The organism is Epilithonimonas tenax DSM 16811 (genome assembly GCF_000428485.1).
In the GTDB taxonomy this organism is placed as follows: domain Bacteria; phylum Bacteroidota; class Bacteroidia; order Flavobacteriales; family Weeksellaceae; genus Epilithonimonas; species Epilithonimonas tenax.
Map to the genome: position 1 here is coordinate 1 of NZ_AUAA01000009.1, position 115343 is coordinate 115343.

Consider the following 115343-nt stretch of genomic DNA (forward strand, 5'->3'; position numbering starts at 1 on the left):
TGGATACACCCATGAGAAACAACCAAAAAAATTATCAAAAACAAAAATATATTTTCAGAAAATCGAGAAAAAGAATAGAGACATTATTCTCTCAGCTTTGTGACCAATTTAAAATCAGAAACAACTACGCAAAATCATTTGAAGGTTTTAAAACAAGGATATTGAGCAAAATAACAGCATTAACTTTCATTCAATTTGTAAATGTTTTTGTATTTAATAGAAAAATGAATAATATTAAAATTGCATTAGTTTGATAATGCACTACGAGTTAATTTAGATAAATGGTAATCAGTCCATCACCTATCGGTCTATGATTTCTTAGTCCATTTATAAAGCCACCATTTCTGTCACTTCTACATCATAACCTGAGATCACTGGTTTGATGCTTGGATTCTGCGTGATTACTTTGAATTTGTTGATTCCCAAATCTTTCAAAATTTGAGTTCCGATTCCGTAATCGCGGAAATTAGGCGCAATTGTGGGAAGTTCGCTTGTTCCGTCCTGATAATTTAGGAAATGCTGAAGTTTTCTTAAGGTATTTTCTTTGTTGGAAACATTATTAATGAAAACAACGGCACCTTTGCCTTCAGAATTGATAAGGTCTACAACACGCTGCATCAATGGATGTTCGCCGTTTGATAATCTGCTCAAAACATCGAAATACGAACTAGAAGACTGCACTCTTACAAGCACAGGTTCGTCTGGCGTCCAAGTTCCCGTTGTCAAGGCAAAATGAATTTGCTCCGTCGGTTTTTCCTCGAAAACATAAAATTTGAAATCTCCAAAATGGGTTTTGATATCACGCTCTTCGATTCTTTCTACAAGATCACCCTGTCTCAGTCTGTAATGGATGAGGTCTTCTATAGAAACCACTTTCAGGTCATGTTTCTTCCCGAACTCCAAAAGGTCCGGCATTCTAGCCATATCGCCGTCATCTTTCATGATTTCGCAGATGACGCCGCCTTCTTTCAGACCAGCCAATCGGGTAAGATCGATCGCTGCTTCCGTATGTCCGGCTCTTTTCAGAACGCCGCCTTCTTTGGCACGTAGTGGGAAGATGTGCCCCGGTCTCATGAGATCGCCGGGTTTAGTTTCCGGGTCCATAATAGCAAGGATCGTTTTAGCGCGGTCGCCGGCAGATATTCCTGTTGTCGCACCTTTGCCTAATAAGTCAACAGACACTGTGAATGCTGTTTCTTTAGGGTCTGTAGAGTTGGCTACCATCGAATTAAGTTCCAGCTCGTCGCACCTTTTCTCTGTAATCGGCATACAAATCAGACCGCGGGCATGGATCGTCATAAAGTTGATGATCTCCGTCGTAGTAAGCTCTGCAGCGGCAAGAAGGTCGCCTTCGTTCTCGCGGTCTTCATCATCTACAACGATGATCATTTTACCGTTTTTGAGGTCTTCTAATGCTTCCGCTATGGTATTAAGTTGGATCTTATCCATTGTTCTGAATTTTTTTTGCAAAGATACTTATTTAGAACCTAAATAAGGATTGTAAAAGTCGATTAATAAGATGCAAAACGTGACTATTGTCAGGAGCCGGGAACCTGCTGTCCACTATTATCTTTTTGTTTTTCAGGAGGCTTGTTCTTCCAACACAAATTGTCCGGTAAAAAACAAAAAGGATAGCCGTTGCCATCAGGGCTATGAGAAAATGAGGTCGCCAAATCAGGCTTTTACCATTGCTGAAAATTTTTTTTGAAATTAAAAGCTTATAAAATTTGAAATTTGAAAAAAAACACTAAATTTGCAATCCAAGAAAACGGTGCTTTGGCCGAGCGGCTAGGCAGTGGTCTGCAACACCATCTACAGCGGTTCGAATCCGCTAGGCACCTCACTGGTAAACCCTAATTCATTTATTGACAATGTTTTAGGGTTTTTTGTTTGTGGTAATTTCAACCAAAGTCCCATTATTTTGTAAAAAAATATTTTTTTTTAAGTGTGGCAATCTATAATCTCTATTCCTTGGCTGTGGATTTTAGGTCGTTCAGGTTCTCATCATAAATTCACCATTCAATCGGTCATCGTTGTCTGGTATATCTAATGTCATCTCAAACAAAAATTTTACGAGCCAAACGTTTTTTTAGGATATACAAAGGCGACAACTTCATCAGGGAATGTGAAGTTTTTGCAATAGAGTATTTTTTGCGTATCATCATATTGTTTATGCTGTTCAATTGTTAAAGTTTGCTCTTTTGGGAACAAAGAAGAAGTGTTTAGCTTTTTTGGCAGCGATTTTGTTAAGTAGCAATAACCTACATATAACCACAAATATTTTTCAAATATGGAAGCCACAGAACTAAGACTCAATAATTTGGTCATCTATGAAGATGAGATCGTACCAGTAATCGGGATGGAAAACAAAAACAATGATCTTTTTGTAAAAATCGATTCGTTTACCACAGTAGATCAGAGAAAGCTGAAACCTATTGCGTTAACAGCAGAATGGTTTTCCCGATTGGGATTCAAGGAAGTTTACCGTTCGTCTACAAGGGTGAGATTTGACCTTCCTAATTTTTGCAGGTATGATTTTGACCTTAGCTCCAACAAGATTCTGGAAGGGTTTTTGTTCTTCGGAAATTATATCAAATGTACCCATCTTCACCAATTACAGAACATCTACTTCACGCTCACGGGCGAGGAACTGAAAGTCGAACAATCTCTTAAAAGAAAAGAGATCGTCGCTTAAAAATAGAAACCTGATTTGTAAAACGATCAGGTTTTTTTAAGCCCATAATGATAAAAATATCACTTCTAACTTCTAATATCTCACCTCTTTCCTTACTTTTGTGTAAAATTATTTAGAATTGAAAACCCATTTCATTGCTATTGGCGGTTCTGCAATGCACAATCTTGCCATTGCGCTCAAAGATAAAGGCTATCAGGTGACAGGTTCAGACGATGCTATTTTCGAACCTTCAAGATCCCGTTTGGAAAAAAAAGGAATTCTTCCCGATGAATTGGGCTGGTTTCCGGAGAAACTAACGTCTGACATCGATGCTGTCATCCTGGGAATGCACGCCCACACAGACAATCCAGAATTGGCGAAAGCAAAACAACTGGGCTTGAAGATCTATTCTTATCCCGAGTTTCTTTACGAGCAATCCAAAGAAAAAACCCGAGTGGTCATTGGTGGTTCTCACGGGAAAACCACGATTACATCAATGATTCTTCACGTTCTCAATTTCCATCAGAAAGATATTGATTATATGGTTGGCGCGCAGCTGGAAGGCTTTGACTGTATGGTAAAGATCACGCAGGATAACGATTTTATGATCCTAGAAGGCGATGAATATCTGTCTTCTCCACTTGATCTAAGATCCAAATTTTTATTGTATCAACCCAATATCGCATTGGTTTCTGGTATTGCTTGGGATCATATCAATGTGTTCAAAACTTTTGATGACTACACCGATCAGTTTAGAAAATTTGTGGCGAGCATCACGCCGGGTGGTGTTTTGGTTTATAATGAGGAAGATGCGGAAGTGGTAAAAGTGGTAGAAGCTTCTGAGAATTTTTTCAGAAAGATCCCTTATAAAACGCCGGAATACGAAATCGTCAATGGTATTGTCAACCTAAAAACCGATATGGGTGATATTCCTTTATCTGTTTTCGGGAAACATAATTTATTGAATATGGAAGGCGCAAGATTCATCTGTTCTCAATTGGGGATTATGGAAGAGGAATTCTATGAAGCCATAATGAGTTTCAAAGGTGCTTCCAAACGTCTGGAGAAAGTTGAACGTACCGATGGCGGTTTGCTTTACAAAGATTTTGCGCACGCACCAAGCAAAGTGAAGGCCACCGTTTCTGCGTTTACTGAGCAGTTTTCTAAGACCGAAACATTTGGATTTTTAGAATTGCACACGTACTCAAGTCTGAATCCGGTTTTCCTTGAGCAGTACGACCATGCCATGGATGGCTTGGATAACGCCGTTGTTTTCTATTCAGAAGATGCTTTGAAAATCAAACGGATGGATCCAATTTCGCCAGATTTGATCAAAGAAAAATTTAAGAATGAGAATCTCAAAGTCTTTACCAATGCCGAAGATCTTCACGCTTACTGGGAAACGCTTGACAAATCCAAAGGTGCTTTTGTGATGATGAGTTCTGGTAATTTTGGAAGCTTGGATTTGACGAAATAAATCTTATAACCTATAATTTATCAACCTTCTGGATCAATTTTCAGAAGGTTTTTTATGATTGATTTTAACTGTTGATGAGCCACCATTCCTTCTTGATAAAACAAAACCTTCCCATCTTTATCAATCAAAATCCAACTCGGATAAACTGGTTTTTGATGGGCCGAAATTTCAACCGCCAATTCGTGAATGCCAGAATTTCCGTTCGAAATGTAATCGTAATTTTTACCAAAAAGATTAATCGATTTCTTAGATTTTTCAGGATTAAAAGTGATAAAATAAACCTTCTCATCCATCAGGTTTTTCAACTCCAAATCTTTCTCAATCTGATAGATCTGGATTTTACAAATCGAGCACCAGTCCGTTTTCATATAAATCAAAATCGGTTTGTCCAATTTATCAGGTAAACTTTCAAAACCATAATGCTTTACTTTCTGCGAATTAAAAATCCCGAAAATCATGATGAATATGAAAGCTAATATTTTCATTAATCTAACTTCTAAAATCTAATTTCTAACATCTATCTTATCTGATAATGGATTCCCAAAAAAGTCCGTACGCCCTGCATCGGCGCATAGCCATAAGTCGTATCAAAAGTATAGCCATAAGGATTGCTCGCAGCATCGTCCACTTGGTTGTCAAACGGGTCAAACGGACGCAGAATTGGAGTTTTCGGTCTGAAGTTTAACAGATTTCTTACGCCTCCATATATCTCAAATCCATTATCAAATTTCTTTGTCAACTGTATGTTCATCAACGTAAACCACGGCGAATATTCCGGCCGGAAATCATCGGGAACTATGGGCAATCTCATTGGTCCACAGAATTGTCCAGTCAAATCCACCGAAAATTTGTTCGTAAACTGATAACTCAAACTGTAAGTACCACTCCAATTCGGGGCGTGTAACTGCTGATTTTTCTCCACTTCATTTTGTGAGTAGACGTCCATATAAGTGATTCCAAACATTAGCTGAAGCGGCAAGGTCCAGATTGTACTGATGTCTGCAGAAATACCTCTGGAAATAGCATGTCCAGGCAAATTATTATACATGATTTTGTCCGGCGCAGTGTCGAAATCGCCCACGATCTTATTGTTAAAATAAGAATGGAACGCGTTGATGTCCAAATTGATAAAGTAATTCTTCACCGGGATTTTCATCAGGTAACTCAGATTCGTATTTAATGATTTTTCGGGCTTCAGATCTTCTTTGATCACCACTTCCCGAGAACCGGTAAGCGCCGCGTGGTCCTCCGTAAATAGATTCACCACCCGGAAACCAGTCCCGAAACTCAAGCGCAAAGTGTTGTAAGGATTGGGTTGCACTTTCCACGCCACTCTGGGCGAATGCACAGATTTGTGCACTTTGTGATAATCATATCGGTAACCAAAAAGCAAGGTGTTTTTATCATTAATTTCCCATTCGTCTTCCATATATAATCCCAAAACCGGTGATTTCATCGGTTCATTTTCTTGTGAGGAATGAGCAGTTCCAGGTGTGTTGTCATCGTAAAAAGTAGATTTCACAGTCGTCCCACTTTTCAAAAGATGTTTCCCCGATTGCTTTTCCCAATTCATTTGCAGAAACAAAACTTTCTGTGTGGCTAAGTAAGAAGTGTTCCCATAAAAGGAATCCTGATGGTGGTAATTGTAAGAATACTGAAGCAGGAATTTTTCTGTCATTGGCAATTGATAGATCCCAAAAAGCTCAAAACGGTTGGTGTAAATACTTTCACCGTAAACATCATCCGAACCTCTGTTTTGTTTCTGCCATTGCATTTCGCCACCAAAGCGGTCTTCGTAAAAATATCTCAAAGCGAAACTAGCCAATCTGTTTTCTTTTCTTTTAAAATTCCATTTGTTGAAAACTGAGAGGCGGTGTTGCAGCGGCGTGTCTGTGAAATGATCTTTGTTTTGATCAATTCTGTTTCCATAGTAGAAATAATTGAGACTCAATAAACTCGAAAAAGTCTGATTGTCAAAAACCTTTTTCGCAACATCAAGATTGATTTCGCCTTGATTTCCCGTCATCACATCGGTTGCAAAATCCGGTGCTTGTAAAGCATTTTTTGTAATGATATTGATGATTCCGCCCATCGCTTCAGAGCCATAAAGAGCCGAAGCCGGACCTTTGGTGATTTCAATTCTGTCAATCAAACTGTTTGGGATGCCACTAAGTCCGTAAACTGTGGAAAGCGAACTCACGATGGGCATTCCGTCAATCAAAATCGTCGTGTAAGCGCCTTCCAAACCGTTGATGTGGATGTCGCCTGTGTTGCAAACGGCACAATTCAATTGAGGTTTCACACCGTTGACCATCGCAATAGATTCGAAAATATGAGGCGTTGGATGCTTGCGGAAGAATTGTTGAGAATAAACATCTGTCGAGATGGCGCCTTTCAGTTTTTTCACAGAAAACTGAGTGATTGTGACTTCATCAATGTTTCTGGCGGACTTTGTAGAATCAGATTTTGGAACGATAAGAGAATCACTTTGAGCGTTGATAAAAATAGGAAACAAGATGAATAATATAAAAGTTAATTTCATAAAATAAAATTGTTAGACAAAACTAACAATTTTATTAGAAGTAGAAAATTTATTTTAAAATTAAATTTTTAAGTCCAGAAAAGTCCACCAAAAATGATTGTTTTAATTGATGCCAATTGATAACTGAATGTTGGGCAAATTCGCCTCATTTACAGGAAACTAAAAATCTGATCTAAGAGAAAGCGTCTTGGCGAACCGTATAATATGTTCAATAATTTTAAAAAACTTTACACTCTGCGCGTTCAAAAATAAGTTGTAATCTAATTCTCAAAAAAATATTACATTTGAGAAAAGCCAAATCCAACAAAATGAGATACGTTCAGTTAGGTCAGATTCCACCAAAAAGACACACGATTTTCAAGTCCGAAGACGACCAGTTTTATTACGAGCAACTCTTTGGTACAGAAGGTTTTCACGGGATTGCATCATTGTTGTACCACACGCATCGCCCGACTCAGATCAGATCCATCGGCCATGAAAAAGACGTGACACCAAAAATTGCAGTCGAGAAAAACGTGACGCCTAGAATGATAAAAGGGGCAAAAGTAACTGCCGAAGATGACTTTTTGGAAAGCCGAAAAGTCCTGATGCTAAACAATGATTTGAAAATGGGTCTGGCGAAACCTAGAAAGTCCCCGGAATATTTCTATAAAAATGCAGAATGCGACGAATTGTTTTTTGTCCACGCCGGAAAAGGAATTCTGAAAACAATGCTCGGAAACATTGTGTTTTCTGTAGGAGATTATCTCATCATTCCGAGAGGTACTATTTACCAACTGGAACTGGAATCCGAAGACAATGTTTTTCTGTTCATAGAAGCACATTCTCCCATTTATACGCCAAAACGTTACCGCAATGAGTTCGGACAATTGCTGGAACATTCGCCGTTTTGTGAGCGCGATATTGTGCCACCCACTTTCGTAGAACCAAAAAATGAGAAAGGCGATTTCCTCATTAAGGTAAAGAAAGAAAACCAAATCACAGATTTCATCTATGCTACGCATCCATTTGATGTCGTAGGGTGGGACGGCTATTTTTATCCGTACAAATTCAATATCAAAAACTTCGAACCGATTACGGGAAGAATCCATCAGCCGCCGCCGGTTCATCAGAATTTTGAGGCGCATAATTTTGTGGTCTGCTCCTTCGTGGCAAGGATGTACGATTATCATCCGCAAGCCATTCCTGCGCCTTACAACCATTCCAACATAGATTCAGACGAGGTTTTGTTTTATACGGAAGGGGATTTTATGAGCAGAAACCACGTGGATCTGATGGATTTTTCACTTCATCCTGGCGGCGTTGTTCACGGTCCGCATCCCGGCGCGATGGAACGAAGCATCGGTAAAAAATCAACGGACGAATATGCTGTCATGGTTGATCCATTCAGGCCTTTCAAGCTGACAGAAGAAGCGATAAAAGTAGAAGATCCGAGCTACAAGACGAGTTGGTTGGAGTAAACAAATCATCATAAAATGAGTACTCCTGATAGTAGCCGTCAAAATATCTTTCTAAACCCAGTAAAATATGACTTTTTACCAACCTGATAACGCTCATTTTTTTCTGTATCTTTAACAGATAACTTTGTTAAAAATTAAAAGCAATGATCAATTTCGTAAGCGCAGAGGAAGCAGTTTCTATCATAAAAAGCGGCGACAGGATTTTTGGACACGGAAGTGCGTGTACGCCCAATCTTTTATATAATGAGTTAGCCAATCAATCTTCCCGTTTGAAAGATGTAGAAATGGTGTCTATCACACAACAGGGAAATGTAGAAATTGCAAAACCTCAGTATAAGGACAGTTTTTACATCAATTCTCTCTTTACATCAGCGCCTGTTCGCGAAGCCGTCAATTCTGAAAACGGAGATTATGTTCCCATTTTCCTGAGCGAGATTCCCATTCTTTTCAAAAACGGAATTCTGCCCATTGATGTAGCTTTGATTACGGTTTCGCCGCCGGATGCACACGGTTATTGTACACTTGGTACATCGGTAGATGTAGCCAGAAGTGCAATTGATACTGCGAAAAGGATCATTGCGATTGTCAACCCGAAAATGCCGAGAACGCATGGCGATGGAATGATCCACATCAACAGAATCGAAAAATTGGTCTGGAATGAGGAAGAACTTCTCACAATTAATTACAGCGAAAAAGTAGGCGAAGAGGAAATGAAGATCGGTAGAAACGTGGCCGAATTGATTGACGATAAAGCGACGATCCAAATGGGAATCGGGACTATTCCCGATGCTGTTTTGCAATGTCTTCACAACCACAAAGATCTTGGCGTTCATACAGAAATGCTGAGCGACGGTGTGATCGATCTGATGATAAATGATGTCGTTAATAACAAATACAAAGGAACGCACGCCAACAGAACAATCACGAGTTTTTGCTTTGGAACCAGACGACTTTATGATTTTGTAGATGATAATCCGGCGGTGGCTTTTATGGATGTACAGCACGTCAATTTCCCGATCAATATTATGAAAAATAAGAAAATGCACGCCATCAATTCTGCAATAGAAATTGATTTGACAGGACAGGTTTGTGCAGATTCTATCGGAACCTATCAGTTCAGTGGCATTGGCGGACAGATGGATTTCATGCGGGGAGCAGCACTTAGCGAAGGCGGAAAACCAATTATGGCTTTGTCTTCCCGAACAAAAAAAGGTGTGCCGAGGATTGTTCCTTTTCTGAAACAAGGTGCTGGTGTGGTCACCACAAGAGGTCATATTCATTATGTTGTCACAGAGTTTGGAACCGCTTATCTTTATGGTAAAAACCTGCGTCAGAGAGCGCACGCACTCATAGAAATCTCTCACCCAGATGACAGAGAAATGCTGGATAAGGCCGCTTTTGAAAGGTTCAGATAATTGGTGTTTTAGGAAGGCGAATTTTAAAACTAACAATCGTTAGTCAGTTTCCGAAAAATTCTTATCTTGGCATCAACAGATATAAAAGTAAAAAGTAAAATGTCAACACTCACTTTTGCCGAAAAGATCGCACAAGCCGAGAATTTTCTCCCGATCAACGGAACAGATTATTTAGAATTTTATGTGGGAAATGCCAAGCAAGCCGCACATTTTTACAAAACAGCCTTCGGTTTTCAGTCCGTAGCTTATGCAGGCCCGGAAACTGGTGTCAGAGACAGATCATCATACGTCCTTCAACAAGGAAAGATCAGATTGGTTCTGACCTCAGGACTTAAATCCGATTCTCCAATTTGTGAACATCAAAGAAAACACGGCGACGGTGTCAAGATCCTTGCGCTTTGGGTAGATGATGCCGAAAAAGCTTTTGAAGAAACTACAAAACGTGGCGGAAAACCGTATCTGGAAACCCAAACTTTGACCGACGATTTTGGCGAGGTTAAAATGTCCGGCGTGTACACTTACGGTGAAACGGTTCATATGTTCGTGGAACGTAAAAACTACAATGGTGCATTTATGCCCGGTTATGAACCGTGGGAAAGCGACTACAATCCTTCCGATGTTGGACTTTTGTACGTGGATCACTGCGTAGGAAATGTAGGCTGGGACAGGATGATCCCAACGGTAGAATGGTACGAGAAAGTGATGGGATTTGTGAATATTCTTTCCTTTGATGACAAACAAATCAATACAGAATATTCTGCGTTGATGAGTAAAGTGATGTCCAACGGTAACGGATTTGCAAAATTCCCAATCAATGAGCCCGCAGAAGGTCAAAGAAAATCTCAGGTGGAAGAATATCTGGATTTTTACGAAGGCGAAGGTGTTCAGCACATTGCTGTAGCCACAAAAGACATTGTGAAAACCGATACAGAACTGAAAAGTAGAGGCGTAGAATTCCTTTCGCCACCACCGGAAGCCTATTACGATATGATCCCAGAAAGGGTGGGGAACATTGATGAAGATATTAAAAAACTTCAGGATCTAGGAATTCTTGTCGATTGTGATGAGGAAGGGTATCTGCTTCAGATCTTTACAAAACCAGTAGAGGACAGGCCTACTTTGTTCTACGAGATCATAGAGAGACACGGCGCTCAGAGCTTCGGCGCAGGAAATTTTAAAGCGCTTTTCGAGGCTTTGGAAAAAGAGCAGGAGAAGCGTGGTAACTTATAAACCAAAATCATTCTTGATACCATTAAAGCATTATTTTTAATGCTTTAATTTTTTATGGCAGCTTTATCCGTCCTCCACTCCCAATCTTTTTTGCTCGCGATTTCGGTTTAACCAGAACTTCAAGAGCATGCAAAAAAGGATTTCCGTTCAGGCCGGGCTGCGGATTCACCGTTTAATAATGACGATTAATCCATTATTCTAATATCTAAACTCAAACTTCTACAAAAATGAAATCATTCATAGAATATTCCTCAGATTCCGACTTTTCTATTCATAATATCCCTTTCGGTGTATGTGTTTTTAATAAAGAATACATCGCTTGTGCCACCAGAGTGGGTGACATCATTATTGATCTGGCAACCCTGTATGACCTTGGTTTTTTTGAAGAGATCAAAGGTTTGGAGGAAAATGTCTTCGAAGCTTATACCATCAACGAATTCATAGAATTCGGAAAGCCTGTGACTAATGCCGTTCGCGAGAAGATTCAACAACTTTTATTAGAAGGTTCACTCTTATCAAAAGATGAAAAAACGATAGAGGATTGCTTTTTCGATTTGGATGAGGTTCAAATGATGATGCCTTTGCACATCCCCAATTATACAGATTTTTACAGCAGCATCCAGCACGCCACCAATGTCGGGATGATGTTCCGCGACCCAGCCAATGCACTGCTTCCCAACTGGAAACATCTGCCGGTTGGTTATCACGGTCGCGCATCTTCCATTGTTTTATCAGGGATAGACATCATCAGGCCTTGCGGACAGATCAAACCGATAGATTCTGACCAACCGATTTTCAGCGCTTCAAAACAACTCGATTTTGAATTGGAAATGGCTTTTGTCGTGAACAAAAATACGGATCTAGGCGAGAGGATCTCTGTGGAAGAGGCAGAAGATTCGATTTTCGGAATGGTGATTTTTAATGATTGGTCTGCGAGAGATATTCAAAGTTGGGAATATGTGCCGCTGGGACCGTTTTTAGGAAAGAACTTTGGTTCGTCTATTTCGCCTTGGATTGTCACTTTGGAAGCTTTGAAACCATTCAAAACTGAATCTCCAAAGCAGGAACCAGAAGTTTTGGATTACCTGAAATTCCAAGGAGACAAAAACTACGATATCAATCTTGAAGTTTATCTGAAGCCAGAAAACTCAGAAGACCATCTCATCTCGAAAAGCAATTACAAATTCATGTATTGGAATATGTTCCAGCAATTGGCGCACCACACCGTTGGTGGCTGTAATGTGGAAGTAGGAGACCTTTATGCCAGTGGAACCATCTCCGGAGAAGACGAAAATTCTTACGGATCTATGCTGGAACTGACGTGGAGAGGCACAAAACCCTTAAAATTAAAAAACGGAATCGAAAGAAAATTCATAGAAGATGGTGACACCGTTACGATGAAAGCATGGTCTGAGAAAGACGGTATCCGAGTTGGGTTTGGAGAAGTGAGTGGGAAGATTTTGCCTGCGGTTTTACCACAATAGACACAAAGATTTTCACAAAGTTCACAAATCATTCAGCATTGTGTCTTTGTGAAAAACCATTGTGTCCCTGGTGGTTAAAAATATTTTAATTAAGTAAGAAATGAAAACAATCATCCCTGCCGATATTTCCGCAGTTCAGCTTCAACAAGTAATGCAAACAGCCATTGCACCGCGGCCTATTGCTTTGGCAAGCACCATCAACAGCAAAGGAGAGATCAATCTGTCACCTTTTAGTTTTTTCAATATGTTCAGTACAGTGCCGCCTGTTGTGATTATTTCGCCTTCCAGACGGGTGCGAGACAATACTACAAAACATACTTTGGAAAACCTGAAAGAAATACCGGAATTGGTCATTGGAAACGTGAATTTTGATATGGTGCAGCAGATTTCTCTGGCGAGTACAGAATATGAAGATGGCGTGAACGAGTTCATCAAGTCGGGTTTGACGATGAAACCAGCCGATCTTGTAATACCTCCTTTGATTGCAGAATCGCCCGTGAATTTTGAATGTAAAGTTCTTGAAATTAAAAGTTTAGGAGAACTTGGAGGCGCGGGAAATCTCGTGATTGCCGAAATTGTAAAGATCCACATCAACGAAAAATATCTGGATGATCAGGGAAATCTGGATCAAAAAAAATTGGATCTTGTAGCGAGATTAGGTGGTAACCTCTACTCCCGAAGCAATGAGAGCAATGTCTTCGAAGTTCCAAAACCGCTGGTTACGAAAGGGATTGGGTACGACCAACTTCCAGATGAGATCAAGCAAAGTCATATTTTCACAGGCAACGATTTGGGAATGTTGGCGAATGTGGAAATTTTACCTATTGGTCGTTTTTCTTCGGAAAAAGATGTACATTTATTAGCTCAGAACTTTTTAAAAAACAATGAAATTGAAAATGCGTGGCATGTTTTAAAATCTGACTGATAACCATTAAAAACTAAAAACCATCCATTAAACTATGAAAAAATCGGTCTATCAAACCATCATCAGCCTACTGATTTTGGTGATTGTGATGTCGGTTTTTGCCGTTGTCAACATTCAGGTCAGTTTGAAATACGAAACCGCAAATATGAAAGATTGTATTTCATTAGTTTCTGGTAGAAATCTTTGTCAAGATTTGTTGGTTTCAAAAATCATCATTGTGATTTGCCTGATATTTGTTTCTGGGATGTTGAGTTTTAGGAATAGGATTGTGAAGGATTAATGCTATTTTTCCCGTTCGCTTTTTGTTGGATTTTGGCGGGTGTCGAAAATATCAATAATTTCAATGCGATTCTTTTCTTGATCAAACCAATAAATGATTTTATAATTTTTGTAAACCAAATACCTGAAGTTTTCTTTACGGTCAGAAAGTAACTCCTCTTTTTGTCTTATCTTATTCTCAAAATCTAAAAATTTGTTTGTTCTATCATTCCTGTAATCAATTTTTTGGCAATGTTAGGACTTGCTTTTAACTTGTAATAGTCGAAAATATTTCTTATTTCTCTTTTAGCAAACTTTGTCCAGAAAATTTTCATCACCATTGTTTGATTTCGGAAAGCAATTCATTTGATTCTGTTACTTCATCGTTTTTAGAATATTCTAAAGATACATTAATGCGGGAATTTAACTCTTCAATCGTAAATGGTTTGAACTTTTTCTCTGTTTGCTTGGTTTTTTTCAAAAGCTTTTCGAATTGAGAAATTAACTCCTCACTTTGAAGATTCGGAAAAGCCTGAACAAATTCTATTTTTCTCGTTTCGATATTCATTTTCAAAAGGTTTGATTCAAAATTGCAAAATTATTTTGAATCAAATATTTAATGAATTAAATCTCAAATTATTAAATCACCGTATCTCCATCCTCAGAAACCACCTGCGCCTTGTAAAGCAAAGCATAATAACCATTCTTCGTAAGCAATTCCTGATGTGTTCCTTCTTCCACAATCAATCCGTGATCCATCACGATGATTTTGTCCGCTTTTTCAATGGTTGAAAGTCGGTGAGCAATGAGGATTGAAGTTCTGTTTTTGGTGATTTTTTCCGTCGCTCTCTGGATGAGTTTCTCACTTTCTTGGTCGATGGATGAGGTCGCTTCATCCAGAATCAGAATTTTCGGGTCGGAAAGATACGCTCTCAAAAATGACAGCAATTGTCTCTGTCCAAGTGAGATAGATGAACCTCTTTCGCTCACCACATAATCGTAACCGCCAGGCAATTGCTCGATAAATTGATCCACCTCTATTTCTTTTGCCGCTTTTTTGACTTGTTCCAAAGTAATACTTTCATCGCCCAAAGTCAGGTTTTCAAAAATACTGCCGTGGAAAAGGAAAACGTCCTGAAGAACCACACCGATATGACTTCTCAGATTGTACAATTCATAGTCTCTGATATCCACGTCGTCCAACATTATTTTTCCGGAATTGATGTCGTAAAGTCTGGTAATCAAACTAATAATCGTGGATTTTCCCGCTCCGGTTGCGCCAACGATGGCGACAGTTTCTCCGGAATTGACCTGGAAATCAATGCCTTTTAAAACCAATTGTTTGTCATCATATGCAAAATGTACGTTCTGGAATTCTATCTTGCCATCAAAATGATCTCTGGCAATGGTGCCGTTATTCGGCATCGCCTGATCTTCGTCCATCACGCCAAGAACACGTTCTGCGCCAACAATGCCCCTTTGGATATTATTAAATCTATCCGCAATCTGCCTCAACGGGCGGATCAACATATTAATAAATTGAATAAAAGCGATAATCACTCCTGGTGTAGATTTGATGAAGCCGCCATAAAACAAGATGAATCCAATGAAAAGCGAAGAGATCAACTCGACAACGGGAAAGAACAAGGAGAAGATGAAAACCGTTCTCAATAGTGCTTTTTTCAGTTCGATATTGATCTTGTCAAATTTTGAAAACTCAGCTTCCTGTCTGTTAAATACCTGAATCAAAGGCATCCCAGCCAGACGTTCCTGCACAAAGCTGTTCTGTGTAGATGTCCAGCTTCTCTCCATACCGAAAGCCGTTTTCAGCCTTTTTTGAAAAGCTCTGGTAATCACAACCATCAATGGTAAAATGGCCAACGAAATAAGACTGAGTTGTGTGTCCACCTGAAACATCGCAAATAGTACCATGACGATTCTTAAGATATCACCAAAAACCATCAGGAAGCCGTCTGTGTAAACCGTTGCAATCGTTTCTACATCGCCAACTGCTCTTGTAACCAGACTTCCAATTGGGGTTTTGTCAAAAAAAGCGGTGCGGAAGTAGATCAGTTTGTGATACAGTCTTTCTCTGATATCGCGAATCACATTTTGAGAAATAAAATTCGAGAAATAGACCAGGAAAAAATTTAAAATCGTCTCCGCAACAACAAGTCCAATCAGCAGATAAATATGCTTCATTAGCTGTGCTTTGTCCTTTAACTTAACGATGTCGATATCCACAACATCTTTCGTAAGAATCGGTCGGTAAGTAGAGACAATTGCCAAAAAGATGGAGATGATCAACGTGATGATAAACCACGAACGGAATTTCATCCCGATCATAAACAGTCTTTTTATAATATCCCAGGTCGTTTGTTGCTTCATTTTTCTTTTAATTCCAAAGACTTTTCTGTGTCGAAAAAATCTTTGCAAAAATAAGACTTTAAAATTTTAAACTTTGATTAAGACAGAAAATATTACAATCGTTTTAGCAAGCTTAACCTATCAAAAGCTTAGGCGTGCCTATATATTTGGTAGGCACACCTATGTAATCTGTAGCCGAGCCTACTCAAAAGGTAGGTGCACCTATGACAATGGTATGGCGACCTATAGAAATGGTAGGTGAACTTACTGAAAAGCTAGGTGGACCTATCAAATTGCAAGGTCGACCTACGAAAATGACAGGTGGAATTATCGAAATGATAAAAAAACGCAAAAAAAGTCTGTTCGAGATCATTTTATGCTTTACAGTCCATTCATAAAAATAGTCACGCCCACGTATCCAAAAACGGATTTTTTACTTTTAAAAGATCCACTACGATTGATCTCAATAGCCAACATTTACCAAAAAAAGGCCTTGTGCTGGTGCGGAAACGCCGGCAGAATTCCGGTATTTGTCTTCGATGATTTTTCTAAGGTCGTTGGGTTGCAGTTTTCCGGTTCCGATTTCTACCATCGTCCCCACAATGGCTCGTACCATATTTCTCAGGAATCTGTCAGCGGAAATAGTGAATTTCAATTGATTGCCAGACGGTTCCCATTCTGCTTTGTAGATCTTGCAGATGTTGGTTTTGTTGTCGGTATGGAGTTTGGCGAAGCTTGTAAAGTCATCGTATTCGAACAGGATTTTGCAGGCTTCATTCATGGCCTCCATGTTCAGTGGTTTTTGACGCCAGGTTTGCCAGGAAGAATGGATCGTGAATGGGTCTTTCTGTGGCGAAATGTAATATTCATATGTCCTGAAAGTTGCGCTGAATCTCGCGTGCATATCATCAGCAACCTGAAAAATACGATTGATAGAAATACTTTCCGGTAAAAAAGAATTGAGTTTGTACACCAGATTTTCTCCCAGCATTTGTTCGGTTTCAAAATGGGCAAACATTTTTTTGGCGTGCACGCCCGTGTCTGTTCTTCCTGCTCCCGTTGTTTTGACAGGTTCGCGGAGGATGGTTGACAGGGCTTTTTCCAATTCTTCCTGAACAGAAATCTGGTTGGGCTGGATCTGATAGCCAAAAAAAGAAGAACCCTCGTAAGCAAACTCTATAAAATATCTCATCTTGGGTGTAAATTTCCTGATTTTTTTTTAATTATCAAGAAGATCTTAATTCGTAATTTCGTCGTTCGGAAAATCTACGTACATAAAACTTTTTAATCATCAATTTTAAACCTTAAACCACAGATTTTTTAATCTAATTTCGAAAGTTTAATTTCTAACATCTACTCAGCATATGAAGCCACTTCAAAAAAATAAACTTTCAAATCCTGCAGAATTTATCAAATTGATGGTCATCATCTTTGTATTGGTGTCGGTTTTTCTGTTCAGTCAGAGATTATCAGAAACACAGATCGTGGTGAATGTTGTGGTATTGCTCATTCTTTTCATTGGTTTGCAGCTTACTTTTGTGACGCTATACAAAAAAGGAGTCCGGACTGTGGCATTTTGGATTTTGATGGTTTTGCTCCTGCTGGGGATTTCGCTCGCTGTAGCCATCTGGTATTTTTTAAAATATGGCATTACTTTCCAGCTTTAATCATCCTTCTGTTCGTATTTTTGTGGTTCTAATTTAATTTTAAAAATGAAACGTATTCTCCTTCTCTCAGACACACATTCTTACATGGATGACCGGATTCTCGATTACGCCAAAGATGCTGATGAGGTTTGGCATTGCGGTGATTTTGGGACTATGAATGTCATAGAGGAATTAGAAAAAGTGAAACCTTTGCGAGGTGTGTACGGGAATATAGATGAGGCCAAGATCAGAACTATTTTTCCGGAGGTGTCGAGTTTCAGATGTGAAGATGTGGATGTTCTGATGATTCATATCGGTGGTTATCCGGAACGGTATTCCGCTTTGGCTAAGACAGAAATTGCGGAGAAAAAACCGAAATTATTCATTTCCGGACATTCTCATATCCTGAAAGCGATGTACGATAAGCGAAATAACTTATTGCATCTCAATCCGGGTGCCTGCGGAAAAGTGGGATGGCACAAAGTGAGGACGATGATGCGCTTTACCATCCTTAAAGACGAAATCAAAGATCTGGAAGTGATAGAATTAGGAACGAAATAAAATATGAAAATAGGCGATAAAGTTTCCGTCATCGATGATGATTTGAAAGGAACCATTTTGAAAATCATTGCTGATCAGGTAAAAATTGAAGATGAGCACGGTTTTACTTATGATTTACCGAAAAGTCAATTGACGATCCTCGATTCTGGATTGTATGAAAATACACCTGTGATCCGGAAAAATGAAAGCTCCAAAAATGTGTCGAAAAAACACAACAAAACACCACTGAAATTAGACCTTCATTTTCAGTTATTAGTGAAAAACCCATCGGATTATGATGCTTTTGAAAGATTGATGATCCAGAAAGATAAGCTTCTGGAAACCATAGATTTCTGCCGGAAAAACCACATCAAAAATCTGGAAATTATTCACGGCATCGGCGATGGTGTCCTGCAGAAAATGGTGTATGATATTTTGGAAGGCTTATCCAATGTAGAATATGATGAACACGGTTTTTTCTACCACGAGTCTGGCAAAGCAGAAGTCAAATTTCTGTAAATTTTGTTTGGCAGGAATATTGAACCCTGTAAAAAGCAAATCACTACTAAAAACTCAGATATATGTTTACACTAGCACAAATCGAAGCTGCTCATTCCAAAGTAGAAAGTGGCAAAAATTTCCCATTGTTTGCGAAAAAGATCAAAGAAATGGGTGTTCAGACTTTCGAAACTTTCGTAGAAGATGGATCAGTAATTTATAAAGGAAATGATGACTACAAAGTCTCTGGTGTTCAGCAGTATGCGCCAATACTAATCTACGGCATTGTAAATCCAACAAAATTTTTGGAAGATCTGAGAAATCATCAGCAAGGCAATACAGACTTTTTCCAGTTTTGTAAGGATTGCGCAGACAGCGGCATATTCAAATGGCTTGTAGATCTGGATGCAAAAACCTGCACCTATTACGATTCAGCTGGAACAGCTGTTTTTGAAGAAAAAATCCCGAATTAAATCCGGGATTTTATGTTATCAGGCGAAAATCGACTGTTTTATCGCTCTACCATCTATGGGGCTAATTCAAAGAGACATCTTCCGGCGCATTGGCCCACAGTAGGAACTCGCCACCCAGATTCTGCATGATATTTTTCCAAAGTCCCTGGTCATTCGGCAAGGTGTAATCCAGATTATAAACATCTACGATGGTCCACATTTTTCTTTGCAATTCGCCCTCAAGCTGAAGAGATCCCCAACCGGAGTAGCCGGAAAAAACCTTGATGTCAGCCGTACTGATTTCCCCATTCATCATCGCAGAAACCACAGAATCAATATCCTCCGTAAGATAGAATTCCTGATTGATCTCGACGTAATCTGCCGTGATCTTTTCGCCTTTCAGGATAAAGTAGATTTTGTCATTTTGCACCGGGCCGCCTTCATACAGCTCTACAGGAAAACCCAGGATGTTGAGAAGCTTGGAGCTCATATTCTGATTCTTCTTGTTGAGGATCAGGCCAAACGCACCGCTTTCGTTATGATCCACGATCAGAACGACCGAACGGGAAAATATATCACCCGAAATATCCGGCGTCGATATTAAAATTTTACCTTTGTAAGAGTAATTCATCTATCAAATCTATAAAAAAATATTTTTTTCAGAAAAGAATTCCGGAAAAATTTTATGTTAAAATGATTAGCGTTAAGATGATTGTGGCAGCTTGATCCGTCTTCCACTCCCAATCTTTTTTGCAGACATTTTCATCGACACACAGAACGTGTTGACCACGCAAAAAAGGATTTACGTTCAAGCCGGGCTGCAGCTTCGCAAAGCTGAAGATTGGTATTTCAATCCAACAATTTTCACTTGGTTCACCTTTTCTTTTTTAAGCTTTACACCTTTACGAACTTAAAACAGTTGGTATTTAAAAAATCTTATCGAACTTTGCGTTTACAAATTTTAGCATTCAAAAGAAGATGAACTCAGAAAACCTCCACGATAAAAGAAAAACCTACGAAAAATCCCAGTTGATAGAAACTGAGATCAAACAAAACCCAATCGAGCAATTCCGAGATTGGTTCTTGGATGCAGAAAATAGTTCCGAAGTCTCAGAGGCCAACGCCATGGCGATCTCAACCGTAGAACAAGACGGCTGTCCGCGCACAAGAATGGTCTTGCTGAAATCCTACAACTGGGAAGGATTCATTTTCTACACCAACTACGAGAGCCGAAAAGGAAAATCACTTGAGAGAACACACAAAGCCTGTCTCAATTTCTTCTGGCCAAGTTTGGAAAGACAGATCATCATCAAAGCCAATGTGGAGAGAATTGCGGAAAATCTCAGCGACGGCTATTTCCATTCTCGTCCCAAAGGCAGTCAGCTGGGTGCAGCAGTGTCGCCACAAAGTCAGGAAATTCCCAACAGGGATTTTCTGGAAAACAAACTGAAAGACCTCGAAAAAAAATTCGAAAATAAAGAAATACCAAGACCGGAAAATTGGGGTGGTTACATCGCAAAACCCTACGAAATCGAATTCTGGCAAGGAAGACCCAACCGTCTTCACGACAGGATTATCTATACGCTGGAAGATCATATTGATTGGAAAATATCCAGATTAGCACCATAAAAAATTCCAGCATTTGCTGGAATTTTTTTTATTTACTTCTTGCTTTCAAAACTTTTTCTACAGCTTCCAAAGTAAAACCTTTGGCTTTCAGTAGGATCAAATAATGGTACATCAGATCTGCCGCCTCATTCAGGAAGAGGTCATCATTGTGGTCTTTCGCCTCTATCACCAGTTCTACCGCTTCTTCTCCCACTTTTTGAGCCAGTTTGTTGATGCCTCTTTTGTAAAGTTGATTGGTGTAGGACGTTGCATCATCATGGTTAATTTTGTTAGAAATCGTTTGTTGCAATTCGTACAGAAAGCCTTTATCTGTTTCTTCCGCAAAACAAGTCGTCGTTCCGTTGTGGCAAGTAGGTCCCATTGGTTTTGCTGTGATGAGAACAGTGTCCTGGTCGCAGTCTATTTTCCAGTCGATCAATTCAAGATAGTGACCGGATGTTTCGCCTTTTGTCCAAAGTCTGTTTTTGGAGCGGGAGAAAAAGGTGACTTTCTTTTCCTGCAAAGTTTTATCAAATGCTTCCTGATTCATATAACCCAGCATCAGGACTTTCCGGTTGAGATGATCCTGAATGATTACAGGAACCAAACCTGTGTTGTTATCAAATTTTATAGTCATCGTATGGGTAGATTTTTAGATTTTAAATAATTTTTAAGTTCCGGAATTCCGATTTCATTGAAATGAAAAATACTCGCTGCCAATGCACCAGTAGCCTTGGTTTCTGTGAAAACGTCCTCAAAATGCAGCATCGTACCTGCACCTCCGGAAGCAATGACGGGAATATTAATTAATTCTGAAAGTGTTTTGGTAATGTCAATCGCAAATCCTGCTTTGGTGCCGTCTGTGTTCATTGAGGTTAAGAGGATTTCTCCCGCACCAAGATTTTCCACTTCTTTGGCCCAGGAAAATAATTCTTTCTCAGTTTCGATTTTTCCGCCGTTGCTGAAAACTTTGTGCTGATTTTCAACGGATTTTGTGTCAATTGCGAGAACCATACATTGCGAACCAAATCGTTTGGCAACATCGGTGATCAGGTTTGGATTGGAGAGCGCTGCAGAGTTGATGGTGATTTTGTCAGCACCATTTTTCAGAAGTTCTTCTACATTTTCCAAAGCATTGATGCCGCCGCCAACCGTGAACGGAATATTGATGTTTTTCGCAATTTCTTTGACAAGCGGAAGCAAGGTTTTTCTGCGTTCGTCCGTTGCAGAGATATCCAGGAAAACCAATTCGTCTGCACCTTGCTGAGAATATTTGATAGCCATTTCCACAGGATTTCCGACTTCTTTCAGGTCCAGGAAATTGACGCCTTTCACCGTTTCGCCATTTTTGATGTCTAGGCAAGGAATGATTCTTTTTGCTAGCATGAGAGAAATGGTTTTAAATCGTTAAACGTCATTCTGTTTTCATACAGGGCTTTTCCGATAATGGCACCTTCACAACCAATTGGGATGAGCTTTTCCAAATCTTCTACAGACGTAATTCCGCCGGAAGCAATCAATTTAACTCCAGGATTTTGAGAAATTATCTTTTCATACAAGTCAAAAGAAGGACCTTCCAGCATTCCGTCTTTGTCTATGTCTGTGGAGATCACATACTGGATTCCGGATTTTGTTTTTTCTTTGATGAAATCGTAAATGTCTTTTTCACTTTCTTCCAGCCAACCGGAAACGGCAATTTTTTCTTGTCTTGCATCGGCTCCTAGAATGATTTTTTCTGAGCCATACTTTTCAAAACTAGCTTGGAATAATTCTGGATTTTTAACAGCAACGCTACCAAGAGTGACTTGGTTTGCGCCACTTTCAAAAGCGATTTCTATGTCTTTTTCGGATTTCAAACCGCCGCCAAAATCGATGATTAAATTGGTTTTGCTGCAAATCTGTTCTAAGATTTTATAATTGATGATTTGGTTTTGTTTTGCGCCATCCAGATCTACCAGATGCAGAAACCGGATGCCATTGGCTTCGAAGTTTTTGGCAACATCCAAGACATTAGAATTGTAAATGGTCTTTTGGCTGTAATCGCCTTTGGAAAGGCGTACGCATTCTCCGTTGATGATGTCTATTGCGGGGATAATTCTCATTTTCTATTGTGCTTTAATATTCGATTAATTGGGAAAACTTCGATCCTTGCGAAGCGCGCCCCGGCCTGAGTGGAGCTCTTTTTCTTTTCTTTGCCTGAGCGTAGCCGAAGGTAAGGAAAAGAAAAAAGCGGGAACGGAGGACGGATAAAGGCGCCCCAAATGATTATAGTTTTAAAAAGTTCTCTAATATTTTGCTTCCCAATATTCCACTTTTCTCAGGGTGAAACTGAACGCCGAAAAAGTTATCTTTCTGCAAAGCGGTGCTGTAAGCTTCGGAATAATCTGTCGTGGCGATCGTGTGTTTGTTTTTTGCAACGTAGTAGCTGTGAACAAGATAGGTGTAGGTTTGCTCAGGTATTGCCTGAAACAAGTCTGATTTCAAGTCATAAATCTGATTCCAGCCGATCTGCGGAACCAGAACAGAATCCGGAAATTTTTTGACCGAAACATCGAAGATTCCTAAGGCTTGGGTGTTGCTCTCTTCGGAGTCTTTGCAAAGCAGTTGCATCCCGAGGCAGATTCCTAAAAGCGGCTGTTTGAGTTCCGGAATCAGGTGATCCAGTTGGGTTTCCCGCAGGGAGTTCATTGCAAAAGAAGCTTCTCCTACGCCGGGGAAAATCACTTTGTCTGCGTTTGAAATCTCGTCTGGATTGCTCGTGATCTTGGCAGAAAATCCCAGTCTTTCTATTGCAAAAAGAAGGCTTTGGACGTTTCCGGCTTTGTAATCTATGATAACTGTATTCATTATTTTAATTTTTTGAGATGATAGATTATAGACGGATAGATAATAGATACAAGATTCAAAGTTTATCATCTATCCGTCTATCATCTATTTGTCTATTACAACATTCCTTTTGTTGATGGTAAAATCATTTTGTCCGGATCGCGTTTTACGGCAGCTTTCAGGCATTTTGCGAAAGCTTTGAAAATCGATTCGATCTTGTGATGCTCGTTGTCTCCTTCTGCTTTGATGTTGATGTTGGCTCTGGCACCGTCTGAGAATGATTTGAAGAAATGGAAGAACATTTCGGTTGGCATTTTTCCGATCATTTCTCGTTTGAACTCTGCTTCCCAAACGATCCAGTTGCGGCCTCCAAAATCCAGTGCGACCTGAGCCAGGCAGTCGTCCATCGGCAATGCAAAAGCGTAACGTTCGATTCCCAGTTTGTTTCCTAAAGCTTGATAAAATACTTCTCCAAGGGCAATTCCGGTATCTTCAATCGTGTGGTGTTCATCCACTTCCAGATCGCCATCCACCTTGATGTCCAAATCCATCTGACCGTGCTTGGCAATCTGATCTAGCATATGGTCAAAAAAAGCAATCCCAGTTTCTATGTTGGATTTTCCCGTTCCGTCGAGATTTAGATTGATTTTTATTTTGGTTTCATTGGTATTTCTGATGATTTCGGCCGTTCGGTTTTCGAGTTTCAGAAATTCGTAGATGTCTTTCCACGAAGTCGTTTTTAAACCAATGACGTTTTCCAGATCATCATTTTCTAAGATCTCATCCGCACCTAGGTTTTCATCGGTATTAATAAAAATAGCTTTAGAATTGAGGTTTTTTGCCAGTTTGATATCCGTGATTCTGTCGCCAATGACGAAGGAGTTTTTTAAGTCATAAACAGTCTCGTCAAAATATTTGGTTAGCAATCCGGTGTTCGGTTTTCTGGTGGGCGCATTGTCTTTGGCGAAAGTTTTATCGATGAAAATATCTTCGAAGCGGATTGCTTGGCTTTCAAAGGTTTCTGTGATGAAATTCTGTATGATCCAAAAGTTTTCTTCCGGATGAGAGTCTGTTCCCAGGCCGTCCTGATTGGTCACCATGACCAATTCGTAATCCAATTCTTGGACAATTTTTGAAAGATAGGTGAAAACCTGCGGGTAGAATTTCAGCTTCTGGAAAGAATCAACCTGATAATCTTCTGGCTCAAGAACCAAGGTTCCGTCGCGGTCTATGAATAATAATTTTTTCATTGTTTATGGACTTTTTTTATTTTATATGGCTTCGAGAGCCTCAGCCTGACACTTTTCAGAATTTAATTTTTCGAAGAGTTTCTATAAGTTTTTTATTTTCTTCTGGAGAACCAACCGTAATTCTTAAGCAGTTTTTGATGACTGAATTTCTGTTTCTCACAATTACATTTTCTTCTACTAATTTTTGATAAATCCCATCTGCATTTTCTACTTCCATCAAAATAAAATTGGTGTCCGAAGGGTAGATCTTTTTAACCAAATCCAATGGTCTCAAACTTTGAATCAGATTTTTTTTCTCGCTCAAAATCAGATTGATGTTTTCTGAAACAAGCTTTATGTGATCATCATCCAGGATTTTAAGAATCGCATTCTGATTGGGCTGACTGATGTTGTAAGGCGGTTTTACTTTGTTGTAAAATTTGATTATTTCCTCCGATGCGTAAGCAATTCCAACTCGCACAGAAGCCATTCCCCAAGCTTTGCTGAAGGTCTGACTCACGATGATATTGGGGTAATTTTTAATTTGATTTCTGAAGCTTTCTTCCGGACTGAAATCGATGTAAGCTTCATCAATGAAGACAATTCCTTTGAAGTTTTCAAGAATATAGTCTACGGTTTTGATTGAATTTCCTGTCGGATTATTGGGTGAACAAATGAAAATGATTTTAAGGTTTGCATCATTTAGATAAGGTTTTAAAGTTTCCAAATCGATTTGGAAGTCGTTATTCAAAGCCATATCAATTAGTTCTACATTGTTGATGTTAGCAGAGACCTCATACATCCCGTAAGTTGGGGAAAAAGTCAAAACTTTATCTTTTCCGGGTTCGCAAAATATCCTGAAAGCCAAATCGATCACTTCATCGCTTCCATTTCCGAGGAAAATATGTTCTGCAGCAATCTGATTGATGGTGCTCAGTTTTTGTTTTATCTTTCTCTGGTAAGGATCCGGATAACGGTTCAGTTCCCCGAATGGATTTTCATTGGCATCCAGAAAAATACCATTCTCACCTTCAAACTCATCTCTGGCGGATGAATATGGTTTGAGATCCAGGATGTTTTTTCTGATCAAATTTTGAATGTTAATTTCCATTTTCTAAATATTTTAATCTGACAGAAACTGCATTTTTGTGGGCGATCAATTCCTCGGCTTCGGCCATTATTTCTATGGTGTTTCCAATATTTATGATGCCTTTTCTGGTGATGTTTTGAAAGGTGATTTTCTTGATAAAACTATCCAGAGATGCACCGCTGTAATTTTTTGCGAAGCCATTGGTTGGCAAGGTGTGATTGGTTCCGGAAGCGTAATCGCCGGCACTTTCCGGGCTGTAATTTCCTAAAAATACAGAACCTGCATTGGTGATTTTATCGGTAAAATTCTCTGCGTTTTCGATGGATAAAATCAAATGTTCAGGTGCATAACGATTAGAAAACTCAATCGCGTCATTGATTGAACTAAGCAAAATGGCTTTGCTGTTTTCCAGCGCAATTTGAGCAATTTCTTTTCGTGGCAATTCCGCAAGCTGTTTCTTGATTTCTATACCAACTTCATTCAGAATCTGTTCAGAAACACTCAATAAAATCACCTGAGAATCATTGCCGTGTTCTGCTTGTGACAAGAGATCAGCGGCTACAAATTCCGGAACAGAAGTGTCGTCGGTAATCACCAAAACTTCACTAGGACCCGCAGGCATGTCTATGGCAACATTGTAATTAAGAGCCAGTTGCTTTGCCGCAGTTACATACTGATTTCCAGGACCAAAGATCTTATCCACCTTGGGAATTGTTTCTGTCCCGAAAGTCAAGGCTGCAATGGCTTGGCTTCCTCCTATTTTATAAATGTTCTGGATGCCCACCAAGTCTGCTGCAAATAAGATTGCTGGATTTATTTTTCCATTTTTATCCGGCGGCGAGCACAGCGTAATGTTTTTGCATCCGGCAATGTTGGCCGGAATCCCCAACATCAAAACGGTGGAGAACAGAGGCGCCGTTCCACCAGGAATATAAATTCCGATATTTTCTATCGCTCTGCTTTCTCTCCAGCAAAAAACGCCCTCCGTGGTTTCAATGGTTTTGTTGTCTTCCTGTTGAGAGAAGTGAAATTTTCTGATATTTTCCGCTGCGATTGTAGTGGCTGATTTTAAGTCATCAGTAACCGAATTTATTGCTTCATTGATTTCTGATTCAGAAACTTTAAAGTCGTTTAAAACAACGCCATCAAATTTTTCTGTAAAAAACTTTAGGGCCTTATCGCCTTGGTTTTTCACTTCATCAAAAACCATTTTTACCTGTTCAGAAAGATCTTTTTGATTTTGTAAAGGTCTTTCGCAGAGTGATTTCCATTCTGCGGTATTGGGATATTTGTAGTTCTTCATCACAAGATCATTTTTTCGATTTCCAATACCAAGATACCTTGTGCACCTTCGTTTTTCAGTTTCTCTATCACTTCCCAGAACTGGTCTTCTTTGATCACAGAATGGATAGATGACCAGCCACTTTCTGCCAAGGGAATCACTGTTGGGGATTTCATTCCGGGTAGAATGCTGATGATATTTTCTAATTTTTCATTAGGTGCGTTTAGGAGGATGTATTTGCTTTCAAAAGCTTCTTTCACCGCATTGATGCGGAACAATAGTTTCTTCAGAATCTCTTTTTGCTCTTGAGACAGATTGTTGTTGGATACCAAAACGGCTTCGCTTTCCACCACTTTTTCTACTTCTTTCAAACCATTGGTAAGTAGGGTAGAACCAGTACTTATGATATCAAAAATACCGTCCGAAAGCCCAATTCCCGGAGCAATTTCTACGCTGCCACCAATTTTTTCTATTTGGGCGTTGATGTTTTTTTCCTGAAAGAATTTTGAAAGAATTTCGGGGTAAGAAGTGGCCACTTTTTTGCCTTCGAAGTATTGGATGCCGGTGTAGTTTTCTTCTTTGGGAATCGCCAAAGACAATCTGCATTGTGCAAATCCTAACGTTTGCAGAATGTCGATTTCCTTCTTCTGTTCCAGGACTTCATTCAGGCCCAGGATGCCTATATCGGCAACACCCTGTTCTACATATTGTGGGATATCGTCATCTCTCAGAAATAGAATTTCCAGAGGAAAATTAGAAGATACGGCTTTCAGTTTTCGGGTGCCGTTGGAAACTTTGATGCCGCATTCTTCCAGAAGTTTCAGGGATTTTTCGCTAAGTCTGCCGCTTTTTTGTAAGGCTAATTTCAGTTTACTCATTTTTAGATTTTGAAATAAGTCCGAGTAAACAAGAGGAAAATTTATGCAATAAAAAAACCGACTGATTACTCAGACGGTTTATATTTAGAAGTTATGACATATCACTACCTTCCCGTCTGCGCGAGGAAATGGTGATGATGATGTACAATTTGGATAGTCATTTTTATATTTTGATAATGCAAATGTATATAACTTATTTTAATTAAAACTAATTTTTTTTAATATTTAACTAAATCAATTGTGCCGCCCATTGCTGAACGATCTCCGAAAACCTTTTGTTTTCAAAGGTTTTATTCCTGATTTTGGAGACAGAATGAACCCCTTTTTCATCGGAAATTCTTAAAATTTCGTCCGCTTTTTGAGATTCAAAAGCAATGATTTCCGCTTCTTCTATTTCCGCCAGTTTATTTTTATGAACAAAAGTGACAAAGTTCTCCATCAATGGCGAAATGTATGCGCCTTCCGTCTGTTTTGGGATTTTAATCACATTATCCTGCAAAAACAAAAGATTTCCAAAAATACTTCTCGCGATTTTTTTGTTTGGATTTAGGAGAATCACATCGTCCAGATCATTTTCTTTGGCATAAATCTGAGCATAGATATTTTCAGGAGAATGAACGCGGATATTACTCAGGAGATTAGCATTCACATTGATTTCTTTGATTAGATCCATCTCCAGATTGCCTTGGATTCTCAAAACATCTTCCGTCTCGTCCACTTCAAAAAAGAACGCCGTTTCCGATTTTGCCAAAGGTTTGTCGTCCTGTTTTCTGTAAGCCATCAACTGGACGATTCCGTTCTGAACGCCTTTTGATAAAACTTCGTTCTGAAAAAGTCCCTGGAAAAACTCCAATGTGTAAGTCAAAGGGATGTTCAATCTCATTTTCCTCATCGAAGCCATCAGGAAAAAATAAGATTCCTCAGCCATGATGATTTCGCCGTTTCTAATAAAAAATGAAACCCAAACAGAATCGCCAAAAAGAAAAGAGCGATTCAGCAATTGTAAATGGTCTTGTGTGTAAATTATCTTCTGCATGGTATGGTATAAAAAAATAATGAACGATAAAATCGTTCATCTATTATTTTCTAAGAAGCACCTAATTTTAGTTGTAGATTTTCTATCAAATTTTCCCAATAGAGCTGGTTTTCTTCCTCATCGCCAGGCTCGCAAAAGTCGGTAATGTTAAGAGAAAGGTCATCTGTGATCTCGTCTATGACAATAGAAAGTTCAAAGAAATACTTAGACCCTTCGTCCTCTTCCCAACGGAAACGCACAAAACTCTCCGGCTTGTATCTGATCATCGTAGCCTTCTCAGCAGGGCTATTTCCCCAACTGAAAAAGAAATCGTCTCCACGCTCCACCACATCATCTGCAAACCACTCTGATAGTCCTTCTGCACTTGCCAAATACTCGTACAAGATCTCTGAGAGACAATGCATATTGTATTCGTACTGCACTTTCGTTTTCGTCATATTCAAATTCTAATTGTGGCGCAATATATAAATTAATTTTTTATTTCCAAATCAAAATGTCTATTGAAAGTTAAATTTTTTATAGAAATAATGTATGACTTTTATTAGCTTCTCTGTAATAGGCGAAAAACCTACAAACCATTGATTATTTGATTCCCTCGAGCCTGAAGGTTTGGGCAGCTTTATCCGCCTTCCGCTCCCAAACCTAACGAAGTGGTTCGACGAAGTCAATCTTTTTTGCTCCAGATTTCCGTTAAGTTGAACTCTTGTATAAGCAAAAAAGGATTTCCGCTCAAGTCGGGCTGCAGATTCGTCGGTAAATCAAGATTTGTCCTAAAGACACAAATTTTTCATTCCATAGGAAGCCTAACAGAGTGGTTCGACGAAGTCAATCTAAATTTCGCTGTCAAGATTCCTCTGGAATGACAAATTGGATGTTAAAATAGAATGTTTGGGAAAAGTCTATTCCACTTCATTCAAAGCTTCTAAGATGATGGCACAACCTTTTCGGATTTCCTCTTCCGAGATGGTTAAAGGCGGAGAAATTCTCATATATTCATTTCTGTAAAGTTGCCAGAAGACAATCAAGCCTTTTTCCATACATCTGGAAGCTACTTTCAAAGTATATACAGGACTTCCAAGATTCACGGCCAACATCAAACCTTTTCCGTTCACATTTTTGATTTTTGGATGCACGAGCAATTCTCGGAAGAGTTTTTCTTTTTTATCAGTTTCGTTCATCAATCCACTTTCCAGAACTTCTTTCAAAGTGGCGTATGAAGCGGCTGCTATCAATGGGTTACCTCCAAAAGTCGTAATGTGTCCCAACTTCGGCGAATGTGAAAGGCTGGTCATGATTTCCTTAGAACTCATAAATGCGCCCACCGGAACGCCTCCGCCCATTCCTTTTCCCATCACAAGAATGTCAGGAACAATCCCAAAATGCTCAAACGCAAACAGTTTTCCCGTTCTTCCAAAACCAGGTTGGATCTCATCAAGAATCAGTAATGCGCCTACTTCCTCACAACGCTTTTTCAGTTGAATGAAGTAATTATCTTTCGGCATAATAAAGCCTGCAGCACCCTGGATGGTTTCCACAATTACACAAGCCGTTTTCTCTGTGATATTATCAAAGTCATTCTCATTATTGAACTCGATGAAGTTGACCATTGGCAGCAACGGACGGAATTCTCTTTTGTGAAACTCGTTTCCTGCCACAGAAAGTGCCCCGTGGGTGTTCCCGTGATAGGCTTCTTTGAAAGCGATGATCTCTTCTCTACCTGTGTAGCGTTTTGCCAATTTCAAACTACCGTCAATAGCTTCTGCTCCGGAGTTTACGAGATAAGTCACTTCCAAAGGTACCGGTGTAGCTTCTGCCAAAAGTTTGCAAAGCGCCACTGGTTTTTCCTGCGCATATTCGCCATAGACCATCACATGGAGATATTGGTCTGCTTGTTCTTTGATGGCGTTTACAATCTTCGGGTGCGAATGTCCCAGTGTGTTGGCAGAAACGCCGGCTACAAAATCCAGGTAAGCGATTCCGTTTTTTCCGTAGATGTAACTTCCTGCTGCTTTTTCCACTTCGAAACCTGCGGCATAAGGTGTTGTTTGGGCTTGGTATTTGAAGAAATTTTGGTTCATTTTTTAAGGAGATGTTAGAAATTAGATTTTAGAAGTGAGATTTAGATTCGGTGATTTTGAAAATCAATGGCGTTCTAAACTTGTACAAAGTTCGCGAATTTTGCGTTTCCGTTCTATCAAATAATAAAAGTTTCAACTTTGCGAAGCGCGCCCCGACTTGAGTGGAGCTCTTTTTCTTTTTGTGGCCTGAGCGAAGTCGAAGGTCACGAAAAGAAAAAAGCGGGAACGGAAGGCGGATTAAGGCGCCCATACTTCGGCTCCGCTGAGGAACCGGGCAAATTAATTATTTCTTCACCCGAACTGGCGTTTTCGGTTTGTTCTTTTCTTCGAGTTTCTTGCGTTCGGCATCTGCCCGTTCAAAGAGATAATTGTCTGACTGGTAGATGGTTTCTGGATAGTTGGGTGTGTCTAGGAAAATGTCGCGCCACTTCTGCGGACGGTCTTTGGTGTTCCAATTGAAATCTTTGAAAAAGCGCTCGTTTTTTGCGATTTTGCTCATTGGATAAGTGTCTGTATTGGCACTGATGTTACAATCTACGATTTCCAGACGACGTTCCAAAAACTGCGCAACGATCTCGCCACATGTGGACAGTGCCACACCGATTCTTGTAACCTCTTTGGTTTTTTCATTTGTGTCATCTGCGTAATTGATGGCTTGTGCATTGCCGACGGCTTTTGCGATATCGATGGCATTGTCTTTCAAATAGACCATCATATTTTTGCTTTTGATCTGGTGGAATTCGTCTTTCATATTGAGCGAATCTGCTTTGCTGATTGCAAATGCATTTCCCAAAACACGGATGGAGTCTGTTATCTCTTTTTCGGGATCGCTGTAGATGCGGATCTCATCGCCGGTGATCTGCTTCACTCCCATCCAAAGCATTGGTTTTCTCATCAGGTGCATCTCACCATCGGTCTCGTTGAAGCTGAGAGAATCTGCACGACCCTGCATATCTGTTTTATAAATCCGTACTTTTCGGAATGCTCTCAGGAAGCTTTTTTTCTTAAGTTTATTTGCAGAATCTGGCTTTTGGTAAGTCAGGAATTTTTCTGCAGCGATGTAAACAGAATCTTTGCTAAGGATTTTCACAGCGTAAGGTTGATCTGTCACCATTGCCGAATCTTTTTTCTCGTAGATCTCGCCGTAACCACCTTTGATATAGCGGCTTTGTTTAGGATCGTCTAATGTGACATTGCCGTTTCCTTTTCCGAAACCTGTATTTCTGTTGAAGTAGAGTTTGTCTCCGGTTAGGATCTTGTCGTTGTAATGGATCCTGGAATTTTTGTTAAGGAAAGATTCGCCTGTTTTGGAGTTGTAAGTACCTAGTTCTGTGTAAACGTAATTTCTCGGATTGGCTTTGTCCCGGATCGTGGTGGGACCAGAAAAATCTGAAGCGCCCGTGTTTTGGTTTTGCCTGATATTATCGCTGACGATGGTGTATTTATCCGTTTCAATATTGGAACGACCGATGAAGTCGATCATTTTTGTATTGAGATAATAAGTGGCTGATTTGGTGAACATCACGCTGCCGTCATTACTGTAGATCGTTCCTCCGGTGTTGAAGTAAGCGGTGTTTGGGATTTTGTCGTAGTAGAGGGTTTCTGTCTTGATAGTCTGTTTCGGGTCTGTAAGGACTACATTTTTTCTGGCGATTCCACGTTCTGTATTCCCATCGTATTCCATTTCTTGAGCGGTGATTTTGCTTCCGTCAGAAGTGGTGAGGACGACGTTTCCAATGGCTTTCAGAAAGTTTTCTTTTTGATAAAAAACGACTTCATCAGCAGTAAGAACAGAGCCTTGGTGTTCAAAAACAACATGTCCTGAGAAGACTGGATTTCCTTGGTATTGATCCACTTTCACACCAAAGGTATCCGCATGCTTGTTGATCACTTTTTTGGAAGTCTCGGTTTTTTGATTTGAATTGTTGAAAAAAGGATCTTTTACCAAGCCTGTATTTTGGCTTGGTGCTACTTGTGAAAAGATTTTTATAACAACTAAAAGTAATATGAAAAGAAAAGATTTCTTCATTAATTTTCAGACTTCTTGTGTCCGTAGAAGTATAGGGAATGTGTATCAATACTCACACCAAATGCTTTTTCTATTGATTCTTTGATCCCTTGGATCCTTGGGTCACAAAATTCTATGATCTCAGCGATTTCTTTGTCAGAATCTTCCCTGTAGATGACCAAATGGTCATGCTGTTTATCGAAGTAGGATTTTTCGTAAGAGGATGTACTGAGTGTTTTTTCACCAAACTGGTGCTTTCTGATCAAGCCTGCATCCAGAAAAATCTCGATCGTATTGTAGATCGTAGCCTTGCTGACGTGGTATTTTTTCTGCATCATCAGGAGATAAAGATCGTCTACGTTGAAATGATGCTCCATATTGTAGATCTCTTCCAAAATGGTATAACGCTCCGGAGTATTGCGGAAGCCTTTGTCCATAAGGTATTGTCTTAAAACATCTTTTATAGTTGCGATATTCAACTCTTTTTGTTTCGTATCCATCTTACAAAATTAGCGTTTTTTTTTCTGATTAATCAAAATGCTTGCTTTCGACTCTTTCTATTTTCTCTGTTTTGATCTTCTGATCCAGCAGTGGTGCAGATTCTACAACAACATTGTGGCTCGCGACGCCATAAGCCGTGAAATCATTACTTCCCAGTTTTTTTACAAAATTGTAGATGTTGAGAATGATCTTGTCTCGGATCGTGAGCAGGAAGTCATTGATGTAAACATTGTCAATGATGACAAATTTGAGATCCGGCGGGATATTGTGTGTTCTAAGTGATGGATGCGAACTTCTGGATGGGATCGTTCCTTCCTCCATCATCTCTGCCAAGACTTGTTGGAAATAATCGTTGATCCTTCTGTCTCTCTTGAAACCTAGTAAGAAACTGATCTTGTAAATAGTGCCCGGTAGGATCTCTTCCACATTATATTTGAAACTGTAAGGGTCTTCCTGGTTGACAATATTAAGAATGAAATAGTGATCCGCTCTCTTAGGTTGCGCCCGTATGATGGAATAAATAATTTTTGATTCTACTTCATCGTCTCTCTTCGCACGGCTGATGAAGGCAAGATTGGTCGCGTATTTTGGAATGGTCTCATCCAGCTTCATATCCTTTATGGTTGAGATGTATTTTTCCAGTTTCACAAATTTGATGAAGGTTGTTTTGATGATTCTCCCGTTATACCAGGCGTACATGCAGATGCCAATAAATCCAGCTAAGATGACAGACATCCAGCCTCCGTCAAAGAATTTGATGATGTTGGCACTGAAAAATCCACCCTCTATCACGATATAAACCAATGCAAAAAGGGCGATCCAAATCTTATTGGTTCTTGTTTTGAGAAACCAGAAAATCAATAAAATGGTAGTCATCAGCATCGTGACAGTGATGGAAAGTCCGTAAGCGGCCTCCATTTTGCCTGATTCTTTGAAGTATATAACCACAATGAAACACAATAAAAGAATTCCCCAATTGATTTTCGGAATGTACATTTGGCCTTTGATTCCCGATGGGTATTCGATTTCCTGATTGGGCCAGAAATTGAGCGACATTGCTTCCGAGAACATCGTGAAAGCACCAGTAATTACCGCCTGACTGGCAATGATAGCTGCTGCAGTTGCGAGCACGACACCGGGAATGATAAACCACTCTGGCATGATTCCGAAAAAGGGATTCTTCCCACGGAAAACTTCGTGGTAATTGCTGAGTAGCCATGCACCTTGTCCAAGGTAGTTCAGGATCAACATCGATTTTACAAAGATCCAGCTTACTTGTATGTTTTTCATGCCACAATGTCCAAGGTCAGAATATAAAGCTTCTGCTCCTGTTGTACACAGGAAAACAGCACCCAAAATAACAATGGCACTAGGCGAATTGTATATTAATTTGACCGCGTAGTAAGGGTTGAAAGCTCTCAAAATAGTTGGATGTTCTACCAGATGAACCAGGCCGAAACCTCCCAGAACCAGAAACCAAAGCACCATGACAGGTCCAAAGAACTTCCCAATGAAACTGGTTCCAAATTGCTGAACGACAAAAATAATGATCAAAATAGCCAATGTGATGGGAACAACAGGTGGTTTGTGTGTTACCAGCTCCAGACCTTCTATGGCAGACATGACTGTCAGTGATGGCGTGATGATACTGTCCGCCACCAAAGCCGCACCTCCAATAATGGCGATCAGGTAAAGCCATTTTTTCTTAAAACGCTTGACGAGAGAATAGAGCGAAAGGATGCCGCCTTCACCTTTGTTATCTGCTTTTAAAGCAATGATAACATATTTGACCGTGGTTTGTAAAGTAAGTGTCCAAATGATACACGAAAGTGCACCTTCTATGTATTCTTCAGAAATGATTCCACCCGCTTTTCCAGCGTTAATGATGGCTTTCATAACGTACAAAGGTGATGTTCCGATGTCTCCGAAAACAATTCCCAATGAAACTAAAACTCCAATCAAGGAAAGTTTTTTGAGGTCAAAATGACCGCTGCTATCTTGCGACATAATAAAGGCTTGTTGTAAAAATAATTCTGCAAATTTAGATTATTTTACATTCTAAGGAATTTTTTTGATGAAAATGTAATATTAAAGCGTGTTTTAATATTTATGTTGCTGTTTTATAGTTGGTTATATTTCGTTTTTATAAGTATGCAGCAAAATTCCATATTTTTCTTTTTTTTAGGTAATTTAAGTTTTGATCGTTCTCATAAGCTTCTCTTTCGAAACTGATGTTGCGGTAAGCAAGGTCAGAGTTTTTGTATTTGAGATAGTTGATATAATACTCTGACAGATACCAAATATAAAAAGGAATGACCAAAAGTTCCAGCTGCTGACGAAGGTGAATTCTCTCATGGTTGATGAGTACTTTGTTCTGTCTGTATTCCTTTTTTTTCAGGAAAATAAACGGAAACAGAGTAATCCCCGAAATTTTAGTATTTTTGAGTAATCTTTGGCAGACAATTATCATTCTTCGAAGTTAGAGTTTAGATGTTAGAAATCAGATGCTGGATCTAAATTGTAATGCATAGATGTGGATTGATGAATAATCCTGCAGCCCGACTTGAGCGGAAATCCTTTTTTGCGTGGACTCACGTTCAACTTGGTGGGAAGCGTCTGCAAAAAAGATTGACTTCGTCGAACCACTTCGTTAGGTTTGGGAGTGGAAGGCGGATAAAGCTGCCATAAAAATTCTCATTAATAATCGATCAAAGATAAAAATTTTGGTACAGTTTTTTAACTTATGAAACTAAATGACATCAAAGAGAATGAAGACTTTTATTATAACGAGCAAGGTTATAAGGTTTTTACAGAAAAGTTCCACCTGAAACGCGGCTTTTGCTGTAAAAGTGGATGCAGACATTGCCCGTACGGTTACGATAAAAAGACGGATACCTTCATTAAGAAATCTAAGTAAACACCTATATTATGAAATCTGAGATTCACGAATTCCAACAAAAAAACAGATATAAAATGAGTAAACAATATTTCTTCATATTACTGGCAGCAGTTTCCTTGGGAGTGACTTCGTGCAGCCCTTTTCAGGTGAAATCTGACTATGCTGCAACGGCCAATTTTGCGAACTACAAAACTTATCTTCTGAGAACAGACGATTTGAAACTGAATGACATAGACAAAGACAGAGTCCTGAACGAGTTGTCTAAGCAATTGCAGGCGAAGGCTTTGATAGCGGCTCAGAATCCTGATTTGATCGTGAATGTAAAAGTAACTCATAAAAAAGTACAGGATATCACCACTTCTTACGGAGGCGGATTCGGTTGGGGAAGACCTTACGGATGGGGCGGCGGATTCGGGATGGGAAATACCTGGACCAATAATTATAACAGCGGAACCATTATCTTGGATATGATTGATGCGAAAACCCAGAAACTGGTTTGGCAGGGAATCGGAAGCGGACTTTCTGTAGATTCTCCAAAATCGAAACAAAGACAAATTCCGGAAATAGTTGCTGAAATAATGGCGAATTATCCGCCGCAGAAAGGGAGATAAAAAGATGTATTTTAGAAATTAGAATCTAGAGTTTAGAAATCTTGAACCGTGTCGTTATTTAACGAGACGGTTTTTTATTCCGAAATTTTGATGACCAGAAGTTCTTTGGCTTCTTTTAATATTTCTGATTTTCTTTCTGGATTGAGTTCCAAAATGTCTAATAAATTCTGATTTTGGAATAATTCCTTTACCAAAACACATTTGTTTTCCAGCAGTTTTTGTTTCTGTTTTTCGTCAAGTGTTGTGAGGCAAGTGACTGGATATAAAGTATTTTGGTTAATTAGGCTTTTGATATTCTTGTCCTTTGGGTAATCCCAAGACAGCAATCTGAGTCCGTAATATTCTGCGAAAGCGATAGAATCTTTGGTGAAGTAAGTATTTGTAATCAGCCATCCATCCGTAAAGTTGGTTGGTGTACCAAACAAATTATAATTGATTCCGGAAATATCTTTGATTCTGGACAAGACGTACATTGGCGTCGTGACGGATATTTTCGTTTCCTCATCGTTCCGGAATTTGCATTCTACCCAATAGGTTTTCTCGTCTTTTTTAGCGATGACATCGGCTTCGTGGGTCACGGCGTGACCTTTTATGAGCTGTCCGGTTTCGGTTTTATAGCCGATGTTTTGGAAAACTCTGGCAATCCATTGTTCGAAATAGAATCCTGCAGGTCCCAATTCCAGCAATGCTTTTTTCAGACTGTATCTTGCGGCAACAGAATTTGAGATTTTCTTCAGTTCATCAAAAGCGAGTTTGTAAAGTTCGCGCGTTGTAATGCCATCTATGCAATTTGGCAAAATAATTTCCAACACTTTTTTCACAGAAACTTCATCTGCTCCGGAATACCGAAGTGAATTTTCTAGTTTACTGATTTCAAATTCTACAATTTCGCCAGCGTTATTTCTGATTTTCATAATTGAGTTGGATTTTTAACGCAAAGGCGCAATTTTTTAGATTTTGATAATGTTGAAAGTCGCAAATTATATGATCGAAGATAAAAACTTTGCGACTTTTTATTTGATGATTTTCAATAAATTTTTGCGCCTTTGCGTTAAAATTTTCTTCTATTTATTCAACAAACCACATTTCAAATCGGCTGCCTTGCTCCAAAGGTTTATAATTTAAATAACCTTTGTGCGCTTCGATAATACTTTTGCTGAGCGTCAAACCAATGCCTGAACCGCTGATTCTGGTCGTAAAAAACGGAAGGAAAATCTTGTCTTTAATTTCATTTGAGATGCCGATTCCGTTGTCCTCAACACTTAACAAAACACGCTTATTGAAAGTTTTGATTTCAGTTTTGATGACTCTTTCTGGATGATCGGCGACAGCATAAATTGCGTTCAAATAAAGATTAATCAAACAGCGTTCAATCATTTTTTGGTCTGCAAAAATCATTTGGTTTTCTAAAGAATGAATGACTTTAATCTGATTTTTTTCAAACTCTGGTTTGAGGAAATTGATCGCAGACGCTACAATATTCGTTAAAGAAATGGTTTTGAAAACCGGTTTCGGAAGTTCAGCAACCTGCCGGTAATCGTCAACGAAATTCAGCAATTGTTTTGATTTTGAATTGATGATCATCAGGCTTTCCTTCATTTCGTCTTGATCTTCTTTGCTGATAAGTTCCTGATTGGCAATGTACTCCAGGTTTTGAATCAAACTATTAACCGGTGTTAAAGTATTTAAAAGTTCATGAGAAATGACTTTCATCAAGTTGTTCCAAGCGAGTTTTTCTTTTTGCTCAATGATTTTCTGAACAGATTCTAAACTGATGATACAGAAACGGTTTTTGATATTTTGTACTTTTTTCGTTCGAAGGGAAAATGACTGTGTTACATTTTCATTGATAGAAATATCAAAAAATTCCTGTGAGTTTTCATAGTGGGTTTGCTCGATGATTTTATAAAATTCTGAGGTTTTGGATTCGTACAAATCCCAGAAATGATATTTCGGAATCTGTAATGTTTCCAGGAAAATTGGGTTCACATAAAACACTTCCCACTGATTGTTTTTCTCGGAAAGGATCATCAACCCGATTTCTAATTGATTCAGAATTTCTTCATACAAAAGTTTGTAGGATGACAAAGACAAATGCTCTTCTTTGCTTTGGTAATAGAGTTTTACAGCGTTATCAACTAAAGCATTTCCCTCTGTTTTTGGGAAAAGAGAAAAATCTTTTTTCTGAATCGCCCATATTATTTTATCACTTTTCTGAATAAATGACAAAGCCGAAACCTGAGCCATAGCGATACAACCAATGCTGACCATCGTAAACAAAGCGAAGTTGATCCATTTGTTTTGTGAATAGAAATCGAAGGCGAAAATCCCGCTGGCAATCGCCAACAGAATAAATAAAAGCCAAATACATTGTTGCTTGTTCATACCAATAATTTAAAAATCTATCGTCGAAAACGACTGACGATCAACCAAATCACAACTCAAATTTTTCCATTCTTCTATAAAGCGCAGCTCGTGACAATCCCAGATCTTCCGCCGCAAGAGAAATATTTCCTCTGTGTTTTTTCAACGCTTTTTTGATGAGGATTTCTTCCATTTCCTCGATGTTAAGATTGATCATTGGTTTGTCCGATTCTTCATCTTGAGGCATTAATAATTTCAGATTTTTCTCATTAGAAAGAATCACGCTTCTTTCCATAGAATGATCCAATTCTCGGATATTTCCAGGCCAAGAATAAGTCGTTAACTCATTAATTAAAGATTCATTTAAAGCTAAATCTGATTTATGATATTTCTGTTTGTACTTTTCTAAGAAGTAATTTGCAAGCGTTGGAATATCTTCCAATCGAGCTCTGAGACTCGGAATTTGAAGTTCTACCGTATTGATCCGGTAATACAAATCTTTTCGGAAACGATTTTCAGAAACGGCTTTTTTAAGATTTTCATTGGTTGCAAAAATAAATCTAACATCTAAAGTTCGTTCTTTATTTTCCCCAATTCTCGTCAATTTTCTATTTTGAATTAAACTCAATAATTTGGTTTGAAGATGAAGCGGAAGATTCCCGATTTCGTCCAAAAATACAGTGCCGTTCTGTGCATTTTCAATTTTACCAGAATAATCCCGATTGGCATCTGTAAAAGCTCCTTTTTTATAACCAAATAATTCTGCCTCAAACAAATTGTCCGAAAGACTTCCCAAATCGATATGAACAAACGGCTGGTTTTTCCTTTCAGATAATTCGTGGATATGCTCAGCTAAAACATATTTTCCAGTTCCGTTTTCTCCCAAAAGCAAAATATTGGCGTCAGTCGGTGCCACTTTCGTGATTTGCTCCATCACTTCCTGCATCGCAAAAGACTGCGTTGCCAGCTGATACTGATTGGTTTTGACGCTAACATTTTCCCACTGATTGAGTTTTTTATTTTTTCTGGAAATATCAACTGCGAGATTCACGGAAGCGTACAGTTTTTCATTATTCCAAGGTTTCAGAATAAAATCCGAAGCACCATTTTTCAACGCTTCCACGGCCAATTCCACCTCGCCATACGCGGTCATCAGAATGATGGGAAGCTGAGGTTCCAAAGTTTTGATTTCGTTCATCCAATACAAACCATCTTGTCCGTTTTCAAAGCCTTTGCGGAAATTCATATCGAGAAGAACCGCGTCAATCTGATGTTCTGCTAAAAATTTCAGAATATTCTTTGGTTGGCTGAGACAGCTCACTTCTGTGAAAAATTTCTTGAGCCAAACTCTCGCCGAGAATAATATATCCTCGTCATCGTCAACTATTAAAATATGAGCTTCTTTTTTTCGCATTTTTGAATTTAAAATTAAATTTTGATAATCCTTCGAGAACCTCAGGATGACAAATATTAATGAAACAATCAACTAAAAACTAATTACTCTCAACTAAAGCTGTTCGTTTTCGCACAAAAAGTGTCCGATAATGAACAGTGTTAAAATTAATTAAAATAGATGTATTCACATTTTCAGAGAGTTACAAAGTTATAAATCTCTGGCATTTGCATTGTGTAATAGTCTGTAATTAAATAAGTTATCTTAAATATGGATACGAAAATAGTGAAAAAGAAGTCCAAACTAAAATTAATATCAATAATCGTTGTTTCCGCTTTGGCAGTTTCAGTTTTTGGATGGTATTTTCTGACTCAGAAAAAAACGTACAATGTGAAATTGGAAGATATTCAAACTGATGCTGTGACGAACGGCAAATTCGAAGATATGTTGATGGTGACGGCGCAAACGCAATCTCTTAATTCATCTTTAGTGAATGTTTTAGAAGGTGGTGCAGTAAAGGAAATTTTTGCAGAGGACGGACAAATGGTCACTAAAAATCAACCCATTGCGAGGGTTTACAACCCGAATACGGAATTTAATTATCTGAATCAGGAAACTGGGATTATGCAACAAATCAGTCAGATGAGAAGTTCACTTTTGGAATTGAAGAATCAGGAATTTAATCAGGATAAAGAGTTGTTGCAGTCTCAAAATGATTATAATACGGCGTTGCAAAGTTTCAATCTTCAGAAAAGATTGTACGATGCGGAAATCGGAAAGAAAACCGATTATGACATCGCTTTGCAAAATCTGAATTATCAAAAACAAAGAAAAGTAATTGTAGAAAAAGGCGCTTCAAGTGAAAAAGCTTCTAGAAATTCTCAGTTTTCTGCCATCAATAATTCTATCAATCAAATGGAAAAAAGTCTTAATATTCTTCGTTCCAATAAAAATAATTTCCTGATTATGTCGCCTGTTTCAGGAAGATTGTCATCGTTCAATATTTCATTAGGACAAAATCTGACAAGTGGTGAAAGCATCGGAAAAGTAGATTTGATGGGCGGTTACAAGCTGATCGCAAAAGTGGATGAATATTACATCAATAAACTGCAAAACGGCATCAAAGGAAGTCTGGAAAGCAATGCGAAACAATTTGAAGTCATTATTACCAAAATCCTTCCGGAAGTGAAAGACGGACAATTTTCTGTAGAACTTAATTTTGTGGATGTAAAACCTGAAAACTTAAAAATCGGAATGACCTTCGGCGTGAAGTTGAAATTGTCTGCCGATACACAAAGCGTGATGATTCCGAAAGGAAATTTCTACAAAGACACGAATGGAAAATGGATCTTTGTCCTGAAAAACAACAAAGCCGAAAAACGAAACATCAACCTCGGAAGAGAAAACCAAATGTATTATGAAGTCGTTTCCGGATTGAAACAAGGCGAAACCGTGATTACGTCAGATTATACGGAACTTAAGAAATATGAAATATTAGATATTCAAAAATAATTAGTTATGAAAAATATATTCCTAATATTATTATGCTCATTCTCAGTTATGGCATATTCTCAGAATCCAAAAAGTAAGCTGACTGAATTAGAATGGGCAATTTCTTTCAAAAACAATCACGTCATTTTTGAATGTTCCAAAGGCTGCAATTATTCGTATTTAAGTTTTGATTCATATCGAAAAGTAATTCTTAATGAAAATGCAATGGCGAATCTGGAGAAAAATCCAGACGAACAAAATTCCAATTTCTTGGTTCAATATTCCAAAAAGGGAAACCAAATTAATCTGGAAGGAATCAAAGGCGTGGAATGGAAAAACATTACTTTGACCAGAGATTTAAACTCAAAATATTATATCAATCAAGCAGGCGAAATCAGAAAAATAACACTTTAAAAAATTACTAAAATGATAAATATTCAAAACCTTTCAAAAGTCTATAAAACCGAAGATGTACAAACCAACGCCTTAAACAATGTAAGCCTTAGCATCAAAGAAGGCGAATTTGTAGCGATAATGGGACCTTCAGGTTGTGGAAAATCAACTTTCCTTAATATTCTTGGATTATTAGATAGTGCTTCTTCCGGTTCTTACCAATTTGAATCTGTTGAAACCATTGGAACTTCTGAGAAAAAAAAATCAGACATCAGAAAGAAAAATATAGGTTTCATTTTTCAGAATTTTAATTTGATAGATGAACTCACGGTTTATGAAAATATTGAACTTCCATTGATCTACAACGGCGTTTCTTCCTCAGAAAGAAAAAAACGAGTGGGGGAAATTATGGAGAAAATCAATATCGCGCACAGAGCGAAACACTATCCACAGCAACTTTCCGGCGGTCAGCAGCAGAGAGCGGCCGTTGCAAGAGCTTTGGTCACAAAACCAAAACTCATTCTTGCCGATGAGCCAACAGGAAACCTGGACAGTTCCAACGGAAATGAGGTAATGAACCTTTTGGCAGAACTTCACAGAGAAGGTTCTACCATCGCGATGGTAACACACTCATCTTATGACGCTGGTTATGCTTCCAGAATCGTGAATATGAAAGACGGCGAGATCTTCAGCGAAGAACATTCGACTCAAAGAAAAGACGTCTTCGAAAAAGCAGACGCCAAGAATTTTGAGTAAAAAATCCTCCCTTAACCCCGCCAAAGGAGGCGAACTAAAAGTTCCAACAGGAAGGACAATTTACCAAATTATAGGAATTGATTCCTATTGATATGAGAACATTCATTCAACTATTTTATAATTAATTACAGGGATTCAGAAGCTTCTGTTTCTCTGTGATTTTTCATCAATCATCATTTATAATTTATCGACTATGCTCAACAACTGGCTCAAAATTGCCTTTATCAATTATAAAAAAAACTGGCTTTCCACCATCATCAATTTGTTTGGGTTGACGATCGGACTGACAGGATTTATGCTCATTCTGATGCATTGGAATGACGAAGAATCCTTCGAAAAATGGAATCCGAAAAAGGAAAATATCTTTTATTTTCAAACCTACCATAAACCAGAAAACTCTTACGGGAACAACATTTCTATTCCAATGGCAAAGCGTGCGAAAGAAGTCATTCCCGGTATTGAAGATTACGTTTTGTTCAACGGTTCCGGAATTGGTTTGAAGATGACTACCAGAGTGAAAACTGTTTTCCAAAAAGATGGAATGACAGCCAGTGATAGTTTTTTCAAATTTTTCCCTTTCAAATTGGTTTCCGGAAGTTATAAAGATGCTTTGAAGGGAGAAAGTGTGATTGCGCTTTCCACCGATGCTGCTAAAAATCTCTTCGGGAAAACCAATGTGGCTGGCGAAAGTGTGAAATTTGATAACAAAAATTACGTTGTAACCGCTGTTTATGAGTTGCCTAAAGAAAATTCCCAGATAAAACCTGAGTTCATTATCAAACCTGGGCAGATGAAAGATGATGAAAAATGGTGGGGCAACTTCAATTATGGTTCATTTTTTATGCTGAAACCTGGAACCGATACGAAGGTTGTGCAGCAAAAATTTGTGAAAGATGTTTTTGAATATCGCGCAAGTTTGGAGAATAAAGAAGCCGGAGTCACCATTCAACAATACCTTGACCTTTATGGCCCCACGGACAGTATTCTTACGCCATTGGTTGAAATAAAACTCCACGCAAAAGCATCTTGGTTTGGTCCGGTAGATTTCAAAACTTTGATGATCTTGTTTACGCTGTCAGTGTTAATTGTGATTTTATCAGCCATTAACTTTATTAATCTAAAAACGGCGCAAGCGTCTCAAAGAGCAAAAGAAATTGGCGTAAGAAAAGCGATTGGAAGCACAAAAACCGATCTCGTTTTGCAGTTTCTGATGGAAACATTTTTGATTTGTATGGCCTCGTATTTACTGGCTTTGGCTTTGACAGAGCTTCTTTTGCCGAGTTTCAACAAGTTTTATGACAAAGAAATGGCGATGAGCGATTGGCGAATTTATTTCTACTCATTTGCGATGGTTTTGATGGTGACCTTGATTTCTGGATTGATTCCTGCAACTTACCTTTCCAACTTCAAAGCAATTGAAACATTGAAAGGAAATTTCGCCAGAAGCAAACATGGCGTTTGGCTGCGAAACGGAATTTTGACTTTACAGTTAGTAATATCTTCATTCTTCATCATCGGCGGATTGATCGTGAATCAGCAAGTTAAATATATGATGAACAAAGATCTGGGCTACAACGGGAAACAGATTATGATGATTAATTTCAGCGAAAGTGACCCGAAACCTTGGCTGAAATATGAGCGTCTGAAAACCGAGATGAGAAAAATTAAAGGTGTAACCGATATTTCTTACGGTGAAGCAGTTCCTGGAAATGGAAGAAGCAGTTCATCAAATATGGATTTTAAAGATAAGAGTATCCAAGGTCAGCACGGATCGATGGATTATAATTATTTGAAATTCATTAATGTAAAACTGAAAAATGGACGCTGGCTGGATCCGAATCTTTCATCGGATACCATCAATAATGTGATGGTAAACGAAGCTTTTGTGAGAAAATTCGGTTGGAAAGATGAAGATGCTTTGAAAAACGAGATCAGACCTGGATTTGACAACAAAAACTATAAAATTGTAGGGGTTGTAAAGGATTTTAACATCAGAAGTTTGAGAACACAGGTAGAACCAATCATTTTTTTCCATTACCGAGAAACCGAATGGAAGCGATTCAATGTCTATAATATCCAGTTGAAAATTGACCCGAACGACATCGATGGAACGGTAAAAAGACTGAAAACCTATTGGCAGAATGATGTGGAGCAAGGTTATCCTTTTGACTATTATTTCCTGGATCAGCAGTTTGCCAAAACCTTTGAGAAATATCAGAAACAGCAAACATTATTCACCATCCTCAATGCAATGGTTTTAATGGTCGCATTATTAGGATTATTCGCATTGTCATCATTGATGATCGAGCAGAAGCTGAGAGACGTGGCCATCAGAAAGACGCTTGGCGCATCAGACAAAACCTTGATTTTTGGCTTAACGAAACAGTTTCTGTGGATCTCGCTGATCGCCGTTGTCATCAGTATGCCGATCAGTTATTATCTGATGAATGAGTGGCTGAAAGATTTCGCTTACCGAATTGATATGCCGGTTTTACCATTCATTTTAAGCCTTGTCACTTTGCTCTTATTGACTTTCTCAGTTGTAAGCATCAAAGCGTATCAGGCTACAAAGGTGAACCTTATAAAATATTTGAAATACGAATAGAAGCGGGAAGTCTGATGATGGAAGCGGGAAGTTTTTAGCGCAGCAGTTAAACTTCCCGCTTCCATCACCCAACTTCAAACCCAAAATCATTTATCATTTATAATTCATCAATTATGCTGAAAAATTGGCTCAAAATAGCCTTCATCAATTACAGAAAAAACGGGCTTTCCACGATCGTCAATATCTTGGGATTGGGTGTTGGTCTGTGTGTTTTCCTGTTGATATTCATCCATTGGCAAGACGAAAAATCCTATGAAAAATGGGTTCCGAATAAAGAAAATATTTATTTGGTAGAAAATCATATTTCCAGTTTTGGAGATCTGTCTCAATCCAGCTATCCAGAATTGTACGTGTCCAAAGAAAAATTTCCAGAAATTGAAGATTACACGATCGCGAATATTTGGAGCTGGTACAAAACGAGATTGATTGCTGGCGAAAATTCCAGCTATTCCACAACGGGACAGGTTTCCAGTCAGTTTTTCAAATTTTTCCCTTTCGAGACAGTTGCTGGGAATATCAATAATGCATTGACGGACAAATCTCAGATGGCGTTATCCGAAGAAACAGCGAAACAATTATTTGCTGATGACTATAAAACCAGCATTGGAAAAACCGTCAAGACAGATCAAAACGGCAATGTGTACACGGTTTCTCTGATTTATAAATTACCTAAAGAAAACTCAGTTTTCAAAGCGGATTATCTCATATTGGAAAATCAGCCCAAAGATGATACGCAATGGTTGAGCTATAGTTTTTTTGGTCTTTTCAAAGTGAAACCAGGAACGGATATTCAGCAGCTGGAAGATAAATTATCAAAGCAGCAACAGCATCACGAAGAGATTATTTCAAAAAAATGGGGTTCAGTAGTTGATAAAAAAAATCCCACCAAAGTATTTCTGACGCCCATCAGCAAGATCAGACTAGATGCAAAAGGTGGAGGAATTGAAATGGGCGATAAAAAATCGATAAAAATATTACTCGGCTTATCTGTCTTAATTTTGATCTTGTCGGGAATTAATTTAATTAATCTGAAAACCGCCCAAGCCGCTCAAAGAGCAAAAGAAGTGGGTGTGAGAAAAGTAGTTGGAGGTAGCAAGAAAAGCCTGGTCATGCAGTTTTTGATAGAAACGTTGATGATTTGTCTGGTCGCATATTTTATGGCTTTTGCTTTGGTCGAGTTACTTTTGCCTTCGTATAACAAATATCTTGGCAAAGAAATCAAACTGAATGATCCTCATATCTTCATCGCCTCAGCAGTTCTGTTGATGTTGTTCGCGCTTCTATCAGGCATTATTCCGGCTACTTACTTAGCCAATTTCAAACCCATCAATACACTGAAAGGTAATTTTTCACGAAGCAAACACGGCGTCTGGTTACGGAATTCTATCCTGACTTTGCAGTTGGTCATCTCTTCATTTTTTATCATCTGTTCATTAATTATCAATGCTCAGGTAGATTTTATGATGACCAAGGATCTCGGTTTCAGAGGCAGTCAGGCCATCCAAATCGATTTCAAAAAAACCAATTATAATGAGAAAGATTACGATGTCAAAAAATATGAATTGTTGAGAGATGAAGTCAGAAAAATCCCTGGTGTTGTTGAAACCACTGGTTCTGTACAGTCCCTGGGAGCAGGACTTCGCAACGCTTCTAATGTGAAATATGCTGCGGACACCACCAAAATGATCAGCAATGTTGCGGTTGGAGGCATCGAGGAAAATTACTTTCGTTTTTATCATATCAAAATGGTCGCCGGGAGTGATCTCAACTGGAAAAAAACTTCGGATACAATCAGCGGAACCGTTATCAATGAAACTTTTGCAAAAAAAATGGGCTGGAACAATCAGCAGGCCATCGGAAAAGAAATTCTCCCCGGTTGGGAGGACAAAAAGAAATATAAAATTATCGGCGTGGTCCAAGATTTCTATTACGGCGGTGTGGATCAGCCGATCGAAGCGGCCGCTTTCTACAACTACGACAGAAACTGGGCCAAAAATAGTATGACCAATTTGCAGATCCGATTGGACAAAAACGACATCGAAGGAACCATCAAAAGAATCAAAGAATTTTGGCTCGCAAAAGCCGAGCCGGGATATCCTTTTGATTATCAGTTTATAGACAAGCAGTTTGCAAAAACCTTCGAGAAATTCCAGAAACAACAAACGCTTTTCACAACGCTGAACATCGTGGTTCTGACAGTGGCATTACTGGGATTATTCGCTTTGTCATCACTACTGATAGAACAGAAACTAAAAGATGTTGCCATCAAAAAAACGCTTGGCGCAGAGGAGAAAACCATCATCTGGGATTTGACGAAAAGATTTTTATCCATCTGTTTTTTCGCTGTATTATTAAGCATACCGCTGAGTTATTACGCAATGAACGAGTGGCTGAAAGATTTCTCTTACAGAATCGATATGCCCGTGTGGCCATACGCTCTCAGTCTGATCTTACTACTGATCCTAACCTTCATCGTCGTGAGTTTCAAAGCTTATCGTGCCACGAAGATCAACCTCGTAAAATATCTGAAATACGAATAACGATAAAAGTTTGGTGTTAGATCATCCAACCAAAATTTAAAACAATGAAAAAACTATTCTTCATATTCATCATCAATTTTTTCCCAGCTCAGCAAAGTTGGACCTTAAGACAATGTCTGGATTATGCAGCGGCCAATCATCCATTGGTAAAACAATCTTCGGTCCGTATTCAGAAAAACGACCGTCAGATCTCTGCCGCCAAAGGAATGTTATTGCCATCTGTAGAAGCCGGGATTAGCCACAATTATAACTTTGGTTTAGGAATTAATCCGGACAATAATCAGCGTGAAGCCATCAATACACAAAATGACAATGTTTACGCACAAGGCAATTGGGAGCTGATGAACTGGCGCAATTACCTGATTATTTCTTTGTCAAAAATTAATAAGGAAGGGTCAACCTACAAAATGAAACAAGCCCAAAATGAGGTCAAACTGAATGTCATTCAAACCTTCTTCAATTATCAGAACAGCAAAAGCTGGCTGGCTGTTTTGGAAACTCAGATTTCCGGAATCGAGGATCAGATCAAACGTACCGAGAAAGAAGTGGAAATTGGTAACCGCCCAAAAAGTGATGTTTATGACATCAAAGCCAACCTCGGAACTTTGCAGGAACAGTGGGTTTCCGCAAAGAATTCCAGAGACCTTTCTAAAATTAATTTGCTTAATGCCTTAGCCATTACAAAGGATTCCTTGGACTTCAAAATGGAGGACACATTGATCTCAGTTTCCAATTTCAATGACATAGATTTTGTCCAAAATCTTCTCGAAAAAAATCCCGCTTACCAATCTGTTCAGACAGAAATAAAAGCACAGCAAAAAAATATAGACATCGCAAAATCTGCTTATTTTCCGACTTTGAACGGCTCTTACAACTGGTCAAGCTTTTACAGCAAAACCTTGGGCGCATCGGCAGACGCATTCTCGGATCAGTTCAAAAGAAACAAAAACCAGCAGGTTGGTTTAAGTCTCCATATTCCTATTTTCAACAAATTGCAGGTCAAAAATAATGTCGAGATTGCCAAACTGAATGTCATCCATTCCAATTATGATAAAGAAATCGTGATCAATAATCTCACGCAAAGCATCCATTCCATTAAGGCACAATATCAGAATTCGGAAGAAAAATTCACCTTACTGCAGGCCAATTTCGAAAACCAAAAACGCTCTTTCCAAAAATCCGAAGAGAAATACAAAGAAGGCCTGATGGATGCCTACACCTTTTTCGTGGTGCGAAACAACTGGCTTCAAGCCAACTACAATCTCATCAGCAGTAAAAACGAAGTCATCCAACAAACCGAATTGCTTAAAGTTTTCGAAGCTGGATTTTAAATCCAATATTATTATCAACACGTCTTTGAACGATGTCTGCCTGAGCGGAGTCAAAGTCTTTCATCATCACTCAAAACATACATTTAGTTTCTCGAATCCTTCCGAAATTGATGACCTCGGAGGGATTTTTTATTTTTAGAACAATGATTTGGGCGCCTTTATCCGCCTTCCGTTCCCGCTATTTTTGCCGACCCAAAAACCAGCCACAAAAAATGAGCTCCACTAAAGTCGGGGCGCGCTTCGCAAAGTTGAAGATTGGTCTTTCAATCCACGGTGGTCTTACCATTCAAGTCTTCAAAATTGGCATCATCTGCGAGAAAAAAAATCCTTGCCAAGCGTCTTTGCGAACCTCAAAAATATTTTCAATAATTTCAAAAAATCCTTGCGCACCTCCCGTTTAAAAGAACAATTTTACGTCCCATCTTTGATAAGCGAAGCAGCTTCGTGAACCCAAATTGTTTTCGCTAGATTCAAAAAAACTTTGTGAACTTTGTGTGCAAAATCACTCGTTTTTTCAATTTAAAAATCGCATTTTTGCAAGCCTTATTTCCAGAGATTAAGATGAAACGTCTTGACGTTCCATCTTACCTTAAAAAGACAATAAAAACTACAGATGAAACTTTGTATAGCCGAAAAACCCAGCGTTGCCCGTGATATTGCCAAAGTGTTGGGCGCCAACAATCCCAAAAGTGGCTATATGGAAGGAAACGGCTATTGCGTCACCTGGACTTTCGGACACCTTTGCACGCTGAAAGAACCGCAGGATTACGCGCCACATTTCAAATCCTGGGATCTGATCTTCCTGCCAATCATACCCAAACAATTCGGAATCAAATTGATTGATAACAATGGTGTAGAGAAACAGTTCGATACCATCGCAAAATTAGTCCAGGAATGTGATGAGGTCATCAATTGTGGTGATGCCGGGCAAGAAGGAGAACTTATCCAACGATGGGTATTGCAAAAAGCCAAATGCGACAAACCAATGAAGCGCTTGTGGATATCGTCCCTTACAGAAGACGCTATCAAAGAAGGTTTCGCCAATCTGAAACCTGCGGAAGATTATAAAAATCTATATCTTGCTGGCAACGCAAGAGCAATCGGCGACTGGCTTTTGGGCATCAATGCCACCAGATTATTTACTAAAAAATTTGGCGGAAACAAAGCGGTTTTGTCAATCGGACGCGTTCAAACGCCAACGCTGGCGATGCTCGTGCAACGTCAAAAAGAAATCGATGCGTTTTCTCAGGAAGAGTATTGGGAACTCAAAACCAAATACCGGGATGTGCTTTTCAGTGCATCCATTGACAGACTCAAAACTTTAGAAAAAGCAGAAAAAGGCTTAGAATATCTCAAAAAAAATGAATTCGAAATTGTCTCTTTCGAGATCAAAGAAGGCAAAGAAAAGAACCCAAGATTATTCGATTTGACGGGACTTCAGGTGGAAGCGAATAAGAAATTTGGTTTCTCAGCGGAACATACACTCAATTATATCCAGAGTCTGTACGAGAAAAAACACACGACGTATCCAAGAGTTGATACGACCTATTTATCAGAAAGTTTATACCCGAAAATTCCCGGTATTCTGAGAAGTATGACGATTTATTCGGACTTGATTTCGCCTCTCCTTTCTCAACCAATCCCGAAGACGAAAGCCGTCTTCGATGATACAAAAGTGACGGATCACCACGCCATTATTCCCACAGAAATTCCGCCTTCTTCAAATTTGAGTCGGGAAGAGAAATTGATTTATGACCTCGTCGCCAAACGCTTCATCGCCGTTTTCTATCCCGAATGTAAAATTTCGAATACTTTAGTGGAAGGTCAAGTGGGGACCATTCCGTTCAAAGCTTCCGGAAAACAAATCCTTGAACCTGGTTGGAGAGCAGTTTACGCAAAAGATAAAAAAGAGGAGAAGGAGGAAAAAGATAAAGACGAAGAACAGACGATTCCGGAGTTTGTATCCGGCGAAAAAGGCGAACACGCACCACTCATTCATCAGGGAAAAACCTCGCCACCAAAACCTTACACAGAAGCTACTTTGCTAAGAGCAATGGAAACTGCGGGGAAACAGGTGGAAGATGAAGAACTTCGTGAAATGCTAAAAAATAACGGCATCGGAAGACCATCAACCCGAGCCAATATCATCGAAACCTTGTTCCGAAGGAAATACATCGAACGCAAAAAGAAAAATCTGGTGGCGACTTCTATTGGCATCGAATTAATTGACACCATCGAAGACGAAGTGCTTAAAAGTCCTGAACTTACGGGAGAATGGGAATCGAAACTTCGCAGAATCGAAAAAGGAGAGTACGAAGCCAACCAGTTCAAAGATGAATTGATATATATGGTCACGGAACTCACGAGAAAAGTGATCAGTGCAAAAGGAAAAGTGATCAATTTTGAAGAAGAAAAACCGGCACCTCCGAAAGAAAAAGTAGCAAGGGTAAAAACCGAAATCATCTGGACAGAAACCCAATGTCCCAAGTGTAGAGCCAACAATTTGATGAAAGGAAAAACCGCCATTGGCTGTTCGGATTTCAAAGCTTGCGGTTTCAAAGTTCCGTTTGAAATACTTGGAAAAAAACTGTCAGAAAAGCAACTTCAGGATTTGATTCTAAAAAGTAAAACCTCTAAACTGAAAGGTTTTACAGAAGGACAGGAAGAGGGCGTTTTGGTAATGAATGAAGATTTTGTGATTGGTTTAAAATAGAAAAACCCTTTCAGCTTCAATCTGAAAGGGTTTTAGAAATTAACACCTTTAATGGTCGTGCAAAATTACTTCACAACAATTGCTTTCTTCAGATTACTGTCTATTTTGTAATCTGTACTGTTATTGATTTTTACATTTTCAAAAACGATATGATTGGCGTTTTTCCCAACAATTCCTTTTTTACTCGTGATATTCACGTTTTTAAAATAAAGATTCTCAATCAGTTTCTCAGGAAGTCCAGTGAAACTAAAAGCGGTTTCCGACGAAGCGCAGTTCACATTGCTCACATAAAAATCGTGGAAGTAAGGCACTTTTTCACCAGTATGCTGAGCCTCTTCGCTTTCTTTGGTGCTTCCAACCGGCGCATCAGCATAAAAAGTATCAAAGAAAACCGCAGATTTCACAATGTTTTTCATTTCGATATTTTCGATGTAGATCTGGCTTACATCACCACCTCTTCCAGAGTTACTTTTCACTCGTATTCCGATATCCGTTCCGTCAAAAGTACAATTGGTAACATAGATGTTTTTCATTCCGCCGTCGGTATTACTTCCAATGACGAAACCGCCGTGACCTTCATTCACCGTGCATTCTGCGATGATAACGTTTTGCAGATTGGCTTCTCCGTTTTTCGGAGTTCCGCTAGATTTCATACAGATTCCGTCGTCGCCTGCATTCACTTTCGTGTTGTAAATAATCACATTTTTCGACGCACTGATGTCGATTCCGTCGCCATTTTGAGCCCATTTCGGATTGTAAACGGTAGTGTTTCTGATGACAAGATTGGTGATTTGTTTAGGATTGATGACAAATTTTGGTGAGTTTCGGAACGTTGGTCCGTCAATCAAAAGATTCGTCACTTTGGAAAGCGTGAACATCATCGGTCTCAAAAAATGATGCAACTGCTGGTACATATCAATCGTCGCATTGGGCGTTTTCGTAATCACTTTTGCCAGTTCTTCACCATTCTTTGCCGATTCGCTTGGCCACCAGATTTTGCCGTCATCGCTAAGCATACTTCCTGGTTTTGCTAGTAATTCTTTCCATTGTGCGTCCGTCGTTTTAAATTTCTTCACAGGACGCCAAGCTTCACCTGCGCCATCAAAAATTCCTTTTCCGGTGAAGGAAACATCCTTTAGGTTATTTCCCCAAATCGGAGCCGTTACTTCAAATTTACCGGGAGAAGATTCTCTCATCGGAAATTCTTTGATATCACTGCTGAACTGCACGATTGCACCTTCCTCCACGTGAAAATCGATTTTACTTTTCAGCTCGATTGGACCCGTTAACCAAGTTCCGGCTGGGACAATCAATCTTCCGCCACCTTTTGTAGCAATTGTTGTGATGGCCTTTTCGAAAGCTTTTGTATTCAGGGTTTTTCCATCCGCAACACCTCCAAAATCCTTGAAGTTGAAATCCTTTTGAGGAATTGTAGGTAATACCATTTCACCGAATTTGAATGGCGCTTTCTGGATGTAATAATTGATGTCATTTTTCTGAGCAGAAACCAAAGCTGCAACAGAAAATGCAAGACCTATTAATAATTTTTTCATTGTTTGTATAGAAATTTATATTTTAAAAATTGATGGTAAAATATCTAATTGAAAATCATTTATCATTAATAGTTTATCATTTATATTTATTTGGGCAACTTTTCCGCCTTCCGTTCCCGCTATTTTTGCCTTCGCTTTTCCCGCTGCAAAAAATGAGCTCCACTCAAGTCGGGTTGCGTTCAATTCGCTCTTCCAAAAGCAGATTCAAATCATACTTAGTACTTTTTATCTGATACTTAATACCTTTATGTGATACGGAAACTTTTAACCTTATCCTTTGTACAATTTGTTTGCAGGTAAAATTAGAAAAAATATCTGCTGGCGCAATCGATTGCATAAAATAAATTGTCGTACTAGGTTAAAGTCTGATTGCTGCTGAGCCAATTAAAATTGATGACGTTCTTTTTAATCAAAAATTCCTGATTATTTGCTCAAATTTCTTTAATTTGCAATGCTAAAAATAATTTCAACAATGATTATTCAACCAAGAACAAGAGGATTTATATGTTTGACTGCGCATCCGGATGGAGCACTTCAAAGCGTAAAAAATCAAATAGAATATGTAAAGTCCAAAGGCACCATCAAAAACGGCCCAAAAAAAGTGTTGGTCATTGGTGCTTCTACAGGTTTCGGACTTTCTTCCAGAATCACTGCTGCTTTCGGATCAGACGCTGCAACGGTTGGCGTTTTCTTCGAGAAACCAGCTTCTGAAGGCAAAATGGGAACTGCAGGCTGGTACAATTCTGCGGCTTTCGAAAAAGAAGCGCACGAGGCCGGACTTTACGCCAAAAGTATCAACGGTGACGCATTCTCAGACGATATCAAAAAACAAACAATCGAATTAATCAAAAAAGACCTTGGTCAAATTGATTTGGTCGTTTACAGTTTAGCTTCTCCAAGAAGAACGCATCCAAAAACGGGTGTTGCCCATTCATCAGTTCTTAAACCAATTGGACAGTCTTACACCAATAAAACGGTTGACTTCCACACCGGCGTCGTTTCTGAGGTGACGATTGCTCCTGTTGAAAACGAAGAAGATATCCCCAACACGGTTGCCGTAATGGGTGGTGAAGATTGGAAATTCTGGATGGAAGACTTGAAGGCTGCTGGCGTTTTAGCTGACGGTGTTCAAACGGTTGCCTATTCTTACATCGGTCCTGAACTGACGTTCCCAATCTACAGAAACGGAACCATCGGCCAGGCGAAAAACGACCTTGAAGCGACTGTAACTGTTCTAAATGACTTATTAAAAGACCTGAAAGGACAATCTTATGTTTCTGTAAACAAAGCACTTGTGACTCAATCCAGTTCAGCAATTCCTGTCGTTCCGTTATACATTTCTTTGCTTTATAAAGTGATGAAAGCAAAAGGAACGCACGAAGGAACCATCGAACAAATCCAAAGGCTTTTTGCTGACAGATTATATACAGAAAATGGTGAAGTGCCGTTGGATTCTGCAGGAAGAATCAGAGTTGATGATTGGGAGATGGCAGATGACGTTCAGGCAGAAGTGGATCAATTGTGGAAAGAAACAACAACGGAGAACCTCTCTGAGATCAGTGATATCGCGGGCTATAGGAAGGAATTTTTCAATCTTTTCGGTTTCGAAGTTGATGGGATCGATTATGAAAAAGATGCGAATGAGAACGTTCAAGTTCCTAGTATTGAGGCTTAATTTAGACTAGAAGAAGATAGACTGATAGATTGATAGAGTCTTTAAAATAGAACAAAAACGGCTACTTTTTCAGTAGCCGTTTTGTTATTCTAGAGATTTTGATTCTTTTAGTTTGGTGTCGTAATCGTGCAGAATGTTGTGTTCCGGAGTCTGTTCTATGGCGTGCATGATTTTGTCCAGGATCTCTGTTGGAGATTCATTGTCATAGTCAATATCCAAGGCTTGTTTGAACTCCAAAGTCGGTTTTACACCTGTCACTTTTATTTTCAGTCCTTTTTTATCAAATGCTCTTCGGAAACCATTGATTTTGATTGGGATGACCGTTGGCCTTTGATTTTTAATCAGTTTGGCGGTTCCTTTTCTGCCTTGTGCAAAAGCCGAAGTTGTGCCTTGGGGAAAGGTGATGACCCAGCCATTATCGAGGGCTTTCATAATATTTTCAATTTCAGAAAGATCAACCATTCTATTGACGTTTTTTCCTTCCGCACGCCATGTTCTTTTGACTGTTATAGCACCGGCAATTTTGAAAATTCTCGACAGCAGACCTTTGTTCATTGTTTCTTCTGCTGCAACGTAGTAGAAATCTACTTTAGGATTCAGAAGATAAACGGGATTTTTGATGGTGTTGTGAAAACCGTTGTTCACGGAGCAAAATGTATGATACATGGCAGCAACATCTGCGAAATAAGTCTGGTGATTGGATACAAAAAGCACATTGCTGTCGGGCAAATCCGACAGATTTTCGGTTCCTGTAATGTTCAGCTTGTTGAAGCCGTTAAATCTTCTGTAGGACACGAGTCCGAGAATGAAAATAATAAACCTTTTCAGAACATAGATGTTTCCAAAAGAATCGGTAAAAATATTTTTTTTTGCCATTGATAATTAATTATAATTTCCGAGTTTGGTCATTATTCCTGCAAAATTAGACTTTTTTTAATAAGTTACTGAATTCGCTCAGTATCATAGACGTGGCGCCCCAGATGATGTAGCCATTAAAATCAATGACTGGAACTTCCGCGCCATTGGTTGATGGCAAAACCATGTTTTTTGGCTGGTGGGGAAGATTTAATAAAGATGAAATCGGAAATTCTATCAATTCCACCGCTTCGGTTTCCTGAAGGATAAATTCCGGTTTTTTTTTGGTGTATGAAATGAAAGCGTGCACATAGAAATTACTTGGCGGGATATAGATGGGCGACATTTCGCGGATGATTCTCACATAATGTTCATCAATTCCCAGTTCCTCGGACGTTTCTCTTTTTGCAGTATGGGCAAAATCGAAATCTTCTTTCTCGTTTTTTCCTCCAGGCAAAGATATTTGACCGCTGTGACGGTCTCTTTCGTTTTGAGATCTCACGATCAATGGGAAATGCCACTCGTTGTCCTTGATGTATAAAAGGATATTCACGGCTGCAAATTTCGGATTCTTCGTCAGTATATCTTCATAACTGTAAATGGGGCGATAAGGCGGAGAATAGATTTTGTGCGCATTCTCGCCCCATAATTCCGCTTGTTTGATATCTCTTAATAAATCTTTTCCGAAGGTGTGCATCTCTCAAAGATAAGAAAATTGTAAGATTTATGATCTCAAAAACGCAAAAATTGTTACCAATAATTTTGTGAAAAAGTCGTAAAGTCTGTTTTAGAAATCATTAAAAATTAAAATTCCGTAGACACTTTTCTTTTCCCCAAGCCTCAAGGCTGGAAAAATGCTTTGAAAATTTCGTCAAAATTTCGCCTTTCAGGATCAGGGAAATAATTTTGATGAAATTTCAACATGCTCAGAAAAACTAATTTTTCGACTTTTAAAGTCCTGTAAATTGTAAACTTACATCTTGGTTTTTATTGTATTTAAAGCGAAATGCCACGTCCCGCGTAGAAATCCAGAACCTTCACACTAAATAAATAATTATACTTTGCCTGAGCTACAGACCCTTGTGCATTCGCATAATTGTTTCTGGCCATTGTCACGTCATAAATGGTAGAACGTCCGGCATCATAACTTTTCGTAGCAAAATCGAGAGCCAGTTTGGTGCTTCTCTCAGCTTCAGAAGCAGAGACATAAATTTCATAGTTAGAATCCGCATTGAACTGCGCCTGCTGAATATCCTGCTTCAACTGGAATTTCTGTTGCTCCAGATTATTTTTAGCAATCGATTCGTTGATTTTGGTCTGCTCAACTTGTCGTTTTGTATTGCCCTTGTTGAAGATAGGAATGTTGGCATTAAGACCTATTTGCTGGCCAAAATTATCTTTGTACTGCTGTGTAAAGCTGTGTTCTTTTATATAAGGTAACTGTCCGTAGTTTAAATTGTCTGTATATAATTGATTGTTGTAAAGTGTTCCAATTCCTGCGTTTGCTGATATGGTTGGCCAAAAGTTGGTTTTCACAACTTCGGTTTGTGCTTCAGCCGCTTTTATTCTGATTTCCGCCGCTTTTATCACGGGCTGAGAACCGTAAGCGATAGTCAAAACATCCTCTACAGATTCGGTTTGCGGCGCCAACTCATCCGGGACAGGAATATCCACAACGTCAAAGGTTTTGTAATCCTGAAGCTGTAAGATCTGAGCCATCGCAAAAAGTGCTTTATCTATATTGATCTGAGCTGTTTTTACATTCTGCTTTTCTCTCGCAAGGGAAGCCGTTGCTTCTGCTAAAACAGTTTGTGCAGTTGTGCCGACTTCTGTTGTTATTTTTGCACGATCGTATAGTTTTTGTGCATTTTCCATGGCACTTTCAGAGATTTTTTTGATCTCTCTGTTTAGCATGACAGAAAGATATTGCTGAGCAATCTGAAGGGAAATGTTGTTTTTAATGGTTTCAATATCCTGCAAACTTGCATCCACATCAAAGGCGGTTTTACGAATTGTTTTCTCCAGGCGGCCATGGTTGTACACCAAAATATTAGCCCCAAGATTGGCGTTACTGTTAAAATTATCGTTCCGTACGGTTGTATTGACAAATTGTGAATTTCCAAAACTTGCGGTGTTCGAAATTGTTCCAGAAACCGAAGGTAAGTATTCTCTTTTTGCTATGTCCAGATTTTTTGCTTGCACATCTTTGTTGTAAGCCTGGGCCTGAACCTGCAGATTATTTTTGATCGCATAATCCACACACTCCTGAATCGTCCATTTCTTTTGAGAAAATCCCAAAACTCCAATAGACAAAAGCGAAATACAAAAAACTTTTTTAAGCATAAAAGAAAAATTATATACAATAAGACAACGAAATATTTGATTTGTTACAACTCAATTTAAAAAATAACTCTGTTTTTCCCACATCGATTTGTAAATGGAATCCTATGAGATTAGTTCTTTGTGCTTTCCTTGTTCAATGATTTTTCCTTCTTTCATTACCAAGATATCATCAGCGTTTGCAATTGTACTTAGTCTGTGGGCAATAATTACCATTGTTTTTCTTTGAGCTTTGAAATCATTGGGTGTTTTTTGAATGATTTGTTCGGCTTCCGAATCCAAGGAGGATGTTGCTTCATCCAAGATTAAAATTTCCGGATCTTTGTATAAAGCTCGGGCGATTGCAATTCTTTGCTTTTGTCCGCCAGATAGTAACGCACCGTTTTCTCCTAAATAAGTTTGAAGTCCGTTTGGCAGTTTTTCTACAAAATCCAGAATTCCCAGATTTTTGGTAATATTTATGATTTTTTGTATGTCTGGAACGTCTTCTCCCAACGCAATATTTTCTATAACATTGCCGGAAAACAAATCGATTTGTTGCGGCACGGAAGAAATCAACTGTTTAAGTGAATAATTGGAAATATTGTTAATGTCGTGGTCGCCAATGACAATTTTCTCCATTTTCAAAAGATATAAATTTTGAATCAAAGCTGCCAATGTGGTTTTTCCGCTTCCACTTTCGCCGACAATTGCCGTAGTTTGACCCTTTTTTATAACGCAGTTAAAGTGATTAAATACATCAATCCTGCTGCCATAACTGAAACTCACATCTCTGAACTGAATATCCCCGATGTTTTCCGATGAAAGATCTATTTTGTCTGTTGTTTCTTCTCGTTCCAAATCCATTATTTCAAACAAACCAATCTTGTTAAAGCTACTTTTCATAAAGTGCTTAACTTTCTTTTATATAAAATTTCCAAACATTTGTAACAATTTCACAATCGGATTTACTTATCTATAAAATCCAGTCCATGTCTCATCCGATTCTCAAAATAGAAAACATCAACAAATCCTATGATACCGGCAAGAGCAAATTGCACGTTCTAAAAGGAATCAACCTAAATATCGAGCAAGGTGAGTTTGTTTCTATTATGGGAAGCTCGGGATCCGGGAAATCTACCTTGCTGAATATCATCGGGATTTTGGATGAAGCGGATAATGGCATTTACGAATTGGATGGCGTTCCCATCAAACATTTGACAGAAGTAAAAGCAGCAGAATACAGAAGTAAATTTTTGGGATTCATATTTCAGTCTTTTAATTTGATCAATTACAAAACGGCTTTGGATAATGTGGCACTACCATTATATTATCAAAATGTTTCCCGAAAAGAAAGAACAAAACGAGCAGAGGAATATCTGGAAAAAGTAGGATTACTGAATTGGAAAGATCACCTGCCAAGTGAATTGTCTGGAGGACAAAAACAAAGAATTGCCATAGCAAGAGCGCTCATCACAGATCCAAAATTAATCTTGGCAGATGAACCTACCGGAGCTTTAGATTCCAAAACGACACACGATATTATGAAACTGCTTCAGGATATTAATAAAGAAGGAAAAACAATTGTGGTTGTGACGCACGAGCCCGATGTGGCAGCACAAACCAAAAGAAACGTGATCCTGAAAGACGGACTGATAGAAAGTGATGAATTTATCAACCAAATCGTTTTATAAATAAAAATATTAAAGGGCTTCGAGAGCCTCAGCCTGACAAAAAACTAACAACTATAAACCATCAACCAACAACCGAATTATGTTTGACTTAGACCGCTGGCAAGAGATTTTTAGTTCTATCCGAAGTAATGTATTGCGGACGGTCCTTTCTGGGTTTACGGTGGCTTTGGGATTGTTTATCTTTATTGTATTGTTTGGGATTGGGAATGGTCTTAACAATTCCTTCGCCAAAGCTTTTACAAGAGATGCTACCAACCTGATCATGCTATTCGGCGGTAAAACCACGCTACCTTATGCGGGATTACAGTCTGATAGACAGATCACTTTTAACAATGATGATTTCGATGCCATCGTAAAAGAAAGCGAAGGTAAGCTAGAATATGCCTCACCGAGATACCAAACCAATCTTACTGTAAGATATGGGAAAGAAAGTGGCGGCTATCAGATCAACGGTGTTTTTGGAGATGAGAAATTTCTGGAAAACAGAACCATGATCGATGGGCGCTATATCAATGCAAGAGATAACGAACTGAAAAAAAACGTTGCTTCCATCGGGAGGATGGTCTGGCGTGATCTGATCCGTGATGGCAATCCGATCGGGAAAGATTTGGAAATCAACGGGACGATGTTCAAAGTGGTTGGTGTCTTCTCGGATCCGGGAGGTGACTGGGATGAGCGGCATATTTCCATTCCGCTTTCCACCCTTCAACAGATGAAGAAAAGTTCTGATACCATCAGCACAGTGATGCTTTCCTACAATCCTGATATGACGCCGGACGAAGGTGTGAAATTTGGAGATAAACTGGAGAAAGATATCAAAGTAAGACACAAAATTTCGCCAGAAGATCAGCAGGGAATTAGAGTCAATAATAACGCAAAAAACACACAGGACTCTTTCGTAATTCTGTTTGCCATTACTTCTGTTGTAAGTGTCATCGGGCTCGGGACATTGTTAGCAGGCATTATCGGGATCAGTAATATTATGGTTTATATCGTAAAAGAAAGAACCAAAGAAATTGGTGTGAGGAAAGCAATTGGCGCAAAACCCAGAGAAATTGTAGCACTTATTCTACAGGAAAGTATTGTGATTACAGTTATTTCAGGATTTGTAGGCGTTGGTCTTGGAGTCTTGGCTTTGAAATTAATTGGAAACAATCTGGAAGATTATTTTATACTAAGTCCCTCCGTAGGCTGGGGTTCGATTGTGGCCGCTTTTTTCTGTTTAATTTTATCCGGAGCCATTGCGGGATTTGTACCAGCCTACAGAGCATCGAGGATAAAACCAATCGAAGCGTTAAGATCTGATTAGGAGGGTTTTAGCTGTAGATAAAATGTTAACATTTATCAATTATTATTTATTAATCATAACCAAATGAATATACTTTTCAAATGAATATACTTTTCAAAAGAGATACCTGGCAAGAGATTTATTATTCCCTCCGGAATAATAAGCTAAGGACTTTCCTGACGATGATAGGTGTTGGCTGGGGTATGTTTTTGTATGTGAGTTTGTTAGGAGCTGCCAATGGATTGGAAAATAAATTTAATAAATTATTCGCTGGTTTTGCAACCAACTCTATATTTCTGTGGCCACAAAATACCAATATTCCTTATGAGGGATTTGCAAAAGGCAGAAAAATGGATCTTCGTCTGAAAGATATTGATCTTTTACAGAAAAAAATCCCACAAATCGATTATATATCGCCTCAAAGTGCAAGAGGAAATTTTGGAAATCCCGGCGAGCAAATATCAAGAAACGGACAGAAAAACACCTACACGATTACGGGCGATTTTCCAGTTGGTAATAAGATTTCTAAGAAGAAACTGCTATTCGGCAGATATATCAATGATGCAGATATTCAATCCAAAAAAAATGTAATCGTCATAGGAGAAGAGATTTATAAAAACCTTTTTGATGCCAAAAAAAATGAAAATCCGATTGGAAAATCAGTCAATCTGAAAGGTGTTTTTTTTAAAGTAATAGGTGTTTTTCGTGTAGGAAAAATGGGAGGTATGGAGAATGATCAGTCGGCGTATATTCCGTTTTCTACCTATTCCGGGATGTACAACGAGGGCGATAAGGTCGGTTTTTTTGCGATTGTAGGAAAGCCTGATGCCGAGGCTGAGCTTGTAGAAAACAAAGTGAAAGATGAACTTAAAAAGATCAATCACGTTTCGCCAGAAGATACCAATGCTTTTGGAAGCTTTAACCTCGCTAAAGAATTTAAAAAAGTGACGGGATTTCTCACAGGAATGCAGCTGCTGACCATTATTGTCGGGACATTAACGATCCTTGCCGGCGTGATTGCGATCTCTAATATATTATTAATTACGGTAAAGGAACGAACAAAAGAAATAGGAATCCGAAGAGCTTTGGGCGCAAAACCTGCCGAAGTGAGGAATCAGATCTTACTGGAAAGTGTTGTGATTACGCTGTCATCAGGATTATTAGGATTTGTATTTGGGATTTTTCTACTCATTATCCTCAACATTCTCTCGATGAATAATGAATCATTCCCTATTGATAATCCGACGGTTGATTACGGAAACGTATTTTCTGCAATGGGAATTATGGTTTTTTTAGGTTTGATGATCGGAATGATACCGGCACAAAGAGCAGTGAAAATACGACCTATCGAAGCACTGAGGTCAGAATAAATTAATAAATAAAACAAACTATATTTCTATATAATGGAAAAGAAGAAATTTACTTTTAAAAAAGCATTGTCCATTTTTTTGGGACTGCTCTTCGTGGTGGCTGTTGTGGTCGGAATCGGCTATCTTGTAAAATCCAATTCCTCGGAAAATGAGGTCTTCCTTACCAGAAAACCAAGCATCCAAAATCTGGATGACAAAGTAATGGCCACCGGAAAAATTGAACCGCGTGAAGAGATCGAGATCAAACCGAATATCTCCGGAATCATCCAGACCATCAATGTAGACGAAGGGGACAAAGTAGAGGCTGGGCAGTTGATTGCAACCATCAGAATCGTGCCGAATGTGACGGACGTTAACACTGCAACAATGCAGATCAACAATGCGCAGATCCAACTGTCAAATGCCAAAATTAATGTGGATAATCAGCAGAAGCAGTTTGCAATGCAGGATAAGCTTTATAAGCAAGGCGTGATTTCCAAACAAGAGTTTATCACGGCTCAGCAGCAACTGCAGACCACTGTGCAACAACAGAAATTGGCCGTTCAGACTTTGAACGCGGCGCAGAAACAATTACAGATCGTAAGAACAGGTGCCACACCAGAATTACAAAGTATGGCCACGACTCAGATCCGTGCAAAAGCGGCAGGCACAGTTCTGACAATTCCTGTAAAAGTTGGTAGCCAGGTGATAGAGGCCAACGCCTTCAACGCTGGAACCACCATCTGTTCTATCGCAGATCTTAATTCATTAATTTTCAAAGGCGACATCGATGAAGCGCAAGCCGGAAAACTGAAACAAGGGATGGATATGAAAGTAGTGATTGGTGCGTTGCAAAACAAGTCATTTCCCGGAAAGCTGACCCTGATTGCACCGAAAGGAACAGAAACCAGCGGAACCATAAAATTTGCTGTTGAGGGTGATGTTTACAATAAAACCGCAGAATATATCCGTGCAGGATTCAGTGCGAATGGAGAAATATTATTGAGTTCTAAGAAAAATGCCTTACTTTTGGATGAGTCACTTATCCAATATGAAAAGGGAAATAACAAAGCCTTTGTAGAAGCAAAGCAAGCGAACGGAAGCTACAAAAAAGTGTATGTGAAATTAGGTTCCAGTGATGGTATCAATGTCCAGATCCTTTCCGGAATCGATAAGAATGCAGAAATAAAAGTCTGGAATCCTTCTGACAAAGACAAAGACGAGCTGAAGGACAAAAAGAAATAAATAGACCTTTAATTATAATTGTTAAAAAAGATCCGTCTTGTTTTTATAACAGGACGGATTTTTTGTTTGATCTATCCATTCCGTAAAAAGAACGGTGTTCTGGATAATAAATCATGACGAAGTACCTACTGGTATCAAGACTGTATGGTAAGATTCGGTTTTCAATATCGTCATATGAGGTCAATATCTGAATATGAGTTGTTCTTTTGATCCGCAAAATCAAAAGCATCCAAATCCTACATCGCACAGACTGTGAATCCAGCAAGTTTCGGTGCGGGGATTTTTATCACCTACAAAAAAATCCCGCAAAAATTAATTTGCGGGATATTCTTATGTGATATTAAGATGATTACATTGGCGCTTGTTGGTCGTCACCGCTCGCATTGGAATTGATATCCTTTTTACGTTTTGGCTGTTCCACTTTTTCACCCTGTTTGAATCTGTAGGTCAAAGAAACAGTGAACTGTCTAGGCTGCCACTGCATATAGGAGTCTCTTCTACCGTTCGCGGTATAAGTCGTAGACTGCATGGCTCTCGTGTTGAAAACATCCTGAATATTAAAAGCCAGTGTCCCGTTTCCATTCCAAATGGTTTTAGACGCACCGAAGTTGACAGCGTACATCTCTTTTCTGTCCTGATATTCAGTTTTTGTTCCTCCTCTGTAGAATCCTTGTACTTGGAAATTAAGTGTTTTATCAATCTTGAAAGAACTGGTAAGTCTAGTTCTTGTAGAGATTCCTTTTCCGTTAAAATTAGCCGTATCTGTAATGTTATTAAAATCAGCATCCAATGTCTCGTACAATGTGCTTCCTTTGATGTTATATCCAAAAACATCTACATTCCCCATAAACTTCAACCAGCTGGTCGCATCCCAATTGAAGTTAAGATCTAATCCATAAGTTTCTTCTGAACCAAGATTGATCGGTTTGGTGTGAAATTCAACCCGTTGACCGGTTTTGATTAGGCCCGCATCATCCAGATATTGGTATTCCACAGCTTTGTTGTAAACCAGCATCTTGGTGTCATCAGTTTCACGTTTGTAATACAAAGTTGGATTGATCGTAAATTTTTTCTTAGAAATACTGTACCCTACTTCGAAAGAGTCCACATAGGAAGGATTCAGATCGATATTACCATCAAAAATATTTTGATTGTCGCTATAGCTAGGATTTGGGATCAAAAAGAAACCCCGCGGTCTATCTATTCTTCTGGAATAATTAAGTAATAATTGATTGTCCTTTGCAAATTCATAACTCAAAAAGATACTTGGGAACAGGTTGTTATAGTTTTTCTTTCTGTTCTCTAGTGTATTGCTGTTTTCAAGATTACGGTAATCTGTGGTGACATTGGAGATTTCATCGCGCAATCCTAACTGATATCCAACTTTTCCGATCTTACTTTTGAATTGAAGATAAAAAGCATTAAACAATTCTTTATAGGTAGCATCGTAGGTGTAAAGTCCCAGATATTGTAATGCCGAATTAGGTTTGGTACTTTGCTGAACGTTATTATCATAAGTATTGTTGTTAGAATCCAAACGGTATCCAGCTTCTAGTTTAGAAGCTTCACCAATTGGCAATTCGTAATCAGCTTTTGCAACAATGTTTTGATTCTTGGTATTTTGATTGATAATGTTCTGAAGGGAAGATTTTTCACTGTAATTGATGAATTCCTCTATATTGGTATCATTCTTAGATTTGTTGCTTTGCAAACTAAGAGATGCTGATAGATTTTGCCCTTTGTTATCAAACTTGTGGTCCAACCCAAAATCTCCCTGAAAAGCCAGATTATTATTGGTGCCCATATTTTTTCTTAAGGTATGGGAATCAGGCGTATTGAGGTAAAAGTAATCATAATTGATGTTACCGTTATTTTCGCTGTCAAAAGTTCTGACAGTTCCGGACGCGTTGACAGAGGTTTTCTCATTGATATCGTAAACGATTCCTGCAGTAGCATTGTAGTTATTGTTAGCACTCTTTGTTATAGAATTTTGATGAGACTCTGTCTGGGTGCCAGTTTTTGTAACATTGTTATAATAATTATCATTTCTGCTGGTATTCTTGGATTCACGGTAGCCACCACCGCCATTCAGAAACCAGGAAAAACTGCCTTTTCTCCAGCTTAGACTTGTGTTTAGGTTGGTTTGAGGAAGATAGCCTAAAGTTCCAATAACACTTCCATTGAATCCTGTCTTTTTACTTTTCTTTAAAATGATATTAAGGATACCAGCCGTTCCACTCGCTTCAAACTTCGAAGATGGATTGGTGATCACCTCAATTTTTTCGATTTGGTCGGCAGGAATACTCTGTAATGCATTGGCGCCATCATCTATTCCCAAAAGGGCAGAAGGTTTTCCGTTGATCAGAAATCTGACGTTAGAACTGCCACGCATAGACACCGTTCCGTCTGTATCTACGGAAACGGATGGTACATTTTGCAAAACATCCTGAAGACTGCCACCTTTGCTCACCAGATCTTGAGAAGGATCGTACGTTTTTTTGTCAAGTTCTACTTTGTATGGTTTTGTAGACGCTGCAGTGATCACTACGCCTTGGATGTCGGTGGTATTGGTAAGATTTGTTTTCCCTGCAGATACAATCACAAAAGGCGCAACGGGTCCTGCTTTTTCAACTCTAATGGTCTGTGTGAATTTTTTATAATCTACCGCCTCTATGGTGACGTTGTAGCTGCCTGGTGTCAAATCTATCTTGTAATTCCCATCTGCATCTGCAAGCACCGCATCAGTTAATTGTGCATTTTGACTGTTTTTAAAAGTAATAGATGCGTAGCCAATTGCGCCATTCGTGTCTTTTACATTTCCAGAAATATTGACTTTCTGCTGAGCCATTACAAAGCTGGCCGCTCCTATAGTAAGGGCTAATCCAAAAGCTCTCTTTTGAAATATACTTACAATTTCCGTTCTTTTCATTCTTTATTATTTATGAGCCGTTGCTCTTTATTTTATATCTTTTTTATCCAGCCAGTCTTGGTAGGCTTTCGCATTTATGGCGTGCGTTGCAGCGTTATCCGTGAATTTATGGTAACCAAATCTCGCAGGATCGGCACACATAAAAATGTAATTGTTTTTTTCTGCATCCAGAACCGCAGTTAGAGCGCCCTTATCCACAATACAAATGGGTCCTGGCGGAATGCCTTTGTTCGCATAAGTGTTGTACAGCGAAGGTTCCCTCAGGTGTTTGTAATAAACTCTTTTGATCTGTAATGTGAAATTGCTGGCTTTGTTCACTGCATAAATCACCGTTGGGTCACTTTGCAGTTTCATTCCTTTTTTATAACGGTTCAGGTAAAGTCCGGCAATGGTTCTCTGCTCATCTGGCTTGCCGCCTGATTCTTTGTAAACGATCGAAGCCAACGCATAAATCTGATCTCTTGTTAAACCGGATTGTTTTTCTTTTTCGATTCTCGCCGCAGTCCAAAATGTGTTATATTCATTCTCGAATTTATCGAAGAATTCTTTAGGCGTTACGGTCCAGAAAAAATCATAGGTGTTGTTGAAGAAGTATTTCTTCAGGTCTTCCGCATTTTTGTAACCTTTGCCAACAGCAATTTCGTTGAGCTGATTCGCAAATGTCGCAGAATCAATTTCTGTTTTTTTTGTCACTCTGCCGATCATCTGATAAACATCATCAAAGTCTTTGATCCGGAAAGAATTGGGCGTTTGATTGCCAGCGATGATCATATTGACGATCGCGCGGTTATTCATTCCGGATTTGAGTTCATATCGTCCAGGTTGATAATTTGCTCCAAGCTTCTTGTCTTCGGCGATACTTGTGAAATCATCTTGGTTCCTGATGTAAGGTGCAATCGAATCTAAGATCTGCTGAGGTTTTGCATGATGAGGAATCAGGACAAAACCGTCTTTTTCTACATTGTTTCCAACATATTTGTTGAAGAATCTAATCCCAAAAAATCCCAGAATTACAATCACGACAACAGATATTATAAGAATTATTTTTTTCATAGTTTAATTGGTAAAAGAGATTTTAACTTTCTTTATTTTTTCAATTATCAAATCTTTAATTATAAAGCAATATCTCCTTTAAAAACCTGATTTGCCGGACCTTCCAGCCAAATGTCGGAGAAACCTTCGCCATTCTTCTCAGCATAGACCTTCAGCTTTCCTCCCAAAACCCTGACTCCTACAGAAGTTTGATTATTTTTATCCATAAAAGTTAAAGCCGCAGCAGTAACGCCTGTTCCGCAACTGAAGGTCTCATCTTCCACGCCGCGTTCGTAAGTTCTTACAAACAATTCTTTGTCAGAAAGAGCTTCCACGAAGTTGACATTGATTCCGTCTTGCTTATAAGTTTCGGAATTTCGTATTTCGTTACCGGTTTTGAAAACATTATAATTATTTAACATTTCCACGTACTTCACATAATGTGGCGAACCAGTGTTGAGGACGTAGTCATTTCCATCTGTACTGATGGTTTTTACATCAATCATTTTAAGCTTTACGATGCCATTTTTGATCTCCGCTTTGTGCAGTCCGTCGATCGCATCAAAAACAGTTTTGTCTTCGAAGATGTCTAAGAAATGAGCAAAAGCCACGATGCAGCGTCCGCCATTGCCACACATTGTACTTTCGTTCCCGTCGGAGTTGTAATACACCATTTTGAAGTCAGAATTCTCATCGTTTTCCAGTAGAATCAGCCCGTCTCCGCCAATTCCGAAACGTCTGTCGCAAAGTTTTTCAATGAGTTCAGTGCTTTTTGGGAATTCAAGATCTCGGTTGTCAATCATTACAAAATCATTTCCCGTTCCCTGGTATTTATAAAATTTGATTTGTTTGTTCATGTTTTTTTATTTATCAAATAAATGGCCTGAAGTTATTTTTTTTGAAGTAAAAGAAACGCCACGCGTATTTTATTTTAAATTATTGAATAGTAATGAATTGGTTATTTTCCTCATGGAAAAATGAAGCCCGTAAAAATACTTAATTTAAAGACAATTTAATCTTGATTGGTGTTATTTAAATTTAATCTAAAATGCTAATGGATTATAGAATTTCTCAATCTTGGTATGTTGAATTTTTTTAATTATTATAACTATCTTTGTTCGTCGAAAAAATGAAAGAAGATCAGCTACTTACCCTCATCATAAAAGCCAGAGACAAAGATCAAAAGGCTCAGACACAGCTCATTAATTCGTTTTGGGTGGATGTGTTCTCTTTTGTGATGAACAAAGTGAAGGATGAGAATGACGCGGATGAAATCACGGTTTCGGTATTTTCAAAGGTGCTGAATAAGCTGGACCTCTTCGATCCCAGTTTTCAGTTCAAAACCTGGATTCTGACGATCGCACAGAATACAATCATCGATTTTTGGAGAAAAAGAAGCCGCGAAAACGAAGATCCTAACGCCAATCTGCAAGACGTTAAAAATGAATTTGCAAGATCTCCCGAAGAATTATTAATATCGGAGGAAGACCAGCAAAAGATCATCAAGATCATAGAAACAATGGATGCCAAGAATCAGGACATTATACGTCTTAGATTTTTTGAGGAAAAAAGCATCAAAGAAATAGCAGAAGAGCTCAATCTTTCTGTTGCGAATACAAAAGTGAGAATAATGCGCGCCAAAAAAATATTGGCCGAATTGTTAAAAGAAGACGAAACCGATTTTTAAATTTAAGATCATAATGGAGGATTTAATTCAACAAGATACAGTCATTCAAAAACCCAAATGGATCCGCGTCAAATTACCAACGGGTAAAAACTACCGCGAGCTGAGACATTTGGTAGATAAATATAAACTCAATACCATCTGCCAAAGTGGTAGTTGTCCCAATATGGGCGAGTGCTGGGGCGAGGGAACAGCAACATTCATGATTCTTGGAAATATCTGTACGAGAAGCTGCGGTTTTTGTGGTGTGAAAACCGGAAAACCTTTGGATGTCAACTGGGACGAACCAGAAAAAGTGGCACGTTCGATCAAATTAATGAAAATCAAACACGCTGTTTTGACTTCCGTTGACCGTGATGATTTGAAAGATATGGGATCTATCCTTTGGGGCGAAACGGTAAATGCCGTTCGTCGGATTTCCCCGGGAACGACTATGGAGACTTTGATTCCGGATTTTCAAGGCATCACAAAACACCTAGACAGAATGATAGAAGTGGCGCCCGAAGTGATCTCTCACAATATGGAAACCGTAAAACGTTTGACAAGAGAAGTAAGAATCCAGGCCAAATACGAGAGAAGTCTTGAAGTTTTAAGGTATTTGAAAGAAGCTGGACAAAACCGCACAAAAACGGGTGTCATGTTAGGATTAGGAGAAACAAGAGACGAGGTTTTCCAGACGATCGAAGATATCAGGAACGCCAATGTAGATGTTATTACGATGGGTCAATATCTGCAACCAACGAAAAAACACCTTCCTGTGAAAAGCTTTATCACGCCCGAACAGTTTGATGAATACGGCGATTTTGCCAGGAATTTAGGTTTTCGCCACGTAGAAAGTTCACCTTTGGTGAGAAGTTCTTACCACGCAGAAAAGCACATTCACTAGAATTGCACGCTATAAACTAAAGAAAAGACTCCTAAATGGAGTCTTTTACTGTTTGTTCTACTGGCTGTACATTGTCAGTTTTGTTCATGTTTTCCACTTGTTGCGGGATGAACATCATATAGGCAAAATAACCTAAAAGAAATAATCCAACTACTACAATGATGGCAATCATAGGGCCTTTGTTCGTCTGGGTATCTGTTTTTGGAATGTCTGATCTCATAACTTTATTTTTTTGATCTATTGCAAAACTAATGCCTGATTATCATGTAAGTGTTTTTATCAATCATAATTTGGTTTGTGTAAAAATTAATGGGGTGGATGTTTTTATACGAGTTAATTTTGAAATTAACCCTGTATATTTGTGGGGTTAAAAAATAAATTATTTAAAATGAAAACCGAAAAACGCTGGATTGTTTCTTTCGTCATTATCAGTATCATTTCCGTCGCTGCGCTTTTCTGGCCAGGACAGACTTCATCACCCTTACCAGGGACCTTTTTGGGAGAAGCTAATATTGTAGGCGCAGATGTGGCCTGGATTCTGGCATCTTCTGGTTTGGTTTTGCTGATGACACCTGGGCTTTCTTTTTTCTACGGCGGAATGGTTGGGAAGAAAAATATGATTTCTACCATGTTGCAGAGTTTTATCGCATTAGGTGTGATTAGTATTCTTTGGGTGGTGGTAGGATTCAGTCTGTCATTTGGAGAATCGATCGGGATCACGATTGATGGTGTTCATTACGGCATTATTGGCAGTCCAATGACTTATTTATTTTTTAACAACGTTGGTGTTTTGCCGCATAGCAAAATGGCGTCTACGATGCCTTTTATTTTGTTTGCATTGTTTCAGATGAAATTTGCAGTCATTACGCCAGCGCTGATCACGGGTTCTTTTGCAGAACGTGTTAGGTTTATTTCGTACTTATTATTTATGGTGCTGTTCAGCTTGTGCATCTACACACCGCTTTGTCATATGGTTTGGCATCCGGACGGATTACTGAATAAGTATTTCCGTGTTAAAGACTTTGCTGGTGGAACAGTGGTGCATATGAGTGCCGGATTTGCAGCTTTGGCCGGTGCAATGATGATTGGAAAAAGAAAAAATCCACACCACGAACCTTCAAATATCCCTTTTGTCATTCTTGGAACCGGAATGCTGTGGTTTGGCTGGTTTGGTTTCAATGCAGGATCAGCTTTGGCTGCCAATGCAACGGCGGCGATGGCTTTCGGAACAACCACGATTGCATCGGGAACGGCAATGTTATCCTGGATCTTTTTTGACAGAGTGAATGGTAGAAAGGTTTCTGCTTTGGGCGCTTGTATCGGAGCGGTTATCGGTTTGGTGGCGATCACGCCTGCTGCAGGTTTTGTTACGATTCCACACGCTATTTTTATTGGATTTATTTCCGCAATTGTGTCGAATTTGATGTGCAATTGGAAACGCTTGAAGAAAGTGGACGATACTTTGGACGTTTTCGCTTGTCACGGCATGGGCGGCATTATGGGAATGATTCTAACAGCGATTCTTGCTCAAGGAGAAAACGCAAGTCTGATCCACGGTGGTTTCGAGGTCTTTGCACATCATATGATGGCCTTGGTTTTAGTTTGCGCTTTCACATTTTTAGGATCAATCATTTTGTATAAAGTTACAGATGTGATCATCCCATTAAGAGTTGCAGAAGATTCCGAAACCATCGGTTTGGACTTGTCTCAACACGATGAAAGTTTGGTTTAGAAAATATTGTAATTTAATGACTTGATTTTGATATGAAGAAAACCTCACATAATTACTGTTGATGGGGTTTTTCATTGTTTCAATTTAACTTGATATTGGTAATTAATTTCTCACCAAAACACACCCGAAATACGCCAGAAAATCTCTAAATTCGTGTCTTAAATTTTTATGAGATGACGAAATTCGGAGTTGATGCGGCCAGTTTTTATGTGCCTTCTTTATATTTAGAAATCAAAGACCTTGCTGAGAAAAGAGGAATCGAACCGGCCAAATTGGAAAAAGGTCTGGGACTGCAAAAAATGTCATTGCCTGATGTTCACGAAGATGCAGCGACCTTCGCAGCAGAGGCCTTACTCAGATTAATTCAAGATTATAAACTCAATCCAAAAGAAATTTCCAAAGTTTACCTAGGAACCGAAAGTGCTCTAGATGCTGCAAAACCAACCGCAACCTATGCAGTACAAATGGTGGAAGAATTCCTAACCGAAGAATTTGGTGAAAGGGTTTTCAAACATTGTGACGTCATCGATATGACTTTTGCCTGCATTGGAGCGGTGGACGCTTTGCATAACGCTTTGGATTTCGTTAGAGCAAATCCTAGCAAGAAAGCCGTGGTGATTGCCAGTGATTATGCCAAATACGAATTGGCTTCTTCCGGAGAATACACTCAAGGTGGCGGCGCAGTGGCATTACTGGTTTCGGCCCATCCAAAACTGATTGAAATTGATAACAATTGGGGCGTTGCAACAGAAAGTGTGTTCGATTTCTTTAAACCTAGACGCCACTTTTCAAAAGATGATTTCCCAACAGCTCCGGAAAATTTCCCTGATAAAATTGAAGTCTTCACAGATGAACCTGTTTTCGATGGTCAATATTCCAACCAGTGTTATCAGGACAGAATCCGTGAGGCTTATGATCATTACAAAGAGCAGACTTTTACAGTAAGACCTTATGAACAATGGCGCTATCTCATTTTCCATCTCCCTTATGCCTTCCACGGGAAAAGAGTCTTCACCGAAATTTATAGTTTAGAAAATCATCTCGATTATTCTGATGCTGAGAAACAAAAAGCCATTGCAAAATCCGAAGATTACATTCATTTCATCAATGAAAAAATAGAAAGATCTCAACGTGCTTCTTCCGAAATCGGGAATATGTACACGGCTTCTATTTTTATGGCTTTGCTTTCAGCTTTGCAAACTTCGTTTAATGAAAATGAAGATTTATCAGAAAAAGAAATTGGTTTTTTAGCTTACGGAAGTGGTTCTAAAGCTAAGGTTTTCGTCGGCAAAGTTTCCCCAGAGTGGAAATCCGTGGTAGAGAAATGGAATCTTTTCGAAGAACTGAAAAACAGATTGCCAATCAATTTCGAAACTTACGAAAAGTTGCATCGCAAACAACTGGATTCTTCGGTTAACCAAAATTACAAAGGTTTTGGACTGAGAAGCGTTGAAAAGGAAAGTCCAGTTTTGAAAGGGGCAAGATATTATAGTTATAAAAAATAATAGCGCCGTAGGTGCGGTCTGTTAATAGAAAAAATAGATAGTAGAATGCTAGCTCCGTAGGAGTTAGTTGTTAATAGCAAATTAATAATGCTTGACACCAAAGCTCCGTAGGAGCGACCTGATAATCGCCAAAGATTAAATCCACAATAATCATAAATCGAAAACGAGCAGAAATATCTGCTCGTTCTCTTTTGAAAATATCTATAACTAACTACTAACTTCATCTTGATTTTTTGTTCTGATAGATTTTCGGCGTTACACCTTCCATTTGTTTGAACACCCGAATGAAATAATTGGTGTCAGAAAATCCCGTACTGAAAGCCACTTCACTCACAGAATTCTGCTGACTCAATAATTCTTTCGCTTTTTTGATTCTTTGGTGAATGATAAATTCATTCGGAGAAATCCCCAATTCCTGTTTGAACATCTTGAAAAAGTTCGATTTACTGACATAGGCCATTTTAGCAATGGCATCAATGGATAATTTCTGGTGCAGATTCTTCTTGATAAAATCCACCACAAAACCAATTCTGGACGTGTTCTTCAAGGTGTTTTTTTCAACCAATTTTCTCGCTTGCGTCTGCATTAGTCTGATTAATAATTCTTTCAAAGCAAAATCGGCGATCACATCTTTGTGAGAATCATCTTCCATTGCAATCCTCATAATATTATTGGTTGCGGACGCCAAAGCCTTGCTATTTAGCAGATAAAACTCATGCAAAGAAATATGCCATTGTGAAGAGTCATCTACTTTTGCCTCCGTAAAGTTCAGATGATCCAAAGATTCCTGCACAAATTGCGGATTCAAAGTCAAAGAAACACACTGCGAAGCTTGCTCGTCGGCATCCGGAAAATCGATGACCATAGTTTCACCTGGCGCCACCAGAACACTTTCTCCCGGAAGGTACTCAAAGTAATTGCTCCTGTCCTGAAGCTTCATCCATTTCCTTCCTCTCAACATTCCTGTGAACGTCAAATGCTCAAAATGCAGTTTTACATCGTAAGCCGCTTTGTGCGTTTCATAGATGCTGAATTCACAATTATTTAAACTGAACTTGGTTTGGTTCTCCACCAAAGTGTTCAGCTTATTTTCGTGCGTCAGGCTGGGTTTGTTAAGTTGAAAAAGATTTGAATTCATCGATTCAAGATTTATAACCTCTTGTTTATCAAATATAATATTTTAAAGTGAATCTCAGTCACAATTTTTGTTAAGGAATGATAAAGTGTGATAAAAATATCATTTTACTGTTTTTTTAGAGGATTGTGCTATTTTTATTGAAGGGTTTATAATTAATTTAGCTTTAATCAAATATGAATTTAATATTAATAAAACTTAAATAAAAATGAGTACAACAACACAAAATCAATCAAGCACAATTTTACAGTGGCCAGAGTTTAAATCTCAATATGATAATTACATCGGGGGAAAATTTTTGCCATCTGTGGGCGGACAATATTTTGATGTGATTTCTCCAATCAATGGGCACGTTTTTACCAAAGCAGTACATTCTAATAAAGAAGACTTAGAATTGGCAGTTAACGCAGCAACAGAAGCTTTCAAAACGTGGAAATATACTTCAGCAACAGAAAGAAGCATCATTCTAAACAAAATTGCTGACAGAATAGAAGAGAATCTAGAATATATCGCTACCGTTGAAACTATTGATAATGGGAAAGCCGTGAGAGAAACTTTGGCAGCTGATATTCCTTTGGCAATAGACCATTTCAGATATTTCGCTTCAGTGATTAGAGCAGAAGAAGGTTCGCACAACGAGCTAGACAAAGACACCGTTTCATTAATCGTTCACGAGCCATTAGGTGTTATAGCGCAAATTATCCCTTGGAACTTTCCTATCTTAATGGCTGTTTGGAAATTGGCACCAGCATTGGCGGCAGGAAACTGCGTGGTCTTGAAGCCGGCAGAAAGTACGCCAATCTCTATTTTGGTTTTAATGGAATTGATTGGTGATTTGCTTCCGCCAGGAGTTGTGAATATCGTCAACGGTTTCGGAGCAGAATTGGGTAGAGCTCTGGTGACAAATCCTAAAGTAAACAAAGCGGCCTTCACGGGTTCTACTGCTACAGGTCGTTTGGTAATGCAGTATGCAACAGAAAATGTCATTCCCGTGACTTTAGAATTGGGCGGGAAATCACCTAACATTTTCTTCAGCTCTGTAATGGATGCAGATGATGAGTTTCTGGACAAGGCCATAGAAGGTGCCGTAATGTTTGCCCTCAACCAAGGCGAAATTTGTACTTGCCCATCGAGATTGTTGGTTCAGGAAGATATTGCAGATGCATTCATTGCAAAAGTGATAGAAAGAACTGAGGCTATCAAGATAGGTAATCCACTAGACAAAACTGTGATGATGGGTGCTCAGGCTTCCAAAATTCAGAAAGATAAAATTTTGGGTTATTTGAAACTTGGTAAAGAAGAAGGCGCAGAAGTGCTTACTGGTGGTGATGTGAATACTGTTGAAGGGTTGGAAGAAGGCTACTACATCAAACCAACCATATTCAAAGGGAACAACAGAATGAGAATTTTCCAAGAAGAAATTTTCGGTCCAGTGGTAGCTTTCACAACTTTCAAAGATGAGGCGGAAGCTTTGGAAATTGCCAATGATACAATCTATGGTCTTGGAGCAGGCGTTTGGACGCGCGATGCACATCAATTATACAACATCCCAAGACACGTAGAAGCGGGTAGGGTTTGGGTGAATCAATACCACGCTTATCCTGCTGGCGCGCCTTTCGGAGGCTACAAACAGTCGGGGATTGGTAGAGAGAATCACAAAATGATGCTAGATCATTACCGCCAAACCAAAAATATGTTGATCTCTTACAGCAAAAATAAATTAGGGTTCTTTTAATCTGCTTGTAATAATTATGGCAACTTATCCGCCCTCCGTTCCCAAACCTAACGAAGTGTTTCGACGCAGTCCATCTTTTTTTGCAGACATTTTTATCAAATAACATTTGTAGAAGCAAAAAAAGGATTTCCACTCAGGTCGGGTTGCGAATTTCAAATCCAAAGGACGAAAATTGTTAAGTTGTAGGAACCTAAAATTCAATATTAAGCCCGGCAGAATTTTTTGTCGGGTTTTTGTTTAACTTTAAAATAATAATGAGCAAGTAACTTTTTTGTAAATTCTATAATCCAAATATTAAGTTGATTCCGAAAGGATTCACAAAGCTCTGGATGAGCAAACTGTTAATAGAATAAATAGTAACGAACCAATTTAAGCTCCGTAGGAGCGACTTGTCAATAACATTATTATTCATTAATTTCAAAATAAAAAAGATGGAAACTACAGATAAAATCTCAAGACTTTCCGTAACCGATGAGGCAATGGAAGTCATTTGGGAACTAGAGAAAAAACACGGCGAACTGATGTTCTACCAAGCGGGAGGATGTTGCGAAGGCACGCAGCCACAATGTTTCGATAAAGGCGGTTACTTTCCGAGGATGAATGATGCGATGATTGGCACCATCAATTTGTAAATTCTATAATCCAAATAGTAAGTTGAATCGGAATGGATTCACAAAGCTCTGGAGGAGCAAACTGTTAATAGAAAAAATAGTAACGAACCAAGTTAAGCTCCGTAGGAGCGACCTGTCAATAACATTATTATTAATTAATTTCAAAATAAAAAGATGAAAACTAAAGATAAAATCTCAAGACTATCCGTTACAGATGCGGCGATGGAAGTGATCTGGGAACTAGAGAAAAAACACGGTGCCCTGATGTTTTATCAAGCTGGCGGATGTTGCGAAGGCACTCAGCCACAATGTTTCGAGAAAGGCGGTTACTTTCCGAGGATGAATGACGCAATGATTGGCACCATCAATGGTTTCGAATTCTGGATAGACCGCGACCTCTTTGAATATTGGAAGTATTCGCACTTTACATTGGACGTTTTGGAAGGTTGGGGTCCCGGCGGATTTTCTTTAGAAACGCCCTTGGGGAAAACTTTCAAAGTTCATTACCGACTTTTTACGGTGGAAGAATTGGAAAATCTGGAACCTGTGAAGAGAAGTGAATAGAAATTAGAATCGTGACATAGCCCCGATAGGAACGGCATCCTTTTTTGCTTTTTTGACCAATCGTGTTTTGAAAGACCAACCGTTATAAAAGCAAAAAAGATAGAGTGGATAGCGGGATCAAGCTCCTAATAAATATTTCAAGAAGTTTCTACTTTTACGAACTTCGAGACAATCATACTGGCGAGAATGTTCCCAACGGAGTTAAGAACGGTTGCCAAAGGATCCACCAAAGTCCCGATAATAATTACGGCAGGAACCACATCCGGCGGGATTTTATAAACGGAAATCATCAACATTTCACCGATATAGCCACCATTCGGGATTCCGCCGGCAACTGCGCTGACGAAAACGGTGATGCCAAGAGCCATTATGAGATTCATTGGTTCAAATAAATTCCAGCCCAATAATTGAAACGCCACATAAATTTTGATGATGGATGAAATAGAGGAGCCGTTTTTGTGAATTGTAGTCCCAATCGGAATCACGACGTTGGCGATGGATGCGGGAACACCCATTCTTTTTGCAGCCTCTATGGCAACGGGCATTGTCGCCAAACTGCTGCAAGTGCTGATGGCAGTTGCAGTCGGCAAAAGACTTTCTTTCCAAAATGCTTTCACGCCTTTTCCACCTTTCCAAACGAACGCGTAAAGACTGAAAAAAACAATGAAATAAATGGTTCCGGCAATATAATAAAGTCCCAAAGGTTTGGCGTAAAATCCGAAAAGCTGAGGTCCAATCGTTCCAACTTGATACGCAAAATAAGCGCCTAATCCGACGGGTGCGACTTTCATAATTAATAATAAAAGTTGTTTCATCACTTCGTTTCCGGAAAGGATGAAGTTCTGAAATGCTTTTCCCATTTCGCCAGATTTTCTGATGGAGATTCCGACTAAAAAAGAAAAAACCAGCAATGCCAGCATATTTTGTCTTGAAAATAAAGTGTAAAACTCGCTCACGGTGAAGAATCCGACGATCTGGTCATTGATATTGGTGTTGGATTGTAAGTTTTCTGATATGGTTTCGCTAATGTTTTTTGGCGCTTCAGTCGGAAATAAATAAACTAAGATGATGCAAAATGTCGCTGATATCAATATGAAACTGAGGAAAGTCAGAACCATTGTTCCGATGATTTTCCCCAATTGATTTTGCTGTTCGATTCCGGAAATCGCGGAGACAATTGCAAAAAACACAAGTGGAATGACTGTGACGAAAAGCAGATTCAGGAAAATATCGCCAATCGGTTTGAGATAGACTACAAAATCTGGCGCAAAAATTCCCACCAGACTTCCGATGAATATCCCGATGAGAAGCAGAATAATGTTACTGTAATTTTTCCAGAAAGATGGATTCATCCCTTTAATTTTGATCAAAGATAATTATAAAAAAGTTTGAAATTTTATTTAGAAACTTAATTTTAGAATCTAATTAATGCCGAAATTTGTTCTTATGAAAACAGCAGTTCTGATCACCATCGGCGACGAGATATTGTCAGGAAATACCGTAGACACAAATTCCAACTTCATTGCTACGCAACTCAAAGAAATTGGAGTCAAAGTTCTGCGGATTTTTACGATCCCGGATGAAGAAAGTACCATCATAACTACTTTGGGTAGAGCATTTGAAATGGCGGATATGGTGATCACCACCGGTGGATTGGGGCCTACAAAAGATGATATTACCAAGAAAGCTTACGCTGAATTTTTTGAAGATGAATTGGTGTTTTCGGAGAAAGTCTATGACCATCTTCGCGCCTATCTGGAAAAACGAAACCGACTCTGGATCCTGGAACATAACAAAGAACAGGCGGTTGTTTTGTCAAAAGCAGAGATTTTCCTCAATTATTTTGGGACAGCGCCTTGTATGGTTTTGGAAAAAAATGGCCAATATTGTTTCAGCTTGCCGGGCGTTCCCTACGAAGTGAAACCCTTGGTGAAAGATCAGATAGTTCCTTTCCTGAAAGAAAAATGGGTACTGGATCATCTGGTGACCAGGATAGTTTCTGTCGTCGATTTTCCGGAAAGCGTCCTGTCCGATACAATTGAGGGATGGGAATTGGCTCTTCCGAAACACATCAGTCTGTCTTATCTGCCTGTAGGAAACAGGGTGAAGTTGCGGCTGACGGCTTCTGGAAATTCTCAGGAAACACTCGATCAGGATCTCGAAATTGAAATACAGAAATTGATCCCAATGATCGGAGGACATATAATTGCCACGCACGAGGATAAGATAGAAAAGATCCTCGCAGAATTACTCATAGAAAGAAAATTAACATTATCGGTTTCAGAAAGCTGTACTGGCGGTCAGCTGTCACATCTGATCACATCTATTGCAGGAAGTTCCCACTATTTCTGCGGAGGAATTGTGACTTACGCCGCAGAAAAGAAAATTGATGTACTAAAAGTGGATCCAAAAACCATTGAGAAATTCACCGTCGTAAGTGAAGAAGTGGCATCTGAAATGGCGAAAGGCTGTCAGGAATTATTCAAAACTGATATTTCAGTTTCTACGACAGGCGTTGCAGGTCCGGGAAAAGGAGAGGACGGGAAGGATATCGGGACGGTTTTTTACACCATCAGGATAGGAGAGGAAGAAACGACTTATAAACTTTTTCTTCCGCACCTGGAAAGGATTGATTTTATGAGTTTCGTCTCTCAGAAGGTTTTGCAGGATACGGTTTCACTGCTTATCAAAAAATAAATTTGATTTTCTTTTTGGCCCAACCCTAAAGGGAGAAATAAAAATCAATTGACTCCCTTTAGGGTAGGGGGAAATCAATTGACTCCATTTTTTTTGATCGTGGTAAAGCAAGTGACTCCCTTTAGGGTCGGGGGAAATCAAGTGATTTTTAGTTGAGATTACTTCAAGATATCTTTCAGGAAAGTCAAAGTGTGATTCCAAGCTCTTTTTGCCATCACGTCGTTGTAATCTGGAGATTCCGGACTTGTGAATGTGTGTTTGGAGTTAGCATAAGTGATGATTTAACGTTTCAGGCTTCCTTCAATTTGTTTTAAAATATGAATCCTGGAAGAACCTTGGTTATTGGGGCCGTCACCAAAAGTGAAAGTTGATTTCGTTGATAAAATGAGCTTGTTACGGGAAATATCTTCAATGGCTTTTCCAAGAACTTCCTCAGATTTTCCATCAGAATACATATCGGCTGTATCAAAAAAATTGACGCCAGCATCCATACAAATATTTACGAGTTTTTTAGCTTCATCAACCTGCGTGTTTCCCCAGGCTTTGAAGAAATCACCTTCGCCACCGAAAGTTGCTGTTCCGAAACTGAGAACAGGAACTTTAAGTCCTGAACCATATTCCATTGTCTTCAATTTTAAAAAGCATTGACCAATTTGTCAATCGTTTCAATTTCTTCCTTTGAAAGTTGGATGTCCATCGCTTTTGAGTTTTGAACGGCTTGTTCCGCGTTTCTGGCACCAGCCAATGCAATCGTAACTCCGGGTCTTTCTATCGTCCAACGGAGAACCAATTGTCCCAGAGTTGCATCGTGTTCATCGGCAATCGGTTTTATTTTATCTAATAATTGATTGGTTTTCTGAATGAAGTCTGCCTGGAAATGTGCGTGATTGGCCCTGTGATCTCCAGCCTGAAATTTGTAATCCGGCGAGATTTTACCTGTCAATAATCCTCTTTCCAAAGGACTGTAAGCCAGGATTGATTTGTTATTTTCAATACAATACGGAACGGTTTCTTCCTCGATACCACGGTTCACCATACTGAACGGAATTTGGTTGGAAACCAATTTTAATGTTTTCTCCGCTTCAGCCAATTGTTGTGCGTTGTAATTACAAACCCCGGCAAAACGGACTTTTCCTTGCTCAATTAACTTCGAAACGGCTTCGAAAGTTTCATCAATCGGCGTTGTAACATCCGGCCAGTGGATTTGGTAAAGATCGATGTAATCTGTTCCTAATCTTTTCAGACTTTGTTCGCATTCGTAAATAATGCTTTCTTTTCCTGCATATTTATAAATGTCAATGTCTTTTCCATCATTGTTTTTGCTTTGCATCGCCAGAGTTCCTTTGTCTAAATCCCAACGCATTCCGAATTTGGTTAGAATCTGAACTTTATCACGGGAGATTCCTTTAATCGCTTCGCCCACAATTTCTTCACTCGTTCCTTGTTCGTAGATTGGTGCGGTGTCCATAGAAGTTACACCTAATTCGTAAGATGCTCTGATAGCTTCGATGGCTTCATTTCTGTCTGTGCTTCCCCACATCCAGCCGCCGGCTGCCCAAGCGCCAAAGGTGATTGCTGAAACTTCCAAATCGCTGTGTCCTAATTTTCTGTACTCCATTGTAAATGATTTCAATTAAATTTAAATTTTGAGTTCCAATTTTTATGCCTTGGAAACCTCTTTACAAATGTTGGGAAAAAATAAAGTTTTTAGCTTGTATAATTAATTTAAATAATTGTACTTTTATGCTATCGTACGACATTTAAACTTAATTTAATATTGTGAAAAAACTGCAGTTTGAGTCTTTGGTGATTAGTGATTTGGAAGGTGAGACCTTTGGTCATCCTTCGCACAGTCATACTTATTATGAGATGATTTATGTTTTGAAAGGAAATGGCAATCATCATATCAATAATATTATCTTGCCTTACAAATGTGGTGATCTTTTCTTGATTTCGCCCGAAGATCAGCATTATTTTGAGTACAATAAATATTCAAGATTGATTTTCATTAAGTTCACGGACGATTATTTCAAAGGCAACAAACACCTTTCGCCAGATTCTTTCGCGATGAATTCGCCAGAAAACGTGATGCGGAAACAAATTCTGAAAGAGAAAAAACTCATTTTCACCGAACCTTGCAAAACGATTCTGAAAAAAACGATTGAAAATATCCTTTCGTACAACTGCAGAAAAGATGTTTCCACGTCGCCGATTGTTTTTTATCAAATCCTTTCAATTTTCGGATTGATCAAAGAAGCGACTTCAAAAATGGATATCAGATTGGATGTTGGACTTCAAAACAAGGAAGATGTGATTTCGTACATTCATCAGAATATCTACCAGCCAGAGACGATTCGAATCAAAAATATCGCTTACCATTTCAATATTTCACCGACTTATTTCAGTGCTTATTTCAAACGGAACTTCGAAGTTTCCTACCGTGATTACATTAATGATTATCGGATGGCTTTGATAGAAAAAAGAATGGAATCAGGACAGAATACCATCAAGCAAATCGCCTACGAGTTTGGTTTTACGGACGAAAGCCACTTGTCACATTACTTCAAAAATAAGAAAAGCAAAACGCTGGGTTCGTACAAAAATAAGAGTCGGAGTTTAGCTTAAAGTTTTGATGCATTCTTCCCGAATCTTCCATAATTCGTCCAATGAATATGGAATTTGAGGATTTTCAATAAGCCAGTTTTTTAAATAATTTTTGTGAAACTCAATTTTGAATTGATTGATTTGATGAGGTTCAATTTCAATTGCTTCCAAAAGGTCGTTAATGAAATCATTTTCTGAAGAGTTTTTCTTAGTAAAATCTAAGATTTGATTTTTAAATTTCAGATAATTATGCGCTTCCGGAATGTATTCTAAATTGTGGTTTTCCAGAACCAATTTTATCTTCGGCGTATTTTCCCCATTCATTCGGAAGATACCGAGAATCAATTTAAAATCTGCCTGATTATTTTCTTCTGCTAATGTTTTTAGAAGCGCGTGTTTTGTACTGCAAGTTCCGCAATTGTCTGTGAAAATGGTCGCAAGATTATCTTTGTTGAGGTTTCTTCGGTAAGGTAAATTCCTGACAAATTCTGAAGCCGAAAGAAAATCAAAACAATGATTTTGTTTGAAAAGTTGAGAGATTTCTTGGTCAGAAGTAATATTGAAATTAAGTGATTCCATTATTTTTTGGACTTCATCGCCTCCACTTTCTTCACAGAATCATCAACCAAGAATTTTTGATAATCATCAGATTCTGCCGGAATCAATTGGATTTTAGATTCCTCATTATGAAAAATCCCGAAACCATTTTTCTTAGCCAAAGGCGAAGTACGCAAACAAGCTTGACCTTTTGAAAAAAAAATCTGTTTCTCTTCTTCAAACTCTGAAGGCGAAATGTCATTTCGTTCCGCAAAAATTTCAAATAATAATTCGTCGGAAGTATATTTCAAAGGCTTTTTCGACAGATTTTCGAATTGATAATTGGCAATCGTTTTCTTCTCATTTTTCACCACCGGATTTACCGCTTTGGAAACCGGAGAATCTTCTGCGATTTCTATTAAAGTGTTTGTGTAATTGGTGGTGTGAGGTTTCATTTTGAATTATTCCTTTTGAAAAGATAAATTATTCCAGCAATCAAACCTACAATTCCGCCATAATAACTTCCATTGTGCATATACGCAGCTTCTAATTTTGAGGATATTGAGTTCCAAATTCCATAAAAACTCCAGAATTTTCAAGATTTATAAAATTTCCAATTATATATCCAACAAAACTCCCTGAAAATGCAAAAGCAATATTTATTAAAATAGCATTTAGAATATTTCTAAAATTATTCTCAGTATTCAGGAAGAGAAAAATAATTGAATAAATAATTCCTAAAATTAATCCAACCCAATACGAACCTAATATTCCAACAAGCGATGCCGCAATTCTTTCGTTATCAATTTCCCAGTTATAAACGCCAAAATTACCAAATAGAAAATCTTTGAAAAACTCTGAAGAAACCGAATATGAAATCTGATTATGAATTGCTCCAAATAAGCTTGCGATTACAATGGATAGAACTATAATTAAAATGATTTTAAAAAATATCGAGAGCGTTTTCATTAAGCTACTTCTAATTTCTTCGACCGCACCAACCACAATCCCACAAACGTCAAAAACCCATTAAGAATAATCAGTTCCACACCAATTCTGTAATCCGTATTATTCGTCACATAAAGATTAATCAAATACGTCAAAACCGGTGCAAGTAGCGTCACAGCCAATATCGAATACTTTTTTACAATCGTAAATTTCGTCAAAATCCCAAAAGCAAACAATCCCAAAAGTGGCCCGTAAGTGTAACCCGCAATTTCCATTATCAGGTAAACAATCGACTTCTCATTGATGGCTTTGAAGACCATAATCAATGCAAAAAACACCACAGTGAAGGTCAAATGAACTTTCATTCTCAGTCTTTTCTTTTGCTTCTCGGTTTTTTGCTGGTCTTCATTCAAGCCCAAAAGATCCACGCAATAAGAACTCGTCACCGCCGTCAAAGCACCATCAGCAGATGGAAACAAAGCGGAAATCAAACCAATAATAAAGATTACAGAAAGCGCCATTGGAAAATAACCGAGCAATGATAGTGCAGGAAACAAGTCATCACCCATTATATTATTAACTTCTCCATTAGGTTTGAAAAATCCAAATCCATCTTTTAAAGTTCTTACTCCATCTACAATTTCAGGATATTTTCCGTAACCAGCACCATTCTGTATCGCAAAAAGATAAAGCAAACCACCCAAAAATAAGAACGCAAGATTCACAAAAAGCAAAGTTCCCGCAAACGTCAGCATATTCTTTTTCGAGTTTTTCAGGTTGTCCACCGAGATGTTTTTCTGCATCATTTCCTGATCCAACCCGGTCATTGCAATTGTGATGAACATCCCGCCCAGAATGGTTTTCAGGAAAAAAGTCTTGGAATTAATGTCAGTATTAATGAAATGCGTGTACTGCTTTTGCTCCAGAATCGAGTAAGCTTCGCCGAAAGACAAATTCAGATTCGATAATATATAAAAGATGCACGCAAACAGGCTCAAAATCATAAACGAGGTCTGCAACGTATCCGTAATCACAATCGTTTTCACGCCACCTTCAAACGTATAAAGCAAAATCATCAAAAGCAACACAAAAGCCGTTACCCAAAACGGAACACCAAGCGCTTCCAACAGGAAAATCTGAAGAATATTCACCACCAGATACAACCTCGCCGTCGCCCCAATTGCTCTCGAAATAATGAAAAACAAAGACCCGATTTTATGCGCCTCCACATTGAATCTTTTTCCGAGATAAGTGTAAATCGAAGTTAGATTCATCCGGTAATAAAGCGGCAAAAGAACGCCTGCCACAATGAAATATCCGATGAAAAACCCAATCACCATCATATAATATTCGAAGCCACCAAACGCATAATCGCCCGCCGTCATCTTCCCGACCGTACCCGGAACTGAGATAAATGTCACGCCGGAAAGCGATGTCCCAATCATCCCAAAGGCCACCAGCCACCATTTGCTTTTCTTGTTTCCAATGAAAAATGACTGGTTGTCAGAATTACGGCTTGTAAAATAAGAGATGACCAAAAGCCCGATAAAATAGGCAAAAACGAATAATAATAAAATAGTTCCCGGATTCATTGTTCAAATTTGAGTGGAACAAAAATAGTTTTTTTATCGTATTGGTGTGAAAATATTTATTTGGTCAACTATTCCGCTTTCCGCTCCGAAACCTAACGAAGTGGTTTGACGTGGTTAATCTTTTTGCAGATGATTTCAGATTAAGTAGAACTTTTGTACACGCAAAAAAGCATTTGCGTTCAAGTCGCGTGGCAGATTCAATTTTCAAATCACGATTTGCCCGAAAATCAAAGATTTTATAAATGCTTCAAAGAGGTCTTAGGATGCCATGTCTATACAGATGTCACACTGAGCATAGCCGAAGTCTTAACCGTTTTTCTCTGTCGCGGTGACTGAGCGTAGCCGAAGGCACCGACAAGAACTTCACTGAACCCTAACGAAATAGTTTAGCGCTTCAAAAAAAAATGAGATAAGTCGGTCTGAAAATTACACAAAAAAGACGATTTGTATTAAAGTATTCTGACATCCAGAAAATAATATTCTTGCATGCGTAAGTTATATTTTAGCACTTGCAAACCATATTCTTACATCTTCAAATAATATTTTCCCAAAATTTGCTCCGTAGGAGCACCCTGTTAATAGCATTTGAAAGCCCACGCGGAATCCAAGCTCCATAGGAGCGGCCTGATAATAACGGCAATCCGCAAATTTCATTCATAAAAACAACAATCAATTACCGCGTATGGATCATCTTTTTCACAACCAAATAAATCAAAACCGCAGAAAAAGCAAGCACAGCAAACGACCCAATCCACAAAGTGTCAAACCCGAATTTGCTCACAATATAAGTGCCCAAGAATGGCGTGAAGATAAACGAAAACGAAAAAGCAATCCCATTCATTCCCATATAAGCACCTTTGTTTCCTCTCTCAGAACGCAGCGCAGTTACTGTGGACATAAACGGAAGAACCCAAATCTCCGCAACAGACAATACCGACATCGAGAGCAATAGCAAGGCAACATTACTCCCGAAAAGCAAAATCAAATATGACAATCCAGCCATTACAACTCCTATAAATAAGATTTGAGGAATTTTCAAAGTCCGCTCTGCAATACTCACCAAAGGCATCTCGAGCAACACAATGATAAACCCGCTGTAACCCAAAATAAACCCAATCGTACTCTGATCCAACTTCCCAACTTCTTTATAAAACAGTGGAAGTGTATTGAAAAACTGGAAAAAACAAATGGCGAAAATAGTACACAGAATGCTGTAAAATAAGAATGGATAATCTTTGTAAGGCGATTTCGTAAGAGATTTATCAATCATCTTTTCCGGCGACAATCTCTTCTTCTCACGAAAGATTTTATTTCGTTTTCGGAAGAAGATAACGTAGATTATTCCTGCAACCAAAGCTCCGATGGCATTCACCACAAATAGGAAATTATAAGAAATTCCGCTCAATACACCACCTAAAGCTGGACCAACTGAGAATCCAAGATTAACCGCCATTCTGTTCAGCGAAAAAGCTTTGGTCAGATTTTCAGGTCTTGCATATTTCGTAATCGCCACAGAATTTGCTGGTCGAAAAGTGTCGCTAATTGTACTTTGAAGGAAAATCAAAAAAGCCATCATCTCAATACTCGGAAAAAATGGAATTATCAAAAATATCGGCGCACTCAAAAATAAACTCCAGGATTGAACGTCATATTCCCCAAATCGATCTGTCAAAAATCCACCCAACCAAGAACCGACAACGGAACCGATGCCGTAAAAACTTAAAACAATGCCTGCATGTTCCAAACTGAATTTCAAATGTGCTGTCATATAAACACCCAAAAATGGCAAAACCATAGAGCCAGAGCGGTTGATGAGCATCACGATAGATAACATCCAGGCTTCTCGTGAAAGCCCTTTGAACGTGTTGATATAAGAATTGAAAAGTTTCATTTTGATTTTCGAACCGCAAATTTACCCAAAAAAGAAAGCCATCCGTAAAGAATGGCTTTCAAAATTTCATTATTTAAAAATTAGTCTAACATCTAAAGTCTAATTTCTAACTTCTTTTTTTAAGGCATTTTAAAACCTCTCGTGGTAATTCTTCCGTAAGCATCCACATATTTTACCTGGACATTTCCTTTGTATCCATTTAGGATTTTCTCAACATCTTTCTGAGAATTAACAGGTTTTCCATTGATCTCCATAACGATGTAATTATCAACGACACCTATTTTATCCATCTCATTGCCTTCAATTACATTTTTAGCAATGACGCCGCTTTCCAAGCCGTAATCAGTTTTCACTCTTTCGCTTAATGGCTCAAACTCAGAACCGATTTTTTCAGTAACAGTCAGGTCGTCTTTGCTACGTGATGATGTTCCACCTTTCAAATCTTTCAGGGTCACATTCACATTATTGACTTTGCCATTTCTGGTGTAAGTGACGGCCACTTTATCCCCTGGTCTCCTGCTTCCAATGGCTAGTGAAAGGTCTGACAAACCAGTAATGTCTGTATTATCTATTTTTGTGATGATATCACCAGGCTGGATTCCGGCATCTTCAGCACCACTTTTTTTCGTGATTTCTGTGACGTAGATTCCGCCGCCGGCTTTCAGGTTTTTCTTTTCTCTTTGGTTGTAAGCTGCAACTTGCATTTCGTTCGAAAGATCCAAACTTCCAACACCAAGGAAACCTCTCTGTACCAAACCAAACTTCTTGATATCCTCAACGATTTTTCTGGCAAGATTCGAAGGAACGGCGAATCCATAACCTTCATAATATCCTGTTTTGGATTGGATGGCTGTGTTTATTCCAATCAGATCTCCGTTCACGTTGACCAATGCACCACCGCTGTTTCCCGGGTTGATCGCTGCATCCGTCTGGATAAAACTTTCAATTGGCGTTCTGGACTGCTGACTTAGGATATCGATACTTCTTCCTTTTGCGGAGATAATTCCTGCAGTAACGGTGGAGTTAAGTCCCAAAGGATTTCCAACGGCCAAAACCCATTGCCCAACTTCTGTCATATCTGAGTTGGCAAAATTGAGATAAGGCAAGCCTTTTTCTTCAATTTTAAGAAGAGAGATATCTGTATTGGGGTCGGTTCCAATTAAAGTCGCGATGTATGTCTTCTTATTACTTAACACCACTTCCAGCTTGTTGGCGCCTGCAACCACGTGGTTGTTGGAAATAATATAACCGTCCGGTGAAATGATAACACCGGAACCCAAACCGGAAGGCATATTTTTAGGCGTTTGCTGTGGTTGTTGTCTCTGCTGGTTTCCACCTTGTGGGCCAAAGAAAAAGTCAAACATATCCGTCTCAGGCATTCTTTGAGAAGCCGCACGGTCCTGGTAATTTTTGATGGTTACCACAGCGGGTACTGTAGTTTTTGAAGCTTTGACAAAATCATCGCCTACTGCAGAGCCGATGCCTGCAAAAGATGCTTTGTTAGAAGCTGTTGTGAAATATGAGAAATCTTCTCCATTATTTTCTTGGCTGAAATAGTGACTAGCTCCGAAAACCGTTGCGCCGGAAATCACTCCGGTCAATGCGAAAGGTAGTAGTTTTTTAAAAGTATTCTTCATCTTAATATTCATTTCTTTTTTGAGATTGTTGATACACAAATTTAATGCTAAATTAGTATGAACTAAAAACTTAGTGTTACAGTTTTAACGAAGTTTAACCATTTTTAAAAATTCCTTAATAAAATCGCTTTTATTTTAAGTCAAATTGGCAGTCCCAGAAGAAAGTTATCGTAGAATATACTTCAATTTTGTCTTAATTGTTAAAATTCATTCAGTTTTTAATTAAAACAAAAAAGAGCTTATCAATGGAAAATGTGTTGCATGTCATTTTTGGCAGAACTTTTGTTTTTGAATATGTAAAATAAGTCTTATGAAAAATACGATAAAAGTGGCGTTGGGATTTGCTGCAGGTAGTGCATTGATTTTACTTAATCAATTGAGAAAGAGAAAGCAAAAAGAGCAGAACAAGTTTATGGCGCCGGATGGGAACAAATATTTGAAAAATGAAATGTACCGAAGTGCGGAAGGTGAGATCTTTAAAAATGGTAAAAAATTAAATTTTGACACACCACAACTTTTAGCCAATGCAAATCAGAAAATAGATGCCCGCATTTCTAAAAATTTCCAATACAATGACCCAAAAGCAGGCAACAGAAATGTGACCTATCATAAAAAAGGTATCAGACACCATTAAGCCGAATTAAAAAATTAATCACACAATAAATAAAATTATGGAAACAGAAAATCTTGTTGATAGACTTAACAAATATGAGTTTGACCACAACAATGTGTATACCGGATTCAAATCTGTGGCAGAGGCAAGTCAGTTCGCAAGAGATAGGAACGGGAAAATGGTAGAAGTCGGTTTTCTGGATGGTAATGACAATCCCGTTGAGGATGATTCTCAAAATCTGATTGCCGAAAACAAATATTACAAAGCTTTTGCCGGGCCGGATTACAAAATCATCCATTCATCCGATGAGGGTTTTCAGGAAGTTGCAGAAAGGTTGAAAGACAGAAAAAATGAATTGATGGAAAAAAGTCCCGATGAAAAGTATTTTTCAGATGCAGACTGGCAGATAGAAGAAGACGCAGTAATCATCTTGTTCAAAGACGAAATACAAAATGTAACTTCACGGGAAAGATCAAAATATCTGATGCATACCAAAGTGTATGAATTGGCTGTAAGTATCCCAAAAATAGCCGAATAGGACGTTTTTTCTCCAACGCCTCAAATAAACCGGATCTTGATTCGGTTTTTTATTTTGGTTATTTGTGGAAATTTCTTCATTTGGAATGAGTTGGATTTTATTAATAACTTTGCAGACTTATGTCAGAAGTCATTTCTCAACCGAAAACCGTTGCGTTTCACACACTTGGCTGCAAACTCAATTTTGCAGAAACGTCCACTATTGCCCGACAATTAACGGATGCTGGTTATCAAAAGGTCAATTTTGATGAGCCAGCAAAAGTCTATATCATTAATACTTGTTCTGTTACAGAAAACGCAGATAAAGAATGCAAACTTCACGTCAAGCGTGCAACAAAAGCCAATCCTGATGGATTGGTAGCTATTATCGGCTGTTATGCACAATTGAAACCTGAAGAAATCTCCGCCATTACCGGTGTAGATCTGGTTTTGGGGGCTAAGGAAAAATTCAATATTCTGAGTTATCTGGATGATCTGGAAAAATCGGAAAGCCGTGCCGAGATCCATTCTTGCGAGATAGATGAAGCTGATTTTTTCGTGGGTTCCTATTCTATAGGAGACAGAACCAGAGCTTTTTTGAAGGTTCAGGATGGTTGCGATTATAAATGTACTTATTGTACAATTCCTTTAGCACGTGGGATTTCCCGCTCTGACACCATCGATAATGTGGTGACAAATGCTAAAGAAATTGCGGCCAGAGATATTAAAGAAATCGTTTTGACTGGTGTTAATATTGGCGATTACGGAAAAGGAGAATTTGGGAATAAAAAGCACGAGCATACGTTTCTTGATTTGATTTCGGAATTGGATCAAGTGGAAGGCATTGAAAGAATCAGGATTTCTTCCATAGAACCTAATCTTCTGAAAGATGAAAGCATAGAATTGGTTTCTAAAAGCAGAAGTTTTGTACCACATTTTCATATTCCCCTTCAATCTGGAAGTGATGAATTGTTGAGAAAAATGAAGCGCCGTTATCTTACTGGTTTGTACAGAGATAGAGTATCGAAGATCCGCGAAGTAATGCCGGAAGCTGCGATTGGCGTAGATGTAATCGTTGGTTTTCCTGGGGAAACCGAAGCGCTGTTTATGGAGACCTACAATTTCCTGAATGAATTGCCAATCAGTTATTTGCACGTTTTCACTTATTCTGAAAGAGAAAATACGGAAGCAGCCGGCATGCAAGGTGCAGTGCCAATTCCCGAGAGAAAAAGACGAAACAAAATGCTGAGAATCCTCTCTGAGAAAAAGAAAATGGAATTCTATAGAAGTCAAATAGGGAGGAAGTTAAGTGTTCTCTGGGAGCACGAGAACAAGAACGGATTGATGTATGGCTTTACAGAAAACTATGTGAGAGTTTCCAAAGTGTTTGATTTAAAATCTATCAATCAAACAGAAACAGTCATTTTAGATAAGATCCTGGAAGACGGCAGTGTTTCTATCAAAGCAAAGCAATTTGATGATTTTTTAGCGGGAATTTAAAGAGTCGTTACCATATAAAAAGAGCGGAATATGAATAACATTCCGCTCTTTTTATATAGTCATTGACTTGTCTATTGATCTAATCTTCACCAGGCAGAACTCTGGTTTTGCTATCAAAAAGCTGGAAGTTAAATACAAAACATCTATTGTTGTAGGCAGCTCCGTAGATCGTAGCATCTCTTGCAAACGCTGCTCTGGAAGGTACAATAATAACACCCTGCATATTGTAATCTGCAGAATCAGGGAGGGCAAAAGATTTGAAATATTTCAGGCCTTCCTGGAGTCCTTCTATCTCGTAGAAATTCCTTCCGTACGTTGTGCTGTAGGTGTCATTGTATTTTTTAAGAACAGACGATTTTACATAAAAATATGCCGGATCTTTTACAAGATCTCCGCTCAAAACAGAATTGCTAAATGTTGATTCACTACCATATATCATCTTGTCATCTACTTTTGTAGAAACATAACTTTTCGCAATCTGCATGGTACTGATAACATCCGTAGTTCCAATTGCTTTTCCTGGGTCTGGCTGTGCACCAGGCCTTATGATGTAGATGACCCCAGAAGGAAGCGTCTTATAATCATATTCTATCAGCTTTTTCTCATTGTCATCTGTGGAGATTGTGCTGTCAAAAGCGGTAATGACACCTTTGCTGTTGAAATAATTTTTTGTCATAAAGTCTTTTGCCGCTGCATCGTCATAGGTGTTTTGTTCCTCTATGGTCAATACTACAGTTGCAGCCACTTCATCCTCATCTTTCTTACATCCTTGCAGTACAACAACGGAAAGAGCAATTCCTAAAAGTATTTTCTTCATTTTTTTATTTAATCTTAAATTGCGATTAATTTAACGTGACAAAAGTATAAAAAAATATGAGAATAGATAAATATTTGTGGAGTGTAAGATTTTATAAGACAAGAACAATTGCCACAGAGGACATAAAAAAGAACAGAGTCAGCATGGGTGAGAATCCTGTGAAGGCCTCTAAGGAGGTCAAAGTGGGTGATGTTATCAAGATCAGAAAAAATCAAATCGATTATAAAATAAAAGTTTTGGACATCCCAAAAAGTAGAGTAGGCGCCAAGCTCGTTCCCTTATATGTGATTGATATGACGGAAAAGGATCAATATGAAATCCTAAAAATGAGAAAGTCAACTCAGGATTTTTACAGGCAAAAAGGCGTTGGACGGCCTACCAAAAAGGACCGTCGAGATATGGATGATTATGTAGATGATGGTGCTTCTGAGGATATGGAAAATGACGATTGGGACACTTTCTTCAAAGAAGATAAAAATGATGAAGACTAGATTTCCAATAATCTCATAATGTCATCCGATACCTGTTCTGCATTTTTAGAATCTGTATGGACGGTGAAATGAGCCTTGGAATAAAAAGGGTTTCTCTCAAAAAGATGTTTGGCAATAAATTCTGGAATGTCGGCATCTTGTAATTTGGCGATCAATGGTCTCGTGTTTTTTTGCAAAAGCACACGGTGCGTAAGTGTACCCACAGATGCCCGTAAAAATATGCTTTTTGATTTTTCGTTAATGACAGTCATGTTTTCGTAGTACACCGGTGTACCGCCACCGAGACTTAGAACAATGTTTTCGTCTGCGTTTAAAATTGTTTCCAAAATCCTTTTTTCTTCCTTTCGGAAATAGATTTCGCCCCGTTTTTCGAAAATTTCTGCCACAGTCATCCCATGTTCCTCAGAAATTTTGAGATCGAGGTCAATTAATTTAAAATTTATTTTTTGGCTCAAGTTTTTGGAAATGTGAGATTTACCGCTTCCCATGTATCCTAATAGAGAAATTATCATATTTTTATTTTAAACAAAGTTCGAAAAAATTTTTGAGATTTTAAAAAAACGCCTATCTTTGCACCACTTTAAAACGAAATAGTAATATTGAAATTTTAAATGTGGCCGACTCGGTAGCTCAGCTGGTAGAGCAATACACTTTTAATGTATGGGTCCTGGGTTCGAATCCCAGCCGGGTCACAATTTACGCAAGTAAATTTTTTTCATATTAATATTTTGTGATTTGGTGTAGGAACTTCTTGTATAAAGAAGTTCCTTTTTTTTGTCCAAACCATACTGCTAATCCAAATGAAGATTGTCTATCAATCTTACCTTGCCTACATTCACAACTATGAAAGCCCTAAAACTTTTATCCTTGGAAAAAAAATCGGTTTCTTTCAAAGTTTCTTCATCAGCAATCAGGAAATATTCCAGATCCATATCTTCTCTGTCAAAAATTACGGTCACTCGATCTTTGATTTCCGAAACGGACATAATTCTGAACCATTCATTGACCTTCTTCAAGGTTTTGTAGATGAGGGTAGAGGATTCTTTTTCAATGTCAGAAAGACGCATGTTTCTGGAGCTCATGGCGAGACCGCTTTCTTCGCGGTAGATTTTTACGCCGTGGATTTTAATTTTCGCTTCAGAAAGTTCTACAAGTTTTTCAATAATTTTGAGTTGCTGATAGTCTTTTTCACCAAAATAAGCATGGTCTGGCTGTACTTGTAAAAACAATTCTTCAACCACTGTTCCAACGCCGTCAAAATGTCCTGGTCTGGCGGCGCCTTCCATTTCGTTTTCAATGCCTCCAAAACTATAATGCTGCCTTTCCATCCCTTTTGGGTAGATGTCTTCCACACTCGGGACATAAACAGCGTCTACAAGGGTGGAGTTCTGAAGCTTTTTGATGTCGTCCTCCACTGTTCGCGGGTATTTTTCCAAGTCTTCAGGATTATTGAATTGGGTTGGATTCACGAATATGGACGAAATAACAATCTGGTTATCCTTCTTCGCTTCTTTATAAAGGGAAATATGGCCTGCGTGTAACGCTCCCATTGTAGGTGCAAATCCAATGGTTTTATGCTGCTCTTTTTGCGCAGTTATATATTCTGAAAATGTTTTTTTGTCGTAAAAGACCTCCATAGCTCGTTTTTTTATCAATCAAAGATAATTGTTTTTACAATTTCTGATGTCATAGACGGTTTAAAATGTATCATTTTTGATCTTAATTCACATCAGCGCCTATTAAGTATAAAGTTTTGATGTTAGAAAACATAATGAACCTATTGTTTATACCGAAAATTAACAGTTTTGTATGATTAAGTGATTGATAGAGAGTGTGTTTTTATTAACCGTATTAATATTATTGAAAATAAATATTTTGATTTAATTTTTTGTAATTTTGCAAAATGAAGATTTTATACTTCATCTAAAGTAAATTTTATGCCTAATCAAAAGATTTTATACGTTACTACAGAAATGTTTCCTTATCAAGAAGATACTAATATGGGAAGTTTGGTACACAAAATGGCGCTGAAAATGCACGGAAGTGGTAACGATGTCAGGGTGTTTATGCCTAGATTCGGACAGATAAGTGAAAGAAAATTCCAGTTACACGAGGTGATCAGACTCTCTGGGATGAACATCATCATCAACGATCTGGATCAGCCATTGATCATAAAAGTTGCCTCTTTGCCAGGCGAGCGTCTTCAGGTTTATTTTATCGATAACGAAGAGTATTTCAAAAGAAAACAATATTACCACGATGATGAAGGCAAACCGTTTGGAGATAATAATGAGAGGGCCATATTTTTTGCCAGAGGTGTTATAGAAACGATTAAGAAATTAAACTGGGTTCCAGACGTTATTCACCTGAATGGATGGATGTCTTCTCTAATTCCAATTTATTTGAAGACTTATTACAAAGATGATACCTATTTCAACGACACCAAAATAGTTCTTTCCGTATATAACGAGGAAGATATCGAGCTCAACAGCAATACAAAAGAAGTTTTAGCTTTTGATAATATTTCTGATCTACAATCGTTAGATAATCCTAGCTTTCTGAACTTTGTGAATGACAGTATGCAGTATGTAGATGTGATCGTGAAAGGCAACGAGTTCTTAGAAGAAAAGCTAGAAGAGGCTTATGGAAAGGCAGAAGCTGAGAAATCAGATTACCTGAATGCAGATTCTATAGCGACAGTTTATTAATTACTATTTTTTTATAATGATAAAGATAAAAACTTTGATGAAGATGATCCCATTATTCGTAATGGGAATGTTGGTTTTAAATGCGTGCGAAGGAGAATTGGATGATTTGGGATCACAGTTGGTTAACGGTAATGCTGCTGATGGTTATGACCAAGCTTACAGTGTGATTGCTTATAATATTAACAATGGTGATCTGACACGTGCTGACGCTTCAAAATTGGATAGCGTTAGGATTGGAGCCTTTAGTGAGCCTGTATTCGGGGCGCAGAAGGTGTCTTATATCACGCAGTTGAGATTGAATGCTTATAATCCAGATTTTGGGACAAACCCAGTTATCGATTCTGTTGTTTTGACCATAAAACCCAAATATGAGACCGCTACAGACTCTATCACTACCACAACCAATGAAGACTATATCTATCCGGATGGATCAGTTGCTGCAAAAAAAATTGTAACCACTTATCCGGTCAGTAAATATGGTAAATACAAATTAGCCGGAGAAAAAACCAAATTGACCATCAAGGTTAATGAAGTAAGTGATTTCCTAGGAAGTACATCCGACTCTCTTAGTTCTAATAAAGCAATCGCTTTGGGGGCAGAAATTGGTTCCGAAGTATTCAATGGAACAGTTAATTCTGTTGTGATCACAAAAGACAGTGATGCTTCTGAATTGGTTAATAGAGCAGTTTCTTACAGAATGAAACTGGATAATACTTTTTTTCAAAATAAGATCATTGCTAAAAAAGGGGATCAGGTTCTGAAAGATGCCGCATCTTTTATCAGATATTTTAAGGGAATCAGTATTTCTGTGGCAGAACCAGATGGTTATCTATTCTCTATGGCTCCTAATGACACAAGCATTACGATGTATTACAAGAATGATGTCACTGGGACAGGCGGCGTGGTAACGCGTACAAAAGCAGAAACAGTATTTAATCTAGGATCAGGCAATGTTCATTTAAGTAAAATTGCGTACGATAGAGCAACCGCATCGGACGCATACAAGGCAGCCATCCCATTGGCTGTTAAAAGTGAAGATGTAATTAAAACCGATACAAGATTACAAGTCACACCGTCCGAAACATTGTATCCGCAAGGAATGGGTGGTTTTGGTTTTGGAATTAGAATCCCAGCAGAAACAATTGCACTGTTGAAAAATAAATATAAGACTGAAAAAATCGGAATTGTTTCTGCCAAAATAAGACTTTACAATGACGCAACAATTTGGAATAATAAGTATAGAAAACCCAACAGTATGTTGGTCAAAGACAGGATTTTAAAAGGTTTTCTTCCTGATATGACAAGTCTTGCAAATGCGGGCTATTCTCTGCTGAAAATTGGCAACCTATCAACCAGTGATACCTATTATGATATAGGCATTACAGCTTCATTGAAGGCTATTATTGAAGACGAGAATTATAATCCCACAGAGAAAGATAAAGATTTTATCATCAATCTTGGAGCTTATCTGACAGATTCTGCTACAGGTATGCTATTAGGGCAAACTAATAATACGAGAGCTTACACACCTTATCGTTTGGTTCTCAAAGGAACCGATACCAATAATACCGGTGGGCCGATAGATCTAAAATCTAAGGCAGCTCAGCTAAGATTAATATTCACAACAAAATAAAAAGCTAAGAATATATGTGTGGAATCGTAGGTTATACAGGTTTTAGAGATGCGTATGAAATTGTTATCAACGGATTACGTCGTTTAGAATATAGAGGATACGACAGTGCGGGAGTTGTTTTGGAAACGGAGAATGGAGAATTCGAAATCAAAAAAACGAAAGGTAAAGTCGATGATCTTGTTGCAATTTCTAAAGCATTACAAAATACTTCTAAAATAGGAATGGGACACACAAGATGGGCAACCCACGGTGTACCAAGTGATAATAATTCGCATCCTCACGTTTCAAATAACGGAAAAATAGCATTAGTTCATAATGGCATCATCGAAAATTATGATACCATCAAAACAATGTTGATCAATAAAGATTTTGACTTCAAATCCGAAACAGATACCGAAGTACTTGTCAATCTTATCCAGTATTTTATGGATAAAGAACCACTATTAGATTTCCCAGAAGCGGTTAGATATGCGCTGAATGAAGTCTATGGTGCATACGCAGTTTCTGTCATGCACGAAGATTTCCCTGGCCAGTTGGTCGTGGCAAGATTAGGCTCCCCACTGGCAGTTGGAATTGGTGAAAACGAATTTTTCGTCGCATCAGATGCATCACCCTTTGTAGAGTTCACGAAAGAAGCGGTATATCTTGAAGAAGGACATATGGCAAGCATCTCTCTTGAAGCAGGTATAGACATCAGAACGATTAAAGAAAATACAAGAATTGAGCCCGCCATTCAGGAATTGAGGCTCAATCTTGAACAAATTGAAAAAGGTGGTTACGAACATTTTATGCTAAAAGAAATCTTCGAACAGCCAAAGTCTATTTTAGATACAATGAGAGGCAGATTACTTGCCGATGAAGGTATTATAAAAATGGCCGGAATATGGGACCACCTTGAAAGATTGACCAACGCAGAGAGAATCATTATCATTGCCTGTGGTACGTCTTGGCATGCTGGGCTTATTGGAGAATATTTAATTGAAGAATTTGCAAGAGTTCCGGTAGAGGTAGAATATGCTTCAGAATTCCGATACAGAAATCCAATTATCAATGCCAAGGATGTTGTCATCGCTATCTCCCAATCTGGAGAAACCGCTGATACAATGGCAGCAATAAAACTTGCTAAAGAAAAAGGCGCTTTCGTATTTGGTATCTGTAATGTGGTAGATTCGTCCATTGCAAGATATACAGATGCTGGTGCTTACACACACGCAGGTCCGGAAATTGGCGTTGCTTCTACAAAAGCCTTTACCGCACAACTTACCATTTTATCTTTGATTGCTATCAAATTGGGTAACCATAATGGTAATTTGGGGAAGGCTGATTTTATGAGATTAATAACAGAACTAGAGGCTATTCCTAAAAAGGTAGAAGACGTTTTGAATACCGTAGATGATGTTGTCAAAAACATAGCTTCCAAATTTGCAGATGCCACAAACTTCTTATATCTAGGAAGAGGATATAATTTCCCTGCTGCCTTAGAAGGTGCACTTAAACTTAAAGAGATCTCTTACATCCATGCGGAAGGTTACCCAGCAGCTGAGATGAAGCACGGACCTATCGCTTTGATTGATGAAAATATGCCAATCGTTATTATTGCACCAAAAATTGGTCATTATGATAAGATTGTAAGCAATGTTCAGGAGATCAAAGCAAGAAAAGGAAAAGTGATTGCTATTATCAATAAAGGTGATACACAAGTTGCTGCGATGGCAGATTATATTATAGAAATCCCCGAGACTTCTGAATGTTTTTCTCCAATCTTAGCATCTATCCCACTCCAACTCCTGTCATACTATATTGCGGTAGAAAGAGGGGCTAATGTTGATCAACCGCGAAACCTTGCAAAATCTGTAACTGTCGAATAATTTCATTGTTTGTGAAATATTCTTTAACAAATTGCGTTTTCAATTACAATTGATAATTATTCATAAAAAAAATTATATATTTACCGCTTAATTTCTTTAAAATAGGATGAAAAGGATATTACTAATATTATTGTCAACATCGGTTATTGTTTCTTGTTCCAAAGGGAATAAGGGGAGTGCTGGTAAGCCCGGTCTTAAGGGAGAATTGGTTCCAAGAGGATCATCGAAATCATTTATTGCAGAAAGACCTTACGGAATGGTTCCAATTCCTGGAGGATCTTTTGTAATGGGTATGGCAGATCAGGATTTTTCAGCTACACCAGAAAAAGCAATGCCTAAAACCGTGACAGTATCTTCCTTTTTTATGGATGAAACAGAAATCACCAATGCCGAATACCGATTATTCATTAATGCAGTGAGAGATTCTATCGCTAGAGGCCTATTAGCTGAAGCTGCAGGAGAAGGTGGCGGCGACGGCGAGGGTGGTAATGGAGGATCTATTGCAGATTTTGCATATGCATCCAAAAAAACAGGGGATGAAGCTACGCCTTACCAAAAATACATGGAGTCACAAGGTGGGAGAGAAGGTGAAGGGACTTATGATGAATCCAAAAAATTGGATTGGAAAGTACCCGTTCAGTGGAATACCTCCGCTTATCCTGACGAGAAATATGCCGAAGTTTTGGAGTCGATGTATTTGCCTGCTGATAAAAGAATCAACAACGAAAGAGTGATAGATTGGTCAAAAATTAAATACAACTACCAATGGGAAGACGTTATGTCTGCTGTAAAAGATAAGGACAGAGGTGCAAACTATCTTAAAAAAGAAAGTATTGCCATTTATCCTGATACTACCGTTTGGGTGAAAGATTTCAGTTATGCCTATAACGGGCCATTGTTTGATCAGTATTTCTGGCACCAGGCTTACAAAGAGTATCCTGTAGTTGGTGTCACTTGGGATCAGGCAAGAGCTTTTTGTGATTTCAGAACCAAAATGAAAAGTGATTTCAATAGCAGTCTGAAAAAGAAAAAGCAAAAGTCTATGAGATTCCGTCTTCCGACAGAAGCAGAGTGGGAGTATGCTGCCAAAGGCGGTATTCAAAATGCGACCTATCCTTGGGGAGGACCTTATTTGCAGGATGACAGAGGTTGTTATTTGGCAAACTTCAAACCTAAAAGAGGTTCTTACATAGAAGATGATAAGAAAGGAGACTATACTTATACAGCTCCCGTTAAGAAATTTTCTAAAAACGGTTACGGACTTTATGACATGGCAGGAAACGTCGCTGAATGGACAGAATCTCCTTATCATACTTCAAGCTCAGAATTCGCTTCAACACTTAACCCAAACCTTTCGAACCAATCTTCTAAATCAGTTAAGAAAACTGTAAGAGGCGGGTCTTGGAAAGACGCAGGCTACTTATTGATGACTGCTTACAGAGATTGGGAAAGAAAAGATTCTGCAAGAAGTTTTATCGGCTTCAGAACTATTCAGGATATCCCATCTGGCGCTGTAAAATTTAAAAGAACGACTAAATAATTAACTAACTATTACTAACTAAAAATTAAAAACATGTTTAAAACTAAAGATTCAATCACGAATTTTGTCTACTCGTTTGGTGCAGCTATCGTTATCTTGGGTGCTCTATTTAAAATGACCCACTGGAGCATTGGGCCTATCTCTGGTAATGTTGCTCTTGCTGCCGGTTTGATTACTGAAGCATTAATCTTTATATTCTTCGCTTTTGATCCACCAAAATCTGAAGAAAGCTATGCTTGGGAAAATGTTTACCCAGAATTATTGGACGAAACTGCAGAAAGACAGCCTAGAAAAGTAGTCGCTAAAGTTGAAAACAAAGAATTAGAAGTGTCATTGTCTGATAAACTTGACAAGATGCTGGCTGATGCAAAATTAGACGTGAGCTTGTTCGAAAGACTAAGAGGAGGAATTGATAAATTCTCATCTTCAGTGGATCAAATCAACCAAACTGTAGATGTTTCCGCTTCTACTCACAAATATAATGAGCAACTTAATATGGCTGCTTCTCATTTGGAAAGCATGAATGCTTTATACGCATTGCAATTGGAACAAGGACAAAAACAATCCGAATTCAGTAAAAAATATGTAGAAGATATCCAAAAATCTGCAGCACATTCCGAAAAATTCAACGAAGAGCTTCAAGGACTTACAGGTAATCTAAATAATCTTAATAGAGTTTATGGTGGTATGCTTAGCGCAATGAAGTCTTAATCACTATCATTTTAATTTTTGTTTAACAATTAATTTAATTTATTAAAATGGCAGGAGGAAAACAGACACCACGTCAAAAGATGATCAATCTGATGTACTTGGTCTTCATTGCAATGCTTGCAATGACGATCGATCAGCAGATCATCAGATCATATAAAGATACAAATCAGTCATTGACTGATACAAGACTTACTGTTCAGGATAAGAACGACAAAATCTTCAAGAAAACGCTAGAAGCTAAAGCTATTTCTTCTCCTGAGAATTATGGCCCGATGCTAGAGCAATACAAAGGTTTGGAGGCTAAAACTAATGATCTTGTTAGTTTTATTGAAGGGGTTAAAAATAAAATGATTACAGAAGGAGAGTATGACTCTACTTTACCAATTGAAGAAAGTCTTACGGCTCTCAACAATACGGAACCTTCTACCAAGAACTTTTTTAAAGATGGTGATGAAGAAACACCTTCAAAAACTTCAGAGGAGTTAAAAACTAAAATTAACGATTTAAGAAGCTTTATCGTTGCTACTTTTGGAGGAAATCCACAACTTAAAGCGGTAGCAGACAGAGCAACAAAAAATCTTATTGCTGATTTTCCAAAAGGAGATAAGAGAAGCACACAAGGTTGGATACAATACAAATTTTATAACCAGCCGTTAGTTGCTGCTCTCTCTAATTTAGAAGTGATCCAGTCCGAAGCAAGAAACTTACAGTCAGACGCCATCACATCGATGCTTCAGGAAAAAGTGGATGCTGATATCAAGTTTGATGCTTACGAAGCTTTGGTTTCTGGACCTAGTTCAGTGATGAAGGGTGAGCCTGCTGAAATTAAAGTGGCAATTGGAACTTTCGCAAGTTCTGTACCTGGACTGGCAATTTCTGGTGCTAGAGTTGTAAATGGTCAAGGTATCATTACACCTGCAACAGGGACTCCTGGAGAGCAAAATTTTGGAGGACAGATCACATTTAATGATAAAAACGGAAAAGTGATTACTTTACCTTACAGTCATACATTAAACGTTGTTTCTGGTGCAGAAGCTCTGAAAGAACAGAGTGGAGCAATCTTAGCAGCTGATAAAATGAATGTTTTGTACAGAGGTCTAGCTAATCCGGTATCTGGATCTATCCTAGGTGCAGATCTTAATGCAACTAATTTATCCGCAGCTGGTGCAGCTGTCAGCGGTGGCAAAGGAAAATGGATGGTGACTCCAGGTTCTGGTTCTACAGTGAAATTGACTATTTCTGGCAAATCACCAAGTGGTAAATTGATTACGCAAGGTTTTGATTTCAGGATTAAAAATATTCCGCCACCAAGAGGACAGATCAGAGGGGCAAGTTATGTTTCTATGCCTGCCGCTTCTATTTCCAAGCAGACACTTACGGCATCATTGCCAGACTTTGATTTCCCTGTAACATTTGATGTGGTGAGTTTCAAAGTGAAAGTATCTGGAAAAGCGGTAATGCCAATCAATGGTAGTTCTTTGGGACAAATTGAAGGGCTTACAAAAGGCTTGAGAAGTGGAGATGTTGTTACAATATTTGATATCCAAGCAAGAGCAAACGGATTAAATGGAGTAGTTCTTCCAAACATAGGTAACGTTATTGTAAACGTACTTTAAAAGAACATTAAAAGTTTGATTGATTTTTTTACTATTCAATATTTATTATGAAAAAGATTATATATAGTTTAATTTGTCTTTCCTCTACAATGGTTTTTGGTCAGAATAGCATTCTTAATGCTAGCTCTCCCCAAACATTCAGAGAAGAGAGAGAAGCTAAAAAAGACAGTATAGCACAACCTTTAAAATACAGCTTTATCGAAGATAAAGATATATTGAGAAGTATGGTTGTATGGGAGATTATTGATATGAATGACAAAATCAATCAACCTTTTTACCACAACGCAGATGGTTTGGTGTCTCAAAACAAGTCACTTTATCAGGTTCTATTAGATGCTGTGAACAATGGCAAAATAAAAGAAGTATACCAAGGTGATGATTTTACAACAAGACTAACACCAGAACAGATTATATCTTCGACATCTGCAGTGCAGGTTGCTGATTATTTTTCCCAGACTTTGAATGAAAATAAAATCGAAGAGTCTGCAGCTAATAATTTGAAAAAATATTTCACGTCAGCAATTAATTCTACTGATGCAGATATTAGTTCTATCAAAGCGTTCTATGGTTCTAGATTAGAAGATGTGCTTTTATACAACGACGGCTCTTCTCCTGTAACAGAAGAAGCTGCTGCAGAAGAAGTTACGACCACCAAAAAGGGCAAGAAGAAAAAAGCAAGCAAGAAAGCGGCACCAAAAGCTTCAAACATTGCGCCCGGTACCGTGCTTGTAAAATTAGATGGTAGCTGGTACAAAATCAACAGAAACGATATTTCTTCTAATGTCGATAAAATCGTAACTGGTACAGAGAAGGTGAAAGCGCTTAAGTTGATGGGTATGTGGTATGTCGATAAAAGAGATACACAACTGAGATACAGATTACTTGGTATTGCTGCAATGGGAGAAGATCCAAATGCGGCAAAATTAAGAGCTTCGCAGGCCGCGGCCTTGGCAGAGGCTGGACAACCTGTAGAAAATCTCGGCGGCGGTGCAGAAGATTTGATTGATCTGTTTTGGATCTATTATCCAGATGCTAGACAGGTTTTGACAAGCAACTATATCTTTAATTCTAGAAATTCTACTTCAGACATTTCTTATGATGATGTCCTCAACCAAAGAAGATTCTCATCTGTTATCTATAAATCAGATAATGGTCTTGGTAGAGGAGGAAGTGGCATCATAGATGAATATATCCCTGCTGATGCAGACGCGCAGCTCGAAGAAAGTGACAGAATCAAAGCACAGATTCTTCAAATGGAAAATGATTTGTGGAATTACTAATATTTCTCACATTCCAAATAAAAAAACCTGAGTATCTTTACTCAGGTTTTTTATTTTATGGTTCATATCGATTACATTATTGTTGGAGGTGGTTTTGCAGGTTTTTTTCTCGCACACCAGTTACAGAAAAATAACCTTTCTTTTATCATTTATAATGGTGATCAGATCTCTGGATCACATATCTCTGCGGGTGTTTGTAACCCGGTTATCCTCAAGAGATTCAGCACATTTTGGAAGTCCAAAGAACAAATGGAGTATCTTGAAACCATTTTCTCCGAGATCCAATGCTACACAGGAAATAACTACATTATCCACGAACCAGTTGCGCGGATCTTTCACGATGAAGCAGAAAGAAAACAATGGCGCAGGAATGCTCAGAAAGAAGATTTAAATCCATTTTTAAACACCGATTTCATCAGTCTAGGAAGCATCGAAAATCCGCTTGAATGTGGCGTGGTGAAAAATTCCTGCAGAATAGATGTATATCATTTTTTCAAAGATCTCTTCACTTATTTTAAAAATAACAACTGTCTCGTCAATGAATCTTTTCATCACCAACTGATTGATACAGAGAATGGCATTTACAAAAATTTCAAATTCAAAAATATTGTTTTCTGCGAAGGGATTCATACCAGAGATAACCCTTATTTTGATAAGGTTCCTGTGTTGCCGAACAAAGGGCACTGTCTGGAAGTGAAGATCAATCAGACTATAGATCCCTTTATTATTAAAAAAAAGCATTTTCTGTTTTCACTTTCGGATAACAGATTTTATTACGGTGGCACTTATGATCGTTTTGACCAATCGGATGATATTGATCCCGAATTTGTTGGCGAATTAGAAAATGGACTGAAGGCCTTTTATAAAAATGAATTTTCTATCACAAAAGTGAGAACGGCTTTCCGTGCAACTGTAGATGATAGACGTCCAATCCTGGGTACACATCCTGAGTTTAAAAATCTACACATTTTCAATGGTCTTGGTGCAAGAGGCGTTTTGAACGGCTCTTATTTCTCCAAAGTAATGCTTGATTACTTGGAAAATCAAGTTGAATTGGATCCCGAGATTTCTGTCAGTCGATTTCAGTAGAAAATCGTTCTATTCATATTATACTAATTTGGTAAGATATATATGAATCCTTAACTTTGCATCCAGCAACGATTTCTAACATGAGCGACGATTTAAAATCCATCCTTCAGGATCTGATTAAAAAAAGCAGTCAAAACAATTCTATTGAGGCAGTTCTGGATCACCTTACAGGTATTTTCCCAGATGAGATTTGTTTTTCCACCAGTTTTAGTATGGAAGATCAGGTAATTACAGATCTAGTAAAAGAATCTTCCATCAAGATTTTTACCTTAGACACAGGCCGGCTATTTGAAGATACTTACAACACATGGAACCTGACAAGATCCAAATATCAATTAGACATCAAAGCGTATTACCCCAATCAGGAAGAGTTAGAAGCTTTCATCCAACAAAAAGGCCCCGATTCTTTTTATACATCGGTCGATAACCGGAAAAAATGTTGCGAGATCAGAAAGGTACACCCTTTAAAAAGAGCTTTGCAAGGTAACAAAGTCTGGGTCACAGGTCTTCGGGCAGAGCATTCTCCGGATCGCAATGACCTCCGGCAACTGGAATGGGACGAGTCCAATCAGATCATCAAATACCATCCAATGCTATTCTGGACAACAGACCAGGTGAAAAATTACCTCAAAGAAAAACAGATACCTTATAATATCCTTCACGACAGAGGTTTTGTCAGCATTGGCTGCGCACCTTGTACCAGAGCCATCCAACCAGGCGAGGATTTCCGGGCTGGAAGATGGTGGTGGGAAGATGCCAGTAAAAAAGAATGTGGACTTCATGTTCACAAATAACAACTAATCAAATTTAAAATGTCAAAATACAACTTGGATTATCTGGAACAGCTGGAATCCGAAGCCATTCATATTTTCCGCGAAGTGGCGGGACAGTTTGAGCGCCCTGCCTTGCTTTTCAGCGGCGGCAAAGACAGCATCACGCTGGTTCATCTCGCGCTAAAGGCGTTCCGACCGGGTAAATTTCCGTTCCCTCTGGTTCACATAGACACAGGGCACAATTTTCCAGAAGTTTTGGAATACCGAGATCTGCTGGCTGAACAAATCGGCGAAAAACTCATCGTAAGAAAAGTAGAAGATACCATCAAAGAAAAAGGTCTCACAGAACCCAAAGGGAAATTACCCAGCAGAAACGCCCTGCAGACTTTCACACTCTTGGACACCGTAGAAGAATTTGAATTCGACTGCTGCATCGGTGGCGGAAGACGGGACGAAGAAAAAGCCAGAGCCAAAGAACGCATCTTCTCCGTCCGCGACGATTTCGGACAATGGGATCCGAAACTTCAGCGTCCCGAACTATGGAATACCTACAACGGGAAGATCCACAAAGGCGAGCAGGTAAGAGCTTTCCCAATCAGCAACTGGACAGAATTAGATGTCTGGAATTACATCCTGAAAGAAAACATCCAACTACCATCCATCTACTTCTCACACGAGAGAGAGGTTCTCAATTTTGACAGCCAATTCATCGCGATGAATGAGTTTGTCAATCTGGAAGAAAGTGACCTTGTGACCACAGAAAAAGTGCGTTACAGAACCGTAGGCGATATGACGTGCACCGCAGCTGTCTTGTCAAACGCAGCCAATCTGGAAGAAGTCATTGCCGAGATCATCACCACAAAAACCAGCGAAAGAGGCGAAACCAGAATTGATGACAGAACCTCAGAAGCCGCAATGGAAGACCGCAAAAAAGCGGGTTATTTTTAATTATTAATGATAAATTATAAGTGATGAATGATTAAATCGCAAGCAAATTTTCAAAATTATTGATCAACTATCGTTCATCATTTATAAAATTGGGAGCCGGGAACCTGCTGTCCACTGTATCTTTTTTGTTTTTTCAGAACATTTGTCCTTGGATCGACATTGACGTCAAGAAAAAACAAAAATGGATGCCGTTCCCATCAGGGCTAATGAGCGATTCCAAACCATTATAGATGCTTAAAACAAGCAATTATCAACCAACAACTGACAACAAAAATGGACATATTAAGATTTATAACTGCCGGAAGCGTAGACGACGGAAAAAGTACGCTGATCGGCAGATTATTGTACGACAGCAAAAATATCCTGATCGATCAGCTTGAAGCTGTAGAACGCGCCAGCAAATTCAAAAATGATGGCGAGCTGGATCTGGCGCTGCTGACAGACGGTTTGCGTGCAGAAAGAGAGCAAGGGATCACCATAGATGTGGCGTACAAATATTTCTCAACACCCAAACGTAAGTTCATCATCGCAGATGCACCAGGACACGTCCAGTACACCAGAAATATGATCACAGGTGCCAGCAACGCTGCTTTGATCATCATTCTGATCGATGCCAGAAACGGGATCATAGAACAGACTAGGAGACACTCTATCATTGCATCGCTACTCAACATCCCGAATGTTGTCGTGGCAATCAACAAATTAGACTTGGTCAATTATTCAGAAGAGATCTTCAATTCGATCAAAGAAGATTATTCCAAAATGGCAGAGCAACTGTCTCTTAACAATGTGGTCTACATTCCGATCAGTGCTTTGGACGGTGACAATATTGTAGACAGATCCGAAAATTTGAATTGGTATCAAGGCAAAACATTGTTGGACCATTTGGAAACTGTAGAATTACAAAATACCATCAATCTTGATAAAGCCAGATTCCCTGTTCAGTATGTGATTCGGCCACAGTCAGAAGAATACCACGATTACCGCGGTTATGCCGGAAAAATCACCAGTGGGATTTATAAAGTCGGAGATGCAGTGACCATTTTACCGTCGGGAACAGAAAGCAAAATTACTGCAATAGAAATAGATCAGAAAAAGGTAGAAGAAGCTTTTGCACCTCAAAGTGTGATTCTTCATCTGGAAGATGATGTGGACATCAGCCGTGGCGACTTGATTGTTAAATCGGATGATCAGCCAAAGCTGGCGCAGGAATTAGAAATCTTAGTTTGCTGGATGGGCGACAAGCCTTTGAAACCAGGTTCCAAATATCTGATCCAGAATAACACCACACAAACCAAAGCGGTCATCAAGGAAATCGAATACAAATTGGATGTCAACACATTAGAAAAACACCAGGTAGAGCAGGTTTCTCTCAACGAGATCGTTAAACTGAAACTTAAAACTGCAAAACCTTTCGCCTATGATTCGTATAAAGATTTGGCTTCCAATGGCGGCATTATTTTCATCGATGAAACCAGTTTTGTAACCGTTGGCGCAGGATTGATCCAATAATTTTAACGTCATTCATTTGAAAACAAAAATCTCTTTGCCAATTTTTATTAATGCTTCCAATAATCATATTCTGATTGTGGGAGGTGGAAAAATAGCGGCAGAAAATCTAAACGACATTCTGCAAAACGTTACAGATTCAAATATAACTTTGATCTTTCCTTCCATTTCTGATGATCTTCGGTTTTTATTAAATGAAAATCAATCGGTCACATTTATAAAAAGAGATTATAAAACAGAAGATTTTTCTGAACCAGATTTGGTCATTGTGGCGACAGAAAATTCAACAGCAGATCAGGCAATTGTAACGATTCTAAAAACAAATAAGACACTTTATTTCCTTCCAAATCAACCTTTGGAAAGTACTTTTTTTCTGACCAACGTGGCAGACCATGAAACGTCAGAGAACAACTATCTACCACTCATCAACGGCGAGAAGAAATGGCGTAACATTGCAACTGTATTTTTCTTAGCTTTCGTTTTGTTGCTCATTGGAAATATCCTGTCATTCTATATCGGTTTCAAAGATCTGGAAGTCGCTTACCACTATTTGAACGCCAATACAGACGAACGTTTTTTTTGGCTTTTCCTTGTCGGATTTCTGGCACAATTGATTGATGGTGCTCTGGGAATGGGTTACGGTGTGACCTGTACAGCAGCGCTTTTGTACATCGGGATTCCGTTGCCGGCGATCAGCAGCAGTATTCATACAGCCGAGATGTTTTCCAGTGGCGCATCGGGTTTCAGCCATTACAAATTTGGGAATATTAATAAAAAATTATTTAAAAATATCTTGATTCCGGGAGTTGTGGGTGCTATTTTAGGCGCTTTGTTGCTATCATATCTCGGAGAGAAATATGCGGGATTCATCAAGCCGATTCTCGCACTTTATACCTTCATTCTCGGAGTAAGGATTTTGCTGAATGCTTTTAAAAAAAATAAAACCAGAAAGAAAACCAAGCGGGTAGGCTGGCTGGCCGGAGCTGGTGGATTTTTAGATTCCTTTGGCGGCGGCGGTTGGGGACCATTGGTAACATCTACTTTGATTATGAAAGGGAAAACACCGCGCTACGTCATAGGAACCGTGAGTTTGACAGAGTTCTTCGTCACCTTCGCCAGCGCTTTGACGTTCTTCTCAGTCATCGGAATCAGTCATTGGCAACTGATTGCAGGATTGATTCTTGGCGGTATTCTTGCAGCACCTATTGCCGCAAGATTGGCTGGGAAATTACCTCTCAAAGCAATGTTCATAGGCGTTGGCGCTATCGTCATTATCTGGAGCTTGAACGTTCTTCTAAAGACTTTCCACATTTTATAAACTAATGGAGGGAAACGCTTGGTCTGTGGCTGTCATCCTAAGATTCTCAAAGTACAGACTATTGGATTGCTGTGTCGGTTGAAACCAATCGAATCGGTTAGAAAAAATTAAATCTTTTTGCCTTCCTTTATTTGAAAGAAAGCAAAAAGATTGTTACTCTTTATAATTTGAAAGCTAGTCCAAAAGTAGTTTGGTTTTTTACAAGAACGTCAGCAGCAAAGCAAGTACAAAACCAATGGCCGTGAAGATCATTCCTCGTTTAAAAACCTTGGATTTCGGCGGAAACATCCAAAAACTTGATATGACAAAGAAGAATAAGGAGATCCCAAAAAACACGTTAAGAAGAGACAAAGCATCTTTGGACTGTGACTTGTGAAGTTTGGTCATTTTGTCCCACACAAATGGCAATTCCTTCTTGCTGTATTTGGCTTCTCCGGTTTTGATATTGTACGTTCCTTGTTTGAAAAACATCACGTCACCTTCCGTTTTTTCTACTTCAAAGCCTTTGATTTTGATTTCTTTCCCTAGTTTTTTCTCATCCAGGTTGGCTTCAAATTTTTTCTCATATTTGTTTTCCTTCTTCAGAAAATCTGTGTCTCTGTAGATCAGCAGAATGCCACTTACAGAATAGACAAGCATTATCCCGGCAAGAAAATAACCAAGATACCGGTGAACGATTCTCATAAATGTTTTGGTGTTCTTTATTTTGTCCATAGTTCTGATAGTTTGTTTTAAAGTTTAAAAGTGGAAGCTGCAAAATTGCAACTTCCACTTTAATTGAAAAAATTATTTAATAATATTTAATGCTAAAGTTTATAGGTCAATGTGATGTAAAAATTTCTAGGATTGATAGGATTCACCGAGTAATTCTCGTGAACGGTGTAATTTAAAACATCAAACACATTCGCCATTTTCCCTTGGATCAGGAATTTTTTGAATTGATAACCCACATTGAAATCTACCGTTGTAAATCCATTAAGAGGAATCATACGATCGGTCTTCTGATTACCGTCTTTATCTTTCTGATTGTTCCATCCGCCATATCTGTTTCCGGTGTAAACTGCTGTTGCTCCAATTTTAAGTCCTTTTACAAAGTTTTCAAAGGTGTAAAAAACAGATGCATTTGCTGTATTAAGTGGCGTTCTTACCACCCTTTCCCCTTCGATAGAACTGTTCAATGAATTAGCTGTTTCCAGATAAACCATATGATTGTAAGAATAGCCTGCGATAATAGACAGGTTTGTAAGCGGATTACCTGTAATGTCTATTTCTACACCACGGCTTCGGGTTTGACCGGTTAACTCTTTGATGTTGGTATTCGTATTTACAAGTCCATTAGCACCAAAAGGAGCCGTTTGAGCAAGATTGCTGTTGGTAATTTGATAAGCCGTTACATTGAAAGCCAATGCATTGTTCCAGATGTTTTTCTTGATCCCAACTTCCCATTGGTCAATGATTGACGCCGGAATTGCGGCACCGCTGATATCATTTCCTGTATTGGGTGTAAACGAGTTGGAGTAGCTTGCAAATGTAGTGAAGTTCTCATTCCACTGGTAAACCAGTCCAAATCTTGGTGAAAATGCATTCTGAGAAAACAAGGGTGAATTATCCACTTTTTTATTGTCAAAATACGTGGTTCGAAGGACAGGTTTGTTTTCCAGATAAGACCATCGAACACCTGCAAGAATTTTGAATTTTTCTGTCACCGAAATCAAATCCTGCACGTAGAAACCAACTCGTCTTGTGGGCGTTCTCAACAGATCTCTTTTTTTTGTTTCCAGTACATCACCACTTGCCCAGGTCGATTGATTGCTTAGATAGATTTTTCCAAGACTGGTATCACCATTGGTGCCGTATTTTACTGTGGTATCCTCGTTTGCTGTCCAGGATCCGTCATTTTTAAGATAAGAAAAAGTGTATGTATCGGCCTGCAGATAATCGGCATCACCACCAAATAATAACTTATGCTTGATTTTCCCCGTACTGAATTCACCATTCAGGTTCACCTGCATAGAAACGTAATTCTGTTCTTGGTAATTTTTTGCAGCCGTTCTGTCCCAAGAGTAATCGTTTTTTCCAGAGTCATACATCCACTGCATTCTTTCACTTCCGAAAAAATCTCGTGTATAGTTTTGGTAAGAGGCTACGGCATTCAGTCCCCATTTGGAATTGATCGTGTGATTCAGTGTCACAGTAGAAGTCGCCATTTGGTTGATCTGATTCTGCCAAGCGATTCCGGGATTATCTTTGATATCCAGAAGATCATTGATGACAGATCTGGATGTAGTTGGATTCAGGACCAATGTTCCGATTCCAAAATCTGGTGTAAACTCCTGTTTCAGGTAGTCGCCTTCTACGATCAACTGCGTTTGATCAGACAAATTAAAAAGGAAACTTGGGTTGAAATAATATTTTTCAGACGTCACGCCATTACGGAAACTTTCTTTGTTTTCATAAGCCCCATTTACACGGAAAGCTGCTTTATTGGTCAACGCATTGTAATAATCGACGCCTACTTTATAATTGTTCCAGCTTCCAGCACTTAAAGTTGCAGAACCACCTTCTGTGAAAAGTGGTTTTTTCGTGATCATATTGATGATTCCACCGGGAGCAACATTGCCGTAGAGAATGGCAGTACTTCCTTTCAGAACTTCTACACGCTCCATTCCGGAAACCTCTGGGAAAATCCCACTATTGACTCTTGCGCCGTTTTTATAAGTATTGTCCGCTCCAAAGATATATCCTCTTGCCCCAAAACTATCCTGAGAAGAACCTCTGGAAGAAGTGACGTACACACCATTTACATTTTTCAGCACGTCAGAAAGTTGCTGAGCCTGCTGCTGCTCAATAATCTCGTGGGTTACGACAGAGACAGCCTGCGGATTTTCCATCACATCCAGATTGGATTTTGTGGTGAAGGTTTTGGCTTTGTTTGGATTGCCTGTTTTATGAAGTTTGACATCTTCAATCGTTCTAATATTTAAAGAATCGGTCCCTTTTTCTTGTGCAAAATACAAGGTTGAAAAAGTGAGTAGTCCTAAAGCAAAGATTTGCTTTTTCATAATAGTTTATTTAGAATTGTTAAAAACAGTGCAAAAATATAAGAAATGTTAATATCTGCAAAGTTATTTTAACTAATTCTAAATAAAAAAAATAAACAACTGGTAGTCAGTTGTTTATTTAATATGATTTTTGTTAGCTCCGAAATTTAATCCTGAAGTTCCAGCCAACGCAACTCGAAGTTCTCTAGTTTTCCGGCGATAGTTTCCAATTCAGCAGAGAATTTGGCGATCTTTTCATAATCACTTTCGTTATTCAGTTGTTCAAGAATTTTCGCTCTTTGTTCTTCTAGTTTCGGCATTTCTTTCTCGATGGTTTCCAACTCGTATTGCTCTTTGAAAGATAATTTTTTCTTTGGTTGCTGGTTGCTGCTTGTTGGTTGTTGGTTTGCCGCAATGATAGGATCAGAAATAATCTCTTTTTTCTGAGTTGCAACTTCTGCTTTTTCAACCTTCGGATTTTTCTCCTCGTTTTTCAGATTCTCGCGGTATTCGGAGAAATTTCCAACAAACTCTTTGATCTTTCCTTCACCTTCAAAGGCCAGAACGTGATCCACAATTCTGTCCATAAAGTATCTGTCGTGGGAAACAATGATGAGACTTCCCTGAAAATTCTGAAGAAAATTCTCAAGAACTGTCAAAGTCGGCAGATCCAAATCATTCGTAGGCTCATCAAAAATCAGGAAATTGGGATTCTGATAGAGAATATACATCAAGTGCAAACGACGTTTTTCTCCGCCGGAAAGTTTCGAAATCGGCGAATATTGCGTCTGGTCATCAAACAGGAATAATCTCAAAAACTGAGACGCTGAGATTGTTTTTCCATTGGCCAAAGGGAAGTTTTCTCCAATTTCTTTAATGAAATCTATCACGCGTTCGTCTTCTTTATAAGTCAAACCTTTCTGCGCAAAATACCCGAATTTAATTGTTTCTCCAGTTTCAATCTCTCCGGAATCTTTCGGCTCAAAACCTTGAATAATATTCAGTAAAGTCGATTTTCCGGCGCCGTTTTTTCCAACGATTCCGACTTTTTCTCCCCTTTGAAATTGATAAGAAA

At 38.7% G+C, this 115343-nt stretch carries 103 protein-coding genes, 2 tRNA genes and 1 pseudogene (1 of these 106 running past the window's edge); 55 read left to right on the forward strand and 51 right to left on the reverse strand.

Features of this window, described 5'->3' with window-relative positions; all coding sequences use genetic code 11:
• Positions 1–254 (forward strand): transposase (locus tag F564_RS0106000; protein ID WP_154656815.1); only part of this gene is annotated, 254 nt, incomplete at its 5' end.
• A gap of 73 nt (positions 255–327) precedes the next feature.
• On the opposite strand, the gene ribB is transcribed toward F564_RS0106000, so the two are convergent.
• Complete coding sequence (gene ribB / locus F564_RS0106005; protein WP_028121826.1) at positions 328–1449, reverse strand: 3,4-dihydroxy-2-butanone-4-phosphate synthase; 1122 nt, start codon at positions 1447–1449, stop codon at positions 328–330.
• A 321-nt stretch (positions 1450–1770) separates the two neighbouring features.
• On the opposite strand from ribB, the gene F564_RS0106015 reads away from it, so the two are divergent.
• The 3 genes from F564_RS0106015 (at position 1771) to F564_RS0106030 (ending at position 4151) form a co-directional block, all read left to right on the forward strand.
• Positions 1771–1841 (forward strand) — tRNA-Cys (locus F564_RS0106015).
• 449 nt (positions 1842–2290) lie between these two features.
• Complete coding sequence (locus F564_RS0106025) at positions 2291–2695, forward strand: hypothetical protein (protein WP_028121828.1); 405 nt, start codon at positions 2291–2293, stop codon at positions 2693–2695.
• A 118-nt stretch (positions 2696–2813) separates the two neighbouring features.
• The gene (locus tag F564_RS0106030; RefSeq protein WP_028121829.1) at positions 2814–4151 is read left to right on the forward strand and encodes a UDP-N-acetylmuramate--L-alanine ligase; all 1338 of its coding nucleotides are present in this window, start codon (positions 2814–2816) and stop codon (positions 4149–4151) included.
• 20 nt (positions 4152–4171) lie between these two features.
• Here F564_RS0106030 and F564_RS0106035 read toward each other — a convergent pair whose 3' ends face one another.
• Together F564_RS0106035 and F564_RS0106040 are read right to left on the reverse strand one after the other, a co-directional pair.
• A complete protein-coding gene (locus tag F564_RS0106035) occupies positions 4172–4636 on the reverse strand; it encodes a thioredoxin family protein (protein WP_028121830.1) in 465 nt (154 codons plus the stop codon).
• 32 nt (positions 4637–4668) lie between these two features.
• Positions 4669–6693, reverse strand: coding sequence for a TonB-dependent receptor plug domain-containing protein (locus F564_RS0106040; RefSeq protein ID WP_028121831.1), 2025 nt, complete (start codon positions 6691–6693; stop codon positions 4669–4671).
• 308 nt (positions 6694–7001) lie between these two features.
• Between F564_RS0106040 and F564_RS0106045 the strand changes: the two genes are divergently transcribed.
• The 6 genes from F564_RS0106045 (at position 7002) to F564_RS0106070 (ending at position 13487) form a co-directional block, all read left to right on the forward strand.
• On the forward strand, positions 7002–8153 hold the full coding sequence (locus F564_RS0106045; protein ID WP_028121832.1) for a homogentisate 1,2-dioxygenase: 1152 nt from the start codon (positions 7002–7004) through the stop codon (positions 8151–8153).
• Between the two features lie 143 nt (positions 8154–8296).
• Positions 8297–9568 (forward strand): acetyl-CoA hydrolase/transferase family protein, encoded by a 1272-nt coding sequence (locus F564_RS0106050; RefSeq protein ID WP_028121833.1) that lies wholly within the window; start codon positions 8297–8299, stop codon positions 9566–9568.
• 99 nt (positions 9569–9667) lie between these two features.
• On the forward strand, positions 9668–10798 hold the full coding sequence (gene hppD, locus F564_RS0106055; protein ID WP_028121834.1) for a 4-hydroxyphenylpyruvate dioxygenase: 1131 nt from the start codon (positions 9668–9670) through the stop codon (positions 10796–10798).
• A gap of 227 nt (positions 10799–11025) precedes the next feature.
• On the forward strand, positions 11026–12282 hold the full coding sequence (gene fahA / locus F564_RS0106060; RefSeq protein ID WP_028121835.1) for a fumarylacetoacetase: 1257 nt from the start codon (positions 11026–11028) through the stop codon (positions 12280–12282).
• Between the two features lie 100 nt (positions 12283–12382).
• Positions 12383–13207 carry a flavin reductase family protein gene (locus tag F564_RS0106065; RefSeq protein ID WP_028121836.1) on the forward strand — a complete coding sequence of 275 codons (825 nt, stop codon included), beginning with the start codon at positions 12383–12385 and terminating at the stop codon, positions 13205–13207.
• A gap of 34 nt (positions 13208–13241) precedes the next feature.
• Positions 13242–13487 carry a hypothetical protein gene (locus F564_RS0106070; RefSeq protein ID WP_028121837.1) on the forward strand — a complete coding sequence of 82 codons (246 nt, stop codon included), beginning with the start codon at positions 13242–13244 and terminating at the stop codon, positions 13485–13487.
• Positions 13488–13799: 312 nt separating this feature from the next.
• On the opposite strand, the gene F564_RS0106080 is transcribed toward F564_RS0106070, so the two are convergent.
• The 3 genes from F564_RS0106080 to truA all read right to left on the reverse strand — a co-directional run bounded on the left by F564_RS0106080 (position 13800) and on the right by truA (position 17024).
• The gene (locus tag F564_RS0106080; RefSeq protein WP_028121838.1) at positions 13800–14033 is read right to left on the reverse strand and encodes a hypothetical protein; all 234 of its coding nucleotides are present in this window, start codon (positions 14031–14033) and stop codon (positions 13800–13802) included.
• 71 nt (positions 14034–14104) lie between these two features.
• Positions 14105–15853: an ABC transporter ATP-binding protein gene (locus F564_RS0106085; protein WP_028121839.1), complete on the reverse strand. Its 1749-nt coding sequence runs from the start codon at positions 15851–15853 to the stop codon at positions 14105–14107.
• A 442-nt stretch (positions 15854–16295) separates the two neighbouring features.
• Positions 16296–17024, reverse strand: a complete 729-nt coding sequence (gene truA, locus F564_RS0106095; protein ID WP_028121840.1) for a tRNA pseudouridine(38-40) synthase TruA — start codon at positions 17022–17024, stop codon at positions 16296–16298.
• A gap of 172 nt (positions 17025–17196) precedes the next feature.
• Here truA and F564_RS0106100 point away from each other — a divergent pair, with 172 nt between their 5' ends.
• The 4 genes from F564_RS0106100 to F564_RS0106115 all read left to right on the forward strand — a co-directional run bounded on the left by F564_RS0106100 (position 17197) and on the right by F564_RS0106115 (position 18989).
• Positions 17197–17499, forward strand: coding sequence for a hypothetical protein (locus F564_RS0106100; RefSeq protein WP_028121841.1), 303 nt, complete (start codon positions 17197–17199; stop codon positions 17497–17499).
• A 45-nt stretch (positions 17500–17544) separates the two neighbouring features.
• Positions 17545–18039, forward strand: coding sequence for a metallophosphoesterase family protein (locus F564_RS0106105; protein WP_028121842.1), 495 nt, complete (start codon positions 17545–17547; stop codon positions 18037–18039).
• Positions 18040–18042: 3 nt separating this feature from the next.
• Positions 18043–18537 (forward strand): Smr/MutS family protein, encoded by a 495-nt coding sequence (locus tag F564_RS0106110; RefSeq protein ID WP_028121843.1) that lies wholly within the window; start codon positions 18043–18045, stop codon positions 18535–18537.
• Positions 18538–18599: 62 nt separating this feature from the next.
• Positions 18600–18989 carry a DUF1398 domain-containing protein gene (locus F564_RS0106115; protein WP_028121844.1) on the forward strand — a complete coding sequence of 130 codons (390 nt, stop codon included), beginning with the start codon at positions 18600–18602 and terminating at the stop codon, positions 18987–18989.
• A gap of 61 nt (positions 18990–19050) precedes the next feature.
• On the opposite strand, the gene F564_RS0106120 is transcribed toward F564_RS0106115, so the two are convergent.
• Positions 19051–19599 (reverse strand): YqgE/AlgH family protein, encoded by a 549-nt coding sequence (locus F564_RS0106120; RefSeq protein ID WP_028121845.1) that lies wholly within the window; start codon positions 19597–19599, stop codon positions 19051–19053.
• A gap of 347 nt (positions 19600–19946) precedes the next feature.
• On the opposite strand from F564_RS0106120, the gene pdxH reads away from it, so the two are divergent.
• Positions 19947–20597, forward strand: coding sequence for a pyridoxamine 5'-phosphate oxidase (gene pdxH, locus F564_RS0106130; RefSeq protein ID WP_034980913.1), 651 nt, complete (start codon positions 19947–19949; stop codon positions 20595–20597).
• A gap of 28 nt (positions 20598–20625) precedes the next feature.
• On the opposite strand, the gene hisIE is transcribed toward pdxH, so the two are convergent.
• The 15 genes from hisIE to F564_RS0106205 form a co-directional block, all read right to left on the reverse strand.
• A complete protein-coding gene (gene hisIE / locus F564_RS0106135; RefSeq protein ID WP_028121848.1) occupies positions 20626–21213 on the reverse strand; it encodes a bifunctional phosphoribosyl-AMP cyclohydrolase/phosphoribosyl-ATP diphosphatase HisIE in 588 nt (195 codons plus the stop codon).
• A complete protein-coding gene (gene hisF / locus F564_RS0106140) occupies positions 21210–21962 on the reverse strand; it encodes an imidazole glycerol phosphate synthase subunit HisF (RefSeq protein ID WP_028121849.1) in 753 nt (250 codons plus the stop codon). Before hisF ends, hisIE begins: the two co-directional genes overlap by 4 nt.
• A complete protein-coding gene (gene hisA, locus F564_RS0106145; protein ID WP_028121850.1) occupies positions 21956–22678 on the reverse strand; it encodes a 1-(5-phosphoribosyl)-5-[(5-phosphoribosylamino)methylideneamino]imidazole-4-carboxamide isomerase in 723 nt (240 codons plus the stop codon). The genes hisF and hisA overlap by 7 nt, the downstream gene beginning before the upstream one ends.
• Before the next feature lie 163 nt (positions 22679–22841).
• On the reverse strand, positions 22842–23423 hold the full coding sequence (gene hisH / locus F564_RS0106150) for an imidazole glycerol phosphate synthase subunit HisH (protein ID WP_028121851.1): 582 nt from the start codon (positions 23421–23423) through the stop codon (positions 22842–22844).
• A 95-nt stretch (positions 23424–23518) separates the two neighbouring features.
• Entirely contained in the window at positions 23519–24652 is a 1134-nt protein-coding gene (gene hisB, locus F564_RS0106155; protein WP_028121852.1) for a bifunctional histidinol-phosphatase/imidazoleglycerol-phosphate dehydratase HisB, read from the reverse strand.
• 55 nt (positions 24653–24707) lie between these two features.
• Positions 24708–25742 carry a histidinol-phosphate transaminase gene (hisC, locus tag F564_RS0106160; RefSeq protein WP_028121853.1) on the reverse strand — a complete coding sequence of 345 codons (1035 nt, stop codon included), beginning with the start codon at positions 25740–25742 and terminating at the stop codon, positions 24708–24710.
• Positions 25732–27024, reverse strand: coding sequence for a histidinol dehydrogenase (gene hisD / locus F564_RS0106165; RefSeq protein WP_028121854.1), 1293 nt, complete (start codon positions 27022–27024; stop codon positions 25732–25734). Before hisD ends, hisC begins: the two co-directional genes overlap by 11 nt.
• Complete coding sequence (gene hisG / locus F564_RS0106170) at positions 27024–27881, reverse strand: ATP phosphoribosyltransferase (protein WP_028121855.1); 858 nt, start codon at positions 27879–27881, stop codon at positions 27024–27026. Before hisG ends, hisD begins: the two co-directional genes overlap by 1 nt.
• Before the next feature lie 229 nt (positions 27882–28110).
• Positions 28111–28917, reverse strand: coding sequence for an aminotransferase class IV (locus F564_RS0106175; protein WP_051259583.1), 807 nt, complete (start codon positions 28915–28917; stop codon positions 28111–28113).
• 50 nt (positions 28918–28967) lie between these two features.
• Positions 28968–29354 (reverse strand): START-like domain-containing protein, encoded by a 387-nt coding sequence (locus F564_RS0106180; RefSeq protein ID WP_028121857.1) that lies wholly within the window; start codon positions 29352–29354, stop codon positions 28968–28970.
• Between the two features lie 462 nt (positions 29355–29816).
• Positions 29817–30995, reverse strand: a complete 1179-nt coding sequence (locus F564_RS0106185) for an aspartate aminotransferase family protein (protein ID WP_028121858.1) — start codon at positions 30993–30995, stop codon at positions 29817–29819.
• Positions 30996–31278: 283 nt separating this feature from the next.
• The gene (locus F564_RS0106190; protein ID WP_028121859.1) at positions 31279–33024 is read right to left on the reverse strand and encodes an OstA-like protein; all 1746 of its coding nucleotides are present in this window, start codon (positions 33022–33024) and stop codon (positions 31279–31281) included.
• Positions 33024–33503, reverse strand: a complete 480-nt coding sequence (locus F564_RS0106195; protein ID WP_028121860.1) for a Fur family transcriptional regulator — start codon at positions 33501–33503, stop codon at positions 33024–33026. Before F564_RS0106195 ends, F564_RS0106190 begins: the two co-directional genes overlap by 1 nt.
• 28 nt (positions 33504–33531) lie before the next feature.
• Positions 33532–35511 (reverse strand): KUP/HAK/KT family potassium transporter, encoded by a 1980-nt coding sequence (locus F564_RS0106200; protein ID WP_028121861.1) that lies wholly within the window; start codon positions 35509–35511, stop codon positions 33532–33534.
• Positions 35512–35647: 136 nt separating this feature from the next.
• Positions 35648–35974: a hypothetical protein gene (locus tag F564_RS0106205; RefSeq protein WP_028121862.1), complete on the reverse strand. Its 327-nt coding sequence runs from the start codon at positions 35972–35974 to the stop codon at positions 35648–35650.
• A gap of 273 nt (positions 35975–36247) precedes the next feature.
• Between F564_RS0106205 and F564_RS20750 the strand changes: the two genes are divergently transcribed.
• Positions 36248–36421, forward strand: a complete 174-nt coding sequence (locus tag F564_RS20750) for a DUF5522 domain-containing protein (protein WP_161625929.1) — start codon at positions 36248–36250, stop codon at positions 36419–36421.
• A 56-nt stretch (positions 36422–36477) separates the two neighbouring features.
• Positions 36478–37014 carry a DUF4136 domain-containing protein gene (locus F564_RS0106210; RefSeq protein ID WP_028121863.1) on the forward strand — a complete coding sequence of 179 codons (537 nt, stop codon included), beginning with the start codon at positions 36478–36480 and terminating at the stop codon, positions 37012–37014.
• 74 nt (positions 37015–37088) lie between these two features.
• Here F564_RS0106210 and F564_RS0106215 read toward each other — a convergent pair whose 3' ends face one another.
• From F564_RS0106215 to F564_RS0106225, 3 genes are all read right to left on the reverse strand, one after another.
• Positions 37089–37928: a restriction endonuclease gene (locus tag F564_RS0106215; RefSeq protein WP_028121864.1), complete on the reverse strand. Its 840-nt coding sequence runs from the start codon at positions 37926–37928 to the stop codon at positions 37089–37091.
• Between the two features lie 154 nt (positions 37929–38082).
• The gene (locus F564_RS0106220) at positions 38083–39399 is read right to left on the reverse strand and encodes a sensor histidine kinase (protein WP_028121865.1); all 1317 of its coding nucleotides are present in this window, start codon (positions 39397–39399) and stop codon (positions 38083–38085) included.
• 49 nt (positions 39400–39448) lie between these two features.
• Positions 39449–40792, reverse strand: coding sequence for a sigma-54-dependent transcriptional regulator (locus F564_RS0106225; RefSeq protein ID WP_028121866.1), 1344 nt, complete (start codon positions 40790–40792; stop codon positions 39449–39451).
• A gap of 249 nt (positions 40793–41041) precedes the next feature.
• Between F564_RS0106225 and F564_RS0106230 the strand changes: the two genes are divergently transcribed.
• The 7 genes from F564_RS0106230 to F564_RS0106265 all read left to right on the forward strand — a co-directional run bounded on the left by F564_RS0106230 (position 41042) and on the right by F564_RS0106265 (position 52600).
• Positions 41042–42283 (forward strand): efflux RND transporter periplasmic adaptor subunit, encoded by a 1242-nt coding sequence (locus F564_RS0106230; protein WP_028121867.1) that lies wholly within the window; start codon positions 41042–41044, stop codon positions 42281–42283.
• Between the two features lie 6 nt (positions 42284–42289).
• A complete protein-coding gene (locus tag F564_RS0106235) occupies positions 42290–42676 on the forward strand; it encodes a hypothetical protein (RefSeq protein WP_154656816.1) in 387 nt (128 codons plus the stop codon).
• A gap of 12 nt (positions 42677–42688) precedes the next feature.
• Positions 42689–43411 carry an ABC transporter ATP-binding protein gene (locus tag F564_RS0106240; protein ID WP_028121869.1) on the forward strand — a complete coding sequence of 241 codons (723 nt, stop codon included), beginning with the start codon at positions 42689–42691 and terminating at the stop codon, positions 43409–43411.
• A gap of 193 nt (positions 43412–43604) precedes the next feature.
• A complete protein-coding gene (locus F564_RS0106245; protein ID WP_028121870.1) occupies positions 43605–46016 on the forward strand; it encodes an ABC transporter permease in 2412 nt (803 codons plus the stop codon).
• A 113-nt stretch (positions 46017–46129) separates the two neighbouring features.
• The gene (locus F564_RS0106250; protein ID WP_028121871.1) at positions 46130–48556 is read left to right on the forward strand and encodes an ABC transporter permease; all 2427 of its coding nucleotides are present in this window, start codon (positions 46130–46132) and stop codon (positions 48554–48556) included.
• Between the two features lie 44 nt (positions 48557–48600).
• The gene (locus F564_RS0106255; RefSeq protein ID WP_028121872.1) at positions 48601–49887 is read left to right on the forward strand and encodes a TolC family protein; all 1287 of its coding nucleotides are present in this window, start codon (positions 48601–48603) and stop codon (positions 49885–49887) included.
• A 613-nt stretch (positions 49888–50500) separates the two neighbouring features.
• Positions 50501–52600, forward strand: a complete 2100-nt coding sequence (locus tag F564_RS0106265) for a type IA DNA topoisomerase (RefSeq protein WP_028121874.1) — start codon at positions 50501–50503, stop codon at positions 52598–52600.
• Positions 52601–52665: 65 nt separating this feature from the next.
• Here the strand turns inward: F564_RS0106265 and F564_RS18810 are convergent, their stop codons facing one another.
• A complete protein-coding gene (locus F564_RS18810; RefSeq protein ID WP_051259584.1) occupies positions 52666–54153 on the reverse strand; it encodes a glycoside hydrolase family 28 protein in 1488 nt (495 codons plus the stop codon).
• 472 nt (positions 54154–54625) lie between these two features.
• Here F564_RS18810 and fabV point away from each other — a divergent pair, with 472 nt between their 5' ends.
• Positions 54626–55828 carry an enoyl-ACP reductase FabV gene (gene fabV, locus F564_RS0106280; RefSeq protein WP_028121875.1) on the forward strand — a complete coding sequence of 401 codons (1203 nt, stop codon included), beginning with the start codon at positions 54626–54628 and terminating at the stop codon, positions 55826–55828.
• Positions 55829–55912: 84 nt separating this feature from the next.
• Here fabV and F564_RS0106285 read toward each other — a convergent pair whose 3' ends face one another.
• From F564_RS0106285 to F564_RS0106305, 4 genes are all read right to left on the reverse strand, one after another.
• Entirely contained in the window at positions 55913–56704 is a 792-nt protein-coding gene (locus F564_RS0106285; protein ID WP_028121876.1) for a lysophospholipid acyltransferase family protein, read from the reverse strand.
• A 46-nt stretch (positions 56705–56750) separates the two neighbouring features.
• A complete protein-coding gene (locus F564_RS0106290) occupies positions 56751–57380 on the reverse strand; it encodes an NUDIX hydrolase (protein WP_028121877.1) in 630 nt (209 codons plus the stop codon).
• 299 nt (positions 57381–57679) lie between these two features.
• On the reverse strand, positions 57680–59026 hold the full coding sequence (locus F564_RS0106300) for a TolC family protein (RefSeq protein WP_028121878.1): 1347 nt from the start codon (positions 59024–59026) through the stop codon (positions 57680–57682).
• A gap of 102 nt (positions 59027–59128) precedes the next feature.
• The gene (locus F564_RS0106305; protein ID WP_084406779.1) at positions 59129–59908 is read right to left on the reverse strand and encodes an ATP-binding cassette domain-containing protein; all 780 of its coding nucleotides are present in this window, start codon (positions 59906–59908) and stop codon (positions 59129–59131) included.
• Positions 59909–59994: 86 nt separating this feature from the next.
• Here F564_RS0106305 and F564_RS0106310 point away from each other — a divergent pair, with 86 nt between their 5' ends.
• From F564_RS0106310 to F564_RS0106325, 4 genes are all read left to right on the forward strand, one after another.
• The gene (locus F564_RS0106310; RefSeq protein WP_394330628.1) at positions 59995–60696 is read left to right on the forward strand and encodes an ABC transporter ATP-binding protein; all 702 of its coding nucleotides are present in this window, start codon (positions 59995–59997) and stop codon (positions 60694–60696) included.
• A 79-nt stretch (positions 60697–60775) separates the two neighbouring features.
• Entirely contained in the window at positions 60776–62005 is a 1230-nt protein-coding gene (locus F564_RS0106315) for an ABC transporter permease (protein ID WP_028121881.1), read from the forward strand.
• An 80-nt stretch (positions 62006–62085) separates the two neighbouring features.
• Positions 62086–63354, forward strand: coding sequence for an ABC transporter permease (locus F564_RS0106320; protein ID WP_028121882.1), 1269 nt, complete (start codon positions 62086–62088; stop codon positions 63352–63354).
• A 33-nt stretch (positions 63355–63387) separates the two neighbouring features.
• On the forward strand, positions 63388–64578 hold the full coding sequence (locus F564_RS0106325) for an efflux RND transporter periplasmic adaptor subunit (RefSeq protein ID WP_185094326.1): 1191 nt from the start codon (positions 63388–63390) through the stop codon (positions 64576–64578).
• A gap of 349 nt (positions 64579–64927) precedes the next feature.
• On the opposite strand, the gene F564_RS0106330 is transcribed toward F564_RS0106325, so the two are convergent.
• The 3 genes from F564_RS0106330 to dapF are packed head-to-tail and all read right to left on the reverse strand — an operon-like array spanning position 64928 to position 69396.
• Positions 64928–67507, reverse strand: coding sequence for a TonB-dependent receptor domain-containing protein (locus F564_RS0106330; RefSeq protein ID WP_028121884.1), 2580 nt, complete (start codon positions 67505–67507; stop codon positions 64928–64930).
• Between the two features lie 27 nt (positions 67508–67534).
• Complete coding sequence (gene mltG, locus F564_RS0106335; protein WP_028121885.1) at positions 67535–68560, reverse strand: endolytic transglycosylase MltG; 1026 nt, start codon at positions 68558–68560, stop codon at positions 67535–67537.
• Between the two features lie 59 nt (positions 68561–68619).
• Complete coding sequence (gene dapF / locus F564_RS0106340; RefSeq protein ID WP_034980925.1) at positions 68620–69396, reverse strand: diaminopimelate epimerase; 777 nt, start codon at positions 69394–69396, stop codon at positions 68620–68622.
• Positions 69397–69668: 272 nt separating this feature from the next.
• Between dapF and F564_RS0106350 the strand changes: the two genes are divergently transcribed.
• The gene (locus tag F564_RS0106350; protein WP_028121887.1) at positions 69669–70226 is read left to right on the forward strand and encodes an RNA polymerase sigma factor; all 558 of its coding nucleotides are present in this window, start codon (positions 69669–69671) and stop codon (positions 70224–70226) included.
• A gap of 13 nt (positions 70227–70239) precedes the next feature.
• Entirely contained in the window at positions 70240–71109 is an 870-nt protein-coding gene (gene lipA / locus F564_RS0106355) for a lipoyl synthase (RefSeq protein ID WP_028121888.1), read from the forward strand.
• Between the two features lie 31 nt (positions 71110–71140).
• On the opposite strand, the gene F564_RS0106360 is transcribed toward lipA, so the two are convergent.
• Entirely contained in the window at positions 71141–71329 is a 189-nt protein-coding gene (locus F564_RS0106360; RefSeq protein WP_028121889.1) for a hypothetical protein, read from the reverse strand.
• Between the two features lie 168 nt (positions 71330–71497).
• Here F564_RS0106360 and F564_RS0106365 point away from each other — a divergent pair, with 168 nt between their 5' ends.
• Together F564_RS0106365 and F564_RS0106370 are read left to right on the forward strand one after the other, a co-directional pair.
• Positions 71498–72841, forward strand: a complete 1344-nt coding sequence (locus F564_RS0106365) for an ammonium transporter (protein ID WP_028121890.1) — start codon at positions 71498–71500, stop codon at positions 72839–72841.
• Between the two features lie 173 nt (positions 72842–73014).
• Complete coding sequence (locus F564_RS0106370) at positions 73015–74346, forward strand: hydroxymethylglutaryl-CoA synthase family protein (RefSeq protein WP_028121891.1); 1332 nt, start codon at positions 73015–73017, stop codon at positions 74344–74346.
• A 220-nt stretch (positions 74347–74566) separates the two neighbouring features.
• Here F564_RS0106370 and F564_RS0106375 read toward each other — a convergent pair whose 3' ends face one another.
• Entirely contained in the window at positions 74567–75484 is a 918-nt protein-coding gene (locus F564_RS0106375; RefSeq protein ID WP_028121892.1) for a helix-turn-helix transcriptional regulator, read from the reverse strand.
• A gap of 205 nt (positions 75485–75689) precedes the next feature.
• On the opposite strand from F564_RS0106375, the gene F564_RS0106380 reads away from it, so the two are divergent.
• The 3 genes and pseudogenes from F564_RS0106380 (at position 75690) to F564_RS0106390 (ending at position 78391) form a co-directional block, all read left to right on the forward strand.
• Positions 75690–77216: an aldehyde dehydrogenase family protein gene (locus F564_RS0106380; RefSeq protein ID WP_028121893.1), complete on the forward strand. Its 1527-nt coding sequence runs from the start codon at positions 75690–75692 to the stop codon at positions 77214–77216.
• Positions 77217–77647: 431 nt separating this feature from the next.
• A pseudogene (locus F564_RS0106385) lies at positions 77648–77839 on the forward strand (DUF779 domain-containing protein); the annotation flags it as partial.
• Between the two features lie 162 nt (positions 77840–78001).
• A complete protein-coding gene (locus F564_RS0106390) occupies positions 78002–78391 on the forward strand; it encodes a DUF779 domain-containing protein (protein WP_028121895.1) in 390 nt (129 codons plus the stop codon).
• A gap of 137 nt (positions 78392–78528) precedes the next feature.
• Here F564_RS0106390 and F564_RS0106395 read toward each other — a convergent pair whose 3' ends face one another.
• Positions 78529–79743 carry a dicarboxylate/amino acid:cation symporter gene (locus F564_RS0106395; RefSeq protein ID WP_028121896.1) on the reverse strand — a complete coding sequence of 405 codons (1215 nt, stop codon included), beginning with the start codon at positions 79741–79743 and terminating at the stop codon, positions 78529–78531.
• Between the two features lie 94 nt (positions 79744–79837).
• Here F564_RS0106395 and F564_RS0106400 point away from each other — a divergent pair, with 94 nt between their 5' ends.
• On the forward strand, positions 79838–81088 hold the full coding sequence (locus F564_RS0106400) for a CinA family nicotinamide mononucleotide deamidase-related protein (RefSeq protein ID WP_028121897.1): 1251 nt from the start codon (positions 79838–79840) through the stop codon (positions 81086–81088).
• Between the two features lie 158 nt (positions 81089–81246).
• Here F564_RS0106400 and F564_RS20550 read toward each other — a convergent pair whose 3' ends face one another.
• The 3 genes from F564_RS20550 to F564_RS0106410 are packed head-to-tail and all read right to left on the reverse strand — an operon-like array spanning position 81247 to position 82706.
• Positions 81247–81369, reverse strand: coding sequence for a dienelactone hydrolase family protein (locus F564_RS20550; protein WP_154656817.1), 123 nt, complete (start codon positions 81367–81369; stop codon positions 81247–81249).
• Positions 81370–81711 carry an aldo/keto reductase gene (locus tag F564_RS0106405; RefSeq protein WP_028121898.1) on the reverse strand — a complete coding sequence of 114 codons (342 nt, stop codon included), beginning with the start codon at positions 81709–81711 and terminating at the stop codon, positions 81370–81372.
• Between the two features lie 11 nt (positions 81712–81722).
• Entirely contained in the window at positions 81723–82706 is a 984-nt protein-coding gene (locus F564_RS0106410; protein ID WP_028121899.1) for an aldo/keto reductase, read from the reverse strand.
• Positions 82707–82867: 161 nt separating this feature from the next.
• Here F564_RS0106410 and F564_RS18815 point away from each other — a divergent pair, with 161 nt between their 5' ends.
• A complete protein-coding gene (locus F564_RS18815; RefSeq protein ID WP_034980928.1) occupies positions 82868–83713 on the forward strand; it encodes a helix-turn-helix domain-containing protein in 846 nt (281 codons plus the stop codon).
• Here F564_RS18815 and F564_RS0106420 read toward each other — a convergent pair.
• From F564_RS0106420 to F564_RS0106460, 6 genes are all read right to left on the reverse strand, one after another.
• Positions 83705–84271 carry a hypothetical protein gene (locus F564_RS0106420; protein ID WP_028121900.1) on the reverse strand — a complete coding sequence of 189 codons (567 nt, stop codon included), beginning with the start codon at positions 84269–84271 and terminating at the stop codon, positions 83705–83707. The genes F564_RS18815 and F564_RS0106420 overlap by 9 nt on opposite strands.
• The gene (locus F564_RS0106425) at positions 84271–84684 is read right to left on the reverse strand and encodes a DUF6157 family protein (protein WP_028121901.1); all 414 of its coding nucleotides are present in this window, start codon (positions 84682–84684) and stop codon (positions 84271–84273) included. Before F564_RS0106425 ends, F564_RS0106420 begins: the two co-directional genes overlap by 1 nt.
• Positions 84685–84775: 91 nt before the next feature.
• Positions 84776–85198 (reverse strand): hypothetical protein, encoded by a 423-nt coding sequence (locus F564_RS0106435; protein WP_028121902.1) that lies wholly within the window; start codon positions 85196–85198, stop codon positions 84776–84778.
• Positions 85198–86769, reverse strand: coding sequence for a sodium:solute symporter (locus F564_RS0106440; RefSeq protein WP_028121903.1), 1572 nt, complete (start codon positions 86767–86769; stop codon positions 85198–85200). The genes F564_RS0106435 and F564_RS0106440 overlap by 1 nt, the downstream gene beginning before the upstream one ends.
• A gap of 673 nt (positions 86770–87442) precedes the next feature.
• Entirely contained in the window at positions 87443–88660 is a 1218-nt protein-coding gene (locus F564_RS0106450) for an MFS transporter (RefSeq protein ID WP_028121904.1), read from the reverse strand.
• A gap of 119 nt (positions 88661–88779) precedes the next feature.
• A complete protein-coding gene (locus F564_RS0106460; RefSeq protein ID WP_028121905.1) occupies positions 88780–90297 on the reverse strand; it encodes a trypsin-like peptidase domain-containing protein in 1518 nt (505 codons plus the stop codon).
• Positions 90298–90607: 310 nt separating this feature from the next.
• Here F564_RS0106460 and F564_RS0106465 point away from each other — a divergent pair, with 310 nt between their 5' ends.
• The 3 genes from F564_RS0106465 to mtaB all read left to right on the forward strand — a co-directional run bounded on the left by F564_RS0106465 (position 90608) and on the right by mtaB (position 92926).
• The gene (locus tag F564_RS0106465; protein WP_028121906.1) at positions 90608–90931 is read left to right on the forward strand and encodes a hypothetical protein; all 324 of its coding nucleotides are present in this window, start codon (positions 90608–90610) and stop codon (positions 90929–90931) included.
• A gap of 37 nt (positions 90932–90968) precedes the next feature.
• Entirely contained in the window at positions 90969–91448 is a 480-nt protein-coding gene (locus F564_RS0106470; RefSeq protein ID WP_028121907.1) for a hypothetical protein, read from the forward strand.
• 119 nt (positions 91449–91567) lie between these two features.
• Positions 91568–92926 carry a tRNA (N(6)-L-threonylcarbamoyladenosine(37)-C(2))-methylthiotransferase MtaB gene (gene mtaB, locus F564_RS0106475; RefSeq protein ID WP_028121908.1) on the forward strand — a complete coding sequence of 453 codons (1359 nt, stop codon included), beginning with the start codon at positions 91568–91570 and terminating at the stop codon, positions 92924–92926.
• 79 nt (positions 92927–93005) lie between these two features.
• Here mtaB and F564_RS0106480 read toward each other — a convergent pair whose 3' ends face one another.
• Positions 93006–93743, reverse strand: coding sequence for a hypothetical protein (locus tag F564_RS0106480; RefSeq protein ID WP_028121909.1), 738 nt, complete (start codon positions 93741–93743; stop codon positions 93006–93008).
• Positions 93744–93799: 56 nt separating this feature from the next.
• Here F564_RS0106480 and F564_RS0106485 point away from each other — a divergent pair, with 56 nt between their 5' ends.
• The gene (locus F564_RS0106485) at positions 93800–94234 is read left to right on the forward strand and encodes an RNA-binding S4 domain-containing protein (protein WP_028121910.1); all 435 of its coding nucleotides are present in this window, start codon (positions 93800–93802) and stop codon (positions 94232–94234) included.
• Here F564_RS0106485 and F564_RS0106490 read toward each other — a convergent pair.
• Positions 94231–94746, reverse strand: a complete 516-nt coding sequence (locus F564_RS0106490) for a shikimate kinase (RefSeq protein WP_028121911.1) — start codon at positions 94744–94746, stop codon at positions 94231–94233. The genes F564_RS0106485 and F564_RS0106490 overlap by 4 nt on opposite strands.
• A gap of 107 nt (positions 94747–94853) precedes the next feature.
• Here F564_RS0106490 and F564_RS0106495 point away from each other — a divergent pair.
• A tRNA-Lys gene (locus tag F564_RS0106495) sits at positions 94854–94926 on the forward strand.
• Between the two features lie 99 nt (positions 94927–95025).
• Here F564_RS0106495 and panC read toward each other — a convergent pair.
• A complete protein-coding gene (gene panC, locus F564_RS0106500; protein WP_028121912.1) occupies positions 95026–95871 on the reverse strand; it encodes a pantoate--beta-alanine ligase in 846 nt (281 codons plus the stop codon).
• Positions 95872–96171: 300 nt separating this feature from the next.
• Here panC and F564_RS0106505 point away from each other — a divergent pair, with 300 nt between their 5' ends.
• The 12 genes from F564_RS0106505 (at position 96172) to F564_RS0106560 (ending at position 111227) form a co-directional block, all read left to right on the forward strand.
• Positions 96172–96942 carry a glycogen/starch synthase gene (locus tag F564_RS0106505; RefSeq protein WP_028121913.1) on the forward strand — a complete coding sequence of 257 codons (771 nt, stop codon included), beginning with the start codon at positions 96172–96174 and terminating at the stop codon, positions 96940–96942.
• 16 nt (positions 96943–96958) lie between these two features.
• The gene (locus tag F564_RS18820; RefSeq protein ID WP_034980932.1) at positions 96959–98575 is read left to right on the forward strand and encodes a DUF4270 family protein; all 1617 of its coding nucleotides are present in this window, start codon (positions 96959–96961) and stop codon (positions 98573–98575) included.
• Positions 98576–98589: 14 nt separating this feature from the next.
• Positions 98590–100443 (forward strand): glutamine--fructose-6-phosphate transaminase (isomerizing), encoded by a 1854-nt coding sequence (gene glmS, locus F564_RS0106515; protein ID WP_028121914.1) that lies wholly within the window; start codon positions 98590–98592, stop codon positions 100441–100443.
• Positions 100444–100549: 106 nt separating this feature from the next.
• Positions 100550–101983, forward strand: coding sequence for a T9SS ring complex lipoprotein PorK/GldK (gene porK / locus F564_RS0106520; RefSeq protein WP_028121915.1), 1434 nt, complete (start codon positions 100550–100552; stop codon positions 101981–101983).
• A gap of 33 nt (positions 101984–102016) precedes the next feature.
• Entirely contained in the window at positions 102017–102694 is a 678-nt protein-coding gene (gene porL, locus F564_RS0106525) for a type IX secretion system motor protein PorL/GldL (RefSeq protein WP_028121916.1), read from the forward strand.
• Positions 102695–102741: 47 nt separating this feature from the next.
• Entirely contained in the window at positions 102742–104310 is a 1569-nt protein-coding gene (gene porM / locus F564_RS0106530) for a type IX secretion system motor protein PorM/GldM (protein ID WP_028121917.1), read from the forward strand.
• Between the two features lie 47 nt (positions 104311–104357).
• Positions 104358–105590 carry a type IX secretion system ring subunit PorN/GldN gene (gene porN / locus F564_RS19860; protein ID WP_076605656.1) on the forward strand — a complete coding sequence of 411 codons (1233 nt, stop codon included), beginning with the start codon at positions 104358–104360 and terminating at the stop codon, positions 105588–105590.
• 57 nt (positions 105591–105647) lie between these two features.
• Positions 105648–106679 (forward strand): NAD(P)/FAD-dependent oxidoreductase, encoded by a 1032-nt coding sequence (locus F564_RS0106540; RefSeq protein WP_028121918.1) that lies wholly within the window; start codon positions 105648–105650, stop codon positions 106677–106679.
• Positions 106680–106759: 80 nt separating this feature from the next.
• Positions 106760–107473: a phosphoadenylyl-sulfate reductase gene (locus F564_RS0106545; RefSeq protein WP_028121919.1), complete on the forward strand. Its 714-nt coding sequence runs from the start codon at positions 106760–106762 to the stop codon at positions 107471–107473.
• An 18-nt stretch (positions 107474–107491) separates the two neighbouring features.
• Positions 107492–108400 carry a sulfate adenylyltransferase subunit CysD gene (gene cysD / locus F564_RS0106550; protein ID WP_028121920.1) on the forward strand — a complete coding sequence of 303 codons (909 nt, stop codon included), beginning with the start codon at positions 107492–107494 and terminating at the stop codon, positions 108398–108400.
• Positions 108401–108673: 273 nt separating this feature from the next.
• Positions 108674–109912 carry a sulfate adenylyltransferase subunit 1 gene (locus F564_RS0106555; RefSeq protein WP_028121921.1) on the forward strand — a complete coding sequence of 413 codons (1239 nt, stop codon included), beginning with the start codon at positions 108674–108676 and terminating at the stop codon, positions 109910–109912.
• A gap of 16 nt (positions 109913–109928) precedes the next feature.
• Positions 109929–111227 carry a TSUP family transporter gene (locus F564_RS0106560; RefSeq protein ID WP_084406781.1) on the forward strand — a complete coding sequence of 433 codons (1299 nt, stop codon included), beginning with the start codon at positions 109929–109931 and terminating at the stop codon, positions 111225–111227.
• A gap of 198 nt (positions 111228–111425) precedes the next feature.
• On the opposite strand, the gene F564_RS0106565 is transcribed toward F564_RS0106560, so the two are convergent.
• The 3 genes from F564_RS0106565 to F564_RS0106575 all read right to left on the reverse strand — a co-directional run.
• Positions 111426–111941: a membrane protein gene (locus F564_RS0106565; protein WP_028121923.1), complete on the reverse strand. Its 516-nt coding sequence runs from the start codon at positions 111939–111941 to the stop codon at positions 111426–111428.
• Between the two features lie 92 nt (positions 111942–112033).
• Positions 112034–114289, reverse strand: a complete 2256-nt coding sequence (locus F564_RS0106570; RefSeq protein WP_028121924.1) for a TonB-dependent siderophore receptor — start codon at positions 114287–114289, stop codon at positions 112034–112036.
• 146 nt (positions 114290–114435) lie between these two features.
• On the reverse strand, positions 114436–115343 hold the final stretch of the coding sequence (locus F564_RS0106575) for an ABC-F family ATP-binding cassette domain-containing protein (protein ID WP_028121925.1). Its footprint extends 1003 nt past the window's final position; only the last 908 of its 1911 coding nucleotides appear in the window; the start codon falls outside the window, past its right edge; its stop codon occupies positions 114436–114438.

What these genes read in the sequence shown, in the direction of transcription:
- F564_RS18810 (WP_051259584.1), bottom strand. Translation starts at nt 54,153, where the DNA reads ATGAAAAAATTATTAATAGGTCTTGCATTTTCTGTTGCAGCTTTGGTT.
- F564_RS0106380 (WP_028121893.1), top strand. Translation starts at nt 75,690, where the DNA reads ATGAGTACAACAACACAAAATCAATCAAGCACAATTTTACAGTGGCCA.
- F564_RS0106080 (WP_028121838.1), bottom strand. Translation starts at nt 14,033, where the DNA reads ATGAATATCGAAACGAGAAAAATAGAATTTGTTCAGGCTTTTCCGAAT.
- mltG (WP_028121885.1), bottom strand. Translation starts at nt 68,560, where the DNA reads ATGAAAAAAATAATTCTTATAATATCTGTTGTCGTGATTGTAATTCTG.
- F564_RS0106230 (WP_028121867.1), top strand. Translation starts at nt 41,042, where the DNA reads ATGGATACGAAAATAGTGAAAAAGAAGTCCAAACTAAAATTAATATCA.
- F564_RS0106085 (WP_028121839.1), bottom strand. Translation starts at nt 15,853, where the DNA reads ATGAAGCAACAAACGACCTGGGATATTATAAAAAGACTGTTTATGATC.
- F564_RS0106450 (WP_028121904.1), bottom strand. Translation starts at nt 88,660, where the DNA reads ATGAAACTTTTCAATTCTTATATCAACACGTTCAAAGGGCTTTCACGA.
- F564_RS0106120 (WP_028121845.1), bottom strand. Translation starts at nt 19,599, where the DNA reads ATGAATTACTCTTACAAAGGTAAAATTTTAATATCGACGCCGGATATT.
- mtaB (WP_028121908.1), top strand. Translation starts at nt 91,568, where the DNA reads ATGTCAGAAGTCATTTCTCAACCGAAAACCGTTGCGTTTCACACACTT.
- F564_RS0106175 (WP_051259583.1), bottom strand. Translation starts at nt 28,917, where the DNA reads ATGCAGAAGATAATTTACACACAAGACCATTTACAATTGCTGAATCGC.
- F564_RS0106390 (WP_028121895.1), top strand. Translation starts at nt 78,002, where the DNA reads ATGAAAACTAAAGATAAAATCTCAAGACTATCCGTTACAGATGCGGCG.
- hisH (WP_028121851.1), bottom strand. Translation starts at nt 23,423, where the DNA reads ATGAATACAGTTATCATAGATTACAAAGCCGGAAACGTCCAAAGCCTT.
- F564_RS0106555 (WP_028121921.1), top strand. Translation starts at nt 108,674, where the DNA reads ATGGACATATTAAGATTTATAACTGCCGGAAGCGTAGACGACGGAAAA.
- F564_RS0106185 (WP_028121858.1), bottom strand. Translation starts at nt 30,995, where the DNA reads ATGAACCAAAATTTCTTCAAATACCAAGCCCAAACAACACCTTATGCC.
- F564_RS0106220 (WP_028121865.1), bottom strand. Translation starts at nt 39,399, where the DNA reads ATGAACAAGCAACAATGTATTTGGCTTTTATTTATTCTGTTGGCGATT.
- F564_RS0106360 (WP_028121889.1), bottom strand. Translation starts at nt 71,329, where the DNA reads ATGAGATCAGACATTCCAAAAACAGATACCCAGACGAACAAAGGCCCT.
- glmS (WP_028121914.1), top strand. Translation starts at nt 98,590, where the DNA reads ATGTGTGGAATCGTAGGTTATACAGGTTTTAGAGATGCGTATGAAATT.
- F564_RS0106250 (WP_028121871.1), top strand. Translation starts at nt 46,130, where the DNA reads ATGCTGAAAAATTGGCTCAAAATAGCCTTCATCAATTACAGAAAAAAC.
- F564_RS0106465 (WP_028121906.1), top strand. Translation starts at nt 90,608, where the DNA reads ATGAAAAATACGATAAAAGTGGCGTTGGGATTTGCTGCAGGTAGTGCA.
- fabV (WP_028121875.1), top strand. Translation starts at nt 54,626, where the DNA reads ATGATTATTCAACCAAGAACAAGAGGATTTATATGTTTGACTGCGCAT.
- F564_RS0106570 (WP_028121924.1), bottom strand. Translation starts at nt 114,289, where the DNA reads ATGAAAAAGCAAATCTTTGCTTTAGGACTACTCACTTTTTCAACCTTG.
- F564_RS0106215 (WP_028121864.1), bottom strand. Translation starts at nt 37,928, where the DNA reads ATGAAAATCAGAAATAACGCTGGCGAAATTGTAGAATTTGAAATCAGT.
- F564_RS0106370 (WP_028121891.1), top strand. Translation starts at nt 73,015, where the DNA reads ATGACGAAATTCGGAGTTGATGCGGCCAGTTTTTATGTGCCTTCTTTA.
- F564_RS0106440 (WP_028121903.1), bottom strand. Translation starts at nt 86,769, where the DNA reads ATGAATCCGGGAACTATTTTATTATTATTCGTTTTTGCCTATTTTATC.
- F564_RS0106320 (WP_028121882.1), top strand. Translation starts at nt 62,086, where the DNA reads ATGAATATACTTTTCAAAAGAGATACCTGGCAAGAGATTTATTATTCC.
- F564_RS0106545 (WP_028121919.1), top strand. Translation starts at nt 106,760, where the DNA reads ATGAGCGACGATTTAAAATCCATCCTTCAGGATCTGATTAAAAAAAGC.
- hppD (WP_028121834.1), top strand. Translation starts at nt 9,668, where the DNA reads ATGTCAACACTCACTTTTGCCGAAAAGATCGCACAAGCCGAGAATTTT.
- F564_RS0106105 (WP_028121842.1), top strand. Translation starts at nt 17,545, where the DNA reads ATGAAACGTATTCTCCTTCTCTCAGACACACATTCTTACATGGATGAC.
- F564_RS0106490 (WP_028121911.1), bottom strand. Translation starts at nt 94,746, where the DNA reads ATGATAATTTCTCTATTAGGATACATGGGAAGCGGTAAATCTCACATT.
- F564_RS0106480 (WP_028121909.1), bottom strand. Translation starts at nt 93,743, where the DNA reads ATGAAGAAAATACTTTTAGGAATTGCTCTTTCCGTTGTTGTACTGCAA.
- F564_RS0106405 (WP_028121898.1), bottom strand. Translation starts at nt 81,711, where the DNA reads ATGGAATATGGTTCAGGACTTAAAGTTCCTGTTCTCAGTTTCGGAACA.
- hisD (WP_028121854.1), bottom strand. Translation starts at nt 27,024, where the DNA reads ATGAAGAACTACAAATATCCCAATACCGCAGAATGGAAATCACTCTGC.
- lipA (WP_028121888.1), top strand. Translation starts at nt 70,240, where the DNA reads ATGGAGGATTTAATTCAACAAGATACAGTCATTCAAAAACCCAAATGG.
- F564_RS0106225 (WP_028121866.1), bottom strand. Translation starts at nt 40,792, where the DNA reads ATGCGAAAAAAAGAAGCTCATATTTTAATAGTTGACGATGACGAGGAT.
- F564_RS20750 (WP_161625929.1), top strand. Translation starts at nt 36,248, where the DNA reads ATGAAACTAAATGACATCAAAGAGAATGAAGACTTTTATTATAACGAG.
- F564_RS0106435 (WP_028121902.1), bottom strand. Translation starts at nt 85,198, where the DNA reads ATGAAAACGCTCTCGATATTTTTTAAAATCATTTTAATTATAGTTCTA.
- F564_RS0106235 (WP_154656816.1), top strand. Translation starts at nt 42,290, where the DNA reads ATGAAAAATATATTCCTAATATTATTATGCTCATTCTCAGTTATGGCA.
- F564_RS0106505 (WP_028121913.1), top strand. Translation starts at nt 96,172, where the DNA reads ATGCCTAATCAAAAGATTTTATACGTTACTACAGAAATGTTTCCTTAT.
- F564_RS0106330 (WP_028121884.1), bottom strand. Translation starts at nt 67,507, where the DNA reads ATGAAAAGAACGGAAATTGTAAGTATATTTCAAAAGAGAGCTTTTGGA.
- panC (WP_028121912.1), bottom strand. Translation starts at nt 95,871, where the DNA reads ATGGAGGTCTTTTACGACAAAAAAACATTTTCAGAATATATAACTGCG.
- F564_RS0106205 (WP_028121862.1), bottom strand. Translation starts at nt 35,974, where the DNA reads ATGATAATTGTCTGCCAAAGATTACTCAAAAATACTAAAATTTCGGGG.
- F564_RS0106035 (WP_028121830.1), bottom strand. Translation starts at nt 4,636, where the DNA reads ATGAAAATATTAGCTTTCATATTCATCATGATTTTCGGGATTTTTAAT.
- cysD (WP_028121920.1), top strand. Translation starts at nt 107,492, where the DNA reads ATGTCAAAATACAACTTGGATTATCTGGAACAGCTGGAATCCGAAGCC.
- F564_RS0106065 (WP_028121836.1), top strand. Translation starts at nt 12,383, where the DNA reads ATGAAAACAATCATCCCTGCCGATATTTCCGCAGTTCAGCTTCAACAA.
- F564_RS0106245 (WP_028121870.1), top strand. Translation starts at nt 43,605, where the DNA reads ATGCTCAACAACTGGCTCAAAATTGCCTTTATCAATTATAAAAAAAAC.
- F564_RS0106375 (WP_028121892.1), bottom strand. Translation starts at nt 75,484, where the DNA reads ATGAATTCAAATCTTTTTCAACTTAACAAACCCAGCCTGACGCACGAA.
- porL (WP_028121916.1), top strand. Translation starts at nt 102,017, where the DNA reads ATGTTTAAAACTAAAGATTCAATCACGAATTTTGTCTACTCGTTTGGT.
- F564_RS0106565 (WP_028121923.1), bottom strand. Translation starts at nt 111,941, where the DNA reads ATGGACAAAATAAAGAACACCAAAACATTTATGAGAATCGTTCACCGG.
- F564_RS0106315 (WP_028121881.1), top strand. Translation starts at nt 60,776, where the DNA reads ATGTTTGACTTAGACCGCTGGCAAGAGATTTTTAGTTCTATCCGAAGT.
- F564_RS0106070 (WP_028121837.1), top strand. Translation starts at nt 13,242, where the DNA reads ATGAAAAAATCGGTCTATCAAACCATCATCAGCCTACTGATTTTGGTG.
- F564_RS0106210 (WP_028121863.1), top strand. Translation starts at nt 36,478, where the DNA reads ATGAGTAAACAATATTTCTTCATATTACTGGCAGCAGTTTCCTTGGGA.
- hisIE (WP_028121848.1), bottom strand. Translation starts at nt 21,213, where the DNA reads ATGACTATAAAATTTGATAACAACACAGGTTTGGTTCCTGTAATCATT.
- fahA (WP_028121835.1), top strand. Translation starts at nt 11,026, where the DNA reads ATGAAATCATTCATAGAATATTCCTCAGATTCCGACTTTTCTATTCAT.
- F564_RS0106115 (WP_028121844.1), top strand. Translation starts at nt 18,600, where the DNA reads ATGTTTACACTAGCACAAATCGAAGCTGCTCATTCCAAAGTAGAAAGT.
- F564_RS0106470 (WP_028121907.1), top strand. Translation starts at nt 90,969, where the DNA reads ATGGAAACAGAAAATCTTGTTGATAGACTTAACAAATATGAGTTTGAC.
- hisF (WP_028121849.1), bottom strand. Translation starts at nt 21,962, where the DNA reads ATGCTAGCAAAAAGAATCATTCCTTGCCTAGACATCAAAAATGGCGAA.
- F564_RS0106195 (WP_028121860.1), bottom strand. Translation starts at nt 33,503, where the DNA reads ATGGATACGAAACAAAAAGAGTTGAATATCGCAACTATAAAAGATGTT.
- F564_RS0106040 (WP_028121831.1), bottom strand. Translation starts at nt 6,693, where the DNA reads ATGAAATTAACTTTTATATTATTCATCTTGTTTCCTATTTTTATCAAC.
- F564_RS0106180 (WP_028121857.1), bottom strand. Translation starts at nt 29,354, where the DNA reads ATGACGAAAACGAAAGTGCAGTACGAATACAATATGCATTGTCTCTCA.
- porK (WP_028121915.1), top strand. Translation starts at nt 100,550, where the DNA reads ATGAAAAGGATATTACTAATATTATTGTCAACATCGGTTATTGTTTCT.
- F564_RS0106350 (WP_028121887.1), top strand. Translation starts at nt 69,669, where the DNA reads ATGAAAGAAGATCAGCTACTTACCCTCATCATAAAAGCCAGAGACAAA.
- F564_RS18820 (WP_034980932.1), top strand. Translation starts at nt 96,959, where the DNA reads ATGATAAAGATAAAAACTTTGATGAAGATGATCCCATTATTCGTAATG.
- hisG (WP_028121855.1), bottom strand. Translation starts at nt 27,881, where the DNA reads ATGAGTAAACTGAAATTAGCCTTACAAAAAAGCGGCAGACTTAGCGAA.
- F564_RS0106460 (WP_028121905.1), bottom strand. Translation starts at nt 90,297, where the DNA reads ATGAAGAATACTTTTAAAAAACTACTACCTTTCGCATTGACCGGAGTG.
- F564_RS0106255 (WP_028121872.1), top strand. Translation starts at nt 48,601, where the DNA reads ATGAAAAAACTATTCTTCATATTCATCATCAATTTTTTCCCAGCTCAG.
- F564_RS0106100 (WP_028121841.1), top strand. Translation starts at nt 17,197, where the DNA reads ATGAAGCCACTTCAAAAAAATAAACTTTCAAATCCTGCAGAATTTATC.
- F564_RS0106425 (WP_028121901.1), bottom strand. Translation starts at nt 84,684, where the DNA reads ATGAAACCTCACACCACCAATTACACAAACACTTTAATAGAAATCGCA.
- F564_RS0106045 (WP_028121832.1), top strand. Translation starts at nt 7,002, where the DNA reads ATGAGATACGTTCAGTTAGGTCAGATTCCACCAAAAAGACACACGATT.
- hisC (WP_028121853.1), bottom strand. Translation starts at nt 25,742, where the DNA reads ATGGAAATTAACATTCAAAATTTGATCAGAAAAAACATCCTGGATCTC.
- F564_RS0106410 (WP_028121899.1), bottom strand. Translation starts at nt 82,706, where the DNA reads ATGGAGTACAGAAAATTAGGACACAGCGATTTGGAAGTTTCAGCAATC.
- porN (WP_076605656.1), top strand. Translation starts at nt 104,358, where the DNA reads ATGAAAAAGATTATATATAGTTTAATTTGTCTTTCCTCTACAATGGTT.
- F564_RS0106290 (WP_028121877.1), bottom strand. Translation starts at nt 57,380, where the DNA reads ATGCACACCTTCGGAAAAGATTTATTAAGAGATATCAAACAAGCGGAA.
- F564_RS0106485 (WP_028121910.1), top strand. Translation starts at nt 93,800, where the DNA reads ATGAGAATAGATAAATATTTGTGGAGTGTAAGATTTTATAAGACAAGA.
- ribB (WP_028121826.1), bottom strand. Translation starts at nt 1,449, where the DNA reads ATGGATAAGATCCAACTTAATACCATAGCGGAAGCATTAGAAGACCTC.
- F564_RS0106540 (WP_028121918.1), top strand. Translation starts at nt 105,648, where the DNA reads ATGGTTCATATCGATTACATTATTGTTGGAGGTGGTTTTGCAGGTTTT.
- F564_RS0106400 (WP_028121897.1), top strand. Translation starts at nt 79,838, where the DNA reads ATGAAAACAGCAGTTCTGATCACCATCGGCGACGAGATATTGTCAGGA.
- F564_RS0106325 (WP_185094326.1), top strand. Translation starts at nt 63,388, where the DNA reads ATGGAAAAGAAGAAATTTACTTTTAAAAAAGCATTGTCCATTTTTTTG.
- dapF (WP_034980925.1), bottom strand. Translation starts at nt 69,396, where the DNA reads ATGAACAAACAAATCAAATTTTATAAATACCAGGGAACGGGAAATGAT.
- F564_RS0106365 (WP_028121890.1), top strand. Translation starts at nt 71,498, where the DNA reads ATGAAAACCGAAAAACGCTGGATTGTTTCTTTCGTCATTATCAGTATC.
- F564_RS0106310 (WP_394330628.1), top strand. Translation starts at nt 59,995, where the DNA reads ATGTCTCATCCGATTCTCAAAATAGAAAACATCAACAAATCCTATGAT.
- F564_RS0106420 (WP_028121900.1), bottom strand. Translation starts at nt 84,271, where the DNA reads ATGGAATCACTTAATTTCAATATTACTTCTGACCAAGAAATCTCTCAA.
- F564_RS0106395 (WP_028121896.1), bottom strand. Translation starts at nt 79,743, where the DNA reads ATGAATCCATCTTTCTGGAAAAATTACAGTAACATTATTCTGCTTCTC.
- porM (WP_028121917.1), top strand. Translation starts at nt 102,742, where the DNA reads ATGGCAGGAGGAAAACAGACACCACGTCAAAAGATGATCAATCTGATG.
- F564_RS0106285 (WP_028121876.1), bottom strand. Translation starts at nt 56,704, where the DNA reads ATGGCAAAAAAAAATATTTTTACCGATTCTTTTGGAAACATCTATGTT.
- F564_RS0106190 (WP_028121859.1), bottom strand. Translation starts at nt 33,024, where the DNA reads ATGAAGAAATCTTTTCTTTTCATATTACTTTTAGTTGTTATAAAAATC.
- F564_RS0106050 (WP_028121833.1), top strand. Translation starts at nt 8,297, where the DNA reads ATGATCAATTTCGTAAGCGCAGAGGAAGCAGTTTCTATCATAAAAAGC.
- F564_RS0106305 (WP_084406779.1), bottom strand. Translation starts at nt 59,908, where the DNA reads ATGAAAAGTAGCTTTAACAAGATTGGTTTGTTTGAAATAATGGATTTG.
- F564_RS0106025 (WP_028121828.1), top strand. Translation starts at nt 2,291, where the DNA reads ATGGAAGCCACAGAACTAAGACTCAATAATTTGGTCATCTATGAAGAT.
- F564_RS0106110 (WP_028121843.1), top strand. Translation starts at nt 18,043, where the DNA reads ATGAAAATAGGCGATAAAGTTTCCGTCATCGATGATGATTTGAAAGGA.
- truA (WP_028121840.1), bottom strand. Translation starts at nt 17,024, where the DNA reads ATGAGATATTTTATAGAGTTTGCTTACGAGGGTTCTTCTTTTTTTGGC.
- F564_RS0106300 (WP_028121878.1), bottom strand. Translation starts at nt 59,026, where the DNA reads ATGCTTAAAAAAGTTTTTTGTATTTCGCTTTTGTCTATTGGAGTTTTG.
- hisA (WP_028121850.1), bottom strand. Translation starts at nt 22,678, where the DNA reads ATGAGAATTATCCCCGCAATAGACATCATCAACGGAGAATGCGTACGC.
- pdxH (WP_034980913.1), top strand. Translation starts at nt 19,947, where the DNA reads ATGAACTCAGAAAACCTCCACGATAAAAGAAAAACCTACGAAAAATCC.
- hisB (WP_028121852.1), bottom strand. Translation starts at nt 24,652, where the DNA reads ATGAAAAAATTATTATTCATAGACCGCGACGGAACCTTGGTTCTTGAG.
- F564_RS0106265 (WP_028121874.1), top strand. Translation starts at nt 50,501, where the DNA reads ATGAAACTTTGTATAGCCGAAAAACCCAGCGTTGCCCGTGATATTGCC.
- F564_RS0106240 (WP_028121869.1), top strand. Translation starts at nt 42,689, where the DNA reads ATGATAAATATTCAAAACCTTTCAAAAGTCTATAAAACCGAAGATGTA.
- F564_RS0106200 (WP_028121861.1), bottom strand. Translation starts at nt 35,511, where the DNA reads ATGTCGCAAGATAGCAGCGGTCATTTTGACCTCAAAAAACTTTCCTTG.